The organism is Chitinophaga barathri (assembly GCF_003807585.1).
Taxonomy (GTDB): Bacteria; Bacteroidota; Bacteroidia; order Chitinophagales; family Chitinophagaceae; genus Chitinophaga; species Chitinophaga barathri.
In genome coordinates, this window is sequence record NZ_RMBX01000013.1 from 57,672 (window position 1) to 173,014 (window position 115,343).

General features: G+C 53.3%; 96 protein-coding genes (1 of these 96 only partly in view). 63 read left to right on the top strand and 33 right to left on the bottom strand.

All coding sequences use genetic code 11. The features are described 5' to 3' along the window. The 3 genes from EG028_RS21875 to mraZ all read right to left on the bottom strand — a co-directional run. Positions 1 to 262 carry the 5' portion of an FtsL-like putative cell division protein gene (locus EG028_RS21875; RefSeq protein ID WP_241559199.1) on the bottom strand. 110 nt of this gene lie to the left of the window's left edge, so only the first 262 of its 372 coding nucleotides appear in the window; its start codon is at positions 260 to 262; its stop codon lies off the left edge, out of view. Positions 263 to 341: 79 nt separating this feature from the next. Then, positions 342 to 1,250: a 16S rRNA (cytosine(1402)-N(4))-methyltransferase RsmH gene (gene rsmH / locus EG028_RS21880; protein WP_120518596.1), complete on the bottom strand. Its 909-nt coding sequence runs from the start codon at positions 1,248 to 1,250 to the stop codon at positions 342 to 344. A 10-nt stretch (positions 1,251 to 1,260) separates the two neighbouring features. Next, positions 1,261 to 1,731, bottom strand: coding sequence for a division/cell wall cluster transcriptional repressor MraZ (gene mraZ, locus EG028_RS21885; protein WP_120518595.1), 471 nt, complete (start codon positions 1,729 to 1,731; stop codon positions 1,261 to 1,263). 309 nt (positions 1,732 to 2,040) lie between these two features. Between mraZ and EG028_RS21890 the strand changes: the two genes are divergently transcribed. From EG028_RS21890 to EG028_RS21930, 9 genes are all read left to right on the top strand, one after another. Then, positions 2,041 to 2,874: an outer membrane protein assembly factor BamD gene (locus tag EG028_RS21890; protein ID WP_120518594.1), complete on the top strand. Its 834-nt coding sequence runs from the start codon at positions 2,041 to 2,043 to the stop codon at positions 2,872 to 2,874. Continuing rightward, positions 2,843 to 3,184, top strand: coding sequence for a DNA-directed RNA polymerase subunit omega (locus tag EG028_RS21895; protein ID WP_120518593.1), 342 nt, complete (start codon positions 2,843 to 2,845; stop codon positions 3,182 to 3,184). Before EG028_RS21890 ends, EG028_RS21895 begins: the two co-directional genes overlap by 32 nt. Before the next feature lie 73 nt (positions 3,185 to 3,257). Further along, a complete protein-coding gene (coaBC, locus tag EG028_RS21900; protein ID WP_120518592.1) occupies positions 3,258 to 4,463 on the top strand; it encodes a bifunctional phosphopantothenoylcysteine decarboxylase/phosphopantothenate--cysteine ligase CoaBC in 1,206 nt (401 codons plus the stop codon). Next, on the top strand, positions 4,456 to 5,379 hold the full coding sequence (porD, locus tag EG028_RS21905) for a type IX secretion system protein PorD (protein WP_120518591.1): 924 nt from the start codon (positions 4,456 to 4,458) through the stop codon (positions 5,377 to 5,379). The genes coaBC and porD overlap by 8 nt, the downstream gene beginning before the upstream one ends. Next, positions 5,380 to 5,847: a DUF4296 domain-containing protein gene (locus EG028_RS21910; protein WP_120518590.1), complete on the top strand. Its 468-nt coding sequence runs from the start codon at positions 5,380 to 5,382 to the stop codon at positions 5,845 to 5,847. 19 nt (positions 5,848 to 5,866) lie between these two features. Beyond that, positions 5,867 to 6,559 (top strand): CoA transferase subunit A, encoded by a 693-nt coding sequence (locus EG028_RS21915; protein ID WP_120518589.1) that lies wholly within the window; start codon positions 5,867 to 5,869, stop codon positions 6,557 to 6,559. Between the two features lie 5 nt (positions 6,560 to 6,564). Then, entirely contained in the window at positions 6,565 to 7,221 is a 657-nt protein-coding gene (locus tag EG028_RS21920; protein WP_120518588.1) for a 3-oxoacid CoA-transferase subunit B, read from the top strand. A 41-nt stretch (positions 7,222 to 7,262) separates the two neighbouring features. Then, positions 7,263 to 8,066 (top strand): aminotransferase class IV, encoded by an 804-nt coding sequence (locus tag EG028_RS21925; RefSeq protein ID WP_162946606.1) that lies wholly within the window; start codon positions 7,263 to 7,265, stop codon positions 8,064 to 8,066. Between the two features lie 9 nt (positions 8,067 to 8,075). Continuing rightward, complete coding sequence (locus EG028_RS21930; protein ID WP_120518586.1) at positions 8,076 to 9,374, top strand: cryptochrome/photolyase family protein; 1,299 nt, start codon at positions 8,076 to 8,078, stop codon at positions 9,372 to 9,374. A 21-nt stretch (positions 9,375 to 9,395) separates the two neighbouring features. On the opposite strand, the gene EG028_RS21935 is transcribed toward EG028_RS21930, so the two are convergent. Continuing rightward, entirely contained in the window at positions 9,396 to 10,190 is a 795-nt protein-coding gene (locus EG028_RS21935; RefSeq protein ID WP_120518585.1) for a 1,4-dihydroxy-6-naphthoate synthase, read from the bottom strand. 274 nt (positions 10,191 to 10,464) lie between these two features. Further along, on the bottom strand, positions 10,465 to 11,112 hold the full coding sequence (gene mqnB / locus EG028_RS21940; RefSeq protein ID WP_120518584.1) for a futalosine hydrolase: 648 nt from the start codon (positions 11,110 to 11,112) through the stop codon (positions 10,465 to 10,467). Between the two features lie 60 nt (positions 11,113 to 11,172). Here mqnB and EG028_RS21945 point away from each other — a divergent pair, with 60 nt between their 5' ends. The 4 genes from EG028_RS21945 to EG028_RS21960 all read left to right on the top strand — a co-directional run bounded on the left by EG028_RS21945 (position 11,173) and on the right by EG028_RS21960 (position 13,671). Next, positions 11,173 to 11,586, top strand: a complete 414-nt coding sequence (locus tag EG028_RS21945; RefSeq protein WP_120518583.1) for a 6-pyruvoyl trahydropterin synthase family protein — start codon at positions 11,173 to 11,175, stop codon at positions 11,584 to 11,586. Positions 11,587 to 11,606: 20 nt separating this feature from the next. Further along, entirely contained in the window at positions 11,607 to 12,212 is a 606-nt protein-coding gene (gene folE, locus EG028_RS21950) for a GTP cyclohydrolase I FolE (protein WP_120518582.1), read from the top strand. Between the two features lie 113 nt (positions 12,213 to 12,325). Then, positions 12,326 to 13,231 (top strand): ACP S-malonyltransferase, encoded by a 906-nt coding sequence (gene fabD, locus EG028_RS21955; protein WP_120518581.1) that lies wholly within the window; start codon positions 12,326 to 12,328, stop codon positions 13,229 to 13,231. A 56-nt stretch (positions 13,232 to 13,287) separates the two neighbouring features. Then, positions 13,288 to 13,671 (top strand): hypothetical protein, encoded by a 384-nt coding sequence (locus EG028_RS21960; RefSeq protein WP_120518580.1) that lies wholly within the window; start codon positions 13,288 to 13,290, stop codon positions 13,669 to 13,671. Between the two features lie 51 nt (positions 13,672 to 13,722). On the opposite strand, the gene EG028_RS21965 is transcribed toward EG028_RS21960, so the two are convergent. Together EG028_RS21965 and EG028_RS21970 are read right to left on the bottom strand one after the other, a co-directional pair. Continuing rightward, positions 13,723 to 14,169, bottom strand: coding sequence for a GNAT family N-acetyltransferase (locus EG028_RS21965; protein ID WP_120518579.1), 447 nt, complete (start codon positions 14,167 to 14,169; stop codon positions 13,723 to 13,725). Positions 14,170 to 14,266: 97 nt separating this feature from the next. Continuing rightward, positions 14,267 to 15,487: a trans-sulfuration enzyme family protein gene (locus tag EG028_RS21970; RefSeq protein ID WP_120518578.1), complete on the bottom strand. Its 1,221-nt coding sequence runs from the start codon at positions 15,485 to 15,487 to the stop codon at positions 14,267 to 14,269. Positions 15,488 to 15,559: 72 nt separating this feature from the next. Here EG028_RS21970 and EG028_RS21975 point away from each other — a divergent pair, with 72 nt between their 5' ends. The 3 genes from EG028_RS21975 (at position 15,560) to EG028_RS21985 (ending at position 17,281) form a co-directional block, all read left to right on the top strand. Then, positions 15,560 to 16,054, top strand: coding sequence for a DinB family protein (locus EG028_RS21975; protein ID WP_120518577.1), 495 nt, complete (start codon positions 15,560 to 15,562; stop codon positions 16,052 to 16,054). A 23-nt stretch (positions 16,055 to 16,077) separates the two neighbouring features. After that, the gene (locus EG028_RS21980; protein WP_120518576.1) at positions 16,078 to 16,773 is read left to right on the top strand and encodes an NUDIX hydrolase; all 696 of its coding nucleotides are present in this window, start codon (positions 16,078 to 16,080) and stop codon (positions 16,771 to 16,773) included. A gap of 238 nt (positions 16,774 to 17,011) precedes the next feature. Beyond that, positions 17,012 to 17,281: a hypothetical protein gene (locus tag EG028_RS21985; RefSeq protein ID WP_120518575.1), complete on the top strand. Its 270-nt coding sequence runs from the start codon at positions 17,012 to 17,014 to the stop codon at positions 17,279 to 17,281. A 59-nt stretch (positions 17,282 to 17,340) separates the two neighbouring features. Here the strand turns inward: EG028_RS21985 and EG028_RS21990 are convergent, their stop codons facing one another. Beyond that, positions 17,341 to 18,348 (bottom strand): beta-ketoacyl-ACP synthase III, encoded by a 1,008-nt coding sequence (locus EG028_RS21990; RefSeq protein ID WP_120518574.1) that lies wholly within the window; start codon positions 18,346 to 18,348, stop codon positions 17,341 to 17,343. Positions 18,349 to 18,441: 93 nt separating this feature from the next. Here EG028_RS21990 and ruvA point away from each other — a divergent pair, with 93 nt between their 5' ends. From ruvA to EG028_RS22015, 5 genes are all read left to right on the top strand, one after another. Then, positions 18,442 to 19,029: a Holliday junction branch migration protein RuvA gene (gene ruvA / locus EG028_RS21995; RefSeq protein ID WP_120518573.1), complete on the top strand. Its 588-nt coding sequence runs from the start codon at positions 18,442 to 18,444 to the stop codon at positions 19,027 to 19,029. A gap of 270 nt (positions 19,030 to 19,299) precedes the next feature. Then, a complete protein-coding gene (gene sov / locus EG028_RS22000) occupies positions 19,300 to 26,322 on the top strand; it encodes a T9SS outer membrane translocon Sov/SprA (protein ID WP_241559198.1) in 7,023 nt (2,340 codons plus the stop codon). A 124-nt stretch (positions 26,323 to 26,446) separates the two neighbouring features. Beyond that, the gene (locus tag EG028_RS22005) at positions 26,447 to 26,809 is read left to right on the top strand and encodes a hypothetical protein (RefSeq protein WP_120518571.1); all 363 of its coding nucleotides are present in this window, start codon (positions 26,447 to 26,449) and stop codon (positions 26,807 to 26,809) included. A gap of 269 nt (positions 26,810 to 27,078) precedes the next feature. Next, positions 27,079 to 29,367: a TonB-dependent receptor gene (locus EG028_RS22010; protein WP_120518570.1), complete on the top strand. Its 2,289-nt coding sequence runs from the start codon at positions 27,079 to 27,081 to the stop codon at positions 29,365 to 29,367. Further along, positions 29,367 to 30,566, top strand: coding sequence for a sialidase family protein (locus EG028_RS22015; protein WP_120518569.1), 1,200 nt, complete (start codon positions 29,367 to 29,369; stop codon positions 30,564 to 30,566). The genes EG028_RS22010 and EG028_RS22015 overlap by 1 nt, the downstream gene beginning before the upstream one ends. Before the next feature lie 716 nt (positions 30,567 to 31,282). Here EG028_RS22015 and EG028_RS22020 read toward each other — a convergent pair. The 7 genes from EG028_RS22020 to dprA all read right to left on the bottom strand — a co-directional run bounded on the left by EG028_RS22020 (position 31,283) and on the right by dprA (position 42,078). Beyond that, positions 31,283 to 32,044, bottom strand: a complete 762-nt coding sequence (locus tag EG028_RS22020) for an SDR family NAD(P)-dependent oxidoreductase (protein ID WP_120518568.1) — start codon at positions 32,042 to 32,044, stop codon at positions 31,283 to 31,285. Positions 32,045 to 32,053: 9 nt separating this feature from the next. Continuing rightward, positions 32,054 to 33,985 (bottom strand): PKD domain-containing protein, encoded by a 1,932-nt coding sequence (locus tag EG028_RS22025; RefSeq protein ID WP_120518567.1) that lies wholly within the window; start codon positions 33,983 to 33,985, stop codon positions 32,054 to 32,056. 268 nt (positions 33,986 to 34,253) lie between these two features. Then, positions 34,254 to 36,842: a PKD domain-containing protein gene (locus EG028_RS22030; protein WP_120518565.1), complete on the bottom strand. Its 2,589-nt coding sequence runs from the start codon at positions 36,840 to 36,842 to the stop codon at positions 34,254 to 34,256. Between the two features lie 35 nt (positions 36,843 to 36,877). Further along, positions 36,878 to 37,681, bottom strand: coding sequence for an alpha/beta fold hydrolase (locus EG028_RS22035; RefSeq protein WP_120518564.1), 804 nt, complete (start codon positions 37,679 to 37,681; stop codon positions 36,878 to 36,880). Then, a complete protein-coding gene (gene lnt, locus EG028_RS22040) occupies positions 37,665 to 39,224 on the bottom strand; it encodes an apolipoprotein N-acyltransferase (RefSeq protein ID WP_185096827.1) in 1,560 nt (519 codons plus the stop codon). The genes EG028_RS22035 and lnt overlap by 17 nt, the downstream gene beginning before the upstream one ends. A 187-nt stretch (positions 39,225 to 39,411) precedes the next feature. Beyond that, a complete protein-coding gene (gene guaB / locus EG028_RS22045; RefSeq protein WP_120518562.1) occupies positions 39,412 to 40,890 on the bottom strand; it encodes an IMP dehydrogenase in 1,479 nt (492 codons plus the stop codon). Between the two features lie 78 nt (positions 40,891 to 40,968). Next, the gene (gene dprA, locus EG028_RS22050; RefSeq protein ID WP_120518561.1) at positions 40,969 to 42,078 is read right to left on the bottom strand and encodes a DNA-processing protein DprA; all 1,110 of its coding nucleotides are present in this window, start codon (positions 42,076 to 42,078) and stop codon (positions 40,969 to 40,971) included. 88 nt (positions 42,079 to 42,166) lie between these two features. Here dprA and EG028_RS22055 point away from each other — a divergent pair, with 88 nt between their 5' ends. Further along, the gene (locus tag EG028_RS22055; protein ID WP_120518560.1) at positions 42,167 to 42,937 is read left to right on the top strand and encodes a 5'-nucleotidase, lipoprotein e(P4) family; all 771 of its coding nucleotides are present in this window, start codon (positions 42,167 to 42,169) and stop codon (positions 42,935 to 42,937) included. Between the two features lie 318 nt (positions 42,938 to 43,255). On the opposite strand, the gene EG028_RS22060 is transcribed toward EG028_RS22055, so the two are convergent. The 5 genes from EG028_RS22060 to pckA all read right to left on the bottom strand — a co-directional run bounded on the left by EG028_RS22060 (position 43,256) and on the right by pckA (position 49,154). Further along, a complete protein-coding gene (locus EG028_RS22060) occupies positions 43,256 to 43,717 on the bottom strand; it encodes a DUF1569 domain-containing protein (protein ID WP_120518559.1) in 462 nt (153 codons plus the stop codon). Positions 43,718 to 43,729: 12 nt separating this feature from the next. Beyond that, positions 43,730 to 45,601 carry an OmpA family protein gene (locus EG028_RS22065; RefSeq protein ID WP_120518558.1) on the bottom strand — a complete coding sequence of 624 codons (1,872 nt, stop codon included), beginning with the start codon at positions 45,599 to 45,601 and terminating at the stop codon, positions 43,730 to 43,732. A 153-nt stretch (positions 45,602 to 45,754) separates the two neighbouring features. Then, positions 45,755 to 46,375 carry a 7-carboxy-7-deazaguanine synthase QueE gene (locus EG028_RS22070; protein WP_120518557.1) on the bottom strand — a complete coding sequence of 207 codons (621 nt, stop codon included), beginning with the start codon at positions 46,373 to 46,375 and terminating at the stop codon, positions 45,755 to 45,757. 20 nt (positions 46,376 to 46,395) lie between these two features. Next, positions 46,396 to 47,283, bottom strand: coding sequence for a bifunctional 5,10-methylenetetrahydrofolate dehydrogenase/5,10-methenyltetrahydrofolate cyclohydrolase (locus EG028_RS22075; RefSeq protein WP_120518556.1), 888 nt, complete (start codon positions 47,281 to 47,283; stop codon positions 46,396 to 46,398). Positions 47,284 to 47,552: 269 nt separating this feature from the next. Continuing rightward, on the bottom strand, positions 47,553 to 49,154 hold the full coding sequence (gene pckA, locus EG028_RS22080; protein ID WP_120518555.1) for a phosphoenolpyruvate carboxykinase (ATP): 1,602 nt from the start codon (positions 49,152 to 49,154) through the stop codon (positions 47,553 to 47,555). Between the two features lie 316 nt (positions 49,155 to 49,470). Here pckA and EG028_RS22085 point away from each other — a divergent pair, with 316 nt between their 5' ends. The 4 genes from EG028_RS22085 (at position 49,471) to rsmI (ending at position 52,816) form a co-directional block, all read left to right on the top strand. Then, on the top strand, positions 49,471 to 50,763 hold the full coding sequence (locus EG028_RS22085) for an aminopeptidase P N-terminal domain-containing protein (RefSeq protein WP_120518554.1): 1,293 nt from the start codon (positions 49,471 to 49,473) through the stop codon (positions 50,761 to 50,763). A 293-nt stretch (positions 50,764 to 51,056) separates the two neighbouring features. After that, complete coding sequence (locus EG028_RS22090) at positions 51,057 to 51,824, top strand: CDP-alcohol phosphatidyltransferase family protein (RefSeq protein WP_120518553.1); 768 nt, start codon at positions 51,057 to 51,059, stop codon at positions 51,822 to 51,824. 66 nt (positions 51,825 to 51,890) lie between these two features. Beyond that, positions 51,891 to 52,136: a phosphoribosylformylglycinamidine synthase subunit PurS gene (gene purS, locus EG028_RS22095; protein ID WP_120518552.1), complete on the top strand. Its 246-nt coding sequence runs from the start codon at positions 51,891 to 51,893 to the stop codon at positions 52,134 to 52,136. 2 nt (positions 52,137 to 52,138) lie between these two features. Continuing rightward, positions 52,139 to 52,816 carry a 16S rRNA (cytidine(1402)-2'-O)-methyltransferase gene (rsmI, locus tag EG028_RS22100; RefSeq protein WP_120518551.1) on the top strand — a complete coding sequence of 226 codons (678 nt, stop codon included), beginning with the start codon at positions 52,139 to 52,141 and terminating at the stop codon, positions 52,814 to 52,816. Here the strand turns inward: rsmI and EG028_RS22105 are convergent, their stop codons facing one another. Further along, positions 52,817 to 53,500, bottom strand: a complete 684-nt coding sequence (locus EG028_RS22105) for a nitroreductase family protein (protein WP_120518550.1) — start codon at positions 53,498 to 53,500, stop codon at positions 52,817 to 52,819. Positions 53,501 to 53,701: 201 nt separating this feature from the next. On the opposite strand from EG028_RS22105, the gene EG028_RS22110 reads away from it, so the two are divergent. The 21 genes from EG028_RS22110 to EG028_RS22210 all read left to right on the top strand — a co-directional run bounded on the left by EG028_RS22110 (position 53,702) and on the right by EG028_RS22210 (position 84,101). Beyond that, positions 53,702 to 54,295, top strand: a complete 594-nt coding sequence (locus tag EG028_RS22110) for a DUF4255 domain-containing protein (RefSeq protein WP_120518549.1) — start codon at positions 53,702 to 53,704, stop codon at positions 54,293 to 54,295. Positions 54,296 to 54,304: 9 nt separating this feature from the next. Beyond that, positions 54,305 to 55,060: a hypothetical protein gene (locus EG028_RS22115; protein WP_120518548.1), complete on the top strand. Its 756-nt coding sequence runs from the start codon at positions 54,305 to 54,307 to the stop codon at positions 55,058 to 55,060. A 15-nt stretch (positions 55,061 to 55,075) separates the two neighbouring features. Beyond that, entirely contained in the window at positions 55,076 to 56,521 is a 1,446-nt protein-coding gene (locus EG028_RS22120; protein WP_120518547.1) for a phage tail sheath family protein, read from the top strand. A gap of 21 nt (positions 56,522 to 56,542) precedes the next feature. Next, on the top strand, positions 56,543 to 58,567 hold the full coding sequence (locus tag EG028_RS22125) for a phage tail sheath family protein (protein ID WP_120518546.1): 2,025 nt from the start codon (positions 56,543 to 56,545) through the stop codon (positions 58,565 to 58,567). Between the two features lie 36 nt (positions 58,568 to 58,603). After that, a complete protein-coding gene (locus EG028_RS22130; protein ID WP_120518545.1) occupies positions 58,604 to 59,035 on the top strand; it encodes a phage tail protein in 432 nt (143 codons plus the stop codon). A gap of 5 nt (positions 59,036 to 59,040) precedes the next feature. Beyond that, positions 59,041 to 59,553: a phage tail protein gene (locus EG028_RS22135; protein ID WP_120518544.1), complete on the top strand. Its 513-nt coding sequence runs from the start codon at positions 59,041 to 59,043 to the stop codon at positions 59,551 to 59,553. A gap of 11 nt (positions 59,554 to 59,564) precedes the next feature. Further along, positions 59,565 to 59,747, top strand: coding sequence for a DUF5908 family protein (locus EG028_RS22140; RefSeq protein WP_120518543.1), 183 nt, complete (start codon positions 59,565 to 59,567; stop codon positions 59,745 to 59,747). A gap of 3 nt (positions 59,748 to 59,750) precedes the next feature. Continuing rightward, on the top strand, positions 59,751 to 60,527 hold the full coding sequence (locus tag EG028_RS22145; protein WP_120518542.1) for a CIS tube protein: 777 nt from the start codon (positions 59,751 to 59,753) through the stop codon (positions 60,525 to 60,527). Next, the gene (gene vgrG, locus EG028_RS22150) at positions 60,524 to 62,260 is read left to right on the top strand and encodes a type VI secretion system tip protein VgrG (protein WP_120518541.1); all 1,737 of its coding nucleotides are present in this window, start codon (positions 60,524 to 60,526) and stop codon (positions 62,258 to 62,260) included. Before EG028_RS22145 ends, vgrG begins: the two co-directional genes overlap by 4 nt. 6 nt (positions 62,261 to 62,266) lie before the next feature. Beyond that, positions 62,267 to 62,557, top strand: a complete 291-nt coding sequence (locus EG028_RS22155) for a PAAR domain-containing protein (RefSeq protein ID WP_120518540.1) — start codon at positions 62,267 to 62,269, stop codon at positions 62,555 to 62,557. A gap of 84 nt (positions 62,558 to 62,641) precedes the next feature. Further along, a complete protein-coding gene (locus tag EG028_RS22160) occupies positions 62,642 to 63,043 on the top strand; it encodes a GPW/gp25 family protein (RefSeq protein WP_120518539.1) in 402 nt (133 codons plus the stop codon). Position 63,044: 1 nt separating this feature from the next. Beyond that, on the top strand, positions 63,045 to 66,338 hold the full coding sequence (locus EG028_RS22165) for a baseplate J/gp47 family protein (protein WP_120518538.1): 3,294 nt from the start codon (positions 63,045 to 63,047) through the stop codon (positions 66,336 to 66,338). A gap of 19 nt (positions 66,339 to 66,357) precedes the next feature. Continuing rightward, entirely contained in the window at positions 66,358 to 67,413 is a 1,056-nt protein-coding gene (locus EG028_RS22170) for a tail fiber domain-containing protein (RefSeq protein WP_120518537.1), read from the top strand. Positions 67,414 to 67,416: 3 nt separating this feature from the next. Beyond that, on the top strand, positions 67,417 to 70,752 hold the full coding sequence (locus tag EG028_RS22175; RefSeq protein WP_120518536.1) for a hypothetical protein: 3,336 nt from the start codon (positions 67,417 to 67,419) through the stop codon (positions 70,750 to 70,752). Continuing rightward, on the top strand, positions 70,739 to 72,394 hold the full coding sequence (locus EG028_RS22180) for a contractile injection system tape measure protein (protein WP_120518535.1): 1,656 nt from the start codon (positions 70,739 to 70,741) through the stop codon (positions 72,392 to 72,394). Before EG028_RS22175 ends, EG028_RS22180 begins: the two co-directional genes overlap by 14 nt. 53 nt (positions 72,395 to 72,447) lie before the next feature. Further along, positions 72,448 to 74,739 carry a vWA domain-containing protein gene (locus tag EG028_RS22185; protein ID WP_221198112.1) on the top strand — a complete coding sequence of 764 codons (2,292 nt, stop codon included), beginning with the start codon at positions 72,448 to 72,450 and terminating at the stop codon, positions 74,737 to 74,739. 21 nt (positions 74,740 to 74,760) lie between these two features. After that, complete coding sequence (locus EG028_RS22190) at positions 74,761 to 76,161, top strand: eCIS core domain-containing protein (RefSeq protein WP_120518533.1); 1,401 nt, start codon at positions 74,761 to 74,763, stop codon at positions 76,159 to 76,161. Continuing rightward, positions 76,154 to 77,518, top strand: coding sequence for an ATP-binding protein (locus EG028_RS22195; RefSeq protein ID WP_206614499.1), 1,365 nt, complete (start codon positions 76,154 to 76,156; stop codon positions 77,516 to 77,518). The genes EG028_RS22190 and EG028_RS22195 overlap by 8 nt, the downstream gene beginning before the upstream one ends. A gap of 28 nt (positions 77,519 to 77,546) precedes the next feature. Then, positions 77,547 to 78,221: a chitosanase gene (locus EG028_RS22200; protein WP_120518532.1), complete on the top strand. Its 675-nt coding sequence runs from the start codon at positions 77,547 to 77,549 to the stop codon at positions 78,219 to 78,221. Between the two features lies 1 nt (position 78,222). After that, positions 78,223 to 82,149, top strand: a complete 3,927-nt coding sequence (locus tag EG028_RS22205; RefSeq protein WP_123864759.1) for an eCIS core domain-containing protein — start codon at positions 78,223 to 78,225, stop codon at positions 82,147 to 82,149. Positions 82,150 to 82,220: 71 nt separating this feature from the next. After that, positions 82,221 to 84,101, top strand: coding sequence for a M1 family metallopeptidase (locus EG028_RS22210; RefSeq protein ID WP_120518530.1), 1,881 nt, complete (start codon positions 82,221 to 82,223; stop codon positions 84,099 to 84,101). A 63-nt stretch (positions 84,102 to 84,164) separates the two neighbouring features. Here the strand turns inward: EG028_RS22210 and EG028_RS22215 are convergent, their stop codons facing one another. The 6 genes from EG028_RS22215 to EG028_RS22240 form a co-directional block, all read right to left on the bottom strand. Then, positions 84,165 to 85,169 (bottom strand): patatin-like phospholipase family protein, encoded by a 1,005-nt coding sequence (locus tag EG028_RS22215; RefSeq protein ID WP_120518529.1) that lies wholly within the window; start codon positions 85,167 to 85,169, stop codon positions 84,165 to 84,167. An 18-nt stretch (positions 85,170 to 85,187) separates the two neighbouring features. Further along, positions 85,188 to 85,703 carry a hypothetical protein gene (locus tag EG028_RS22220; RefSeq protein WP_123864760.1) on the bottom strand — a complete coding sequence of 172 codons (516 nt, stop codon included), beginning with the start codon at positions 85,701 to 85,703 and terminating at the stop codon, positions 85,188 to 85,190. Positions 85,704 to 85,914: 211 nt separating this feature from the next. Further along, the gene (locus EG028_RS22225) at positions 85,915 to 86,475 is read right to left on the bottom strand and encodes a DinB family protein (protein WP_120518527.1); all 561 of its coding nucleotides are present in this window, start codon (positions 86,473 to 86,475) and stop codon (positions 85,915 to 85,917) included. Between the two features lie 18 nt (positions 86,476 to 86,493). Beyond that, positions 86,494 to 86,730 (bottom strand): hypothetical protein, encoded by a 237-nt coding sequence (locus tag EG028_RS22230; protein ID WP_241559197.1) that lies wholly within the window; start codon positions 86,728 to 86,730, stop codon positions 86,494 to 86,496. Between the two features lie 21 nt (positions 86,731 to 86,751). Next, on the bottom strand, positions 86,752 to 87,132 hold the full coding sequence (locus EG028_RS22235) for a hypothetical protein (RefSeq protein ID WP_185096828.1): 381 nt from the start codon (positions 87,130 to 87,132) through the stop codon (positions 86,752 to 86,754). 10 nt (positions 87,133 to 87,142) lie between these two features. Further along, the gene (locus EG028_RS22240; protein WP_120518651.1) at positions 87,143 to 87,703 is read right to left on the bottom strand and encodes an RNA polymerase sigma factor; all 561 of its coding nucleotides are present in this window, start codon (positions 87,701 to 87,703) and stop codon (positions 87,143 to 87,145) included. A gap of 112 nt (positions 87,704 to 87,815) precedes the next feature. Here EG028_RS22240 and EG028_RS22245 point away from each other — a divergent pair, with 112 nt between their 5' ends. Next, positions 87,816 to 88,712, top strand: coding sequence for a cation diffusion facilitator family transporter (locus tag EG028_RS22245; RefSeq protein WP_120518525.1), 897 nt, complete (start codon positions 87,816 to 87,818; stop codon positions 88,710 to 88,712). A gap of 43 nt (positions 88,713 to 88,755) precedes the next feature. On the opposite strand, the gene rsmG is transcribed toward EG028_RS22245, so the two are convergent. The 4 genes from rsmG to EG028_RS22265 are packed head-to-tail and all read right to left on the bottom strand — an operon-like array spanning position 88,756 to position 91,276. Further along, positions 88,756 to 89,376, bottom strand: a complete 621-nt coding sequence (gene rsmG / locus EG028_RS22250) for a 16S rRNA (guanine(527)-N(7))-methyltransferase RsmG (RefSeq protein WP_120518524.1) — start codon at positions 89,374 to 89,376, stop codon at positions 88,756 to 88,758. Between the two features lie 3 nt (positions 89,377 to 89,379). Continuing rightward, positions 89,380 to 90,519 carry a glycosyltransferase gene (locus EG028_RS22255; protein ID WP_120518523.1) on the bottom strand — a complete coding sequence of 380 codons (1,140 nt, stop codon included), beginning with the start codon at positions 90,517 to 90,519 and terminating at the stop codon, positions 89,380 to 89,382. A gap of 56 nt (positions 90,520 to 90,575) precedes the next feature. Continuing rightward, positions 90,576 to 90,965 carry a helix-turn-helix domain-containing protein gene (locus tag EG028_RS22260; protein ID WP_120518522.1) on the bottom strand — a complete coding sequence of 130 codons (390 nt, stop codon included), beginning with the start codon at positions 90,963 to 90,965 and terminating at the stop codon, positions 90,576 to 90,578. 17 nt (positions 90,966 to 90,982) lie between these two features. Continuing rightward, on the bottom strand, positions 90,983 to 91,276 hold the full coding sequence (locus EG028_RS22265) for a type II toxin-antitoxin system HigB family toxin (RefSeq protein ID WP_120518521.1): 294 nt from the start codon (positions 91,274 to 91,276) through the stop codon (positions 90,983 to 90,985). A 124-nt stretch (positions 91,277 to 91,400) separates the two neighbouring features. Here EG028_RS22265 and tgt point away from each other — a divergent pair, with 124 nt between their 5' ends. The 15 genes from tgt (at position 91,401) to EG028_RS22340 (ending at position 112,921) form a co-directional block, all read left to right on the top strand. Beyond that, positions 91,401 to 92,528, top strand: a complete 1,128-nt coding sequence (gene tgt / locus EG028_RS22270; protein WP_120518520.1) for a tRNA guanosine(34) transglycosylase Tgt — start codon at positions 91,401 to 91,403, stop codon at positions 92,526 to 92,528. 95 nt (positions 92,529 to 92,623) lie between these two features. Then, positions 92,624 to 93,703: an LptF/LptG family permease gene (locus EG028_RS22275; protein WP_120518519.1), complete on the top strand. Its 1,080-nt coding sequence runs from the start codon at positions 92,624 to 92,626 to the stop codon at positions 93,701 to 93,703. Positions 93,704 to 93,836: 133 nt separating this feature from the next. Further along, positions 93,837 to 95,162, top strand: coding sequence for a citrate (Si)-synthase, eukaryotic (locus tag EG028_RS22280; RefSeq protein ID WP_120518518.1), 1,326 nt, complete (start codon positions 93,837 to 93,839; stop codon positions 95,160 to 95,162). Positions 95,163 to 95,291: 129 nt separating this feature from the next. Beyond that, a complete protein-coding gene (recG, locus tag EG028_RS22285) occupies positions 95,292 to 97,403 on the top strand; it encodes an ATP-dependent DNA helicase RecG (protein ID WP_120518517.1) in 2,112 nt (703 codons plus the stop codon). Positions 97,404 to 97,718: 315 nt separating this feature from the next. Continuing rightward, on the top strand, positions 97,719 to 101,285 hold the full coding sequence (locus EG028_RS22290; protein ID WP_241559201.1) for a gliding motility-associated C-terminal domain-containing protein: 3,567 nt from the start codon (positions 97,719 to 97,721) through the stop codon (positions 101,283 to 101,285). Positions 101,286 to 101,296: 11 nt separating this feature from the next. Next, positions 101,297 to 102,316: a PorP/SprF family type IX secretion system membrane protein gene (locus tag EG028_RS22295; protein WP_120518515.1), complete on the top strand. Its 1,020-nt coding sequence runs from the start codon at positions 101,297 to 101,299 to the stop codon at positions 102,314 to 102,316. 98 nt (positions 102,317 to 102,414) lie between these two features. Further along, positions 102,415 to 103,821, top strand: coding sequence for an FAD-binding oxidoreductase (locus EG028_RS22300; RefSeq protein ID WP_120518514.1), 1,407 nt, complete (start codon positions 102,415 to 102,417; stop codon positions 103,819 to 103,821). Positions 103,822 to 103,908: 87 nt separating this feature from the next. Further along, on the top strand, positions 103,909 to 104,487 hold the full coding sequence (locus tag EG028_RS22305) for a hypothetical protein (RefSeq protein WP_123864761.1): 579 nt from the start codon (positions 103,909 to 103,911) through the stop codon (positions 104,485 to 104,487). Positions 104,488 to 104,764: 277 nt separating this feature from the next. Further along, positions 104,765 to 105,886: a TIGR03364 family FAD-dependent oxidoreductase gene (locus tag EG028_RS22310; RefSeq protein ID WP_120518512.1), complete on the top strand. Its 1,122-nt coding sequence runs from the start codon at positions 104,765 to 104,767 to the stop codon at positions 105,884 to 105,886. A gap of 117 nt (positions 105,887 to 106,003) precedes the next feature. Then, positions 106,004 to 107,509 (top strand): sodium:solute symporter, encoded by a 1,506-nt coding sequence (locus EG028_RS22315; protein WP_206614498.1) that lies wholly within the window; start codon positions 106,004 to 106,006, stop codon positions 107,507 to 107,509. 35 nt (positions 107,510 to 107,544) lie between these two features. Next, complete coding sequence (locus EG028_RS22320; protein ID WP_120518511.1) at positions 107,545 to 108,243, top strand: LOG family protein; 699 nt, start codon at positions 107,545 to 107,547, stop codon at positions 108,241 to 108,243. A gap of 222 nt (positions 108,244 to 108,465) precedes the next feature. Then, the gene (locus EG028_RS22325) at positions 108,466 to 109,107 is read left to right on the top strand and encodes an O-methyltransferase (protein ID WP_120518510.1); all 642 of its coding nucleotides are present in this window, start codon (positions 108,466 to 108,468) and stop codon (positions 109,105 to 109,107) included. A 39-nt stretch (positions 109,108 to 109,146) separates the two neighbouring features. After that, positions 109,147 to 110,505, top strand: a complete 1,359-nt coding sequence (locus EG028_RS22330; RefSeq protein ID WP_120518509.1) for a glucosaminidase domain-containing protein — start codon at positions 109,147 to 109,149, stop codon at positions 110,503 to 110,505. Positions 110,506 to 110,514: 9 nt separating this feature from the next. Continuing rightward, positions 110,515 to 111,051 (top strand): hypoxanthine phosphoribosyltransferase, encoded by a 537-nt coding sequence (gene hpt, locus EG028_RS22335; protein ID WP_120518508.1) that lies wholly within the window; start codon positions 110,515 to 110,517, stop codon positions 111,049 to 111,051. Positions 111,052 to 111,148: 97 nt separating this feature from the next. Beyond that, entirely contained in the window at positions 111,149 to 112,921 is a 1,773-nt protein-coding gene (locus EG028_RS22340) for a YfbK domain-containing protein (RefSeq protein WP_120518507.1), read from the top strand. Here the strand turns inward: EG028_RS22340 and EG028_RS22345 are convergent. After that, the gene (locus EG028_RS22345; RefSeq protein ID WP_120518506.1) at positions 112,905 to 114,296 is read right to left on the bottom strand and encodes a sodium:solute symporter family protein; all 1,392 of its coding nucleotides are present in this window, start codon (positions 114,294 to 114,296) and stop codon (positions 112,905 to 112,907) included. The two genes, EG028_RS22340 and EG028_RS22345, sit on opposite strands and share 17 nt — an antisense overlap. 9 nt (positions 114,297 to 114,305) lie before the next feature. Beyond that, entirely contained in the window at positions 114,306 to 115,250 is a 945-nt protein-coding gene (locus tag EG028_RS22350) for a class I SAM-dependent methyltransferase (RefSeq protein ID WP_120518505.1), read from the bottom strand. Between the last annotated feature and the right edge of the window lie 93 nt (positions 115,251 to 115,343).

Genomic DNA, 115,343 nt, shown 5'->3' on the forward strand with positions numbered 1-115,343 from the left:
ACATCAGTTCGCTTTTCACACTCAGGTATTCCCATTTCAGCTCCTTGATCTCACGGCTCAGTTTGTTGATGCGGCGTACTTTTTTTTCCGCCAGGTGACTGTTTGCGATGTATACCAGTGCGATCACGGCGAGAAAAAGGATAAAAGGCAGGTTCCTGGTGATCAGCTGGTAGTTGATCCGCAGGCGCCATTCTCTCCGGGGCTCCCGGGGAAGGTCCGTGGGGACTTCTTCTTCCTGTATATGCTTTTCTTCTTCCTGCAACGCTTACAAGGTTTAACGACAGTTTATACGCAATCTTTTTCCGGTAACAAGGGGATAGGATGGAAGTAACAGTAACGGTTTATATCTTTTCAGCGACCCTTAATTTGGCGCTCCTGCTCCGCGGGTTGGCCCGCAATTCTGCTTCACCGGCCGTTACGGGTTTCTTAGTGATCAGCCTGAACAGTTTGGGCGGCGTTTCGAAGCTGTACGGGTTTTCGTCCGCCGTTTCGAAGGAGCCTGCCTTCATATAGTTCTTCACCAGCCTGTCTTCCAGCGAATGGAAGGTGATAATGGACAGCCTGCCGCCTGGTTTTAATACCTGGGATGACTGTGTGAGCAGGTCTTTCAGTGCGCCGAGCTCGTCATTTACTGTTATCCGCAGTGCCTGGAAGACCTGTGCGAGGTATTTTGCGGGGTTGCCTTTCACGATAGGCTGTATGAGTGATTTAAATTCGGCAATGGTGCGTAAGGGGTGCGCTTTTCGCAGCTGTACGATGGTTCTGGCCAGGGTGCGGGCGTTGGTTACTTCGCCGTAGTCCTGGAAGAGCTGGTGCAGGTGCTGTTCGGAATATGTCTGGAGAACGTCCGCGGCGGTAACGCTATTGCGCGTATCCATCCGCATGTCCAGGTTTCCGTCGAACCGGGTGGAAAACCCTCTTGCGCCGGTGTCGAACTGGTGGGAGGAAACCCCGAGGTCCGCCAGCAGGCCGTCTGCGTCCAATGCTTTGTGCAGCTTCAGGAAACGGTGCAGGTGCCGGAAATTCTCCTTTACAAAAGTGACCCTCTCGTCCACGATGCGGTTGCGGTATGCATCCTCGTCCTGGTCAAACACGATCAGCCTGCCCTGGGGGCCCAGCTGTTCAAGGATGGCCCTGGAATGACCGCCTCCGCCGAAAGTAGCGTCGATATAGGTGCCGTCAGGACGGATGCCCATGTTTGCCACTACTTCGTGAAGGAGAACGGGCAGGTGATACTGTGAAGGTTCCATATGCGCCGTTTTACAATCCCAAGTTTGGTCCATCGCCTGCTGTCATAACCTGTTGTGCCAGATTGCTGAAGGCGTCCGGTGAAAAATTATCAAAGAACTCCTGGTATTTCGTCTTATCCCAGATCTCAATTTTGTTGTTGGCGGCCGTGAGCACAATGTCCTTGTCCAGCCCGGCATGCGCCATCAGGTTTTTGGGGATGTTCAGCCTTCCTGCGCTATCCAGCTCCAGGATGGTGGCCCCGTTCAGAAAATAGCGGCGGAATTCCCTAACTTTCGGATCAAAATCGTTCAGTTTGCCAATTTTCTCCTGGATAGGTTGCCACTCGTTCATCGGGTACAACGTCAAGCACTTCTCAAAGCCACGGTTCAGCACGAACTGGTTGCCCGCACTTTCTGCGATCTGCCGTTTAAATCCGGCAGGGAGCAGGAAGCGCCCTTTTGCGTCCAGCGTTGCTTCATATTCACCTAAAAATCCCGTCATGCTTAGTTTTAGTACTTGATTTCCATTTTCTAACACAAAATAACACTTTTTCCCACTTTTAACCGAAAAAATGTATTATATATTTTTTCCACAGGAGTATAATGCCTCACAGAACGGCTTTGAACAGGGTTGATTCACAGGGCCTGTGGATACTTGTGAGTTATGTGTGAATAAAATGTGAACAGTGTGGGTAAATATGTTGATAACCTCAAAGGGCTTTATTTTCAGCACTTTTGCAAAATTTTAACTGCCGCTTTCTTCGTTCCTACCATAATTTGCTTTTAATTCGTACCTTTGCGATTCTTTTTTATGAGGAAAATTCTCTTATATACCGGCCTGATGGCCCTTATCATCGTTTCCGCCTCCTGTAACAGGGAGCTCCGGAGGATCGAAAAAAGCAATGACCTGGAAAAAAAACTTGCGTACGCCGACAAGATGTACGAAAAGAAAAAATACCAGTTAGCACAGACCTTATATGAGGAAATGATCCCCATTTTTAAAGGAACTGACAAATTCGAGCCGCTTTATTATAAGTACGCCTACTGTTCTTTCTACCTGAAAGACTATACCCAGGCCGCTTTCCACTTCAAAAACTACCTTGACGCGCTGCCCAGCAGCCCCAGGGCAATGGAAATCGACTACCAGCAGGCATATTGTTATTACAAACTATCGCCCAAAGTAGCCCTGGACCAGACCAACAGCATGAAAGCCATTGCCGCCATGCAGACCTTCATCAATACCTATCCCAACTCCGAGAAATCCGCGGAGGCAAACGTGGTGATAGACCTGCTGAGGAGGAAACTGGAACAGAAGGAATTCAATGCAGCCGAGCTGTATTACGAACTGGGCCACTATAAGGCCGCCGGCGTAAGCTTCAAAAGCCTGATGAGGGCCTATCCCGATTCGGAAAAAAGCGACAGTTACAAGTACATGGCCATCAAATCCTACTACCTGTACGCCAAAAACAGCGTTTATTACCGCCAGAAAGAACGCTACGAAACCGTTTTGACAGAGTATCTGGAGTTTTCAGACCGCTACCCGACCAGCAAACTGAAGACAGATGCCGAAAAATACTTTACCTTAGCAAAAAATAACATCAAATCCCTGGAAAATGAGCAAAATAAAGAGAAGTCTAACCAGTAGCATCAATCCCTGGGTAGAAACCAGGAACACCACCGATATCAAGAACAGGACCGGTAACCTGTATGAGTCTATTGCCATTATTGCCAAAAGGGCAAACCAGATCAACATTACCGTAAAGGAAGAACTGCATTCCAAACTGGAAGAGTTCGCCAGCCATACGGACAATCTGGAAGAAGTGCATGAGAACAAGGAGCAGATCGAAATCTCCCGTTTTTACGAAAGATTGGCCAATTCCGCCATCCAGGCTACCAATGAGTTCCTGGACAACAAAATTTACTTCCGTAAGAACGATGACGATCTGTACAGCTGATCCATCGGTTATCGAAAAAATATTAACTTCATAGCGGCAGAATATATCGTTCTGCCGCTTTTGTTTTGCCACCATGTTACAAGGGAAAAAAATTCTATTGGGCGTATCCGGCAGCATCGCGGCTTATAAAGCAGCCCTGCTTGTGCGCCTGCTCGTGAAGGAAGGCGCCCAGGTGAAGGTGATCATGACCCCCTCCGCCTGTGATTTTATCACCCCGCTCACCCTTTCCACCCTCTCGAAAAATGAAGTCGGCGTACACGTCAGCGAAAACGGCAGCTGGAGCAACCATGTGATGCTCGGCCGCTGGGCGGACGTAATGCTCGTAGCCCCCGCTTCGGCCAATACCATCGCCAAAATGGCCGGCGGCATCTGCGACAACCTGCTGCTGGCGGTATATCTTTCCGCCACCTGCCCGGTATTGTTCGCACCCGCCATGGACGAAGACATGTGGCTGCACCCCTCCACTAAAGCCAACGTGGCCTGGCTCATCAGTTATGGCAACCGCCAGCTGCCCGTACACCGCGGGGAACTGGCCAGCGGCCTGTTTGGCGAAGGCCGGATGGCTGAGCCCGAAGCCATCGTGTCTTTCCTATATTCCTTTTTTCGGGAACCTGTGAAAGACCTGCCGCTCAAAGGTAAGACCGCCCTGGTATCCGCCGGCCCCACCCAGGAGCCGATAGACCCGGTACGTTTTATCAGCAACCATTCCAGCGGCAAAATGGGCATCGCCCTTGCTGAAGCCCTTGCCGATGCAGGTGCTTCCGTGCAGCTGGTGCTGGGCCCCACGCCGCTTTCCACTCTTCATACCGGCATCACCGTATCCCGCGTGATCACCGCCAAAGACATGTTCGACCAGTGCACGGCGCTTGCGCCGCAGGCGGACATTATCGTAATGGCGGCCGCTGTGGCGGATTACCGGCCGCGCAACGTAGCGGATAAAAAGATCAAAAAGAAAGATGACGATATGAACCTGGAGCTGGAAAAAACGGCTGATATCGCGAAAACGATCGGCGGTAGCAAAAAGAACGGGCAGGTATTGGTGGGTTTTTCGCTGGAAACCAACAACGAAAAGGAATATGCGCTCAAAAAACTGAACGACAAAAACATGGATATGGTCGTGCTCAATTCCCTCAACGATCCGGGAGCGGGCTTTAACCATGACACGAATAAAGTTACACTGCTCAGCCGCGACGGCAACGAGCAGGCGCTCCCCCTGCAATCCAAGCAGGATGTGGCGCGTAATATCGTAAAGGCTATAATCGAATTGCAACATGCTTAGAAAGATTTTGCTTTCCTGCCTATGCCTGCTCACCTGCTTTTTACCGGCAGACGCACAGGAACTTCGCGCCAATGTTTCCGTTCAGCCCAGCCCGCAATTGGGGAACAGTACGGACAGGAGAGTGTTCAACACCCTGCAGACGGCCATGGCGGAGTTTATCAACAACCGCCGCTGGTCTGATGATGCGTATGCCCCCGGCGAAAGGATAGAATGCAACTTCCTGCTGACCGTATCCGAAGCACTCGGCAATAATACTTTCAGGGCTTCGCTGACCATACAGGCTGCGCGCCCGGTGTACAATTCCGCTTATAATTCCAGCATTCTCAATATACAGGACCCGAACGTGGTGTTCCAGTACGTGGAGTTTCAGCCGCTGGAATTCAACGAGCAGCGCATCGTGGGCAACAGTCCCCTGCAATCCAATCTCACCGCCATCCTCGCCTTTTACAACTACATCATTATCGGCCTTGACGCGGATTCATTTTCACCCCGCGGCGGCGACGTTTTCTTTAAAAAAGCCCTTAATATTGTAAATAATGCGCCGGACGGAAAAGACATTTCCGGCTGGAAAGCATTTGAAGGCAACCGGAACCGTTACTGGATACAGGACAACCTGCTGAATACAAAGTTCAGTGCCTTTCACGACGTCATGTACCAGTATCACCGGCTTGGGCTGGATATGATGTATGAAGATGTGAACAAGGGCCGCGCGGCGATCATGAACTGCCTGAATATGCTTTCGGGCATCAATGCGGACCAGCCGAACTCGATGATCGTGCAGCAGTTTTTCCTGGCCAAAAGCGACGAACTGCTGAAAGTGTTTTCCAAAGCGCCGCCACAGGAAAAAGTACGCGCCGGGCAATTGCTCTCCGCGCTGGATGTGCCGAATGCGAATAAATATCAGCAATTAAGATAAATGAAGAACATACGAAAAACGGCCGGATTATTTCTCCTGGGTTTAATGCTGGCCTGCGGCGACGCGGACCGCACGCCGTCCGACGTACTGCCGAAAAACAAGATGCGGGATATTTTGCTCGATATGAATTATGCGGATGTGGTAGGCCGCGACCAGGTCGTGGATACCGCCAGGGTATCGGATACGGTGAGAGAAGAAAGAGTAAAGACCTATTATACCCAGATACTCCAGCTGCATGGCGTTACCCGAGAAGAGTTCACCCGCAGCTACAAGTTCTATGAATCCCATCCTGACCGGTTTGAATCCATTTATAAAGAAATGGGCGAGATCGTGAAACGCAAACGCGAAGTAATGGATTCGATAGAAACCGCGCAAAGAGACCGGGAAGCAAGGGCCGCCGGAGGCCGCACCCGCCGCGACTCACTGTTCTGGCCCAGCCCGGACAGCCTGAAGCTGATTTTACCCTGATCCGATATAACACCAAAACATGAAGAAATTAGTTGCTAACGCCGATGAAGCCATCGCCGGAATTACTGACGGCGCAACCCTTATGCTCGGAGGCTTTGGCCTTTGCGGCATTCCTGAAAACTGCATCAGCGCACTCGTGCGCAGCGGCGCGAAAAACCTGACCTGCATCTCAAACAATGCAGGGGTAGACGATTTCGGGCTGGGGCTCCTTCTCAAAACAAGACAGATCAAAAAAATGATGTCTTCCTACGTTGGCGAAAACGCCGAGTTCGAAAGACAGCTGCTGTCCGGGGAACTGGAAGTGGACCTTATTCCGCAGGGTACGCTGGCTACGCGTATAGCCATGGCGGGGATGGGCATTCCCGCTTTTTTTACGCCCGCAGGCTTCGGTACGGAGATCGCGGAAGGTAAAGAAACGCGCCGTTTCAACGGGAAGGACTACCTGATGGAACTGGCGCTGCACGCGGATTTTTCCATCGTAAAAGCATGGAAGGGCGACACGCTGGGAAACCTGGTGTTCAGGAAAACGACCCGCAATTTCAGCACATCCATGGCGAAGGCCGGCCATATCACGATCGCGGAGGTGGAGCACCTGGTGCAGCCCGGTGAGCTGGACCCGGACGCGGTTCATGTGCCGGGCATTTATGTACACCGCATTTTCCAGGGCGGCAATTATGAGAAACGCATTGAACGTAAAACCGTAAAAATCTAAACACCATGGCACTCGATAAATATGGCATTGCAAAACGGATTGCACAGGAATTGCGGGACGGGATGTATGTGAACCTTGGCATCGGGATACCCACGCTGGTGTCCAACTTTGTGTCGGCGGGCATTTCCATCATGCTGCAAAGCGAGAACGGGATGCTGGGCATGGGGCCTTACCCCACCGAAGAAGAGATGGATGCGGACCTGATCAATGCGGGCAAGGAAACGGTGACCGTTCTCCCGGGCGGCGCTTTCTTCGATTCGGCGGAGAGTTTTGGCATGATACGGGCAGGCAAAGTGGACCTTACTGTACTGGGCGCCATGGAAGTGTCGGACAACGGGGATATAGCCAACTGGAAAATACCCGGTAAAATGGTAAAAGGCATGGGCGGCGCGATGGACCTCGTGGCTTCCGCCAAAAATATTATCGTGGCCATGATGCATACCAATCCCAAAGGTGAAAGCAAACTGCTGCCCCAATGTACGCTGCCCCTTACCGGCGTTCACTGTGTTAAAAAGATCGTAACCGAACTGGCCGTGCTGGACGTAACGGACGAGGGCTTTAAATTGCTGGAACGTGCCCCGGGCGTGACTGTAGAAGAAATAAAAGCAAAAACCGCAGGCCGGCTGATAGTTGAAGGGGATGTTCCCGAAATGGTTTTATAATCGTAACTTTCAGTATGCAATTGTGTTATAACGGAAAATTCATGGCGGGAGATAAGCCGTTGCTGACCGTGGATAACCGCAGTTTCAGGTATGGCGACGGATGTTTTGAAACCATGAAAGTGTACCAGGGGCAACTGTTGTTGGCAGACCTTCACTTCGAAAGGCTGATCGCTAGTTTGCATCTCCTGCATTTTCACATACCCGCACATTTTACAAAAGACTATTTCGCCAACCTCATCAAAGAGCTTTGCCGCCTGAACAGCGTCAGCGATCTCGCACGGGTACGCCTCACCGTATGGCGGGCAGGCACCGGCCTGTACGATCCCGTGGATCATACCCCTCACTTCATCATTCAATGCTGGGAACTGCCGGAACATATCTTCGAGCTTAATTCAACGGGCCTGCTGCTGGACATTTTCCCGGATGCGGTAAAAAGCTGCGACAAGATCGCCAATGTCAAATCCAATAACTGCCTGCCTTATGTGCTCGCGGCCCTGTACGCCAAACAGCACCAGGTGAACGAAACCATCCTGCTCAACCAGCATGGCCGTGTGGCGGACAGTACCATCGCCAATATTTTTATCGTAAGGAACAACAACGCGTATACCCCGCCCTTAACCGAAGGCGGCGTATGCGGCGTGATGCGGAAACACCTGCTGCAAAAGGACTTCCCTTTCAGGATCACGGAACAGCCGCTGACAGTAAGGGACCTGGAAACCGCCGACGAAATTTTCCTGACAAACGCTATCTACGGTATCCGCTGGGTAGGCCGCTTCAGGAACAGCAGTTATGGCAACGCCACTTCCGCCATCCTGCACGAAATGCTGTACGAATCCATGCTTTAACGTTTGCCCATGAAGGTAGTATTATGCTGGTTCCGCAGAGATCTACGCCTGCACGACCATGCCGCCCTTTATCATGCCCTGCGCAGCGGCCTGCCGGTAGTGCCTGTGTTTGTTTTTGACACGCACATCCTTCGCGACCTGGAAGACAAAGCGGACCGCCGCCTGCAATTCATCCACGACGCCCTGATCCGTATGCAGCAAGAACTGCAGGCAGCAGGCAGTACCCTGCATGTATTTCACGGTACGCCGGAGGAAGCCTTTCAGGCCTGGGTAAGTCACTATGATATCGCCGCCGTATACACCAATCACGACTACGAACCCTACGCCCGCCAGCGTGATACAGCTGTAGCAAAACAACTGGGGGAACAGAACATCGCATTTCACACTTACAAAGACCAGGTGATCTTCGACAAAGGAGAAGTGGTGAAAGATAACGGCGAACCATACACGGTGTTCACCCCATATAGCCGCAAATGGAAATCCAGGCTGGACGGCTTCCAGCTGAAATCCTACCTAGTGGAAAAATATAAACAGCATTTCCACCGCCAGCCTCCCATACCCATTCCCACGCTCCGCGAGATCGGCTTTGAGCCCACTGAACGGAACTTCCCGCCGGATGACCCGGAAGATGCGCTGATCCGTCATTACGATCAGACCCGTGATTTCCCAGCGCAGCAGGGCACCAGTCGCCTCAGTGTCCACCTGCGTTTTGGCACCGTAAGCATCCGGCAGCTGGCGGCGAAAGCCAGGCAGCTGAATGAAACCTTCCTGAACGAGCTGATCTGGCGTGAGTTTTACCAGATGATCCTCTGGCACTTCCCGCATGTGGTGGGTGAATCGTTCAAAAAAGAATACGACAGGATACAGTGGCGCAACCATGAAAAAGAGTTTGAACGCTGGTGCGCGGGGAATACCGGTTATCCCATTGTGGACGCGGGGATGAGAGAATTAAAGGCCACCGGTTTTATGCACAACCGAGTGCGGATGATCGCCGCGAGTTTTCTGACCAAACATCTGTTGATCGACTGGCGTTGGGGAGAAGCTTATTTCGCGAAAAAACTCCTGGACTACGACCTTGCGTCCAACAACGGCGGCTGGCAATGGGCGGCAGGCAGCGGCTGCGATGCGGCGCCTTATTTCAGGGTATTTAATCCCACGTTACAAACGCAACGGTTCGATAAAGACATGGCATACATCCGGAAGTGGGTGCCGGAAGTGGATGAACTGACTTATCCCGCGCCTATGGTGGTACATGAAGTGGCGCGGAAACGGGCGCTGGAAGTGTATGGGAAGGCTTTGAAAAAATGAATGTTTAATACCTTACATGCCTCAACCCTGTTGCGCCGCCATCTCCTTTAATTTCTCCACGGCTTCCTTTCCTTTTGTTCCGAGGTCTAGACTGTACTCATTTACATAGAGATCAATATGCTGGCGCATTACGTTCTCATCCATTTCCTGCGCATGTGATTTTACATAAGGGGAGAGGGTGGGGTATTGCGTATAGGCGTGTTGCAAACTCTGATGGATCAGCTGGTCCACTTTGGCGCGGACTTCCGCCGGTATGTCTTTCCGGATAAAAATGCCGCCAAGGGGAATAGGCTGGCCCGTTTTTGTTTCCCAGAATTCACCGAGATCGATCAGTTTTACAAGACCTTTCTGCTGGTAGGTGAACCTGTTTTCATGAATGATCACCCCTGCGTCCGCTTTGCCGGACAATACCGCCTGCTCGATATCGGAAAACAGCATTACCTGTTTGTTCCCCGCTTCCGGGAATGCGATGGAAAACAGCAGGTTGGCGGTGGTAAAAGCGCCGGGTATGGCGATTTTCAGATCCTTTACCTTTTCCAGCGGCACAGCTTCCCGGGCGATCAACAGCGGGCCGCAGCCACGGCCAAGCGCGCTGCCGCTGTTCAGCAGCTCGTATGTATCGGATACTTTAAGACCGGCGGCGAAACTAAGCTTCGTGATATCCAGTTTGCCCTGAACGGCCCATTGGTTAAGGGTTTCCACGTCTTCCAGCTTCGTGTCGAACTGAAGACCGGAAGTATCGATGGCGCCGTTTACCAGGGCGTCAAAAATAAAAGTATCGTTCGGGCAGGGTGAAAATCCAAGGCTCAGGTTCATCTGTTGGTGTTTTTGACGGTACAAATGTAAGGAAATGGCACAATAGCCCCCGGGCGCTTACCCTGAGGTAATCCCGCAGGGTCCGATGTGGTAGTATTTTGCCTTTTGCCCGGGAAGGACTGCGCAAGGACCAGGGAATAACCGGGAAGCAGCTATGGTAGCTATAGGATAGATATAGGCAAAGCGGAGTTGAGGTGGAGATGAGGCGGACTTGATCCGGCGTTGACGCGGTTAATATGCTATCAGGTGGATGTGGGGCCCCGGCGGAGGGATATCACGTCAATTGAAGGATCAGTTCCTTTAGTTTTGTATTTAACTCCTTCACTGCCAATGGGATGTTCCATTTGCTTTTGTCCCTGATCTCCACATAATTTGAAACAGCACGTAACTGGAGGAAAGGAATACCTTCCATGAGGCAGGCATAATGAAAAGCAGCGCCTTCCATGCTTTCAACGTCAGGGTTGTACAGCTGTTTAAGATTTTCGATGGTGGCGGTTTCTCCGCTCACGGTATTGACCGTCACCCCGGTCATTTGCGGCAGCGGTTGCAGGCTTTCGGGGAAAAGGGTTAAGGGATTGATTAAATAGTGATGTGTAAACGGGTGCATATCATGCCGCCAGAGGCCTATTTTGAATAAATCGCTGAATTGGCCATGGTCTTCGGCCCCAAGATCGCCAAACACCTCCCGGGTAATGAGCGCCACCTCGCCCAGCGGCCTTTCATGCCGGAAACTACCCGCAATCCCCGCCTGGATGGCAATACCGGGGCGGTTCAGCGCAAAATACCTGCCCAGTGAATAAGCCGTGGCGGCCATCCCGATACCGGTGACGAGCACTTCCACATCCGGTGTTTTTGTTTCTTCCAGCCAGTCCAGCAGCGGTTTTACCTCCGCCTGCGTAGCAGCGGCAACGAGTACTTTCATCCTGCAAAAGTACGGTTCTCATTGAATTGCTTTATTTTTGCAGAAATTTATCAGACTAAGATGATCTATCTGACGCGCGTGGAGCATTTTAATGCGGCACACAAGTTATTCAATCCGCAGTGGAGCAAGGAGCAGAACCTGGAAGTGTTCGGAAAATGCGCCAATGATAACTGGCATGGCCACAATTATGAGCTGCACGTAACCATTAAAGGCGAGCCCGATCCTGAAACCGGGTTCGTGTTCAATGCCAAAACCCTTGGCATACTGATCAAAGACGTGATCGTGGAGAAACTCGACCATAAAAATCTCAACATGGATGTGGATTTTATGAAAGATAAATTCACTTCCGCCGAAAACGTAGCGATCGCCATCTGGGAACAACTGGAACAACATCTGCCGGGTACAGTGCAGCTGCACTGCATCAAACTGCATGAAACTCCCAAGATTTACGTGGAGTACTTCGGCGGCAAATAACCGAACTATAACGCAAAGACATGGCTTACAACAAGGAAGAATCGTACGACGACAACGTAACGTCCGGCTTGATCAGGAATTATACGGAAGCTATACAGTTATTGGGCGAAGACCCCCAGCGGGAAGGATTGCTCAAGACCCCTGAAAGGGTGGCTAAAGCCATGCAGTTCCTCACACAGGGCTACCAGCAGGACGCCAAGGAAATACTCAACAGCGCCAAGTTCACCGAATCGTACAGCGAAATGGTGATCGTGAAAGATATAGAACTGTACTCCATGTGCGAGCACCATATGTTGCCTTTCTTCGGGAAAGCGCACGTGGCGTATATCCCTAATGGTTATATCACCGGTCTCAGCAAGATCGCCCGCGTGGTGGACATTTTTTCCCGGCGTATGCAGGTGCAGGAGCGCCTCACGCACCAGATACTGGATGCCATCCAGGAAACGCTGGAGCCGCAGGGCGTAGCCGTGGTGATTGAAGCGCAGCACCTTTGTATGATGATGCGCGGCGTGCAGAAACAAAATTCCGTAACCACTACTTCCGCATTCAGCGGCCAGTTTGAACATGGCGCCACCCGCGCGGAATTCATGAAACTGATCAGTTCAGACCTCATGTACCGCCGTTAAACGGCCCGCTGAACAAAAAGAAATTTTCCTATGGTTTGACCCGGTTAAATACCGATGCCGGGTTAAACCATAATTTTTTATATATATTTGCCACCTGATAATTAATCATATCAATGAAGCACGCTTACGTTTTTCCCGGTCAGGGAGCACAGTTTACCGGAATGGGTAAAAGTTTTTACGACAACGATCCCCGCGCCAAAGAGCTTTTTGAAAAAGCCAATGATATCCTGGGTTTCCGTATTTCGGACATTATGTTCACAGGTTCTGAAGAAGACCTGAAACAGACCAAGGTGACGCAGCCCGCTGTGTTCCTGCATTCCGTGATCGGTTTCCTGTGCCTGAACAATCCCAGACCAGATATGACGGCCGGCCACTCCCTCGGTGAGTTCTCCGCCCTCGTGGCAAACGGCGCCATCGCGTTCGAAGACGCATTGCGCCTCGTAAGCATCCGTGCAAACGCCATGCAGAAAGCCTGCGAGCTGGTGCCTTCCACCATGGCCGTAGTGCTCGGGCTGGACGATGCTAAAGTAGAAGAAGCCTGCGCCGCTATTACAGATGATGTGGTAGTGCCCGCGAATTATAATTGTCCCGGCCAGCTGGTGATCTCCGGTACCAAAACCGGCATTGCCCGCGCTATGGAGATACTGAAAGCCGCCGGCGCCAAAAGGGTAATGGAACTGGCCGTAGGCGGCGCTTTCCACTCCCCGCTGATGGCTCCCGCACAGGAAGAACTGAAAGCCGCGATTGAAGCTACCGCGTTTAATACACCGCATTGCCCCGTTTATCAGAACGTGGTTGCCAAAGCGGTAACCGATCCCGCGGAGATCAAACAGAACCTGATCACGCAGCTCACCGGCGCCGTTCGCTGGACGCAGTGTGTACAGGCCATGATCGCGGACGGCGCTGCCCGTTTCACCGAAGTAGGCCCGGGCAAAGTATTACAGGGCCTCATTGCCAAGATCGACAAGACGGCGGTGACAGACGGCATCAGCACTGGTACGGAAGAAGTAGTGAAATAAATTATCATGTAACTATTCCCTGCGGGGAACCGTTTCACTGATATAAACCGAACGTGATGCGCTTTAAATCCTTATCCCTGATTATTGCAGGGCCGCTTGTGCTGACCGCCTGCAGCAAGCCAGAATCTGAGAGTGAAGAAAGATGGCTGGAAACCACGCAGCGACAGGAAGTGATCGTGTTTACCGACGGATTGCCCAATAAAGACCTTGCGGAAGAAAAGAGTTTTTATTTTCAGACCCGCAAACCGCCTGACAACTCAGGCCGCGTAAATGAATCGGGGATCTATTTTTATACGCTGAAAGGGGATAGCCTGATACTGCGCTCCCGCGATAAGAAGTGTTATTTTAAAATGGGGGACGACAGCAGATCTTTCATCATCGGCCGGTTTTTTACAGACCCGGGCGGGTTGCCGGAGACGCTGGAATTTGAACGGCAATAAGATATTGCATGATAAAACGGGGCTGGCCAATCTGGTCAGCCCCGTTTTTTATTAGAATTCTATGCTGGCGTTCCACCATTCAGGGTCGAACTTCGCGTTGTATTTTTTGTAAAAGTTGATGGCCGGCTCGTTCCATTCCAGTACCTGCCATACCATGCCTGAGAAAGCTTTTTCTTTTGCTTCCACCATCAGCCTGTCAAACAGCAGCTTGCCGATGCCTTTGCCGCGGAAGCTCTCCGTCACTACAATATCTTCGAGGAACATGCGGCTGCCTTTCCAGGTGGAGTAACGGATATAATAGAGGGCGATGCCCACGATCACCCCGTCCGACTCGGCTACGAAGGCCCACCATACAGGGTTTGGGCCAAACCCGCTTTCTTCGAAATGTTCCGGCGTAACTGTTACCTGTTCCGGCGCTTTTTCATACAATGCCAGCTCGCGCACCAGTTCCATCATGCGCGGGCAATCTTTTTTTTCTGCTTTCCTGATTGTGATCATATGGGTCGTTCGTAATATTTTTCATGCCCTGCCTGCCGCGGGCGTTGTTACAATGATCGGGAGGGCGTATATGTCCGCCCGGTAATAGTGTTGCGTATTATTGTAAGGCCTGGTCCAGGTCGTTCAGAATGTCTGTTACGGATTCAATACCAACGCTTACGCGGATCAGCCCGTCCGTGATGTCGTATTTCTCGCGCAGCTCTTTAGGCACGCTGTAATGCGTCATGGAAGCGGGATGGCAGATGAGGGTGTCGCAGGTGCCGAGAGATACGGCCCTGAGGCACATCTGCAAACGGTCGATGAAACGTTTTCCTGCTTCCAGCCCGCCTTTCAGTTCAAAACTCATCATGGCGCCCGCATGTTTCATCTGCCTGCTGGCAATTGCAAAATCGGGATGGTCCGTAAGGCCGAGGTAATTCACCTGCGCCACGGCGGGGTGCCCGTCCAGGAAACCGGCCACTTCCATGGCATTGTGGCAATGGCGTTCCATCCTCACTTCCAGCGTTTTGATACCCTGTGTGAGCAGGAAGGAGTCAAACGGGTTGCTGTTCGCGCCCAGCAGGCGGTGTACCTTTTCCACCGGCCCTTTCATCATCTCGATGTCCCTGCCCACGAGTACGCCGCCAATGGCGGTGCCGTGGCCGTTCAGGAATTTGGTGGTGCTGTGAAACACGTAATCCGCCCCGTAAGCAAAAGGCTGCTGCAGGTAAGGCGAGGCGAAAGTATTGTCCACGGCGGATACCAGCCTGTGTTCCTGCGCAATGGCGATGAGCGCTTCCAGGTCCACACAGCGGAGGGTGGGATTGGCGGGCGTTTCCAGGTACATCATTTTGATGGAAGGATCGGCTTTGATGGCGGCGGTGGTCTTTTCCAGGTCCCGCATGTCCACGATGACCGCTTCAATGCCCAGCGGGGGCAATATTTTGCGGAACAATTCTTCCGTGCCGCCGTATAATGAATAGTGGGAGATCACTTTGTCACCGGATTTCAGGTGCGCCAGGAAGAGGGTGGAAAGCGCGCCCATACCGGAAGCATGCAGCTTGGCTTTCACCAGCAGGGGCTTGCCGTCCGCTCCGGTAAGGCCAAAAGCCTCGAGGGCGGCGATCTTTTCTTCCGCTTCGCGGAAGTTAGGACTGTCCCAGCGGGTGTAGATATAACCATCTTCTTCCCCGGCAAAGCGGCGCATGCCTTGTTCGGCGGAGTCGTACACATAGGTGGAGGAAGCGTATATGGGTGTAAGGTGGGCATATCTCGGGTCCTGCTCATGACCTGCATGCACGCACACGGAGCTGAATCCGGAAAGCGGTGGCTGTTTCATTACTGGCTATTTGATTGTTTTCCTGTTATGACTATCTTGTTAATGAATTTACCTTGTAAAAATAAGAATTAGATGAGGGAACTCCTACTGCGGTACGCTATGTATAACATCTGGGCGAACCAGCGGCTGCTGGCGGTGCTGAACGGGTTATCCGCGGAGCAGCTGGATAAGGACCTCGGGAGCAGCTTTCCCACCCTCCGCGCCACGGTGTACCATATCTGGGACGTGGAAGGCATCTGGCACCAGCGGCTGCAGCTGGCCAGCCCGGTAATTCCCCCGGCCAGGGATTTTGAAGGCGCCTGGCCTGAGTTTGCCCAACGCTTCAGCAGGCAGAGCGAACAGCTGAAAGATTTTATCATGACGGCTTCCGATGCCAAACTGGCCCATACCATTGAGTATCATCACCCCGTGAAAGGCATTTGCAAATCAGCCGTGGAAAATTCCATTTTCACCGCGTTTAACCACTCCACCTTTCACCGCGGCCAGCTGGTCACCATGCTGCGCCAGCTGGGGGTAACAAAGATCCCGGCAACGGATTTTATAGAATACACGCGTGTGAAAAAATAAATTACCTGTATTTTACGCTTATTATGAGTCCTGATTCTTTTTACGGAAACGTCCCCCGGCACCTGGTAGCAGTAGACTGTATCATCTTCGGCTTCGAAGACGGAAAGCTCAAGCTCCTCATTATCAAGCGGAAAGTGGACCCTATGGAAGGGGCCTGGTCCCTGGTGGGTGGTTTTGTGCAGGAAGGCGAAAGCACGGACAATGCGGCCATCAGGGTGCTGCGGCAGACCACCGGCATCCAGGACATTTACATGGACCAGCTGCAAAGCTACGGCGATACGGACCGTGATACCGGCGCCCGGGTAATATCCATCGCATATTACGCCCTCATCCGCATCAGCGAGCACGACCGCCTGCTGGCCAACGCCCACGGCGCCCACTGGCTCAGCCTCCACCAGATACCCGAACTGATCTTTGACCATAACAAAATGCTCAGCGACGCCCTCACCCGCCTGAGGGACCAGGCGCATTTCCACCCCATCGGCTTTGAGCTGCTGCCGGAGAAGTTCACCCTTCCCCAATTGAGAAATTTATACGAGGAAATCTACCAGCGTCCGCTGGATAAACGTAACTTTAGGAAGAAGATCCTGGCAATGGATATCCTGGAAAAACTCGAAGAAAAAGACAAAAGCTCGTCCAAAAAAGGCGCGCATCTTTACAGGTTTGACAGGTTGAAATATGATGCATTGACCCAGCACGGCCTGGTGTTTGAAATTTAACTTTTTCCCGGAACCATTACCGCCCTATTTCTGTTGTCCCAATTTACGCTTATGTGTTTGTTTGACCGAAAGGCCCTTATACGCTTATTTTACTACACCCATGTGTTCAATGGAAGCAACAGCATGTTGCATGCCCCATAGCGATCTTTTATTTTTGTTATGAAAACTGACACTGTACACTCTCCAATTACAGGACCCATTGCAGAAATATTAACCTGACTATGATAAAGGCACGCCTATGGATCATAAATACTGCTGTGCCCGTTTTGGCATTAGACATGAAGTATCCCGTGAAGAAGGCTTTAACCTCCGCGTGGTGAAAAGCGACCCTGATCAGCGGATGGATGTGTATAATATCTACCGCTTTTACCTTACCCCGGGATATAAAGCAGGGCAAAAAAAAGTCGTGAAGCGCATCAATATCCGATATTGCCCGTTCTGCGGAACGGACCTGTATGACTTTTACCGCTCTGATATTTACATAAACGAGGAACCGGATTTTTTCTAAGCAAAAAGTGCAGGCCTTCCCGGCCTGCACTTTTTATATCATGTTGAGGTAAGTTCGTATTAGTGGGTACCGTTCCCGTTGTAGGCCCATTTCACGTAGCAGGCGCCCCAGGTGAAGCCGCCGCCGAAGGCTGCCAGCACAAGGTTGTCGCCTTTTTTCAGTTTATTTTCCCAATCCCAGAGGCATAAAGGAATGGTGCCGGCGGTGGTATTGCCATAACGCTGGATATTGATCATCACCTTTTCGGTGGGCACGCCCATGTGATCCGCCGTGGCGCTGATGATGCGCAGGTTTGCCTGGTGGGGCACCAGCCATGCGATATCGTCCGCGGTGAGGTGGTTGCGTTCCATGATGCTGCGGGCAGCATCCGCCATGTTTGCCACGGCGTATTTGAATACGGTTTTGCCTTCCTGGAATACGTAGTGCTCGCGGCCGGCAATGGTTTCAGCGGAAGCGGGCCTTGCGGAACCGCCGGCTTTCATGTTCAGGAATTCCCTGCCATGGCCGTCGCTTTTCAGCACGCTGTCCAGCACGCCGAGGCCGTCGGTGTTAGGCTCCAGCAGCACGCCGCCGGCGCCGTCGCCAAAAATGATGCAGGTGGCACGGTCTGTATAGTCGATGATGGAGCTCATTTTGTCCGCCCCGATGATCAATACTTTCTGGTAGCGGCCGCTTTCGATGAATTTGGCGCCTGTGTCCAGCGCGTAGAGGAAGCCTGAACAGGCGGCGCTGATGTCGAACCCGAAGGCATTCCTGGCTCCGATCTTATCCGTAACAACGTTTGCAGTGGCGGGAAACACCATGTCCGGCGTAACGGTCGCTACTATCAGCAGGTCTATATCTTCAGGGGTGATGCCTCTTTTTTTGCAGATTTCAAGGGCCACAGGTACACAGAGCTCGGAGGTACCTTTACCTTCTCCCTTCAGTATCCTTCTTTCCTTGATACCGGTCCTGGTCGTGATCCATTCATCTGTTGTTTCTACGAGTTTCTCCAATTCCTGGTTAGTCAGTACATAGTCGGGAACATACCCACCCACCGCCGTTATAGCGGCTGTAATTTTGCTCATATTGTTCGGATAAGTTATTTAAATGGGCGTAAAAATACGACTTAAACGAATAATTATATTTATAAGTTAATTTCGCCCGCAGATAATTCCCATATGATCGCATACCTGAACGGCAAATTAGCCCACAAAACGCCCACCCTCGTGCACCTCGATGTAAACGGGGTAGGTTATGAGGTACACATCAGCCTCCATACCTGGAGCCAGATCCAGGCTATGGACAACTGTAAACTGCTCACCTACGTACATATCAAGGAAGACGCCCACACCATGTTCGGCTTTTTTTCCGATGCGGAAAGGGCCATGTTCCTCCAACTGATCAGCGTTTCAGGCGTAGGAGCCACCACGGCCCGTATGATGCTCAGTTCCCTGCAGCCGGACGATGTGCAGCGGGCCATCCTGATGGAAAACGAAAAGATGCTGGAAGGAGTGAAGGGAATAGGGGCGAAAACCGCCAAGCGCATCATTCTTGAGCTGAAAGACAAAATGAAAAAACACCGGGAAGATATATTACATTTATCTGTTAATACCCACAATACAATACAGGATGATGCGTTAAATGCACTGGTGACCTTGGGTATAGCCCGCAACATGGCTGAGCAGGCAATACAAAGGGTCCTCAAAGCCGAGCCACAATTGAATGAATTGGAGGCACTTATCAAAAAATCCCTTAAAAATTTATAAATTTAAGTCCTTGACCTCTATAAAACCTAAGATCGCTTGGCAAGAAAGAAATACTATGGTGCACTTGCAGTAATAGGTGTTGTATCTTTTATCATTGTTGAATCGGCCGCCAGAAACAGAACCAGTTCGGGATATACCTATAGAAATATAAGCGGAATTGAGGAGAAGGGGGAAGAAACTGATATAACCAATCGTCCAGATACGACTGCTAAACCGGATACACTGAAGTATCCCATCCGAGACAGGAGGGGCACTTCGGTAACGGACCCCGTGCGCAATGCCATCGACCTTAAGGACCCCGCCAGTATTCAGAAAAATGTAGAATACGATCCCGTTACCAAACAATATATCGTCTCCGAAAAAATAGGCAACCAGTTCTACCGCCAGCCCACCGTCATGAGTTTCGGCGACTTCTACCGTCTCCAGGCCGCCCAGAGCGAAAGGGACTACTGGCAAAAAAGGGCCAATACCATCGGCAACCTGAACCAGCGCGCCGGCGCCCCCCAGCTTTATTACGGCGATAAACTCTTCGACCGCGTGTTTGGCGGCACCAAAGTGGACATCAAACCACAGGGCTCCCTCGGACTTACTTTCGGTTACCAGGGCCAGAACGTTAAAAACCCCGTACTGGTGGAAAGAGCCCGTAAAAACGGCGGCTTCGACTTCGATATAGACATCAATATGAACGTGACGGGCAAGATCGGGGAGAAACTCAAACTAATCACCAACTACAACACCCAGTCCACGTTCGACTTCGAAAACCAGGTGAAACTGGAATATACCGGCTACCAGGACGAGATCATCAAAAAGATCGAAGCGGGCAACGTGAGTTTCCCTCTCAGCAGCTCCCTCATCCCGGGGGTGCAAAGCCTTTTTGGTATCAAAACCCAGTTGCAGTTCGGCCGCCTTACCATGACCAGCGTGCTCAGTAACCAGAAATCGCAGAAACAGAACATGGTGCTGCGCGGCGGGAACAGCGTGACGGACTTTGTGCGCAGGGCGGATGAATACGAGGACAACCGGCACTTCCTGCTCAGCCAGTTCTTCCGCGATACCTTCAACTACGCGATGGCCACCCTGCCCGTGATCCGCACCCAGGCGTACATCACCCGCATCGAGGTGTGGGTGACCAATAAATCAGGCGCCACGACCGATACGAGAGATATCGTGGGTTTGATGGATATCGGTGAAAACAGGCCCTTTAACACGGCCATCCAGAGCCGTACCAGCAGCCGCCTGCCGGACAACCAAATGTCCAACGACCTGTACCAGAACCTGATCAGCGACCCCGGAGCCCGCAATACGGGCACCGTAGTGAGCCGCCTGCTGGGCCTCGGCCTTCAGCCGGTGCAGGACTTCGAAAAGACCTTCGCCCGCAAACTGGACTCCACCGACTATACCGTGAACCGCCAGATCGGTTTTGTGTCCCTGGTGCAGCAGCTGCAACCGGATGAAGTACTGGCGGTCGCTTTCCAGTATACCTACAATGGTAAAGTTTTCCAGGTGGGTGAGTTTTCGCAGGACGTGCCGCCGGATCAGAACAACTCCGCGAACCAGCGTATCCTGTTCCTGAAAATGCTGAAAGCCACCTCCGCGAGGCCCACGCTGCCTATCTGGGACCTGATGATGAAAAACATCTACTCCACGGATGCGTTCCAGATCAACCGCGCGGATTTCAAGCTGGACGTACTGTATAAAGACCCGGGCACGGATACCCGCGCCCCCAGTGAAAAACGTTACCTGCCCGATGCACAGGGCCAGTATTCCGGCGCGCCCATCATCACCCTGCTGAACCTGGACCGCCTCAATAACCAGAACGACCCCCAACCGGACGGTGTGTTTGACTATGTGGAAGGTTACACCATCTTCCCGCAGAACGGCAAGATCATGTTCCCCGTGCTGGAGCCGTTCGGCGAGGCGCTGAGGCCCGTGTTCGGCGGCAATCCCGTGCTGGAGAAACAATATATGTACAACACGCTGTACGACTCCATCAAAGTGATCGCCCAGCAGTTCCCGAACCTGAACCGATACCTGTTGCGGGGTTCCTATAAATCCGCCAACTCCTCCGAAATCTCCCTGAACGCGCTGAACATCCCGAGAGGCTCCGTAACCGTTACGGCCGGCGGGCAGCAGCTGCGTGAAGATGTGGACTTCATCATAGACTACAACCTCGGCCGTATCAAGATCATCAACGGCGGTGTGCTCAGCTCCGGCGTACCTATCAACGTACAGTTCGAGAACAACGCGCTGTTTGGCCAGCAGGTGCGCAATTACATGGGCACCCGGCTGGATTATTATGTGAACGATAAGCTGAACCTCGGCGGTACCGTCGTAAGGATGAGCGAAAGGCCTTATTACCAGAAAGTGAATTACGGGGATGACCCGATCAATAATACCGTGGTAGGCCTGGATGCAAATTATATCTCCGAATGGCGCGGCCTTAGCCGTATGCTGGACAAGCTGCCCAATTACCAGACCCAGCAGCCCGCCACCATCAACTTTACCGGTGAGGTGGCCCGCCTGTTCCCCGGCCATAGCAAGCTGGTGAACGAGCCGGGCAGCAAACAGGGCCAGGTAATGATAGACGACTTCGAAGGCGCCCGCAACGGTTACGACCTGAAGTTCCCCGCCACCGCCTGGAGCCTGGCCTCCACCCCGCGCGACGCGACGGATGCGAACGGCAACATTCTTTTCCCCGAAGCCGCATTCAACGATACGCTGGCTTACGGTAAAAACAGGGCGCTGCTGGCATGGTACATCATCGAGCCTACGCTGCAGATCCCGAAATCGCCCAACCTGCCGCCCGGCGTAACGGACGCTTCACAATCCGATCCGCGCACCAGGCTCATCTATCAAAGGGATGTATTCCCCAACCGCTCTACAGACTTCGGCCAGAGCCAGCTGAGCACCCTCGACCTTGCTTATTACCCTGAAGAAAAGGGCCCGTATAACTTCGAAGCCACCGCCGGCGCGCTCACCCCCCAGGGCAGGCTCAGGAACCCCACCACCCGCTGGGGCGGTATCATGCGGGCCATAGATAACAGTGACTTCGAAACGGCAAACATCGAATTCATCGAATTCTGGATCCCCGATCCGTTCTTTAATAATCCCGGCAGCAGCGGCGGTTCCCTGTACTTCAACCTGGGTAACGTGTCCGAAGACGTGCTGAAAGATTCCCGCAAATCTTTTGAGAACGGCCTGCCCGATCCGAACACGGACCTGAACAAAGTGGACTCCTCGAACTGGGGCCGCGTGCCGAAGTTCCAGCAGCAGATCACGCAGGCGTTCGACAACGATCCCGCCATCCGCCGTTACCAGGACGTTGGTTTTGACGGCCTGGAAAACAGCGACGAACAACATTTCCGCGCCCGCTACCTGCAGGATCTCGCGGCGGTGTTCGGCACCGGGTCCCCCGCATTCCAGAATGTGGCAAACGACCCGTCCAACGACGATTATAGATGGTATCGCGACCCGGCTTACGACGCCGCGAGAACGGACATCCTCGGCCGCTATAAAAAAATCAACGGACCAGACGGTAACTCGCCCGTGTCCAACGACAACTCACAATTCTCCAACGCCGCCACCAACTACCCCGAGTCGGAAGACCTGAACCGGGATAATACCATGAACGAAACGGAAGAATATTTCCAGTATCGCGTGGAGATGAAGCCGGACATGCAGGTGGGCAGCAATTACGTGGTGGACCGCTTCGTGACCCGCGTAACCCTGCCGAACGGCCAGCAGGCAGACCAGACCTGGTACCAGTTTAAAGTACCGGTAACGCAATACGACCGGAAAGTGGGCAACATACCGGACTTCAAAAGCATCCGTTTCATGCGTATGTTCCTCACCGGCTTCGAGGATTCTGTGGTACTGCGTTTTGCCAAACTGGACCTGGTGCGCAACCAATGGCGCCGCTACCTGTACGAGCTGAAGCCCGGCGATCCTATTCCCGTGGACCAGAACACCGTCTTTAATGCTTCCGCCGTGAACATTGAAGAAAACTCCAAACGCCAGCCGATCCCCTACGTACTGCCTCCCGGCATCCTGCGCCAGAACACGCTGAGCACTAACAGTACGAATATCCTGCTGAACGAACAGTCTCTGTCCGCGCAGATCTGTAACCTGAAAGACGGAGAGGTAAGGGCCATGTACAAAAACGTGCCGCTCGACCTCCGCCAGTATAAACGCCTCCAGATGTTCCTGCACGCGGAAGCCGTGAGCGACCCGCTGTCCCTGAAAGACGGTCAGCTGGAAGCCATCATCCGCGTGGGCAGCGACTTCACCGAAAACTATTACGAATACCGCATCCCGCTGAAAGTAACGCCCTGGAGCTCCGCCCGGGATACTGAAATATGGCCGGTGGAAAACGATGTGGACCTGGACCTGGACAAATTTGCCCGTCTCAAACAGACCCGTAACATGAACGGGGCCAGCCCGCTCATTCCCTACGAAGAACGCGAAGGCGCCAATGTACTGTCCGTGGTGGGTAACCCCAGCCTTGGCGATGTGCGCAACGTCATGATCGGTGTGCTGAACCCGAAAGATGACGGCCTGCCCAAGTGCACGGAAGTATGGTTCAACGAGCTGCGCCTCACCGGCCTGGATGAAAAAGGCGGCTATGCTGCCCTCGCCAGGGTGGACCTCGGCCTGTCCGACCTCGGTACCCTCACCTTCAGCGGCAATATGCACACCGCAGGCTTCGGTAATATAGACCAGCGCGTAAATGACCGTTTCAGGGACAACTTCCTGCAATACGACATCGCCACGAACCTGGACCTCGGCAAGCTGCTGCCAAAGAGCGTAGGCGTGACAGTACCCGTGTACGCCGGTTATTCCCAGACCACCAGCAATCCCGAATACGATCCGTACGACCTGGACATCAAACTGAAAGATAAACTGGCGCTGGCCCGCGACAGGGAATCCCGCGACTCCATCAGGAAAAACGCGCAGGACTTTACCTCCATCACCAGCCTCAACTTTACCAACGTGCGTAAAATGGCGCTGGACAAAAAGAAGAACCGCCTCTGGGATATCGAGAACTTCGATGTGAGTTATTCCTATTCGCAGATCAGCCGCCACAACCCGCAGATACAAAGCGATGTGCTCACCCGTCACCGCGGGGGCCTTGGTTATAATTATGCAGGCACGCAGAAATTCATCGAGCCGCTCAAGGGCCTGATCAAAAGCAAAAGCCCCTGGCTGGCGCTGCTGCGTGATTTTAACTTCAACTACGTGCCTACGCTGATCAGTTTCCGGGCGGACGTCACGCGCCAGTTCGGCGCCACCCGTATGCGCAATATCGGCGGCGGCGGCTTCCTGCTGCAGGAAACCTACGATAAGTACTTCCGATTCGACCGGTATTATTCCCTGAAATGGGACCTTTCCCGCAACCTTTCGTTCGACTTCAATGCCGTGAACAACTCGCGCATAGACGAACCCGCGGGCAGGATCAACACCGGCGCGAAAAAAGATTCCGTGAGCCAGAACTTCTGGAAGGGCGGCCGTACCACCAACTATTTCCAGAATGCCAACGTTACGTATACATTGCCCACCGCCAAAGTGCCGGCCCTCAGCTGGACGAACGTGGCGCTGAGTTATGCTACCGAATACCGCTGGATAGGCGCTTCGAGGCTGGCCACTTACCTGGGTAACGCCATTGAGAACTCCAACCAGAAGACGTTGACCGCGGAATTTAAATTCAACGAACTGTACAACCGCAATAAATGGTTGCGGAAGATCAATGCGAACGCAGCTTCAGGAGGCGAATACGTACCACCCGGAATGAGCAATACCCCCGGGGCGCAGAAACAGCAGCAGGACAAAAAAGAAGAAGATGACGGCATCAGTCCCGTTGTGAAAGGCCTGATGCGCGTGGTGATGGCACTGAAACGCGTGAATGTGAACTATTCCGAAAACTCCGGCACCCGTATGCCGGGCTACCTGGACAGTACCAAGATCGTAGGTATGAACTGGCAGTCTATGGCGCCGGGTCTTGCTTTCACATTCGGCAAGCAGCCGGACAAAGCGTTTATGGACGACTTCTCCAAACGCGGCCTGCTGAGCCCGGACACGCTGTTCAACATCCAGTTCCAGCAGCAGTTCACCCAAAAGCTGGACATCCAGGCGCAACTGGAGCCGGTACGGGATCTGCGCATCGATCTCAACCTGACGAAATCATTCTCCAAAACGCATACGGAACTGTTCAAGGATACGATCGGGAACGGCATATTCAATCACCTGAACCCTTACGATGCGGGCGGTTTTGAGATCACCTTCATTGCGATCAAGACCATGTGGGGCAAGATCGATACGGAAAACGGCATCTCGCAGACTTTCAAAAACTTCGAAGGCTTCCGCCAGCGGGTATCCGAACGCCTTGGCAATGAAAACCCGTACAGCCAGGACCCGAGCCTGCCCAAATACGACCCGAAAGACCCGACCTACCGGTATGGTTACGGCCGTTATGCGCAGGACGTGCTCATTCCCGCGTTCCTGGCGGCTTACACCGGCACTACGCCCGAAGAAGCGCCGCTGCTGAAGAACTATGCGAAAAACGTACGGTCCAATCCTTTCAAAGACATCCTGCCGCGCCCCAACTGGCGCATCAGCTATAACGGCCTGAGCCGCATCAAGCCATTTACGGACTTCCTGACGAACTTCACGCTTACGCACCAGTATACCGGCCTGCTGAGCATGAATTCCTACAATACAGCACTGGTATTCTACGACCCGCTGATCCTGGGTTATCCCGCGTTCAGGGACAGTGTGAGCGGTAACTACGTGCCATACTTCCTGGTGCCGAACCTCACCATCACCGAGTCGTTCGTACCCCTGCTGGAAGCGGACATGACCTTTACGAATTCATTGAACCTGCGCATTGGTTTCCGCAGAAGCCGTACCCTCAGCCTCAGCCTGATCGATTACCAGCTGAGCGAAATGCGCTCCAGCGAGATCACCGTGGGCGGCGGATACCGCGTGCGCGGCCTGCCCATGCCGATCAAGATCGGGAAAGACGGCGGCAAACGCCTCGAAAACGATCTGAACTTCAGGCTGGACCTTAGCTTCCGCGACGATAAGACCGTGAACAACAGGCTGGACGCAGACCTGGTGATACCCACCAGCGGCCAGAAAGTAGTGAGCATCGCGCCATCGATAGATTACGTGGTGAACAACCGTCTTAATATCAAATTCTTCTACGACCGACGCCAGACCATCCCGGTGATATCCACCGCGTACCCGGTAACGAATACGCGCGGCGGTCTTACGCTCCGGTTCATGCTGGCGCAATAAACGTTTAACAGCAGCAATGCGGCAACGGGGAGTCCAAACCATTTGGATTCCCCGTTTGTTTTTTAGTAGAATTGATAGAAATCATTTCACCGGATTTATCTAAACCGTACTTTTGGTGCATTCTATGAGGTATCTGTTCGTCATAACCGTTCTCGCAGGGCTGATGTTGCAAACATTCGGCAAGGGCCTGGTATTGGCGGAATTTATGCTGAACCAGGACTACATTGCCCGGGTGCTTTGCATCAACAAAGCGAAGCCCAAGCTCGCCTGTAACGGCCAGTGCCAGCTGATGAAAAAAATGGAGCAGGAATCCAAAAAGGAACAGAACGGCAACGCCATCAAGGACAAGTACGAAGTGATCTTTTCCGAAGTGGCAGCCAGCTTCTCGTTCACACCTGCGGCCACAGCCGTTGAATTGTTTACAGCCGGTACCGGTTACATCCCCGCCCGCCCGCTTTACGCGGTCTTTCACCCACCCCGGGCCTGATCCTTCTCAATTCTTACACGCTATGTTTACCCCGTTAAAGGGTAAAGCACAATTTTGCACACCGTTGTCCGGAGATGACATACCGGTAAGCCGTGGACGCTGATTTCCAACACAGGTACGAAGCTAAAACCTATTCCCGCAGATGGCGGGACGGGTAAGGGTTTCGCATGCGGATAAGCAGCCCCGCCGGCACGGAATATAACTGAGCCCTTTCCGAAGGGCCCGGCAACGATTAGGTGCCCCCATACGTAAACGTTTAAAGCAAATTCATGCATCGCATATCCATCCTTATATGCCTGACGCTTTGCTGCTTTTCAACATTTGCGCAGGACGCTTTGCAGGGCAGGGTCATTGATGCCCAGACCCGCGAAGCGATTCCCGGCGCAAATATTCAGGCCGCCAAAAGCGGCTGCCAGTCGGACCAACAGGGTAAATTTTCCCTGCCGGCCATTAAAGCCAAAGACTCCATCCGCATATCCGTACTGGGTTACACGCCCCTGCAAATGGCCGTGAACCAGGAGCGGAACATGACCATTTATCTTGAACCGTTGCCCACCCGGCTGAACGAAGTGATCGTATCCGCCGGGCGCGACAAACAATACCGTACGGATGCCCCCGTGGCCATCAGCACCATTTCCACGCAGATGATCCGCGAAACAAAAGCCACCTCGCTGGAGCAGCTGATGAATAAAGTGAGCGGCGTGTACATGGTGGACCTTGGCAACGAGCAGCATACCATGGCCATCCGCCAGCCCATCGGTTACCGCAGCCTGTTCCTTTACCTGGAAGACGGTATTCCCATCCGCACCACGGGCGATTTTAACCACAACGCGCTCATCGAGATCAATATGGCGGCGCTGAAGACGATAGAAGTGATCCGTGGCCCCGCATCGTCGCTGTATGGCAGCGAAGCGGTAGGCGGCGCGGTCAACTTCATCACCGCTTCCCCCACTTTATTACCGACGGCTAAGATCCAGGCGGAGATGAGTGACCAGGGATATAAAAGGACAGACTTCACGCTCTCCGCCACCTCCGGCAAGCTGGGCCTGCTGGTTGGCGGCTACTACGCCGATCAGCGGAACGGGTACATCGATCACAGCGACTTCCGTAAACTGGCGCTGACGGTAAAAGCACAATACAAATTCAGCGACCGCAGCACCTGGACGAACGCAGTGTCCTACGTGGATTATAAAACAGACCAGACCGGCGGCGTGGACAGTGCGAACTTTTATTCCCGCAACTACAAAAGTTTTCACACGTTTTCTTACCGCCTGGTGAAAGCATTCCGCGTACGCAGCACCTTCGAGCATACCTGGAACAGCCGGAACAGCACCGGCTTTACCGCGTTTTTCCGCAACAATGAAATAGGCCAGAATCCTTTTTACGCCATCAAAACCACCAGCGACCCGCTGAAAGCAAGAGGCGAGATCAACAGCGATCAGTTCAACAGTTACGGTGTGCTGGTGCAGCACAAAAAAGGATTCGGCTGGAAAAAAGCGTCGCTGATCGCGGGGCTCAGCATGGATTACAGTCCTGCCACCTATTTCGCGGAGTACATTGATGTGGACCGCAATGCGGAGGGATATTTCACCGGCTATACGCCCACAGATTCCGTACTTACGGATTACCGCGCCGGCTTGCTGAACACCGCCGCTTACGTACAGGCTGAAATGAGCCCGCTCGAACACCTGAAACTGGTTGCCGCCCTGCGTTACGACCGTATGGATTACAACTTCGACAATCATCTGCCTCCTTCCGCCTTTACCGGGTCGCCGGATGAGCGCAACCATTTCAAAGCATGGTCTCCCAAGATCGGGCTTACGTATGATTTCGGGCGAGACCGTGGGTTGTATGCGAATTTCAGCGTGGGTTTTGCTCCGCCGAATATTTCGGAACTGTACCGCGGCGTGAAAGTGCCCGTGCTCAAACCCGCCACGTATAACAATTACGAAGCGGGCGGCTGGTTTGCTTTTGCGGAAAACAAAGGGTATGTGGATGTGAGCGTTTACCGGATGGACGGCGCGAATGAGATCGTGAGCGTGAGGCTGGCGGATAACTCCTCGGAGAACCGTAATGCCGGCAAAACCCGTCACAGCGGCGTGGAATGGAACCTGCGGTATGCGCCCGTGCCTTCGCTGCTTTTCCGTACAGGCGGCACCGTGGCCAAACATGAGTTCATCGAATACGAGGACAAAGGGAAACAATACGGCGGCAATGACATGAACGGCGCCCCCAACCTGATCACGAACACGGAAATCACCTACAAACCCTCTTTCCTCAAAGGCATCCGCCTGGGTATGGAATGGCAGCATGTTGGGAAATATTACATGGACCCCGCCAACACGGAGGAATACGGCGGCTATGAACTGTTCAACGCCCGCGCGGGTTATACGCTCGGCGGGTTTGAATGCTGGGTGAACTGCCGGAACATCGCCGATGTGATGTACGCCACCACCGCCGAAAAGACCGCCTTCGGCAAAAGCTACCGCCCCGGTCCGAACAGGACTTTCAACGTGGGTCTGGCTTATACATTCACCTGTAAGCAAAGTAAGAACTGATGAAAAGACTGATCACTGTATTCGTCATATTCCTGGCCGCCTGCCAGAGCCGGCAGATATCCGGCAGTGCGGAACGCGTAGTCTCGGATACCGCGCGCAACGCCTCCTGCACCTACCTGACCCGCGACGCCGCGGGCAGGCCGGTGCTCAGCTGGGTGGAGCAGCGGGCGGGGGAAGAAACAGGCATGTTGTATTATGCCGTATCGCCGGACAACGGGGAGACTTTCCCCCCGGGGAAGCCGGTCCCCACCGCGCAGGGCATCCTTCCCCATGGAGAAAACATGCCAAAGATGATCTTCCGGCCAAACGGGGAGGTAATAGCCATGTACGGCACCCAAAGCAACGACCCGCGTAATAAATACGCCGGCAAGGTATTTTACACCCTTTCCGCGGACGGAGGCGCCACCTGGCAGCCCGCAGTCCCCCTCGTGACGGATACCGCCGGTTACGACCAGCGTTATTTCGATATGGCCGTGCTGCCTTCCGGCGAAGCGGTCACCATCTGGCTGGACAACCGGAAACCGCATAAACAGGAAGGTTCCACCCTTTACATTGCCACTACCGGCGCCACACCCGGCTTCCACCGCGAGCGGCCCATTGTACAGACCGTCTGCCAGTGCTGCCGCACCGCGCTGTACGTAGACGCACAGGGCGGCCTTCACGCAGCCTTCCGCGACATTATCCAGGACACGATCCGCGACATGGTGCACATTTTTTCGAAAGACGGTGGGGAAACCTTCACCCAGCCGGTCCGCATCAGTGCGGACAACTGGGCCATCAACGGCTGTCCTCATACGGGGCCCGCCATGGTGCGTAATGCCAATGGCCTGCACTTCGCGTGGTTCACCATGGGAGGCGGCCAGGGAGTTTTCTACTGCCAGAGCCCGGACAATGGCATCACATATACCCGCAGGGAGAGCATCAGCGCCTTACCTACCGCCAAACATCCCCAGCTGGCGGTCCTCGGCAAAGGAGACCTTGCCCTTGTATGGGACGAGGCGGCGGATACCAGCGGGAACCGCATCGGCATCCTGCACAAATCCGCCGACGGGCAGACGCTGGAGCGGGAGTTCCTTACCCCGGAAAAGGAATTTGCCGGTTTCCCGGTTGTGGAGCGGGTAGGGGAAGGAGTACTGGTAGCGTATAAAAAACGGAGGAACGGAAAGGAAGGAATCTATGTGCGGAGTTTGAAGTTATAGCGATCGGGGTCTGCTGGTATTATTTTACCAGGCTTTCTCCTATAGCGATCCAATAGCGATCTTATACCGATCCTATAGCGATCGTATAAGATAGGGTTTGGGGGAAATATAATATCACATCTAAACCATGTGAGGAAGGCTGACATTTTTTCTTAAAAGGACGATCAAAATGGCAGTGGGTGGGGGTAAGTATGCTTTTGATATGCTTTTGGTATGCTCTTGATCTACTTTTGATATGCTTCAGCTATGTAACAAAAGGGATTACGGAACCCATCCTTTATAAAATAAAAAAGGCCTTCGGATAACGAAGGCCTTTTTTATGAAAAGCTTGATTTTCAGTTATAACCGAAAGAGTACTGTTCTTTACCCTTCCAGGTTTGACGCATGGCCCAGCGGCCATAATTGTTCCTACGTGAACTGTCGAAGTAGAAACTCAAAAATTCTTTCATTCTAGGATAGTACAGCCTGAGGACGTACATAGTAACAAATGTTAGCATAGGGATATGGTTATAGGATTATCAAAATAAGGTCGTCGTCGAATTACACCCTTTTGGTGTTTAAGAGTCTCATATCACGATTTCTACTTCTGTCAGGTGGTATTTATAAGGCACTCGGCGCCCGTGGCCGCTACCAGATCACTCCGCACATTAATTTAACATAGGATTTCAAATATAGATTATTATTATAACTTGTATAGTAACACTTATGTGTAATTTTTAGCGGTGGATATAATAAGCGTTCGCCTGCGCCGTTGGCGTGAGTACCAGGTCATTAATGCATACATGAGAGGGTAAAGAGCAGCAGTAATACACTACGTCCGCCACGTCCCCGGCGCTCAGGGGGGTAAAACCTTTATACACATCTTTCGCACGGTTTTCGTCCCCTTTGAAGCGCACCAGCGAAAACTCTGTTTCAGCCGCCCCGGGATGCACCGCCGTCACTTTGATATTGTATAGCAGCAGGTCTATCCGCATACCCTGCGAAAGCGCATCTACTGCCGCCTTGCTGGCACAGTACACATTGCCTTTGGCGTACACGGTTTTAGCCGCCGTGGAGCCTATATTCACGATCTGCCCCTGTTTCCTTTCCTTCATCCAGGGTATCACCACCCGGGACACGTACAGCAGCCCTTTCACGTTCGTATCGATCATCGTATCCCAATCGTCGGTATTACCTTCATCGATCGTGGAAAGGTCCAGCGCGAGGCCGGCATTGTTCACCAGCACGTCTATCGATTTCCAGCTGTCTTCCAGGGAATGGAGGGCGGTTTTAACGGCATTATTGTCGCGCACGTCAAAGGCCAGCGTTTTCACCTGTATGCCGTATTCCTTTTCAAGTTGTGATTTGAATGCCTCTAGTCTGTCCGCCCTGCGGCCGGTAATGACCAGGTTGTATCCTTCTTTTGCGAACCTCGTTGCGCAGGCTTCTCCGAAACCGGCGGTGGCGCCGGTAATAAGGGCTGTTTTTCCAGTCTTCATATGTGCTGTTTATCGCAGTAAAGTTACCGTTCCTTTTTTGGAAATCCGCTGCCCGTTCAGGTCAATGCCCTCCAGTATCCAGAGGTAGGTATCGATGGCGGCGGGGCGGCCCCTGTAGTAGCCGTCCCATCCGTGGCGGAAGTCCAGCGAGTTGTACATCACTTCGCCCCAGCGGTTGAATATCCTGAAGTAATGATATTCCCTGATGCCCACCGGTATGAACCGGAAATAATCATTGGTACCGTCGCCATTGGGTGTGAAGGCGTTCGGGATATAAAACTCCGGCCCTGTATAATATTTCACGTTGATGGAATCGAATCCGAAGCAGCCCTGCTGGTTGCTGACGCGCAACCGGAAAGTGATCTCGTCGTTCCAGGTGAGCATCGGGTCGCGGACGTTCGGGTCATTGAGACCGGTGCCCGGGCTCCAGGTATAAAATTCTCCGCCCGCGCCCTGGAGTTGCAACGTTTGCCCGCGCGCCAATATCGTGTCATTCCCCGCGAAGGGGTTCACTTCGTATAGCCGCATGTTCTGCGTGACCGTGGCCTCGCAGCCGCGGTTCGTCCGCAAAGTCAGGTTCACGGAAAACACCCCGCCTGTGGGGAACCGGTAGCTGGGGCTGATGGAATTGCTGGTATCGGTGGATACGTCCGCCACGCCAAAGTCCCATCGTCGGTACACAATGCTGCCGTTCCGGTATGAGGAAGTATCCGTGAAGAACACAGGGTTTTCCCGGCAAAGGCCGCTGAGCGTAAACCCTGAGCGCAGGCCGGGATAATTGTTGATGCGGCCCACCATGCTGTCCGTACAGGGCAGCCCGGGATTTACCACGAGTTTTACGGTGTATACGCCGGTGTCCGGGAACTGGTGGAAAAATACATCACGGGTGAAGGTAACGGTGTCTGTACCATCACTGAAGTTCCATTGGAAAGAAGACGTAAAGCCCGCCACGCTATTGTTCGTAATGGGCACGCTCAGCCCCAGCGAATCGTTGCAGTGGTTCAGCAGGGCGGGGGTGGACGCGGTAATACGCGTCTCGCAATTATACACGGTAATGAGCAGGTCTTTGTGATGGACGCCCAGCAATCTTTTGGTGGCCCTGTCATATTCGGACACGCATACGGACACCACGAACTTCCCCGACCGGTCCGGTACACCGGTGATCAGGCCGTTGTTGTCTATGCTCATCGCGGGGTTGCCGCCCATGGGCGCGCCGCCGTGATAAGGCGGGATGTAACTGACGGTGGTGGTATACGGCGGAGGGCTCACGGCTTCGTTCGTCCGGCTGTTGCCGCCTGCCAGCGCGCTGCAAAGGGAATACGTAAGACTGTCCCCGTCGGGGTCAGTAGCGCGGTAATCATAACGCAGGGGAAGACCGGAGCAGATCACGGGCGCTTCATCTATACCGAAATACGCGCTGTTGTTGCTGGGGCGTGTTTCCGTACCGGGTATCCAGGTGTAAAATGTGGACCCTTCTCTTTCGGAGTTGTAGATGTTGGTCAGCGCTTCGCCGCGGCAGCAGCGCTGGTAGGAAATATAATAACCGCCTGCAATAGGCGGCAGCTCAATGGTATCGCTCCCGTAAAACGCGACTTCAAGATAAATAGTTTGCGGCGCAAGACAGGGATTCTTCAACGTATCGCGGATGGGCCGTGTATATTCTATCTCCATCAGGCGCGAAGGGCCTACGCGGTTACCTGCTGCATTAAAGATGTTGATGGGAACGGGGTTCTCAAAATAATCAAGACAACCCTGGCGGCTGCCGCATACAAAATCCCCGTCGCGGTAAAGTTTCAGGATGAAGACGTACCGGTAATTGCCTGTTGCCGTGTTGTAGCCTACTGTGCGGTAATAGATCTCCCCGCCGATAATGTGGTATGCGTTCACTGTCCCGTGGAGCGAGCAGGCGAGTATAAAAAGGAGGATAACAGATTTGCCCATGGGGTGAGGCTTTCTTGTTACTCTGAATTTACGGAAAATAAAGGGCTTGCTGAAATATAAAAGGGGGGCAGATGAATATGAAAAAGATAATAAAGTGTAATGCTTTAGTAGTTAGAATAATCGTTTTTCAGGCCCCGGAATATTTGCCTGGATGGAACGTTCGCCGGGCCTTTTATGCTGCGGGGAAGCGGGAAAACGAAGATTTCGTGCAGGCTTTTCCGTTTTACGGGGAAGTTTCTTTGGGCGGACGTCAGCGCGTTTTTTGTTACTAACGTATAAGGGTCACCGTCCCCCGTTTCTCCACCAGTTGCCCGGCGATGTTCGTACCGCCTACTATCCATACATAGGTATCGGCCGCAGCGGGATTTCCGTTCTTTTTGCCGTCCCATCCCCTGAGGTATTGCACGGAGCTGTATATTTCTTCGCCCCAGCGGTTGTAGATCCTGAAGTATTCCATTTTGGTAAAGCCCACCGGCAGTGGCCGGAATACATCGTTTACCCCGTCGCCGTTAGGCGTAAATGCGTTCGGGATGTAGAGGTCCGGGCCGGTCATAAAACGGATACTGATATCGTCTTCTCCCACGCAACCCTCGGCTGTAAAGACTTTCACGCGGTAGGTAATATCGCGGTTGTAGTTGGTGACGGGGTTGTGCACGGTGGTGCTGTTAAGACCGTCCGCCGGGGTCCAGCGGTATTGTACGCCGCCGCTTGCATTCAGCTGGAACGGCTGGCCTTTCATGACGATGGTATCATTTCCCGCAAAAGCAGGCACAGGCGGTACGACGGTGATGGTTCTTTCCGCGGTGACGGGTTTGGGGCATCCCAGTGTGTCCGTTACCGTTACTACGTAGGTGGTGGTTTCTTTCGGCCATGCAACAGTGCTCGCTTTGCGCGGGCTGGTAAGTGTTTCAGGGGGCGCCCAGCTGTAGAATGCGCCGCCGCTGGCCTGCAGCAATACTTTGTCGCCGTAGCAGATGGTGCTGTCCAGGCCGGCGAATGCCGCGGGCGGGTCCACCGTTCTGAAAAATACGGAGTCGCGGGAGGTGCAGCTGCCGAGGTCTACCTGTACATAATAGGCGCCTGTCCGCACGGGTGTTACGGTTACGGTATTGGTCCGGCTGATGATCTGCCGGGTATCCAGGTTCGTCCAGGTAAAGGAATACTCGCCATCCGCATACGCTACAAGATCCACCGGGTCGCCGGTGCAGATGAGGCTGTCCGCGGATGTTTTTACGTGGATGGTATCACGCACGTCGATGTTCACGCGTTTGGTGTTCACGCAACCGGTGAGGTCGGTGAAAGTAACGTCGTACGCAAAACTCATTTTGGGCGATACGATGGGGTCCGGTGTGTTCTCCCCGGTGATGTTATACAAAGGCCCCCAGCTGTAACTCCCTGGCATGGCGCTTTCCGCATGCAGCTGCAAAGGGTCTTTGATACAAAGCAGCGTATCGCCGGTAGCGGTGAACGGTGGTTTGTCGTATATGTTGATGACTTTTGATATCTCTTTTTCGCAGCCTTTTGTGGTGCTCATATAAAACTTAACCGTGTAATTCCCCGGCGTGGTGTATTGCCAGGTGGGGGCCTGAAGGTTGGAAGTGTCGTGTGTGAGCGCCGTTTCGCCGAAGTCCCATTTGAAATAATCGAAGGTGCCTACGTCGTTGGTGGAGGTATTGTTGAATTGAGTGGGTTTGGTGGTACAAAGCCCGTTCAGGTCAAAGGAAGGCAGCAGCATGGGGTACACCCTCACGGTGGAAAAGGCGCTGTCTCCGCAGCTGCTGGTGGGGTCCACGGTGAGTTTCACGCGATAGGTGCCGGTATCTGCGTAGGTGTGCGGGAAGGTGGCAAGACTGGTGGTGGTAAGTGTGTTCCCATCCCCGAAATCCCAGACGTATTCTTTGTTTGGCGTACTGTTATTGACAAAGTTGATCACGAAGCCGTCGCAGTCCGCGAACTTGTCCGGCAATGCGGCTACTACCTGCCGCACACAGCTTTCCACCGTAAACTGGAATTCCTTTTTATGTTCCCCGATAAACACACCGTTCCTGTATTCCATCACCGATACGGTCACGATGTACAGTCCTGCCCTGGGTGCAATACCGGAAATAATACCGGTTTTCGGGTCAATGGATGCTTTATCTCCCAATGGTTGTGCCGCGGTGAAAGGTGATTTGTAGCTCACGGGTGTGTAAGGCGGAGCATCGGATACATCCGGCTTTGGCTGGTTGCGGTCCGCACCGGTGTAAGCGGTAGAAAAGGAATATACCAGCGAATCGCCGTCAGGGTCCGCGGCGGCGTAATCGTACCTGAACTTATTGTTGGCGCATACAATGGTGCCTTTTTCAGCACTGAAGCGCGGGCCGCTGTTGGTACTGAAATTATTATGAGTGCCGGGTATTTTGGTAAAATAACTGCCGCCTACGTTGTTGTCATCGGAAAAGATATTGGTAAGACTGGTACGGCGGCAGCAGCGCTGGAAGGTGGCGTAATAACCGTTGATATTGGTAGGCAGCGGGGCCTGTACGGTGTAATAAGCGATCTGGTAACATACATATGGCGGGTTCACGATACAGGGATCAACGTCCGTGGCGGTATATTTCTCCAGGTTGTTGCGCCTGATATTACGAAGCGTGGTGTAGTAATTTCCCGCGCCGTCATAGATGGCGATGTTCACTTCGGCGTCTATTTGTGAGGCCGTCGCATCGCAACGCACAAAAAGTTTGAGTGTGAGCTCGTAATTGTTGCCACTGGTGGTGGAGTTCTGCCAGGTATAATACATTTCACCGCCGATAATATGATCAGCCCTTGAAGCCAGGGAAATCAGGCCCAGGATGGTTATCAGAAAGACGGTCCGCAATATTGAGCTGCTGTGGCAGTGAATCTAGTTGATTTTTAAATTGTCCGTTGGCAAAATTCGACAAACTGGTAAAGTATCAGGTTACTTTCCTCGTATACTTCCAGGTGCCCGGTATGACCTACCTGGTCTATGATGTGAATGCTGGCAACGGCCGGCATGGTTACCTGTGAAAGAATATTGTCTAATGGCACTGCCTGGTCTTCCTTCCCGATAAAAAACAATACCGGCACTTTGATCTCTTTCAGCACAGCCGTGCGGTCCGGCCTTTCCATCATGGCTTCATAATACGCGATCAGGGTTTCCACCGGTATTTTGGTGGCCTGCTGGATGAAATTATCCACCCTGGCGCCCTGGTTGATCCTGAATGTGGCTGCGAACATATTGGGCAGCAGTTGCCGGAGGAATTGTTCCGCGCCGTATTGGTTGAGCATACGGATGGATTTCCTGCGGCTTTCTTTTTTCTCTTCACTGTCCGGTTTGGCGGTGGAGCTGAATAGTCCCAGCCCTTCCAGCAGGTGCGGATATTTTTCCGCGAAGGCCAGCGCCACATATCCACCCATACTATGCCCGATCACGGTGGCCTGGCTGATGCCTTCCGCGGTCATCATGCCGTAAATGAATTCTCCCATGCTGTCCATGGAAAGGGGCTGTGTAATGGCGGATTTGCCTGTTCCCGGCAGGTCCGGCACCAGTACGCGGTAATGAACGCGGAGGAAAGCGGTCTGGTGTTCCCAGACGGAATAATCTTCCCCATAACCGTGGATCAGGATCACTGCTTTGCCTTCTCCTTCTGCCCAGTAAGTGCCTTCATGGCCTCCGTTGTTAAATGTTTTCCACATGTTGCCTGCGAATTACCCGTAAAATAATGGTGTATGCCACCAGCAATATACAAAAGATCAGGGGAGCTTTGGCCGTGAAACCGCTATATTTTACGTAGAACGTTTGATGGTAGTAAGGTGTTACAGCATGTTTGATCACGGCTGCTTCCCAATATGGCTGAGGATCAATGACCGTGCCACGGGGCGTGATAAAACAGGAAATGCCGGTATTGGCGCTGCGGGCTACCCAGCGGCGGGTCTCAATGGCCCTCAGGCGGGCATATTGCAGGTGCTGCCGGTGTCCTTCGGTATTGCCCCACCAGCCGTCATTTGTACACACTACCAGCAGGTTGGCGCCTTCCCGCACTTTTTCGGCCACAAAATCCCCATATACGGATTCGTAACAAATAGCCGTAAAGATATTGCACTGCTCATCCGGGTTAAAAAACAGCGGTACGCCGGGCGTCAGGCCATAGCTGCCGGAAATGCCGCCCATATTCAGCGCGAGTTTTTTCATGAAGGGCAGGTAACGCATGTACGGCGTCAGTTCCACGCCCGGTACCAGTTTGGCTTTGTGATAGATCTGTATGTTGAGCGAAGTGTCTATCTCTATGGATGAATTAAACGCATCGTAGTATATTTCCCCGTTCATGATGCGCGCGGTGGCGGGCACATCTTCCGTGGGGAGGTAACGCCTGAAGGTGGATGCCCCGGTGACGATCTTCGCGCGGGGGTGCTGTGCCAGGAATGCGCGGATCTCCATCACTTCGGGCTGATCGTTCAGCAGGTGTTCCCAGGCCCCGCTGGGGAAAAGCGCCGTTTCGGGCCATATTATAAAACGGGTGGTGCTGTCTGTTTTTTCTTTGGTGAGCGCCAGGAATTTGTGCAGCTGGTCCATGGCTGCTCCTTCGGAGAATTTTTCGTCGTAAGGGTCGATATTCGGCTGTACGATCACCACGTTTTTGGAAGGTTCCGTGGTTTCCGATTCGGCGGTGATCACAAAATAAGATACCGCCAGCGGGAAAAGGAGCAATAACAATGGCTTCCAGCCATCCTTCCAGAGAAAGAACCATCCCGGCTCGTGCTGACCGCGGCGCCAGGCCTGGTATACGAGGATGTTCATCAGCAATACCCACAGGGAGCCCCCCATCGTGCCGGTGTATTCGTACCACTGCACCCATCCCGGCCGCATCGCAAATACATTGCCCAGGGTAAGCCAGGGCCAGCTCAGCTCCCATTGCTGGTGGATGTATTCAAAGGTCAGCCAGTAGATGATCAGCGCGAAATAACCGGTAACGCGGTCCACCCTTGCGCGGGTACGTTTGTATCCCCACCATGGAATGGTCATCAGCAGGGCATTGAATGCATTCGCGAAAATGCCGCTGGCCGGTACGGTGGTATTGCCTACCCACCAGGTGCTGCCGGTGTTCCAGATCCAGAACGCAAGGAACAGCAGGCCGAAATATACGCGCCCGTCTTTCACACGGTCCGTAATGGCCAGCAAAGGCACCAGCCCGATAAAAACAAGGAAGGTCAGCGGCGAGGAAGGCCAGGCGGCCCACATGAGTAACCCTGATAAGATACTGAGCAACAGGGGAAAGCGTTTTCGCAGGAATGCATTCATCTTTCAAATGTAAAAAGGAAAAATGTAAATAAGGACGGGGAGGGGAAAGCTAACGGAAATGTAAAAACGTAAAAAAGGGCGCACCTGGTGGTACGCCCTGTATCTGCGGATTTTATCTTTCTGTAAGTTATCTGCTGTAGTTCGGTGCTTCCTTGGTGATCACCACGTCGTGCGGGTGGTTTTCTTTTACGGTAGCGGAAGTGATCTTCACGAACTGTGCGTCCTGGAGGGCTTTCATATCTTTTGCGCCTACATAACCCATGCCTGCGCGGAGGCCGCCAACAAATTGCTGTACCACTTCAGCCAGTGTGCCTTTGTAAGGAACGCGGCCTACAATGCCTTCCGGAACGAGCTTTTTGATATCGGCTTCAACGTCCTGGAAATAACGGTCTTTGCTGCCTTCCGCCATGGCCTCAATGGAGCCCATGCCGCGGTATGATTTGAATTTACGGCCTTCGTAGATGATGGTTTCTCCGGGGCTTTCTTCCACGCCTGCGAAGATAGAACCTGCCATGATGGTGGATGCGCCTGCTGCGAGGGCTTTCACCATATCGCCGGTATAGCGGATGCCGCCATCCGCGATCACGGGAACACCTGATTTTTTCAGGGCCTGTGCTGCGTCCAGGATCGCGGAGAGCTGCGGGAAGCCTGCGCCGGTCACCACGCGGGTGGTACAAATGGAACCGGGGCCTACGCCTACTTTCACGGCGTCAGCGCCTGCGGCCACGAGAGCCAGGGCGCCATCCGCGGTAGCTACGTTGCCGCCGATGATCTGCAGTTTCGGGAAGGATTTTTTCAGTTTTTTGAGGGCTTCCAGCACGTAGATGGAATGACCATGCGCACTGTCCAGCGTTACAACGTCCACGCCCACATGCAGCAATGCCGCGGCACGGTCCTGGAGATCGGGGGTGATGCCGAGGGCCGCACCTACCAGCAGCCTGCCGTAATTGTCTTTGGCGGCGTTGGGGAAGCTGGTGAGCTGGATGATGTCGCGGTAGGTGATGAGGCCTACCAGTTTACCTTGTTTATTTACAACCGGCAGCTTTTCGATGCGGTGCTGCTGGAGGATCTTTTCTGCTTTTTTCAGATCGGTGCTTTCCGGCGCGGTTACCAGGTTGTCCTTGGTCATCACTTCGGCGATCAGTTTTTTGGTATTGGCTTTTTCAAAGCGGAGATCCCGGTTGGTAAGGATGCCGATGAGTTTTTTGTCGCCGTCTACGATGGGAATACCGCCGATGCCGTTTTCTTTCATCATGCGGAGGGCCTGGCCTACGGTGGAGTCTGCGCTGAGGGTAAGCGGGTCGAGGATCATGCCGCTTTCGCTGCGTTTCACTTTTCTTACCAGCTCGGCCTGTTTTTCCACGCTCATGTTCTTATGCAGGATGCCGATACCGCCTTCACGCGCCAAAGCAATGGCCAGTGTGGCTTCTGTGACAGTATCCATAGCGGCAGACACCATGGGTATGTTGATCCGTATGTTCCTGGTAAGTTGTGTGGAGATGTTCACTTCTCTTGGCAGTACCTCTGAATAAGCTGGCACAAGTAAAACGTCGTCGAAGGTGAGACCGTCAGCTACAAATTTCTGTTTGGATTTTCCCGCAGGCATATTGCAATTATTTTGGTAGTTTCTTAAATAATTGCACGCAAATGTACGACTTTTCCCCGGATTCCAATCAGCTCATATTCATGTACTGATTAATTGATATGTATGACCGGGCATAGACCGTACCAGCCCCAGCATTTCCAGCTGCATCAGCTCCTCCGTCATTGAGCTTCGCGGAATCCCGCTTTGGTATTGCAGTTCGTCTATATTTACCTGGGAATGCCCCGATAATATATGTAAGATATCCTGCTGTTTGGGCTTCAGCGAAAGGAACAGGCTGCTTTGTACCGCGGGCCTGGGTGTGGGGGCGGCGGGCCGCCAGTCCAGCATCCGCAGCACGTCTTCCGGGCTGGTCACGAGGGCGGCTTTGTTTTGTTTCACCAGGTCCAGGCAGCCAGCGGAAGATTCGTCCCCGATCCGGCCGGGTATGGCCAGCACATCCCGGTTATACCCGCAGGCAATGTCCGCCGTAATGAGGGAGCCGCCGCTGCTGCCGCTTTCTACCACCAGTATCGCATCACAAAGCCCCGCCACGATCCGGTTGCGCCGGGGGAAATTCTGCCGGTTCAGTTCGGCGCCGCTGCTGAAGTCGGACAACAGTCCGCCCGTTTCGAGCATCTGCCCCGCAATGCGGGCGTGGGATGCAGGGTACAACCTGTTCAGCCCGTGCGCCAATACTCCGATGGTGGGCAGCCCATGTTCCAGTGCGGCCTGGTGCGCGGTAATATCAATGCCGTACGCCATACCGCTCACGATCGTAATGCCATGCGGCGCCAACGCTTTCACAAAATCCCTGCAAAGCCCGCTGCCGTAAACCGTGGGCCTGCGTGTACCTACAATGCCCAGTACTTTTTCCGGTTGAAGATCGCCTTTGCCTTTGTAATACAAAAGCACGGGACTGTCATAACAATGCTGCAAACGTTTCGGGTAATCGTCATCTGTATAAAATACCGGCCTGATATGATGCCGTTGCAGAAAACGCGCTTCCGCCTCCACACGGTAAAAGTCCCTGAAGTTTTTGATCGCCGCGGCTTTTACTTCGCCAATGCCGGGTATGCTTTCCAGCTCACGCCTGCGCGCCTGGAAAATGGCCGATGCCGAACCAAATACTTCGAGGAGTTTTTTTGCTGCCACATCTCCCACCAGCGGCAGGAATGTAAGGGCTATACGATAGTGAAGCTCTTCGCGCATGGGTTAACAATTTTATCTAATTTCACCATAAATTTCCGGTTCTTCAAATTTAAACCCGCATTTTTCTCCACACTCAAAAATACCGTATATGCGTTATTGTTACCTGCTTGTTGTCATGGTCTTTTTCGCCTGTAAATCCACGCAGCCGGTTGCCACATCGCAGCCATCAATAGGCGGCCCCGCATGGGCGGCCCTCTGGCAGCAACGCGCGGCGGAATACAGGGCTTTATGCTTCCAGGCATACCAGCTCGCCGGTGAGAGAGTAGAGGTAATGAGCCACCAGCAAACCCTCCGGCCCCGCGCAATCGTAACGGACATCGATGAAACCGTGCTGGACAACAGTCCGTACACCGCCAAAACAACCCTGGAAGGAAAGACCTGGAGCCAGGCCACCTGGGAAGAATGGACATCCAAAGCCGCCTGCGACACAGTGCCCGGTGCGCCTTCTTTTTTTAAATACGCCGCCGAAAAAGGGTTCACCATTTATTATGTAACCAACCGCCTTGAAAACGAACGCGCCGCTACACTAAAAAACCTGCAACGGTATAATTTTCCCTTCGCGGACAATGAACATCTCATCTTATCAAACGGTAATTCAAACAAGGAAGAACGGCGTGACGCCATTGCGAAAAAGTATGAAATAGCGATGCTGGTGGGCGATAACCTGGGTGATTTTTCGGAAGACTTTTACAGGAAAACGCCCGCGGAGCGGAACGCAGCCGTAGAGCGCCTGCACGAACTGTTCGGCACACGTTTTATCATGTTGCCCAATGCTATGTATGGCGATTGGCTGAGCGCCCTCGTACCCAAAGGCGCGAATGCGGACAGCGCATTGAGAAAAGCCATCAGAACTGAATAGGAACAGGCAATAAATTCTCTGCACTGAAAGTGCAGCGGTTTGGAATCCGGACTAAAGTCCAGCTTCGGTGTTGATCCTCCACATGAGTGCCCCAAGCAGGTGCAAAGCCCGTCATTGAGAGGAGCAGCAGCGCTAAAGGAAAATAACAGCCCGTCATTGCGAGGAGCAGTTGAGCCAGGTGGGAGGGGCGACGAAGCAATCTCCTCCATCGAATGGATGTACGCCAATATCTGGAGATTGCTTCGTCGCGGCTCCTGCACAAATCCCCGCTGCTCCTCGCAATGACGACCTTTCGGGACGCTTTTTTATGTATAAAATTTATTCCTCCAATAACCCGAACTGCGTCAGGTGATGCCGGAAATGTTTCTGATGAAACCGCAGCCAGCCTTCATAATCAAGATATCCAAAGACCGGGTGGGGCGAAGTATGCTCCGGGTGCAGATCATACACCTGGTGAAAATGCGCAAGCCCTTCATGTAAGGATCGTATCGCCGTTTCAAGATCGGGATGGGCAGGCGGCCGGTCTTTGTAGACCGGATTCATAAAGTCTTTTGGCAGCGGCTTATCTGTTTCCAGCCACCGGCGCAGCTTGGGAAGCGTTTCCTCCGGCGACAATATCTCCGTTCCCTCATCGCTCGCGGAGTGCCGCACAATCCCATCCAGGTGTTCTATCATCTGTTGTGCATTCATACGGCCCCATGCCGGTGTTGTATCCGGCTGGAGTTTTTCAAGCACGGCGGCCAGCGTGGCGGGTTGCGACAGAGGGAATAATGCGATCATACCGGCAAGTTATTACAAACTGATCACTTTCAGTTCCGTACGCCTGTTTTGCGCGCGGCCTGCTTCTGTATCGTTGCTGTCTATTGTTTTGGTTTCCCCGTATCCTTTCGCTTTCAGGCGCTCCGCCTGTATGCCGTGCTGCACAAGGTATTCCACCACGGATTTCGCACGGTTCTGGGATAATTGCAGGTTGGCCGCATCGCCGCCCACGTTGTCCGTATGGCCGCTGATCTCTGCTACCATGGTGGGATTTTCTTTCAGCAATGCCACGAGTTTATCCAGTTCTGTGGCGGACGCGGGGTCCAGCGCAAACTGGTTCGAGGGGAAAAATATATTGCGGAGCACCGCAATGGCATTTGCTTCCAGCGGGGTAAGCGGCATGTTTTTTTCGAAGGGCTGATCTGTTTTGGCTTCCTTCAGCGAGAAGTTATCCGAATAAAAAAGATACCCTTTCCTGTTGACGGAAAACGCATAGTCTCTGCCGGTAGGCAGAGGGATAAGATAATCGCCGTTGTCGTTGCTGCGGATGGTGGCAACGGTGAGTTTTGTTTGCAGATCTATCAGGTCCAGGCTGGCCGTGAGGCGGCTCTTGGTTTTGGCGTCGTATACATATCCTTTGAGATATAGCGTGGGCATGGGCCTTGCGCTTTCGTACAGCTCAAAACTGTAGATGTCCAGCGAGCCTTTGGAATCGGAACGGTCGGAAGCATAATAGGCGGTTTTGCCGTCTGCCGCTACGGTGAGGCTGCCTTCTTCTTCGATCGTATTGATGGGATACCCCAGGTTCACCGCCGGGCCCCAGCTGCCATCCGCCTGTTTGCGGGAATAAAATATATCCAGCCCGCCAAATCCGGGATGGCCGTCGGAGGCGAAGAAGAGGGTCTGCCCGTCAGCATGCAGGAAGGGTGTGGTTTCCCGCCCGCGCGTATTGATCTGCGGGCCGAGTCTTTCGGCAGGCGTCCATTGCCCTGCCGCATTGCGCACGCTCATAAAAATATCAGCGCCGGCATCACTTGTTTCGCGGGTGAAATACAGCGTTTGTTTATCGGGTGACAGGCAGGGCTGTGACTCCCACTGTTCAGTATTGATGGCGGGGCCGATGTTTTTCGGTTTCTGCCAGCCCTGTGGTGTTTTGATCGCAAAATAAATGTCGCAGCTGCCGCGGCCGTTCGGAAAGTCACAGCCGGTGAACACCAGCATTTCCCCGTCCTGGGAGATATTCTGCGCGCCTTCGTTGTAAGCAGTATTCACGGGCTCGCCCATATCGCGGCTGGTCTGCCATTTCAGGCTGTCGTGGTCCGCAATATAAAAGTCTTCATCGCGGCCACCCACACGGCGGGTGTATACGAGTGTTTTGCCATCTATGGTAGGGGAGGGGAAATATTCCGGGTCGGGAGAATTGATCTGGTCCCCGAGGTTCTGCGGCTGGAAAGGCACGGGTGTAGTGGTAACGGCAAATTCCATGTTCTTTTTCAGCTGGAGGGCTTTGGGAGATGGATTTTTTGCTGTTTGCGCGTATTCTGTAAGCATGGCCAGCGCTTCTTTGAACTGTCCGTTGCCTGCCAGGGCGCGTGCGTAGCTCGGGCGGATGGAGCGCAGCCCGTCAGGATCAAGTTTTTCCAGCTGGGCAAAGGCTTCCAGTGCGGCGGGATATTGTTTCATGGCGATATAGGTAAGCCCCAGCTGGCCATATGCATCGGGAAAGGTAGGTTTCACCTTGATGGCTTCTTTCAGGAATTTAACGGCATCGTTGTATTCATATACGCGCATGGCATCCATGCTTTTTTCAAACAGTTCCATGGCTTTTTTGTCGGCCTTATCGGCCTTTTGAGCCATCAGCGGCAGACTGCAAACGCAGCAGAGGAGTAACAGGAGTTTTTTCATAGTCGGTTGCTAAATAACGAAAAAAGAAGGGTTTTATGATGGAAGCGGTCATCTTACCGGCCGGATTACGGTTGTTGGAGTGTATGGATTCCTTAGTTATCAACCGGAAGCGCCATGTGGAGGGAAAGGAAGTGACTTTGATTGTTCCCGGTATTACGGAACATTGATGTACTTGTGGATCTGCAACGATATCTGCCACTGCGGGTTATCTTTCACATAATCCACGATCAGCGGCGTCATTTCGGCGGCGCGGCTCCATTCGGGCTGAAGGTACAGCCTGCAATGTTTGCCAGCCATGGCGGCGTATTTCTCCGCCCAGGCAAAGTCAGATTTATTGTAGATGATGATCTTCAGCTCATGCGCCTGGGCACAAACTTCAGCGAGGGGGGCTTTGAATTTCTTCGGGGAAAGCGTGATCCAGTCCCAGCTGCCGCTTAAAGGCGAAGAACCGGAGGTTTCGATGTGGTTGCGGAAACCGGCTTTGTGAAGGGCTTTGGTAAGCCCGTCCAGGTTATGCATCAGGGGCTCGCCGCCGGTGATCACGGCAATGCGGCCGGGATTGGCGGCGGCTTCGCGCACGAGGTCCGATATAGCGATCTGCGGATGTTTGTCCGCATCCCAGCTTTCTTTTACGTCGCACCATACGCAGCCCACATCGCACCCGCCGAGGCGGATGAAATAGGCGGCTTTTCCCTGGTGGAATCCTTCACCCTGCAGGGTATAAAAAGATTCCATCACGGGCAGCGCTGCTGTTTGTATGATGGTGGACTGCATCTTGCAAAGGTAGCTTAAAATCAGTTCTGGTTGCCTTTCTGGCCAATGGCGGCATGATAGGTGTTCTTCAGCAATGCCGCGATGGTCATGGGGCCTACGCCTCCGGGAACGGGGGTGATGAAGCTGCATTTGGGCGCTACTTCGGCGTAGTTCACGTCTCCCACCAGGCGGAACCCGCTCTTTTTGGAAGCGTCCGCCACGCGGTTGATACCCACGTCTATCACCACCGCGCCTTCTTTTACCATGTCCCCGGTCACAAAATCAGGACGGCCGATGGCTGCCACGATAATGTCCGCCTGGAGGCAAAGTTCTTTCAGGTTGTGCGTATGGCTATGGCAGAGGGTTACGGTGCAGTTGCCGGGATTGGTGTTCCGGCTCAGCAAAATGCTTACAGGCGTGCCTACGATGTGGCTGCGGCCTATCACTACAGCGTGTTTGCCTTTGGTGTCGATCTTATAATGTTCCAGCATCAGCATGATGCCGTAAGGGGTGGCGGGAATGAATGCGGGAAGACCGGCTACCATTTTGCCCACGTTCATGGGGTGGAAGCCGTCCACGTCCTTACTGGGATCAATGGTGTTGATCACCAGTTCTTCGTTGATATGTTTCGGGAGGGGGAGCTGCACCAGGATGCCGTCTATATCCACATTTTCATTGAGCATGTTAATGTGGTCCAGCAGGTGTTTCTCCGATATGGTAGCCTCAAAACGCAGGAGGGTTGAATTATAGCCGATCTCCGCGCAGGATTTCACCTTGGAAGCCACATAGGTTTCGCTCGCGCCGTCGTTGCCTACCAGGATGGCGGCCAGATGGGGTGCTTTTTTGCCCTGGGCTTTCAATTCGGCCGTTTTAACGGCCAATTGATCTTTAATTGCCTGTGAAGTGAGTTTGCCGTCTAAAATTTGCATGCGCAAAGGTATGGAAAATGACGGACAATTGAAAGGGGCCGCCCCGGTCTGAGCGGCCCCCTGAAGGTTGATAAAAGAACGCGGGAATTAATACAGGCAATTGAGTAGAAAGGGACCGCTCTGATGAGAGCGGTCCCCTGAGGTTGATAAAATAACGTAAGGAACTGATAAAGGCGGTTGAGTGGAAAGGGACCGCCCTAGCCTGAGCGATCCCCTGAACCAGATTGATAAATGAACGTAGGAATCTAAAAAGGAATTAATAAAGGCAATTAAACTTTAGGCGCGGCTTCCAGTATTTCCGGATCTGCTTTGCCTGCATATTTTTCAAAGTTTTTGACAAATTGAGCGGCCAGGTCAGCAGCCTGTGCGTCATACGCGGCGCCGTCTGCCCAGGTATTGCGCGGGTCCAGTATTTCAGCGGGTACCCCCGGTACTGCTTCCGGAATGGCTACGCCGAATACTTCGTGATTTTTGTAGGCTGTTTTATCCAGTTCGCCTTTCAGCGCGGCCGTGATCATGGCGCGGGTAAAGCTGAGTTTGATACGGTTGCCGGTGCCGTAAGGCCCGCCGGTCCAGCCGGTGTTGATCAGCCATACGTTTACGTTGTGCCGGCGCATTTTTTCACCGAGCATCTGCGCATAACGGGCGGGGTGCAAGGGAAGGAACGGTGCACCGAAACATGCGCTGAACGTGGATTTTGGTTCCGTTACGCCCGCTTCCGTGCCGGCTACTTTGGCGGTGTACCCGGAAATGAACTGGTACATGGCCTGCCCGGGCGTCAGCCTCGAAATGGGAGGCAATACGCCGTAGGCGTCGCAGGTGAGGAAGAAAAGGTTTTTCGGCACCGCGCCCACGGAGGGTTCCTTGGCGTTGCTGATATAATGCAGGGGATAAGACACACGGGTGTTTTCCGTGATCTTTTTATCCGCATAGTTAACGGTATTGGTGCCGGGGAAGAAGCCGGTATTCTCCAGCAGCGCGCCTTCGCGGATGGCATGGTAGATGGCCGGTTCTTTTTCCTCGCTCAGGTCGATGGTTTTTGCATAACAGCCGCCTTCGAAGTTAAATACGGATGAAGGCGTCCAGCCGTGCTCGTCATCACCGATGAGCTTACGTTCGGGGTCCGCGCTGAGCGTGGTTTTGCCTGTGCCGCTGAGGCCGAAGAAAACAGCCGTATCGCCGTTTTTACCTTCATTGGCAGAGCAGTGCATGCTGAGCACGCCTTTGGTATGCGGCAACAGGTAGTTCAGAATGGTGAATACGCCTTTTTTGATCTCGCCGGTGTAAGCGGAGCCGCCGATGATGATCATCTTTTTGGTAAAGTTCACCAGGGAGAAGTTGTGCTGGCGGGTACCGTCCGTGGCGGGGTCCGCGTGCAGGCCGGGGGCCTGGATCACGGTCCAGTCAGGCTCGATGCTGTCCAGTTCTTCTTCCGCGGGGCGGATGAACATGTTGTAGGCGAATAAGTTGGCCCAGGGGGTTTCCGTGATCACACGGATGTTCAGGCGGTACTCAGGGTCCGCGCAGGCCTGGCAATCTCTTACCCAGATAGGTTTGCCGCTGAGATAACGGGTGATCTTCTGGTAAAGCCTGTCGAAGTTTTCGGGGGTGAACGGCAGGTTAAAGTCGTTCCAGTTCACGCTGTCAGCGGTGATGCTGTCTTTTACAATGAATTTGTCCTTGGGAGAACGGCCGGTAAACTCTCCTGTATTGACCATCAGGGCTCCGGTATCGCTCAGGCATCCCTGGGAAAGTGCCAGGGTTTGTGCTGTCAGCTCTTCCGGGGAGAGTTGGTAATGTGGGTCGGCTATGCTCTCTATGCCCAATTCCCGCAATTCCCTGAGTGTATCTCTAACACTGCTGATTTGCATAAAGAAAGATTGTTTTGGTGTATTGGCAAAACTATGACTTTTTTGATACTATCAAATTTTATGGGTGTTGCAACCTCTAAATTTGTAGAAATTCATACTTTTATACCGTCATTTTTAGATATTATTCAATTGCATCGATTTCAATTTGCCGGAAAATCAATAGAACAGCAGAATAATTATTTGTTAATACAACACCGGTTTGGGTTAATACAGTATAACTTTTGTGTTACGCACCGCTGCTGTACTGCAAAGCGTATGTTTTTGCCGGTTCCTGATTTTCCGGTAAGTTTGATCCTCCAAGACAAAAAAATCATCAATGAAGTACCTGCCACTCGATCAGAAGATCTTTATCAAGAACCGTGCACGGTTTACAGCTAAAATGCAGCCTGAATCCATTGCCATCTTCAATTCCAACGACGAACTGCCCACCAATGGCGACGCACTTCATCCTTTCCGTCAGAATGCAGACCTGTACTGGCTTACCGGTATAGACCAGGAAGATACCATGCTCGTGCTTTTTCCGGACAACCCGGACCCCAAGTACCGCGAAGTACTCGTGCTCGTACGGCCTAACGAACTGAAAGAAAAATGGGACGGCCACCGCCTCCGCCGCGAAGAAGCGCAAGCCGTTTCCGGGATAGAGACCATCGTATGGCTGGACAGCCTGGATGCCCTCCTGCAACCCTGGATCCACGAAGCCGTGAATATTTACCTCAACAGCAATGAAAATAACCGCAAGGCCAACCTCGTGCCCGTACGCGATTACCGCTACGCACAGGAGCTGCGCGCCCGTTACCCGCTGCACCATTTCCTCCGTTCCGCGCGTATCCTCAAAGAACTGCGCTCCGTTAAAACGGAAGAGGAAATAGCCGTGCTGCAAACAGCCATAGACATTACCGAAAAGACTTTCCGCCGATTATTGCAGTTTATCAAACCCGGTGTGTTCGAACACGAGATCCACGCCGAGATCCTGCACGAATTCCTGCGCAACCGCGCTACCGGCGAAGCTTACGGCTCCATCATCGCTTCCGGCGACAGGGCCCGTACCCTTCACTATGTAAGCAACAACCAGGAATGTAAAGACGGGGAAGTGATCCTGATGGACTTTGGCGCGGCCTACGGCGGCTACAATGCGGACCTTACCCGCACCGTGCCGGTAAACGGGAAGTTCACCGCCCGCCAGCGCGATGTATACAACGCCTGCCTGCACCTGCACAACTATGCGAAATCCATCCTGAAACCAGGCGTCACCATCGGTAAATACCATGAAATGGTAGGCGTGGAAGCGGGGAAAGAATTCGTCAAACTGGGGCTGCTCACGGATGCGGACATCAAAAACCAGGACCCCGAAGCGCCCGCTTACCGCAAATATCTTTACCATGGCATTTCCCACCACCTGGGTGTGGATGTGCATGACCTCGGGCCTTCCTTTTTCCAGCCTATCCCGGACGGCGCGGTGCTGACCGTGGAGCCGGGGATTTATATCGAAGAGGAAAAAATGGGCATCCGCATCGAAAACAACATCTGGATCAGATCTTCCGGTAATGTGGACCTCATGAAGAACATCCCGATCACTGCCGACGAGATCGAAGCCCTGATGAAAAAATAAAACTTACGGAAAATACAAAGACAGTCCCGGAAGCACCAGGCTTCCGGGACTGCTTTTTTTATAAATATCTAGTTATCAACAATAACGGTATTTTATTTATTGCATTATGCTACTGACATCCTGCTGACATCCTCCGACCATCCTCCGACCGTGTTCGGTCGTAGCAAGGGTTTGAGGTACTTTCGTCGGAGGATGGCCGGAGGTTCGTCGGAGGATGGCCGGAGGATGGGCGGACAATGGGGCCGATTCGCCGGGAAAAATGTATAACTTGCCCCGCTGAAGAAAACCGATCAATGAAACAGATTCCTAATATCCTTACGCTTTCCAATCTTTTTTGCGGCGCGCTGGCCATCATCTTCATCCTGCATGCGCCGGAATACATCGCGGAGTTTAATGGCACAGAATACACCGTTACCAATCCCGAACCCATCTACTGGGCTTCGGCACTGGTGGTGCTGGCCGGCATCATCGATTTCTTTGACGGGTTTGTGGCCCGGCTGCTGAAAGTATCTTCCGCGATGGGCAGGGAGCTGGATTCACTGGCGGACGTGGTGACTTTTGGCGTAGTGCCCGGCATGATTATGTTCCGCCTGCTGCGCAGCGCATACCTGCAAACTCCTGACGTATTTGACGTTTCTTACTTCAACCTGGCCCCCGCGCTGCTGGTGCCCTGTTTTGCCGCATACCGCCTGGCCGTGTTCAACCTGGATACCCGTCAGAGCGAACATTTTATTGGCGTACCCACGCCTGCCGTAGGGTTCCTGGTGGCTTCCTTCCCGCTGATCATGCTGTACAATCCTTACAACCTGGCGCACCTGCTGGAAAACGTATGGGTATTGTACGCCATCATTGCTGTGCTCTGTTACCTGATGGTGAGCTCGCATCCCATGATCAGCCTGAAATTCAAAAACTTCTCTGTAAAAGATAACTGGCCCCGCTTTTTGCTGGTGCTGCTGACGGTTGTGAGTATCCCCGTATTGAAGTACGCAGCGGTGCCTTTTGTGTTTATCGTTTACGTGGGGCTCTCCCTCGTAGTGCCTCCGAAGGCCAGCCATGGCTGATCCGCGAAATAGGTAAGCCGGAATTCGTAATAAATTGCTAGGTTTGCGTCTAAATTTTTTAGAAAAATGACATTTACTGCGCATATCAACGTGATGCCGTTGAAAGAACTGCTGGACCCTCAGGGTAAGGCTGTATTGGGCGGATTAAAGAACCTGGGCCTCGGAAATGTACACGACGTACGCATTGGCAAACATATTACCCTGCAGATTGAAGCTTCCAGCCGCGAAGAAGCGCAACAGATCGCCGAAAACGCCTGCCAGAAACTGCTGGCCAACCAGGTAATGGAATTTTACGAAGTTAATATTCAATAAACTTGTCCAGGCTTTACCTCATTCCTTCACCCATCGGCAACCTGGCGGACATCACTTACCGGGCCGTGAAAGTATTGGAGAGCGTGGAGCTGGTGCTGGCGGAAGATACCCGTACGTCGGGCATTCTGCTTAAGCATTACAATATCAACAAGCCTGTAACACCTTATCATCAGCATAACGAACATAAGGTGTTACAGCATCTTGTACAGCAGCTGCAAAGCGGCAAACAAATGGCCCTGCTCACAGATGCGGGCACACCGGGCGTTTCGGACCCGGGTTTCCTGCTGGTGCGGGAATGTATCCGCGAAGGAGTGCCGGTAGAATGCCTCCCCGGCGCCACCGCCTTTGTACCCGCACTGGTAAACAGCGGCATCCCCATGAACCGCTTTGCCTTTGAAGGTTTCCTTCCTCCCAAAAAAGGCCGTCATACTTTACTCACACAACTTTCTACGGAAGAACGCTGCATGGTGTTCTACGAATCTCCCCACCGCCTGGTGAAAACGCTGGAAGATTTTATCCAGTACTTAGGGCCGGACAGGCAATGCTGCGTGTCCCGCGAGCTGACCAAAATGTTTGAAGAGAACAAACGCGGTACGCTCCGGGAAGTATGCGACTACTTCAACGAAAAAGGCGTGAAGGGTGAGATCGTGATCATCGTGGAAGGGTTTACCGGGAAGTAATCAATAAAACACCGCAATTTCCTCCAACGTTTTTCTTTTCAGATCGGGCACCCAGCACTCCGCCGCGGGATAACCCACCGGCACCAGCAAAAACGCTTTTTCATTTTCAGGCCTTTCCAATAATTCCGCGAGAAAATTCATCGGGCTGGGCGTATGCGTGAGCGCCACCAATCCGGCGTTGTGAATCGCGGTGAGCAGGAAACCCGCCGCAATACCGATGCTTTCCTGCACGTAATAGTTGTTGTGTTTGTGACCGTCCGGCTCCGGCTCGTAAATGCGTTTGAAAAGAATGATCAGCCAGGGAGCGGTTTCGAGAAACGGTTTGTCCCAGTTGGTTTGCAAGGGCCGCAGATCTTTCAGCCACTCTTCGCTCATGCGGTTGTGATAACTTTTGTATTCTTCTTCTTCGGCTGCCGCGCGGATCTTTGTTTTTAATACAGCGTCCTGCACGGCGCAGAAAGTCCAGGGCTGCTTGTGTGCGCCGCTGGGCGCGGTGCCGGCGGAGAGTAAAATGTTTTCGATCACTTCGCGGGGAACGGGGTTGGGGGAGAAGTCGCGCACGGTCCGCCGTTTGTCCATCCAGTGCAGCATTTCATGAGATCTGCGGATCATATCGGGAGGCGGATACGTGTCGTGCGTATAGTCCACGAAGGGAAAACCGTCGATGATTTTTTGGGTGGGCATAGCCAGGTTGTTTTGGTATGATTGATGATTTCAATTTATTGAATTTTTTTGTAGATTGAATTTTATTACCTAATATTACAGGGAGCATTAAGTAGACTTTTAGAATAGTAGCATTACCCCAAAGGAAAAAAGCATAACAAAGAGAGTAGCATAACCCCGGTTTCATTTAACATATAGCAGGACCCCATAAATCTTAAATCAATGATTGATCAGGTATTGAGCGCAATCATTAGTAAGCTGAACACTTATATCGGTACCCTTGACCCTGAGGTAACCCCCGGGAACATCTCCTTTGCCGACGCGTTTCAGGATACACCTTCACAAAACCTGTCCGACAAGATCGTGGTGTCTGTTGTAAATATCCAGCAGGAGGAAAGCCTGCGCAACATCCCATTCCGCCGTACCGTGCAGGTGGCGGGCTTACCCCAGGGTGTTGAGCAGCAGGGCGAAATTTACCTGAATGTATATGTGTTGTTCAGTGCGAACAAAAACAATTACCTCACGGCATTGCAGCGCATATCGCAGGTGATCGCGTTTTTTCAGCGGCAGTTCGTTTTTACCCCGGCGGATACGCCCGTGCTCTCGGCCCTTAACCTGAACAAACTCATCTTCGACCTGTACAGCACACGATTTGAAGAGCTGAACCAGCTGTGGAGCGTGATGGGAGGGAAGTACATTCCTTCGGTTATCTACAAGATGCGCATGGCTGTGATACAAGACGCTCCGGTGAGCGATGCAGGCATTATTACCGAGATCAATTTACAATCCCAGATACTGAGTACACAAACTGAATAGCATTCCGTTATGGAAAAAATTGTTTGGAGATATACCCCCGAATTCAGGATCAGCATCCGTATAAACGGTGCGGATCCGGGAGAAACCTTCCGCCTGCGCCCATCCCCGGCCAGCGCTGACATGATCCGTAATTACGGGTTGCTCACCAGGCCTATACCCGGCGGGCTGATGGCGTATATGAAACAGCATCACAACGGTACCACCTGGGTGCCGGCGGTGCCTATCACCCAGCCAATACTTTTTTCATTCTGGCTGACAGTTGCCAACGGTACACCTTTCCCCTCGATAGATTTTTTTGAGCAGGGCACGCAGCAATTGGGAAGAAAAATATTTTATGCGAATAATCTTTCCGCTGCCGGCGCCATTGATACGAACCTGGCCGCAAATACCGTGGTGCTTACCGCCGCCGCTGCCGCGGGCAACGCGGAACGCGGCGCGCTGAGCGGCCTGCTGCTGTCCAAACGTGTAACGCCCGGAGCGTTCACACAGATAAGGGCGGGAAAAATTGCCGCCGGCGCACCGGTGAGTTTTACACTGAACAGTCCTATCGCCGCCACCCAGGAGCTGGTAGGCCTCGATCTCCGGCTGCTGCCCAAAGGCGCGTACGTAGTGCGTCTTGAAGGCGGCGCACCGGTGGAAGAACGCGTCGTGTTCGACCAGGTGGCCGCAGGCGGGCAGGTGAGCGGCATGATCGATCTATATAAAAATGCATGGCATATGGCTCCGCAGCCGCGGGAATACAGCATTAATTTCTTAAGTACTTGATTAAACTGATTGCACATGTTAAATCTAGCAAACCTCAAAACACCCGGCGTATACATCGACGAGGTGCCTAAGTTTCCGCCCTCCGTGGCGCAGGTAGAAACGGCCATTCCCGCATTCATCGGGTACACCCGTTTAACCACCCTCAACGGGGAATCCCTCATCAACAAACCGGTGCGCATCACTTCCCTCGTGGAATACGAAGCCATTTACGGCGCGCGGTTCGAAACATTCACCGCTGCGATGAACACCGTTACCGGCGTGAATGTGGTAGCTACCCCGCCTGTTGCGCCCACCGCCCTGTACAGGATGTATTATTCCCTGCAGATGTATTTCTCCAATGGCGGAGGCCCCTGCTACATTGTTTCCATCGGAGCTGACACTACCAATCCCACCACACTGCTGAACCACACCGCCGGGCTTGCAGCCATCGGCAAGGAAGACGAGCCTACACTGCTGGTGTTCCCCGACGCGCTTTCACTTGCGCGCGGTGATTTCTATAACCTGTACGGCCTTGCGCTGGCGCAATGCGCGGATCTGAAGGACCGCTTTGCCATCATCGACATCTTTAACGGCCACCTGGATTATACGATCCCCGCCGGTGACAACGTGATAGATGATAATACGAACGGATTCCGCACGCTCATTGGCAACAGTAACCTGCCATACGGTGCGGCCTATTACCCGCAGCTGGAAACTTCGCTGTCATTCAACTACAACGAAGAAGCCGTGACCATCACCGGCACGCTGAACGGCGCGCCTGTAGTCGCCAACTCCGTGCTGCGCATATTTGAGCCCGCGAATGCGGCCGCGGAAGCGCGCTCGTTGTACCATGTAGCCAATAAACTGTACCACGAAATCAAAAATACCATTACCGCCATGCCGCTGGTACTGCCGCCGAGCAGCACCATTGCCGGTATCTACGCCACGGTGGACGGTACGCGCGGCGTGTGGAAAGCGCCCGCAAATGTGAGCCTCCGTTTTGTACGCCGCCCGATGGTGGCTGTGGACGATGCTTCACAGGAAAACCTGAACGTACATACGACAGGAAAATCCGTGAACGCGATCCGCACTTTCAGCGGCAAAGGCGTGCTGGTATGGGGCGCCCGTACGCTCGCCGGCAACGACAACGAATGGCGTTACGTGAGCGTCCGCCGGTTCTTCAACATGGTGGAAGAATCCACCAAAAAAGCGACAGAGCCATTTGTGTTTGAGCCGAACGACGCGAATACCTGGATAAAAGTGCGCGCGATGATCGAGAACTTCCTCATCCTGCAATGGCGCGCGGGCGCACTGGCAGGCGCGAAACCAGAACATGCCTTTTACGTAAGCGTGGGGCTGGGGCAGACCATGACCGCGCAGGACATCCTGGAAGGCAGGATGATCGTGGAAATAGGCATGGCCGTAGTACGCCCTGCAGAGTTCATCGTACTCCGCTTCAGTCATAAAATGCAGGAATCTTAATCATTAATAATCTGAACGATCATGGATTATAAAACCCCGGGCGTATTTGTAGAGGAGCTGCAGCTTATTCCCCCTTCCGTAGCCTCCGTAGCCACGGCCATCCCGGCCTTCATAGGCCATACGGCCGTCACGGCGGACGCGAAAGGCGCCACCCTGGTGAATGTGCCCATCCGCATCACGTCTATACTGGAATACACCACTGTATTCGGCGGCGGGTATTCTCCCGCTTCGTATTCGATCAGGACGGACGCACAGTTCAACATCACCAGGATCACGCCGGTGAACGGAAGAAGGTATCACCTCTTTGACGCCATGCAGCATTACTTCGATAATGGCGGCGGCCCCTGCTACATCGTGACGGTGGGCAACTACACCGCCGATATCATACTCGGCACGGCCACCACCGGCCTGCTGGGCGGCCTCAAAGCCCTTGAAAAAGTGGATGAGCCTACCCTGCTGGTGTCCCCGGACAGCGTGTCACTGCACCTGCCGGACGGCACGCCGGATTATGTGAACGGCGGCAACTTCCACCAGGCGGTGATAGAACAATGCGCACGCCTGCAGGACCGCTTCGGCATCCTGGACCTGCTCGGTGGTGGCCTCGCCCTGAACCATGCGGACAATCCCGTTCTGAAATTCAGGACAGGCGTGGGCAACCAGGAATTAAAATATGCGGCGGGATATTACCCATGGCTGCAGACATCTTACCTGAAAGACATCAGTTTTTCCCAGCTCAATATCGTGGACAATGCGGATGCCGCCGTGCCGGATGCAACCATAGACACCATGACGGGGAACCCCGTGCTGGATGCACTGGTGACGGACCTGCGTGCGCGTATTCTCGAAGAGAACCGTGTGTTTGGGAAAATAGCAGCCCCTGTGCTGAACCGGGGCAACTTCAACCCGATGTCCGCCCACCTCACCGGGCTGCGCGCGGACGTGGTGAACGCGGGCAATGCAGCACAGGCGCGTACTAATTTTAACGCGCTGATCACTTTCGTGCGCAGCCTCGCCCTTTCCCTCCGCGACCTGGAAGATGACGCCGGCAATTCGCCCGCCATGATCCATGTGATCGCCGGGCTGAAAGCCAACACGGCCCTCCGCACGCAGATCATCAACCTCATTTCTTTTGAAAAGAACCAGCACGTACGTTCTTCCGTAGCCGCGGCGCGCACAGAAATAAACGTGGATGGGGACTATGTGCTGCTGGATACGCAGGACTGGGTGGCAGGCGCAGCCATCAGCACCATCGGCCCCAACGGCACTAACTTCGACGGCGGCTCCGTGCAGGCCACAGCCATCAACGCCGCGAATGCCACGATGCTGCAAACCGCGTTCGAAGCCATTTCCGGCGCTTACGTAGCCATCCTGCAGGACGCCATTTTCAGAACGGACCAGGCACAGCAGCAGCTGTTCCTCAAACACCCCTTCTTTAAAGCCGTGTACGAACGCGTACGCGTGGAAATGAGCCTGCTGCCGCCTTCAGGCGCAGTGGCGGGAATCTATGCCGCTACAGACCGCTCCAGGGGCGTGTGGAAAGCTCCCGCGAACGTGAGCCTCCGCTCGGTGGTAACCCCGGCGTACAAACTCACGGACCAGGAGCAGAGCACGCTGAACGTGCATGAGACCGGCAAATCCATCAACGCCATCCGCGCGTTCACGGGCAAAGGCATTCTCGTATGGGGCGCGCGCACGCTCGCGGGCAACGACAACGAATGGCGTTACATCAACGTAAGGCGTTTCTTTAATTACGTGGAAGAGTCCACCAAAAAAGCATCCGAGCCTTTTGTATTTGAAGGCAACGATGCCAATACCTGGGTACGCATCCGCGCAATGATAGAAAACTTCCTGACGCTGCAATGGCGGCAGGGCGCCCTGGCCGGAGCCACTACCAAACAGGCTTTTTACGTGAAAGTGGGGCTGAACGAAACGATGACCGCGCAGGACATCCTTGAAGGAAGACTGATCGTGGAAATAGGCATGGCGGCCGTTCGCCCTGCGGAATTCATCATCCTCCGCTTCAGTCACAAAATGCAGGAATCTTAATCACCATTGATAACTAACATCCAAAAACCATAAGTTATGGCGAATTATCCGCTTCCCAAATTCCACTTCCAGGTTGAATGGGGTGGTGCCAGCATCGGGTTCACAGAAGTATCCGGGCTTGACGTACAAACCGACCCCATCGAATACCGCGACGGTGCCAGCCCTGAATATGTGAAGACCAAAATGCCCGGTATGCAGAAGTTCAGCAACATCACCATGAAACGCGGCAGCTTCAAAGGCGACAACGAATTTTACACCTGGTGGAATACCGTAGCCCTCAATACCATCGAACGCCGCAACGTTACCATCAGCCTGCTCAATGAAAACCATGAGCCGGTAATAGTATGGAAGGTGAAAAACGCCTGGCCCATCAAAGTGCAAAGCACCGACCTGAAGGCTGACGGCAATGAAGTAGCCATAGAATCCATAGAACTGGTACATGAAGGTCTTGTGATCCAAAACGAATAACAGTTATGTCTGCATTTGATACCCCGCAGGTCGGGTTCCATTTCCTGGTGCTGTTCGAAATACTGCCCCAGTTTCCCAACGATGTGCGTTTCCAGGAAGTATCCGGGCTGAGCGTGGACATCGAGATGGAAACGAAGCCGGAAGGCGGCGAGCACCGGTTTGTACACAACCTGCCCGTGCGCACGAAGTACAGCGATGTAACGCTGAAGCGGGGAAAGTTCCTCGGTTCCGGCATCCTGCACTGGGCCAGGCAGGCGATAGACGAATTTAAGTTCAAACCGAGCAACGTCATGATCTCCCTCATGAATGCGGATCACGTGCCTTTGTACAACTGGTACCTGATCAACGCCATTCCCAAAAAACTGGAGATCAGCGGCATCAACGCCGGCAGCAACGAGATAGTAGTGGAAACGCTGGTACTGTCGTACCAGTACTTCAAATACTACGATCCCGTAAGCGTGGCGCTGGACCTGGCGGCAGGGTTTACCGCATCGGTAGATATCGGTATCAGTATTTAAAACACGCACACATGCCCATAGAAATCCGGGAACTGGTGATCCGCGCACGCGTGGAAGAAAGCCCGCAGTCAAACGGCGGCGGCAACGGCGGCTCATCTCCCCAGAGAGGCATGAGCGCCGCCGATATGGAGAAGATCGTAGCCATGTGCGCGGAAGAAGTGATGAAAGCACTCAAACAACAAAAAGAACGATAAACAATGTTTGATTCCTTATTTGGCACCGGCAAGCTTGAGAAGATGATCATCGTCGCCTTCCTGCCCCCTCAGAACGCGGGAGACGCTCCCGTGCTGAGCGTTGCGGATGAGGACAAATACAGCGTGCAGGTGAACCCGGACAATTACACCATCAACTACCAGGTGAATTACGACCGCGCGCCCGCTCCCGGCAACTCCGCCAGCGAAGCCAAATACGTAAGCACATCGCCCCCCGCGCTGGAATTTACTTTCCTGTTCGACGGCACCGGTGTGATACCGCCGCCCGCCGGCCCCCTGGACAATGTGCCTATCGCAGGCGCCGTGGCCGGCCTCTTCAGCGGCGAAGAACCTTACGACGTGACCAAAGAGCTGCAGAAGTTTGCCAAAGTGGTGTACACCTTCGACAGCAGCGGCCACTCGCCCAGGCGGGTACAGCTCACCTGGGGCAAGCTGGTGTTTGAAGGCGTGCTGGGCAGTCTTTCCCTAAACTATAAACTCTTCGGCCCCGATGGTTCGCCGCTCCGCGTGGAAGCGCGCGCCAGCTTCGAAGGTTCCATTTCAGATATGCTGCGCGAGCTGGAGGAAAACAAAAGCTCGCCCGACCTTACCCACGTGCGGAAAGTAGTGGCCGGAGACAACATCCTGCTCATGAGCAACGGCATATACGGCACGCCCGACTATTACATCGAAGTAGCGAAAGTGAACAAACTTTTCAATTTCAGGCAACTCAAGGCAGGAAAGGAAATCTTTTTCCCTCCCGCTAAAAAGACAAAACCATGAGCGGCACAGGATTATTACCGATAGATCAGGATACAGGCCTGGTAACCTTCACCATAAACGTGAACGGCCAGCCCCTGCCCGGCGATATTCCCGTGCATTCCATTACCGTGCACAACGAAGCAAACCGCATCCCCTCCGCCTGCCTCATTGTATCGGACGGCGACGCGGCGCTGGGAGACTGGCCGGTAAGCAACCAGGATTTTTTCCTTCCCGGCAACGAAATAGAGATACTGGCCGGTTACCGCATGGTGGATGAAGTGATCTTTAAAGGCATCGTAACCCGCCATTCCATCCGCGTGCGCCAGCAACGGTCCGAAATGGTGATAGAATGCCGCGACAAGGCCGTAATGCTCACCATTGGCCGCAACAGCGCCGTGTACGAAGAAATGAAGGACAGCGACATCGCTTCCACGATCCTCGATAAAGAAGGGCTCACCGGCGATGTGGAAGATACTCCCGTGACCCATGCTGAAATGGTTCAGTATGATTGCACGGACTGGGATTTCCTCATCAGCCGCATCGAATCCGTGGGCTTTATTACCATCGCCCATGAGGGAAAAATAGACGTCAAAAAACCATTGGTGGAACCCACCGCGCTGGCTACGCTCCGTTACGGCACGAACCTCATCGAGTTCGACGCGGAGATAGACGGCAACAATCAATACGGCAGCGTAAAGGCCCAGGCATGGGACCCTGCCGGCCAGGCCCTCCTGGAAGCGGAAAGCAACGATCCCGGCTGGACCACCCCCGGAGATCTGGACCCCGCCGAATTCGGTATCCCGCTTTTCACCGTCCGGCAGACCGGCAGGATGAGCGAGGAAGAAGTGCAGAACTGGGCGGATGCCCGCGCATTGCGCAGCCGCATGGCTTTTATGTGCGGCAGGGCCAGGGTGCAGGGATTCTCCAAGGCGCTGCCGGGCATTACCGTGGCGCTGGAAGGACTGGGCACCCGTTTCAACGGCATGGGCTGGGTGAGCGGCGTACGCCACGAGATCAGCTATGGCAACTGGCTTTGCGATCTCCAGCTCGGCATGACGCCGGAGCTGCACGCTGAAAAATTTCATGTACAGGCCAAAGCGGCGGGCGCATTGCTACCCGGCATCAACGGCCTGCATATCGGCATCGTGACCGCCCTGGAAGGCGATCCCGAAGGCGAAGGGCGCATCCGTGTAAAAGTCCCGTCTGTGGACCTGGAAGGCGAAGGCACCTGGGCGCGTGTATCCACCCTGGATGCGGGCAGCTCCCGCGGCAGCTTTTTTTTGCCGGAAGTGGATGACGAAGTGGTGGTAGGTTTCCTGGACGACGATCCGCGTTACCCAATCGTACTGGGCGGGCTGAACAGCAGCGCAAAAGCTTCAGCACTCACCGCCGCGGACGATAACCACGAAAAAGGGTTCACTACCCGCAGCGGAATGCGCCTACTTTTTAACGACGACAAAAAAACACTCACTATAGATACCCCCGGCGGCAATATGATCGTGATGGACGAAGACGCGAAAGAGATTAAAGTGGAAGACCTGAACGGGAACAAGATCGTAATGTCCAAAGACGGTATCACCATCGAAAGCGCGAAAGACCTGGTCATGAAAGCATCCGGCAGCGTGAAGATGGAAAGTTCGACAGGATTTGAAGTAAAGGCGGGCACACAGTTCAAGGCGGAAGGATCCGCCGGTATGGAGATCAGTTCCAGCGCCAATACGGTGATCAAAGGCACAATGGTCATGATAAACTAAATAACGATGTCATTAGCAGCAAGAGTAGGCGATATGCACGTTTGTCCCATGGTGACGGGAACGGTGCCCCATGTGGGCGGCCCTGCCCTGCCTCCCGGCGGCACTACGGTAATGATAGGAGGGGTGCCTGCCCTGCGTGTGGGAGACATGTGCACCTGCACCGGCCCGCCGGATACGGTCGTGAAAGGTTCTGCCACGGTGATGATCGGCGGGGCGCCCGCGGCCAGGATGGGGGACAGCACAGCGCATGGCGGTTCGATAGTGATAGGCTGCCCCACGGTGCTGATAGGAGGATGAAAATGTTTTTGATATAAAGAATAACAACTGTTTTGTGTTCCACGAAAAGTGAAGATTGACCTCAAAGAATAAAATTGTTTTGCGATGCCCCAGGAAAATGCTTTTCTCGGAAGAGGATGGAGCTTTCCGCCCGTCTTTTCCAAACTGGACAAAGAAGTAAAAATGCTGGAAGCGGAAGAAGATATCCGCAGCAGCATCTCCCTGATCCTTTCCACGGAGCTGGGCGAGCGCGTGATGCAACCCGGTTTTGGCTGGAAGCGGGACCGCTGGATCTTCGAATCCCTCGGCACCACTACCGCCACCGCCATCCAGCATGAGATCAAAACAGCCCTTCTGCTGTACGAGCCCCGGATAGACCTGAACGAAGTGAAACTGTTACCTGAAGACAGGGAAGCCGGCAAAGTGAGCATTCACGTGGATTATACCGTAAGAAGCACGAACAGCCGCAGCAACCTGGTATTTCCTTTCTATCTAACTGAAAAGTAACATGAGCATTACCAGTAAAAATATCTTTCAGTACCTGCTGTCCACCGACGGCGTGAACCAGACCGCCCGCGTACAGCCGGCGCTGGATCCCGGCACGGTGAAGATAGACGGGCGTACAACCAGCGAACTGGTACGCTTTGTACACCAGATGGCCACGCAGGTAAGTTTTTATGATGAGAATAAAATGCCGCAGGGTGACTGGCAGGCGTTTTTTGACCTGTTGAAAAACATGGGCGAAAACGAGTTGCAATCCTTCCTCACCAATACCCGCGACCTTACACCCCACCTGGCCCTGCTGATGGCATATCTCCGCATATACGCCGTTGCGCGGGATGATATGAACCTGCTGACCAAAAAACGCCTGGACTATTATTACGAAGAAGTATTGCAGCTCAGGAGAAACCCCGCCACGCCGGACCAGGTGCATGTATTGTTCGAGCTGGCTAAAACCGCCGCGCCGCTGCTGGTAAAAGCCGGCACCCTGCTGGATGGTGGCAAAACCGCTACCGGCCTGCCGCTGCAATATTCGCTGAACAACGACATCGTGATCACACAGGCCAGCGTGGGAATGCTGCGCAGCAGTTTTACAGAATATTCGATCAACAACAAAGGCATCGTATTCAAAGCGGACGACGCCACCCTGGTGCTGAACAACACCGCCACCGCCTTCAGGCCTTTCGGCTCGCAGCAGCTGTCATCCCCGGTGGAGTCCAGGCAGATGCAGGTCGCTTCCCTGGGCTGGGCTGTGGCTTCGCCCAACCTGTTCCTCGCGGAAGGTGCCCGTACCATCCTGATGAAATTACGCCTGAAGTCCATTCCCGGGTACAAACATCCCTTGCAGATATTTTCCCCTTTCTTCGAAACACAACTGACATCAGAAAAAGAATGGCTGAAGAGCGGGATGGAAACCAAAGTGGAACTGAAGCCGGACCTGACCGTTCCCAACCAGTCGGATACCTTGCAGAACGACTTTACACTGGAGGTGACCGTGACCCTGAACGAATCGCTGCCCGCCGTTACGGCTTACAATGAAGCCATACACGCGGGATCGTTCAACACTGCCTGGCCGGTGATGAAAGTGCTGCTGCTGCCGGATAGTTTCCTGATGGAGACGTTCAGGAACTTCACCGTGGAAAGCGTATCGGTGGGGGTGAGCGTAAAAGGAATGAAGAACCTGGTGATGCAGAACGACCAGGCCATCCAGCCTTCGGACAAACCCATCCTCCCGTTCACCGCGCAACCGCTCATCGGCTCCAACTTCTACATTGGCAGCAACGAGATATTCAGCAAAACGCTGAAGTCGCTGAACATAAAACTGGAATGGCAGGATGCTCCGGCGGACTTCGGTTCGCATTATGCGAACTACGGCAGCAATGAAGAACTGAGCGCCACCAGCTTCCACGCCGCTATAGACCTGCTCAGCAGCCGCAACTGGAACACGCGCCTGCTGCACACTTTCCCGATCTTCGACGCCGCCAATACCGCGAACCCGAAAGACCTCACCGTCAGCGAATTCACCTTCTCACTCAAGACGGCCAACGCGCCTTTTGTACGCGACCCCTTGCTGCAGCTGGGATCAGGTTTTACCAATACTATAAACCAGGGCTTTTTGCGCGTGGTGCTTACCGGTCCCACCAAAGAAGAACTGGGCAATACAACCGCGGAGGCGCCCTTTGAAGCCTTTGGCCACAAAGCGTTTTCAGCGGCCTATACCAAACAGGTGATCGCGCTGAGCAAACACACCGGCAGCAGCCTCACCGCGCCGAAACTTCCCAAGCCGCCCTATACACCCACGCTGAAGACGGTGACCATGGACTATTCCGCAGTGGATGTATTCCGCCCGGACGCACCCAACGGTATCGACCAGTTCTTTTTACAGGACGTGTTCGGCCCGGCTGAATCACAAAAAAGCGACACTGCCCCATTGATACCCGCGCAGCCCGGAGACGGAGCGCTGTACATCGGCCTGAAAAACGCCAATGCGCCGCAATCCGTATCGCTGCTGTTCCAGATAGAAGAAGGCAGCGTGGAAGGCGATGCGCTTTTGAACAGCGGCGATCTCCGCTGGAGTTACCTTGCCGGTCAGCGCTGGCAGTCCATAGCTGTTGCGGACATACTCGAAGAAAGCACCGGCGGCCTGCAGAAGCCCGGCATCATCCGGCTGAACATGGGCAGGGATGCATCTATCCAGCATAGCCTGATGCCCGCGGGTATGCGCTGGCTCCGTGTGCACGTGGTGGACAATCCCGGCGGCGCGGCGGCTATCGGAAAGATATTCACGCAGGCGGGCACAGCCACGCTGGTGCTGCCTGAAGGCGGCGCCGGTTATGAATCTCACCTGGCATCGCCGCTGGCGCCCAATACCGTCGCGAAGCTGGTGCGCAAGGTGCCCGCTTTGAAAAAAGTCACGCAGCCTTACCCGTCCTTTGGCGGGCAGCATCCGGAAGCGGATACGGCATTTTACCGCCGCGTGAGCGAAAGGCTCAGGCATAAGAACCGCGCGGTGTCCGGCTGGGACTACGAAAAATTATTACTCGAATATTTCCCCGAGATCTTCAAGGTGAAATGCCTGCCGCATACGGACAACGAAGACTGGTTCAGGCCGGGCAACGTACGCCTGGTAGTGGTGCCGGACTGGCGGCAGCGCCCCACCGGCGATCCTCTTCAACCGAAAGTAAATCTCCAGCGCCTGCGCGAGATAGGCACCTATATGAACGAAACGTTCACCTCGCCTTTTGTAAAACTGCACGTCACCAATCCGGTGTACGAAACGCTGCTGGTAGATTGTAAAGTGAGTTTCCATCCTGAGTTCGACCCCGGCTACTATGCCGTGGTGCTGGAAGAAGAGATCAAAAAATTCCTCAGTCCCTGGGCATACCGCGAAGGCCAGGATATTATGTTCGGCGGCAAACTGCATGCATCAGAAATACTCGCTTTTATAGAAGGCCGGGAGTACGTGGATTTTATCGTGGACTTTGAACTGTACCACCGGCACAACAGCAATGTGGGCGGGGGTATAGGAGAGATGCAGATCGGCACGGACTTTATCATCGGGTTCTCGCTGGAGCCTTCCGTGGCGGATACGATTACGGGGCTGGGTGGCAAAGCGATAGGAGTGGACTTTGTGATAGGCGAGCCCGTGGACGTGGCCGCGGCCACAAGGCCGGATACCATCCTGGTATCCAATACCGCGCACCGTATTGAAGCGTTGCAGGCAGGCGCATCCGTTTGCCAGGGCACGCAGATCGGCATCGGGCAGATGATCATAGGACTTGATTTTATCATTATTTCATAATTGTTTAAAAACTTTCATCATGGCGGAACGTAGTAAAACCCATTTAAAACAGGAGTTCAGAGATGGGGAACGCCCAACCGGAGCAGATTTTGGAGATCTTATAGATTCCTTCGTCAATAAGCTGGACGACGCGGTAACCGTGGACCCGGTGAACAGGAACCTCAATATCCCCGCCGGCCTCAACCTGGCGGACGCTACTGTTGGTAAACCCGGCACGCTGCGCTTCAACGCCGGCAACGTGCAGTTCTTCAACGGCGCGGTATGGGGAAATGTAGGCGGCAACAGCGGTCCATTCCTTCCTGTAACAGGCGGTCCTCACTTCGCATATGCAGGAGGCAATATCGGCATCGGCAACTTTCCCGCGCCTCCCCTGAACCGGCTGGACGTGAACCTCGGCAGCAACGACGTTGCCGGTGAACGCGTACGCTTCGGCACTGCGGTGATCAGCAACGGCCAGGGCGGCTCAGCCAACCAGGCACAGTTTGCACATTTAAACCAGGCCAACGGCAACAATACTTTCGCATTGCGGCAGGGGCCTAATGGTGATGTGAACATCAACGCGCCGGCAGGCCAGCCCATCGCTTTTACGCATAGCCGCCTTACGCCCCGCCTGCATATTGATACGAACGGTATTGTGATCATCGGCAGCCAGTCCGTATTAGCGACTACGGACGCCACACACCTGTTGCAGGTACATGGCCATGCCGCCAAATCGGTAGGCGGCGGCACCTGGTTCGCCGTGTCTGACGAACGCGCCAAACAGAACGTGCGGAACTTTGAAGATGGCCTGGAAAAACTCATGAAGGTGAGGACCGTACGTTTCAACTACAACGGCAAATACAATACAAGCCCCGAATCAGAAGAGTTTGGCGTGATAGGGCAGGAGATCCGCGAGATATTCCCCTACATGACAAATACAGGCGCCATTACAGATGATGGTTCCAAAAAAGAAGAAGACCTGGTGATGTTCAACAGCAGCCCGCTCATCTTCGTGATGGTCAACGCGATACAGGAACTTACACAACGTGTGCAAAGCCTTGAAGCGCGCCTGAAAAAACTCGAAGGAAAAAAATAACCCATGGACGAAGTAACCCACATCTTTGCCGGGCCGCCGGAGATGAAGAGCCAGGATTTCGCCTTTCTCCGCGAAGAAGGCATGAAGCTCCTGCGCAGTGTGGCATCCGCCAGCTGGACGGATCATAACCTCCACGATCCCGGCATTACGCTGCTGGAAGCGTGCTGTTATGCCATCACCGAAATGGGATTAAGAAGCGGCATGCCCATGCGCGACCTGCTGGCCAGCGATGCAAACGGCCGCTCACAGGATTTTGTGACGGCGGCAAACATCCTGCCGGTAGCGCCTATCACCCAGAGGGATATACGAAAGATCCTTATCGATCACCCGATGGTGCAGAATGCATGGGTATTTCCGCTGGAATCCGAGCCGGCCGGCAAGATCAAGGTGCTGCTGGAGTTCGCGGACAAACAGCTGAACAGCAACAATTTCGCGGTAACCGTACTGCCGCCGCTGCTGGGCTTTGATGTGGAAGTGGATGTGGCACTGCCTTTCTGGGACGAAGAAGAAGCGCTCCCGTTCAGCGAAAACGTAACATTACAGAATGTAACTTTCCAGGCCTTCGCCCCGGGCGTGTTCTGGACGCCGATTGAAGGCACCACTTCTTATTTCGCCCGCATCACCGTACAATACCAGCCATCCGTTGGCCCCGTTACAAACCGGGACCTCACCGTGGTGGCGCAGATCAATACCCAGCTGGCCGATCCGCTCGCACAGATACCGCTCGTGCTGAACGAGCTTATGATCACCATCGATACGCTGGGAGATAACTCCCCGGCGGATCAGACCCTGCTGAAACAATACAACCGCTGGGTGACCCGGGCGAACAATGCCATGAAGACCATCCAGCGCCATATGGCCGCGTACCGTAACCTCTGCGAAGACTTTACCGCATTCAAAGCGGTGAGGTTGCAGGAAGTAGCCGTTACCGCCAATATCGACGTGAATGCCGGCGTGATCCTTGAAGAACTGCTGGCGGACATCCTGCTGAGCATAGACCGTTACATCACCCCCGTGAACCTGTTCCGCGGCCTGACCGACCTGCAGCAGGTACTGGAAGCGGACGATATCTTCGAAGGCCCGCAAATGGCCACCGGCTTTTTGCCGGACGATGCACTGACCGCCACCAATCTCCCCGAACATGTATTCACCTCGGACATTCTGCGTCTCATCCTCCAGCATCGCGACCAGCGCGGCACGGACGTAGAGCAGCGTGAAGATGTGACCAGCCGCCGCATCAGCGCGGTACGTAATCTCAACCTGGCATTGTTCATGGACAACCGCGTGATCACCACCAATGCACGCGATGCGCTCTGCCTGATCAACAGCCAGCAGCACATACCGCACCTCAGCCCCACCAAATCGAAGATCGTGTTTTACAGGAACGGGCTGGCCATGCCATACGATCTCAACCAGGCCATCACCATGTTTGAAGAACGGAAGCAGGAGCAACTGAACAGTCCCGTTACAGGGCCTGATGATATTGCGCTGCCTACCGGAGACAATTACCCCGTATCATCTTATTACCCGATCCAGCAGGATCTGCCGGTGGTGTATGGCGTAGGATACGCCGGCCTGCCGGATTCCGCCACGCTGGCCCGCCGCGGGCAGGCATTGCAGCTGCAAGGGTATCTTTTCTTTTTTGAACAGCTTACAGCAGGCCTCGCCAGCCAGCTGGGCAACCTGAATGCGATTTTTTCAGCCGCACCGGATGAGGAAAGAACGATATTCCAGCAACCATTGTACAACCTTCCACAGATAGAACAATTGCTGCGCGGGTACAATCCCGGCGGCAGTTTCGACGCCTTCAAGAACGACGAAAATAACAGCTACCGCACGGCGCTGAGACAGGCTTCCGAAAGCAAAGACCAGTTCCTCATCCGCCGGAACCGCGTGCTGAATCACCTGCTGGCGATGTTTGGAGAAGATATGTACGACACCACTTCGCTGGCGTACCATGAGGCTTCCATTGTACCAAACGCAGCATCCCTGTTGCTGCCGCAACTGCTGCAGATACAGCAGGCGCAGCGCGATCAGGCTTCTCAACAGCTGATCCGCGAAAAGTCCGCTTTCTTCAGGGATCTCCCTTCCCTCAGCAGGCACAGGGCGCAATCGTTCGGCAATCCTGTGTGGAATGCCGCGCACCTGTTACAGATATTTCCCACGCAGGGCGCCTTTGGCTGGAACCTGCTGGATGCTTCAGGAGCGCCCGTGCTGCGTCACGCGGCGCCAGTGCCCTCCGAATCCATTGCCCGTATGAACGCCGCTACTGCCATGGCGCTGGCGAAGTTCAGCACGAACTTCAGCACACAGGTGGAAGGCGCTTCCCTACGCGTGCTGCTGAAGGCGCATCCTGAAGAAGATGCCGTAGCGATAAGCCCGGCTGTATTCCCCAATCCCGCCGCCGCCACGGTAGCCATCAACGCCGCTGTGGATGCAATGTTGCAGCATTGGAGGATCTATTCGCTCACCCCGCTGGAGCGCCGCCTGCATCACCTGCTGGAAGTAGTGGTGAAAGAGCGCAGGCCGCTGCTGTTCCTGCCGGGTGTTTATTTTGAAATTTACGACGAACCGCCGCCCATCCAGAAGATGTTCAGGTTGTGGTCGCTGCCGGGCTTTGCCGGCGTGGAACTGCTGAGGAGCACAGACGGATACACGGCAGCTACGGACCCACTGGCCGTTGCCGCCGCCGAAGCTGCTATCCAGACCACCATCAGCCGCGGTTTGCGTTATGATAATTTTGTGATCACACAGTCCGGCCCCAACTTTTTTGGCGTGGAGCTGCGCCTGCAGGACGGGACGCCCATTGCCGAAGCACCGGCGGTATTCGCCACCATGGCGCAGGCCAAAACGGCGGTGATGCAGATATGGCAACATCTTCACCGCTTTATGAGCGCGGAAGGTTTTTATATGGCCGAGCATCTGCTGCTTGCACCAAAAGACCTGCCCATCACACAGCTGGTGATCCCGGAAGTGAAGGACCCGTATTCATTCCAGGTAACTTTTGTATTCCCTTCAGGATATGCGCAGAACTTCAGCGGCGGCCCGCGGGAACTTTCGCGGCCTGAAAAATACCGTGACCCTGAGTTTCGCAAACATTCGGAGCAGCAGGTCCGCAAAAGCTGCCCTTCTCACATCCTTCCGCGCGTATTGTGGGTGGACCGTGAATTGCCCGCAGCACCGGCGAACTCGCCAGGCTTCGGGAATTTCGAAACCCGGTACCGCGCCTGGCAGGAAGCATGGATCGCGGACGAAACCAATGAAACAGTAATACGGCCATTGCGGAATTCGCTGGTGACAATGCTTAATCTTATTTACGAAGACCTTGAAAACGGATAAACATATCATTCAGAAACAGGTGTTCGAAATGCGGGGCTATAGCAAACGGCCCGGTTTTGAATGGGAGCAGTCTGTGGCGGACCACCACAGGACTGTCATTGCGCCTGGCATTGAAGAATGTTTTGACGCTTTGCCTTCTACAGATGAGCACCTGATCATCGATTCCATTGATATCGACCTGGGTGTATTTACCCATGAGAGTTTTGTAAAAGAAGCGCGCGAACGCCTGGTACGTTTACTGGGTGAGTGTTTGCAGGAGTGCGGGAAAAAGGCGGCGGCTTCCCGGGCAACATCGGCGGATGAGATAACCGCGAAGGCAACCGGAAGCAGCATATATGAAAAACCGCCTTTGAATCAACTTCCTCCCGAAAGAGTGCTCAGCGGCGGAATGGTGGATGGGGAGGCGTTGTTGTGCTTCCTGGAAGAAGGTGTATTGCCCTGGTGGTTCACCGGAGGAGAAAGACTTTTTAAGGTGTCCATTTTTAACCAACATCTTGTTTCCCGGTTAAGCCGGTTGCTGCTGGAAGATGAAGCAGCCATGATCAGGGCCGTGAATCACTTTACGGATGAAATGATGCTGGCGTTTTTGAAACAGTGCGGCAGGGACGATGCCTTTGCCGGGAAGGAGTGGGAGATGCTGGCAACTGTTGCGCGGAAATATCCGCAGGTATTCCCTGTTTTCCGCCAGCGCTTCTGGATGGAAAAGATATATGCCACGCGGGAAATGTTTTCCGGGCAAACGATTGTAAAACTATTTACAACTTTTAATAAGGAATTCGTTACTGACATTTATTCGGAATGCCAAAAGGATAAAGCTTTTGAGCATTATACTGTTTCCCTGGCGCCATTGGCGGAGAATAAAAAAGAGCAGCTTAAAAGAACAACGCAGGAAGAAGAAAAAAAACATTCCAAAAAAGAAAGTGCATCAGATGATGTAGCTGATATCCCCAAACGGAAAAAAGATAAAAAACAAGCGCCTGTAAACCCGCCGGAGGACAAACATATAACGGATGGGAATACCGGTGAACAACTGAAACATTCCCGCCAGCATAACAAAGAAACGCAGGATACGCCATCCCGCGCTGAAAGGAGGGAAGAAGAAACGCCTCATTTCCCCGTAGCTAAGAAAATAACACTGGATGAAGCGGTATATGTGGAAGCGGCAGGTCTTGTGCTGTTACACCCCTTCCTGTCGGAGCTGTTCAGCAGCACCGGTCTTTGGAAAAACAACGAATGGGTTTCACCGGGGGCGCCGTTCAGGGCCGTACAACTTATGTCGTTCCTGACCTACGGTGCTGAGGAAGTACCGGAGTACAGGCTGGCATTCCATAAAATACTGGCAGGCATGGATGTAACCACGCCATTGCCCGCGGAAGCGCCGCTGTTGCCCGAAGAAACCGCCACCTGTACGGAATTGCTGGAAGCAGTGCTGAGCCACTGGACCGCGCTTCGCAATACCGGTGTGGACGGCCTGCGGGAAGGATTTCTTGTGCGCAACGGGAAAGTGGAGCAGACTCCCAAAGGCATCAGACTGGACGTGGAACGACTTGCGCAGGACGTGCTGCTGGCGCGCCTGCCATGGGGTTATTCCACCGTGAAGCTGCCCTGGCTGGAACCACTGCTGGTGGTGAACTGGATGTAGAACTAAAACAAAAACCAAATATCATGAAGCCAAAAGTGAAAAACTTACTTCAGATGTTCAGGCAGCTATACCTGTACATCCTTGTTATGTGCCTCCCCATCCTGGCAAAAGGCCAGGAGGTTATTAACGTAAACGTTGCCAACGCACCTCATGTTTATAACCTGCCCATATCCACGCTTATCAACCCTGATCTGACGATCGGGCCGGGTGGCACGGGCGGTATGGTATTGTGGGAATTTGCCGCGGCTTTTCCCGGTGGAGCGGTTGCCCTGCCCGGAGGCGACGGGTTCACGAAAGACGGGCTACAGATCAAATTGCCCGCCGCTGAAAACGTACCCATCAGTGACGTAGAAAAAGTAATTATCTCCGGAACGCCCACTGTAGCCGGATCCTGGTCTTTTTCCCTTCGTGTTACAGACCAGGCTTCCTCCAACAACGGCACCCGCGTATTTGAAGTGCATGTGACCCAGTCACTCGACCTCGTACTGGTGCTGGACCGCTCCGGCAGTATGCTTTTACCCACTTCCGCCGATCCGGGTGCGCCCAGCCGCTGGAATGCCCTGAAAGAAGCCGTTGGTAATTTCGCTAATCTCTACCAGGCCATTGGCGGCACCAACCGTCTCGGCATCACTTACTTCGCCACCACGCCCGCACCCGTATCTACCTGCTGCGGAGCGCTCCGGCTGGTAGATGGTACGCTGGCCACAGCCGTAGGAACTGATATAGACAACGTAGCCGTAACCCCCGTGCCCGCAGGTATGACCGCCATGGGCGCCGGTTTAAAAACAGCCACCACCACACTTTCAGATATTACCAAAGCACGCAGCATCCTGGTGTTCACAGACGGTGAGCAAAACCAGCTGCCTGAAGTGAACCTTGCCGGTACCGGTTACAGCGACGGCACTACTATTCCGGGAGGCCCTGCCGCCGGCGGTATCAAGATCGCCACGATAGGCATCGGCAGCCCGAGTGGGAACTTCCACACCACACTGATGGCGATGGCCACCGCAAACCGCGGCAGCTACAATACTACATTGGATGGAACGAACTTCGCTTTCCAGGGCGGCCTGGCCAGCGGCAGCCTCTCTATGGGCTTCGTAAACCAGTTCGTGACCATGCTCTCACAATTCAGCCCGCAGATAGTAACTACCGCGTTTAAACCGTTGCCGCCCAGCGGCGCCGTGCTGCTGGAAACTTTCCCGCTGAATAAAAGAGTGGATAAGCTGCTGCTTGAATTCACCGTAGGCCGTAAGCTGGAAGTACCGCAGTTGCTCCAGGTTTATAAAGGTATCCGCATTGAAAAAGACGGAGCCGATGTAAAAAGATATGCACAGCCGAGCTGGGTAGGCAACTACACGAATACCATCCTCCTCACCATCGACTTCAGCAAAAGCCCCGAAGGTTATCCCCTGCTGGACCCGGCTGGCAAATGGACCGTTCATGCGGCCGATTCCAATATGAATCTGAAAAACGTGAACCTGAACGTATTGGCGGATGATCACCGGCTGCATATGAAACGTACGCTGGGCAATGCTACCCCGAAAGTAAAAGACAAACTGTCCGTCTCCTTCCTGCTGGATAAACTGCAATTGCCGGTAACAGACGCCGACGTAAAAATCTATGTATACCGCCCGGATCAAGACCTTGGCCACGAACTGGCCATCAACGACAAAAACATCAAACCTGACGGGACGGACTCCGCATCCGCCGGCGTGCAGAAATATAACAAGCTGTGGGAAACGGACTCCGCTTTCCGCGCGCTCTTTAAACCGGTTGAAAACATTGTACAGCTGAACCATACAACTGACGGTAAATATGAAGGCAGCTACGACGATCTGTCTGTAGCGGGTGTGTACAAACTCGTGTACGTCATAAAAGCTAAGAACGACGACATCGGCGAGTTCCAGCGCACCTTCATGGAAAGCGTGTACGTGACCTTCTCCGGTGTGGACCTCACAAAATCAGAAGTGACCTCCACCGTTCAGAATGGCCAGCTGGTAATGGTGCTCAGGCCCATGACCAATTATGGAAAATACATCGGCCCCGCTATGGGCCCCGCGTTTTCCGTTTCCAATAAAGACATCAAAATAGCGAGTGTAGTGGATCACCAGGATGGGAAATACACCATCACTTTCACAGGCGCGATAGATCAGCCCACTAAGCTGTCGATACTCGGCCAGGAAGTATATTCAGGCAAACTGGAAAATGCCGGTAAGAGCGATTCCTTCATCGACAAGATCAAGAAATGGCTTGAATCCATCGGGTTGCCGGCATGGAGCATCTGGATCATTCTCCTGCTGATTCTCCTGCTGCTGTGGCTGTTGTTTAGGAAAAAGAAACCGTAAGGCTCTTTTAACCCTTTGATCATGAACAGGGAAATAACTGCAAATAATACAAAAGGGCGTCCTCCTGCTACAGGAGGACTGCCCTTCTTCCAGCCCAAGCTCACCGTAAATGAGCCGGGCGATACGCATGAAAAAGAAGCGGACGCCATGGCGGACCAGGTTATGCGTATGCCGGACCTGCAATCTTCTTTTTTCGGCAATGCCACGCCGGGCATACAACGCAAGTGCGCGGCATGTGAACATGAAGAAAAAGAACAGGCCCAACGGAAGCCGCTGGGAGACAGTATCACACCGGTGCAACGCCACGGCGCCGCACCGGTGCCTGCTGTAGGCGCCCATACCGAAGGAGCTATCAACAGCAGCCGCGGTGGCGGGCAGGCCCTGCGCGCGGATACCCGTGGGTTCATGGAATCCCGCTTCGGAAGAGATTTTGGTGATGTGCGTATTCATGCGGACAACAATGCCGCACAGCTGAGCAACTCGCTCAGCGCCCGCGCCTTCACCACGGGCAACGATATTTTTTTCAACGAAGGGCAATATTCGCCCGGCTCCAGCTCGGGCAGGCAGCTGCTGGCGCATGAGCTCACACACGTAGTGCAGCAGAACGGTTCTCTTCAGCGCAAGGTGATACAACGTTATCCCTGGCCTTACCGCCTGCGGATGCGCCGCGAGGTGAACGAGTCGCAGACGGAAACTATTTCCAACGCGCCTACCGGCTTTTCCGCCTGGAACGGCACCTTCACCTGGGATGCCCGTTTTACCATCGACCTGGATGCAATCATGGGCCGCGTGTCCCTTATCATGCGCCTGAGCTCCACCGCGCCACGCTCTGTAAGAAGGGCTTGGGAAAGAGCTATTGAGCGGAAATGGAGCAACCGCATGTTCCTGCGTATCACCCCGCCGGGTGTTGCGGCAGGGCCGTGCAAACTCCCGATCAATGTAAACATCCAGTGGGTGACGGACCCGGCGAGAGCGCATTATACCATCAATCCCCAGGCGGCGGGCGCCACTACAGGCGGCCGTGCGGGCCTTGGCGGCACCACCAGCATGACGGACTGGGGCACTGCGGACACGGTGGACGTAACCCACGAGTTTGGCCACATGATCGGTAATGCGGAAGAATATTTCACCACCAATGGTACGAACTACGCCACCGCAGGCCGTGCGGGATTCAGAGATCCCGGCGGCGGAGTGATGAACAACCCGGCAGAACGGGCCCACAGGCGGCACTTCAACCTGTTCCGCGACCAGGTGGCCGCCATGCTCGGGCTCAGCACTTCACGCGTGCGTGTGATCTACGACAACGATGCTATACCGGATTGCCAGGCAGATATAGGCGATTTCCCAACACCGGTTCCGGAAAGGAACCCTGGGGATTTCCCTGAAGTGCCAGGCACAGATACAGGACCCAGATATGCTTAAGCCATCCAATATTACGCCCCCGCGCGCAGCTTCAAACGGCGTGCACCCTCCTTACCTGGTAACGGGCCTGGAATATCTCCGTGCCTTCACATTTGCGAGGCTCGCCGCACATTTCAGGGGAGAGGCTATGACCGTCCCGGAAATGCCGGTGCCCCCGGTAACCGAGGATTCTTCATTCGCAAAATTTGTCCGCCATTCACAAACCGCGCCGGAAGAACTATTGCTGCTGCTGAGCGCCATCGCGCCTTTTGTAGTGGCCGGTTTTTTTGACAGTCTCATCCAGCAGTTCCTGCCGCAGGGCGGTGAATTCCCGGAGTTTGGCGGCGTAAAAGGCGCTAACCACCGCGGTACGCTGGCTACAGGCGAAACAGTGCTGTTCCTGATCGCCGGCACGGACCCCTCTTCAAGGCTCAGAACACTGCCGCTGTTCGGGGAAGAAAGTTATTTTTTCAGGCATAAGATACTCAGTATGGAAACCGTGCGCCCCGGTGAACCATCGCTCAGCGGCCGCCTCATTCTTGATCCCGAATATTCGGAGGTATTCACCACCGGCCGGATCGGCCTGCCGCGCCTGAGCATGCACTTTCCCGCGGAGCACATTACCACGCAGATGGAATGGGAAGATCTTGTGCTGCCTGATGGCGTATGGAAACAGATCCGCGAGCTGGAAAGCTGGATCAAACATCACGACACGCTGATGCAGGACTGGGGTATGAAACGGAAACTGAAACCCGGCTACCGCGTGCTGTTCTACGGCCCGCCCGGTACGGGGAAAACGCTGACCGCCACCTTGCTCGGCAAATACACCGGCCGCGAAGTGTTCCGCATAGACCTGTCCATGGTCATTTCCAAATATATAGGCGAAACCGAAAAAAATCTTGCTTCACTGTTCGATAAAGCGGAGCATAAAAACTGGATACTGTTTTTTGACGAGGCGGATGCCATTTTCGGGAAACGTACCGGCGTACGCGATGCGCATGACAAATATGCGAACCAGGAAGTGTCTTACCTGCTGCAACGCATCGAAATGCACTCCGGTCTTACGATCCTGGCGTCCAATTTCAAGAACAACATGGACGATGCTTTTATCCGCCGCTTCAGCTCTATCATCTATTTCCCGCCGCCAAAGCCGGAAGAAAGACTGAAGCTGCTGCTGAAAGCATTCCCCCAAGAAGTGAAGCTGCAAAAGGATGTGGACCTGCCCGCCATTGCCGCCGCGCATGAGCTGACCGGCTCGCACATCATGAATGTGGTACAATACGTTTGCCTGAACGCTCTGGAAAGGGGAGACCTTGCGCTGTCCCACCAGGACATTCTTACCGGCGTAAAAAGAGAACTGGAAAAAGAAGGGAAATAATTTTCTCACATCAACATAATCATCTGTTATGATCACACCAGGCATTAAAAATAAGATCATGGCCATTGTGAACGTTTTCGAAACCGGCACGCCGGAAGGGAAATACGATGCGATCGCCATATTCCCGGACGGCAGGAAAGGCAGCCGCCAGATCACTTACGGCCGCAGCCAGACGACGGAACAAGGCAATCTCCGTAACCTGCTGGAACGTTACGTGGCGCTTGGCGGGAAGTTTTCCGAAGAGTTCAACGCCTTTCTTCCCAAAGTAGGCATCGTGCCGCTGGTAGACAATAAAGGATTCAAGGACCTGCTGAAAAAAAGCGCGCAGGAAGACCCGCTGATGCACCAGGCGCAGGATGAAACTTTCGAAATACTGTACTTCCAGCCTGCCCAGCATTTTTTTACAGCGGAACAGTTTGCCCTGCCGCTGAGCCTGCTTGTAATCTACGACAGCTACATACATTCCGGTTCTATTCCCGGTTTCCTGCGCACGCGTTTTGCTGAACGCACACCATTGCGCGGCGGGGACGAAAAAGCCTGGATCACGGCATATACCAAAGCCCGCCAGAACTGGCTGGCCACGCATTCCAAGAAAGTGCTGCACCCCACGGTGTACCGCACCAAAACATTCCTCGACCAGATGACCAAAGGCAACTGGATGCTGGATCAGCCGGTGACCACACAAGGTAAAACCATCGCATAGTTTGGAGACTGCTGTCAAAACGGGTACTGCCGGGCATGTGCATTCCGGGGCTGCTGCGTTGCATCACAACGCCGTTCCTGATATCATGCCCGCAACGGAAGGGGGGATGCCTTTTTTCGGCGGAATGCCCGTGCAGGCAAAGCTGGAAGTAAGCCCGCCGGATGACCCGCAGGAGCGTGAAGCGGACCAGGTGGCGGATACGGTGATGCGTATGCCCGAAGCGGCGGACACAATACAACCTTATGCAGCGCCGTCATCCGGCGAAGCCGTTCACCGCTCCCCGGAGCCCGTTCCCTGGATGCCTGTAGTGCAGCGTAAGTGCGCAGCCTGTGAAGCGGAAGAAACCGTTCACCGGTTCCCTGAACCAGCCATTCAACGGGAAAATATCGTCCAGCGCAAATGTGCGGCCTGTGAGCAGGAAGAAGCGGTGCAACGTTCTCCCGAACCGGTAATACAGCGTAAGTGCGCAGATTGTGAAGCGGAAGAAACCGTTCAGCGTTTTCCCGAGCCCGCGGCTTCCCGGCCCGCCGTTATCCAGCGGAGCTGTGATGAATGCCAGATAGAGCCGCCCAAATCAGATGAAACGGCGGAAGATCAGGAAACGGAAGATTCGCTGATCGAAAAGGACGAAAGCGCGGGAGGGGGAGATGATGGAACCGTAAGTCCCAAAGCGGGCCCAGGCGGGACCGGCCCGGTTTCCAGCCACTTCGAATCAGGGCTTCATGCTTCCAAAGGCGGTGGCCAGCCAATGGCCGCACCGGTGCGTCAAAGCATGGAAAACCGTTTCGGGCTGGACTTCAGCAATGTCCGTATTCACAATAACAATACTTCCGCCAACCTCAGCTCCAGCATCAACGCCCAGGCATTCACACATGGACGCGACATTTATTTTAACCAGAATAAATACGATGCCACATCTTCCAGCGGCCAGCGCCTGCTGGCGCACGAATTGACGCATGTGGTGCAGCAAACCGGCGCGCCTGCCATCCAGCCCAAAATTCAGCGGCTGGAAGAAGAAAAGATCGGCAACTGGGCCCACTCCTGGATTCAGAAACACATGCGCGACGTGGATGGCAAGCTCATCACAGAGGCGGGGATACCGGGCGCCGTTCGGTACGCCAAAGGGCTTAACCTGGCAGGGTTTGCGGACCTGTACAGTGCCGATAACAACGCGGTATCAGGGATGCAGGCCCATCAGAAGGACGGTCAATATGAGTACCTGCGGTTCATGGACTCCGGCAAAAGGAAAAAAGCCATGCAGGGGCCAGTTGCACGCGGGCCGGTCAAAAAGGCCAATGGTGACTGGGATTTTACGATCAACTTCCCGGAAACTTTCCAGATAGGGGAGATCAAACCGCTGTACTGGACAGAGTTTGGGCTGGGTGCGGTAACGCTCGCGGGCAATGCCATTCTGCAACAAAACCATTACATCGAAGGTTTCCAGGAATTTGTAGCGCATGTACACAGCGTATTCGGCCCGCCATCGCGACCGTCTACCACTGGTACGGTCATGGACCTTTCAAAGAAAATTCCCGCCGGGCTGAATTACGATTCATTTGACACGGAGCATACCAAAATGGGCACGGGCTCCACGCTTAAAAAGAATACCAATCAACGTCTCTGGGTAGCAAATATCGGGAAGGGGATGGCCGGTTATTTCCTGATGCCGCATCCTTACATACCCACTGAATACGCCGCGGACAAGAAAAAACACCGCGACAAACTGGATGCCCTGATCAGATCATTACGCGAAGACGCAGGGAAACCTACACTGCCGACGGGCGTTTCCCGCAAAATACAGCGGAAAGGCAATGATCCGCAAAATACGGTAACTAAGCCGCCAGCCATCACCGGCCAGGTCATCCAACGGAAAGGCAACGAGAAAAAAGGGAAAAATGCCGCGGCGGAAGCCTGGGAAACAAAACGTAAAGCATGGGCGAACGGTACGGATGCCGACGTGCCGCAGAAACCGAAAAAGTTCCTGAAAGAAAGGGCGAAAGGCCTGTTGAAGCGGCATAAGGTAGATAAAGACCTCAAAAAGACCACACCTTCCGATCCGGCTAAAGAGATCAAGGACGTAAAAGATGTGCGGTTCTGGAGCAGCTTCAAAGGCCGTGTGTTCGGCGCTTTGCGCTTCCGCTTCCGCAATGCGTTCGATAAGGTGGAAGAACTGTTCAATAAAATAAAAGCCAAGTTTGAGAAACACCGCGAAAAGTCAAAGACATTAAAAGGCGGCAGCAAGTTTGAATTATCCTGGAAAAAAGAAGCGGTGAACCTGATCGTTCAGCTGGCCGTGGACATCTTCCAGCGGATGATCGCCGTTGCGTTTGAAGGGTTCTCCAAATGCATGAGCACCATCATTGATTCCGTGATCGGTAAATACGAAAAAGCATTGGAAAGCGCGGCTGAGGAGCAGCTCAAAGAGATGGAGCCCATATGTTGTAAGATCATGGAGTTCAAACATGCCTTTGATGCGGAAGTGGAGAAACATGACAAAACGATCACAGCTTTCACACAAACGGTGGACGATATGCGGGAATGGGTGGCCATTCTTGATAAAGTGGAACTGGCCGTGAGACTGGGTGTTCAGATTATATCCTGCGGCACGCCGCCCGCTTTGGGCTGCCTGTGGGGACTGGTGGCGCAACTGGGCATTTCCGCGGGCATGGCCCTGCTGCAAAAAACCGATTACTGGAAAAACAGTATTGCGCAGCCCGCCGCAGAAGCACTGATGGAGGCCATTGTAGGGGACAAACTTCATAATATGATGATCGGCGTTATGCGAGGGACACCCCTGGGTGCTTACATGGGCGATAAGGCCTGCCAGGAACGTGAAAAAGTCATGGGCGGCGGAGGTGGCGGTCTTGGCGCTATCGGTCAGGGGCTGGATAAAATAGACCCGAACGATCCCGCCATTGCAAAAGCCCGCCAGGAATGGGAAGAAAAATACAAAAACGAAATACTTGCGGACCTGAAAGAGGTATTTGAATCCGGCGAAAAAGGCAAAAAACTGACGCCCGAAGACCTGCAAAAACTGGTAGACGCCATCAAAAATTCAGGCAAAAAACCGGAAGAGATCAAAAAAATGATCGAAGAAGGCCGGAATGTGAAGACTGGGAAAGTTGATATGACAAAAGCGCTCACCTCGGTGACCAGCGGAACCGTGCCCGGGGACAAACCGAAAAAAGAGCGCAAGATCGATTATGAAAATGCCAAACGCAACAACCTCTATTATTTCAATTTGCTGCGCTGGGCCGCGACACTGTTCATAAAACAACCAGGCATCCAACCGGGGTCGGAAGAATTCGCCAACGCCGTGTACGACATGCAGGAAGCCCTGGGCATCCATGCGGATGGTATTGCAGGCGGGGGCACCACGCAGAAATTTTACGAAGCCAATGGCCTCACCAAAGACAGTGTATATGACAAAGCTGGCGAAGTACTGACGAAAGAAAAAGAAGCGAAGGAGCAGAAGAAACAGCAGGCGGAAAACAAAAAACAACTGGATGCCCTGCTTGCCGACCCGAAAGTGAAAGAAGCGCTGGATAAACCTTTCCCCGCGGACACACAACTGAAAAAAGACCTGAACGGTTACCAGGATTGGGACAGCATCCCTGTCGGTACGGGCCGCTTCGTGGACTTTGGCGCAAATACCGCAGTGGTGATAGTTACGGCCAACGGGTCCAAGATAGGCGCCTATGTTAAATCAGCAGAGAGGGAAGAGGGCGGCAAAAAACATATCATGACCCTGGTCAACAGTCCTTTCTACGCCATAGACGCCGTTGTGGAAGACGCGTTTGCTATCAGCGTGAAGTCGCTGGACGGCAAAACCGAGATCATACGCCTCTTCTTCCTGATAGACCAGGCGGCGGGCAGCATGCTGCAGCAGAGCGAGGTCTTCTTCTTCGGCATCCGTCGAAATCCCTGACCGTACATCCCAATATGCCCTCCTCTCCGGCGAAATTTCCTATTTTCGCCCCTTAGACCAACGATCTGAATATGAGAAAATCAATCATCCCGGCACTTTTCATCCTGCTGGGAGCTTCCTCAGCCATGGCACAGACCGACCGCTGGCAGCAACGCGTAAAGTACAGCATGGATATCCAAATGGATGTCAAAAACCACCAGTTCACCGGCAAACAACAGCTGGAATACACGAATAATTCCCCTGATACCCTGTTCCGCGTTTTTTATCACCTCCAGTGGAACGCCTTTCAGCCAAACAGCATGATGGACGTGCGCAGCCGCGAGCTGGGCAAGATCATCATCGGGAAAGATGCAAAGGGCGTGAACAAACATGACTGGGACAGCCGCGTGATTGACCGTATCTCCAAACTTCAGCCCAACGAAATTGGTTACCAGAAAGTACGTTCCCTCACCATGAACGGCCGCCAGCAGCAGTTCCGGACGGAAGAAACCATCCTGGTAGTGGACCTGGACAAACCGATCCTCCCCAAAAGCACCGTGACCTTCAACATGGAGTTTGACGCGCAGGTGCCCGTGCAGATCCGCCGCAGCGGCAGGAATAACAAGGAAGGGGTGGACTATTCCATGGCACAGTGGTACCCCAAAATGGCCGAGTACGACAATCAAGGCTGGCACCCCACACCTTACGTTGCCCGGGAGTTCTACGGCATCTGGGGCGATTTTGACGTAAAGATCACCATCGATAAAAAATATGTACTGGCGGCTACCGGCTACCTGCAAAACCCGCAGCAGATCGGTTATGGTTACGAAACAAAAGGAACAAAAGTGACCCGCCCCGCGGGCAATACCCTTACCTGGCACTTCAATGCGCCAAATGTACATGACTTCGTATGGGCGGCGGACCCGGAATACAAACACATCACCCGGCCGGTGGACGGTTTTACCGCTCATTTTTTTTATTTGGAAAACGATACGACCAAAAACACCTGGCCGCAGCTGGCATCTATGATCCCGGCGGCTTATGAGTATATCAAAAAACATTACGGCGCTTACCCGTACAAACAATATTCCTTTATTCAGGGTGGAGACGGCGGCATGGAATACCCTATGGCCACGCTCATCATGGGCAACGGTAAAATGGACGGCCTTTATGGCGTAGCCATCCACGAATGGATGCACAGCTGGTACCAGGGCATGCTGGCTACGAACGAAAGCATGTACCCCTGGATGGACGAAGGTTTCACCACTTTCGCGGAGGACAATACCATTGGCTATACGGTGGATTCCCTCGCCGGCAAATGGCCCCACGCGCCCAGTTACCGTAATTATTTCGCCCTGGTGCGCAGCGGCTTCGAAGAGCCAATCAGCACACATGCGGATCATTACAATACAAACTATGCTTACAGTATCAGCTCCTATTCCAAAGGCGCCATCTTCCTGGAGCAGCTGGGTTATGTGATAGGCGCGGCAAACAGGGATGCGGGCCTGCTCAGGTATTACCAGGAATGGCGTTTCAAACATCCGAACGCCAACGATTTTATCAGGGTGATGGAAAAACAGAGCGGCATCCAGCTGGACTGGTACCTGGAATATATGCGGAACACCACCAAACATATCGATTATGCGCTGGACAGCGTGTATGACGCAGGTGGAGGCAAAACCGTGATCTCCATCCGCAAGGTAGGCGAGTTCCCGATGCCTATCGACCTGGAAGTGGAGGCGAAAGACGGCAGGAAAGAAATGCACTACATTCCCCTCACCATCATGTTCGGCAACAAACCCGCTGAAGATGCGAAGGGAAAACGCATTGTACACGATGGCTGGCGCTGGACGCATCCCACCTATTCCTTTACGGTGGATGTGCCTTTTAACCAGCTGAAGAGGATAGAGATCGATCCGAGTATGCGGATGGCGGATATTGACCGGAACAACAATAAAGCGGTAGCCCCGTAAGCTGCTTGTGGTATAGACACAAAAAGGGCGCTCAGCAATGGGCGCCCTTTTTTATTTTAGTCTTTAAAGGTTCTCAAAATACTTCCGCGCAACCTCTTCCCCGTGCGCGACCATCTTTTTCATCTCCGGCGGATCGAAGGTGAGGCCGCCGGGGCCGCCGTTCATGGGCTTCTCCGGCCGGATGATATGCAGTTTCAGGTCGGACTTCCCGAGGAAAGGATTATCAAACGGGATGTCGAAGAACGCTTCAATTTCTTTGGGTTTGAGGCCTGCCTCTTTCATTTTTGATTTTACTGCTTTGATGTATTGCAGGCTGCGGTTGATGTATTTCGGCATACGAAGATCGTTCACGGCTACATCCATGGTGAACCAGTCCATCGTTTGCTGCAATATCTCGAAGGGGCTTTTAAAATGCTGGTTGTCCTCCGCGGGGTTCTCCGGCGTGAGCAGGATGGCGTAGATCTCCGTAGCGCCGTTGTCTATGGCAAGGTCCACCGGCGCATATTCACGAAGGCCGCCATCCACATACTGGCGCGGCTGGTTTTCTATCACCTGGTAAGGCGGCATGAATACGGGCTGGCAGGAGGAGGCGAACATGGCGCGGCGGAAAGTACTGGCGTCCTGTATGCGTATCACATCATATTCGGACGAGGTGAGGGGCAGGTCGCTGTTGGTGAAATAGGTAATACGGCCGGTTTGCAGGCATACCGTGGTAAAATAAAGGCTTTTGCCGCTGTCCAGGATGTCTTTGTACATCTGGTCCGTAAAGGTTTTTTTGATGAGCAGGCTGAGGGGCTGCGCATCGAAGAGGGAATAGGTGTCTTTCCCTGCGAAACGCGCGATCACGTTGCCGGTTACGACGATGTCGCTGGTAACGTGGGTGGTGTATAATTTCTCCAGCAGGTTGATCTCCCCAAGCGCGGCAAGCGGCGCAATGAGGGAGCCGGTACTGGTTCCGCAGATAGTATCGAATTGAATTTTGGGTGTGGCGGCCATGTATTTGAGCACGCCCACGGCAAATGCCCCTTTGGAGCCTCCGCCGCTGATCACCAGTGCTGTTTTGGACATGATGAAGATTTTAAAGGGTTACAGTTCGGGGAGTTTGGGAGCTTTCTTTTTGAAAAGATGAATGCCCAGGCTGCCGCTGAACCACCAGTTGTTCCACACATAATCGCGGTGGGCTTTCATGCTGATGGTGGCCATATGACCGATTTCCGTTGCGAAACCGCCGCCAACAAGGCGCTGGTCTTTGGTTCCGAAAAGGAATTCGCCCACGAGCTGTGCGTTCAGCACCGTGCTTTCCATTACTTTAGGGCCTTTGGAGATCATCAGGGACACACGGCCGCCGCCGGTGCCGTAAATGCGTTTGTTGTAAAAAGCGCCTCCGCCGCTGAGGCCCAGCCTGAGCCTGCCGGGCACAACCGTGACCTGTGGAGAAAAAGCGAGCGTGGCAAGGAAAAGATCGGGGTCGGAGTGGAAGTTCGTGACTACACCCTGGCCCATTTCCAGGGGGAATATCCATCCCTTGGGAAATTCGCTCTGCGCGCGGGCTTTCGTAATAATGCACAGCAGGAAAAAGCTGATAAGCCATTTTATTTTCATGGAATCAACGTTTGCGGCAGCGCAGGCGGAATTATTTGGGGTGGCCTGAAGGCTGCCTGAGTTAGTGGATCGGGGTTTGATTGAAGTTACGACTTTGCGCCGGTACGGCCATGGGTGGAAATACGCTATTTCGGCAAGGGAGAGGGGGCGGATGGCCGGCATAAAAAATCCCGCTCCTTTGAGGGAAGCGGGACGGAATGTTTTGCTTTTATCAGAAGATCACTCTCTCCAGCTGCGCCGGCCATGGCTGATCGGGCAGTTCGCGGAGCTGCAGGGTATGCAGGTGATGGTAATTATGATAAGCCGTAAAATAAAGTATCTCGCGCACGGTGAGCTTACCCAGTAAAGGATGCGGCCCCTGGTAACGGTCCAGCTCCTGCTCGCTCCATTTGTCGATCTGTTGCAGCATTTTATCTTTCTGCGCGGCAAACTGCCTGAGCAACTGGTGTTTCTGTTCCGCTTCGGTCACGTGCGGAATATAAGGGCGGGTAGTTACGGCACCGTTTTTCAGCAGATCGCGGTAGCTTTCCCTGATCTCTTCAAAAGAGCGGGAAGGCGCGGCCGGTGTGCCAAACCAGCGCAGGAAAAAACGAGGGAGCCCAAGGGCGGTGTTCACCGGTTTTGCGCTGCGTATCAGGTGGTCCAGCTGCTGGGCGGCGGACCATTTGCCTTCCGGCGATACAATAAAACGGTGATCCGAAAGTGTTTCAATAAATGCGGAGAAATCGGTAAAACTGTTATTCAGTAGGGTCTGTATGTCTGTCTTTTGCATAAGGTCCGGTTAATTTAGTCATTCAAGCACTTCGCAATGGAAACCACGCTCCTGCACAAAACGGATGATGGAAGGCTCATCCACTTTCATATCCACGATACGAAGCACTTTATCACAATCTTCAATATCAACATTGCAGGAAGAGACTTCAAAGTTACTGCAAATTGCCCTGATGATAAGGTTTCGTTCGTGATAGGTCCGGATGTTCGTTTTGAAGATGCCGATCATGGTACCGGTGTTTAATTCGGGATGCATAAAGTCAGGTTGTGTAAGTTATTACTCTTCCGTGGTGCCGGGCGCTTCCTCGCGGGTCTTGAAACCCCAGCGTCCTGTCATGCAACGGTCAAAATGATTCTTTACTTTTTCTTTTTCCTCCGGGGAAAGATGTTCCATCTTCGTTTTCATATGTTCCCTCCACCTTTCCTTGTTCCAGCGCCAGTGTTTTTTCTTTTCATGATGCCCTCCTTTCGGGAAGCCGAACAGCAGCTTGCAAAGGATCAGCAGTCCCAGCGCTTGCCAGAAGGTGATCACGGGCCCGTTGAAAAGCGCGGGCACCAGCCAGTTCCAGAGATACATCGTCGCAAATCCAAACAGTGCCGCAAACGCAGGGATACATACTATGGCAGCCAATATTTTCCAACCGATATGTCTTTTCATATCAATACTTTTAATCGTTGATTAATTCTTTGTACAATAACGCCAGCCTTTCGCGCAGGGCCAGCACCGCGTAACGTTTGCGGCTGAGCAGCGTGTTCACCGAAATGCCCGTTTCAGCGGCTATTTCCTTGAAGGAACGGCCTTCCACTTCATGCTGCAGGAACACATAGCGCTGTTCTTCGGGTAATTCGTCTATCGCTTCGGCAATGGCTTCGGACATGAACTTCCGCAGCATCGGTACATCCGTTTTGGCGGAAGCATCCGGCAGGATGTCTGACAGGTAGAGGGGCCCCTCACCGTCTCCCGTTTCGATGGCCGTATCCGAAAACCGGTCTTCTTTCTTTTTCCTGAACCAGTCTGTAATACGGTTGCGCGTAACCGCGAAAAGCCATCCGGTCAGTGAATCTATATCCGTGCCCAGGCGAAGGTATTGGGTGAACTGGTACAGCACGTCCTGCAGAATGTCTTCCGCGTCGGCCACATTATCCACCCGTTTCCGGATGAATTGCAGGAGCCGGTTGCGTTCCTTTTCCACCGTTCGCTGTATGCGCTCGTTCTGTTCCAGTGCCATGGGTTTTTTTATGGAAAGCCACTCGTTCATCTTAGTTAGGTAGACGAACCAGCGGATCACTTATTGTATGCTGCCGCGTTTTTTTTAAGCAGGTCTTCGTATTTTTAAGATAATGCACGATCATGCTCACGCTCCCACGGGAGCTTCCTCGCTGAACAGGGCCTTTCTGGCGGGTATAGGCCTGAATTTGGCATTTGTAGCCGTGGAAGCGGTTGCGGGTTTCACCACCGGCTCCCTCGCCCTTTTGTCCGACGCGGGCCACAACCTCAGCGACGTCGCAAGCCTGGCCCTTTCCATGCTGGCTTTCCGGCTGGCCCGGATCCCGCCCAGCAGTAAGTATACGTACGGTTACCGCAAAAGTACCATCCTGATCTCATTATTAAATGCCCTTATTTTATTAATTGCGGTCGGAGCTATTGGTTATGAGGCTATTATGCGTCTGCGCCACCCCGTTCCCTTGTCCGGCGGCCCGGTAGCCATCGTGGCCGGCATCGGGATCGTCATCAACACGCTGTCCGCCTTCCTGTTTTTCCGCGACAAGGAAAAAGACCTCAACGTAAAAGGGGCCTACCTGCACCTGGTGGCGGACGCACTCGTGTCCCTGGGCACCGTGGTAGCGGGTTTGCTGATGATATACACCCGGCAGTACTGGATAGACGCCGGGGTGAGCCTGCTCGTCATGGCCGTGATCGTGTACAGTACCTGGGGCCTGCTTCGGGACAGCCTCCGACTCTCCCTGGACGGGGTGCCCACCGGCATTTCGATCCAGCAGGTACTGGATGCCGCCAAAACCATCCCCGGCGTCAAAGACCTGCATCACGTGCACATCTGGGCCGTAAGCACCACGGAAAACGCACTGACGGCGCATGTGACCGTTCAGCCCGGACTTAATGCAGAGCAGGTGGCCAATTTGAAGAAAGAACTGAAACATGCGCTGCATCACCTCAATATCACCCATTGTACGCTGGAAACGGAGCTCAGCCATACGGACGAGGATATCGGCTTCTGAGATGGGGGCTCCGCGACACCGGGCATAAACGCCCCTGTACGGGTTATCTTACAGCAACAACATATTTTTCCTGGAAAAACTCTTCGGGAAAGAGTTTGTAGATATTCACCATTTTGGGGCGGCAGCCGCTTTCGGAGATCTCCTGCGCCAGGTCCCCGCCTTTGAGGCAGATGAGGCCGGCCGGCCGGTCTTCTGAAGCACCTTTCCTGATCAACGGCTTGCTCCAGCTCCAGAGGTCTTTTAAAGGAGCCACGGCGCGGGATACCACGAGGTCGAACTTACGGTTCCTGATTTCTTCCGCCCTGGAATGGGCGGTGGTTACATTCTGGAGATTCAGGGCTTCGGCCACGCCTTCCACCACTTTTATTTTTTTACCAATGGAATCCACGAGGTGAAACTGCACTTCAGGAAAGAAGATTGCCAGCGGAATGCCGGGGAAACCGCCGCCTGTACCCAGGTCCAGCACCTGCAGCCCGCCCGGAAGGTCCGCCACCGCGGCAATGGCCAGGGAATGAAGCACATGTTTCTCATACAGGGCATCGATGTCCTTGCGGGATATCACGTTGATCTTTTCGTTCCATTCCCTGTAAAGCGGCCCCAGCGCCTGGAACTGATCCAGTTGTTTGGGCGTAAAATCAGCAAAATATTTTAAAACGGTCTCCATGTTTTATTTCCACTTGCTTCTTCCTTTCTGGAAGAACAATGCGGGCGTGAAGATAACATAATATAGGAACATGAGGATGTCCATGAGCCAGCTGTACCAGAACAAGTCCTTCTCATCCAGCTTTTTAAGCGCGAAGAAAGTGATCAGCGACTGGATCAGGATCTTGCCGCCCAGGATGCCCAGGGTGACGTACAACATGGGCATATAAAAAAGCGCCGCTATCATCGCGGGATAAAAGATAAAGTGGGAGAGGGAGAACAGGCCAAGGAGCAGTTTATGCCCGAAACGATAATGTTTGCCCGTGCTCATATGTCTCGTTTTCTGCGCAAACCAGTGTTTCCACCTGGTTTTGGGCTCTGAGTAGGCGAAAGCGTGTTTGTTAATCACCACGCCCACGTTGCTGCCGTTGGCGGCCCTGTTCACGAACAGGTCATCGTCACCGGAGGCGATATGCTGGTGGGCGGTGAATCCTTTATGTTTAAAAAAGAGGTCCTTTTTGTAAGCCAGGTTGCGGCCCACGCCCATGTAAGGGATGCCGGCCATGGCGTAGGAGAGGTATTGCAGCGCGCTGAAGTAGGTTTCATAACGGATCACCTTGTTCAGGAAACCCGGTTTTTTGTAATAGGGACCATAACCCAGCACGATCTCCTTGCCGTTTTCAAATCCCTGCGAGATCATGGACAGCCAGTGGGTGCTGCCGGGTTTGCAATCCGCGTCGGTGAGCACTACGGTATCATATTTAGCGCCTTTGATGCCGATGGAAAGGGGGTATTTTTTGCCCGGGATAAATTGCGCCGCCTGTTTGATCTCGATATGCCTGTAATGTGAATAACCGTTTTCGATGGAGGCGAGGTAATATTTGGAATCGTCTTCGGAATTGTCATTCACTACGATCACTTCGTACTCCGGCTGCTGGTGGATATGATATCGCTGCTGTAATACGGTGGGGAGGTTCTTGGGAAGGCTCCTTTCCTCGTTTTTGGCGCAGATGATGACAGACAGGGCTTCCTGCGGCGGATGATCTTCATCAAACCGGCGTTTGTAGAACGCTACTCTCGAAAAAAAGACCAGGTAATACAATACCTGAATTCCCGCCGCAGCGGCGAAAATGTAAAAAATGATTATCCCCAGGTTATCCGACATAGGGGGCAAAAATATATGTTTTTATTTAGCTATGTAAGGTTGTGGAAAAATTAATACTAGACATGATCAAGGATAAATTTAGGGTCAAGGTGGAGTTTATGGTAAATAACCTTTAGAAATTCCACATCAGGCTCTCTTTTCTGGTTTAGTATCTGGGAGAATTTTGAAGGGGAGATGCCCAGGAATCCGGCCATTTCTTTCTGGTTCATCTTCATCCGGTACATTTTAAGTTCAATCATGCCATGCAGTGTATCCGGCTTTGGCAGGTGTACGGAATGATCTTCATATTCTCCGGCAATTTTTACCAGTACCTGCAATTCGTCGATATCTCCTTCTGTCAGTAGCGCAGATCCTTTTTTCATAAGGAGATCGATACGGGCCATGATCCGGTCGTATTCCTCCATTGAAACAATTGCAGGTTTGTGTTGGCGAACTTTTTCTGTCATAGCATCTGTTTTGGGGATTATAATTTGTCAAGGTTTACATCATCATATTCGCGGTGGGTACCGATCCATCTTATAAAAACTGTCCTGACCCTGAAAATGATCCGTGCGATCAGGCGGTATTTGTTGCCCCGGATATTAAAAACATACAAATCGTTCCCCACATAGTCCACGCTGTTAAAAGATTCTTTTACATCCCTTAAACAACTCCAGTCCGATTCGCATGTAATCCTGAACCATGCTAACAAAGCATCGGACGATCCGGGCTGTTCTTTTGAAAAATCGGTCAAAGCCTTCCTGGCGATTACAGTCATAAAATTAGATTAAACAAACAATATTTCAAATATCGAAATTATTGCTAAATAATTTAGTTAAGTGTCCGTTAATGATCCTCCCTAATATTCAATACCTTTGCCCCCTGAAAAAACAAAGTCAATCTTGCAATTTGATCTAATCACCACCGATCCTTCCGGCGCCAGGGCCGGTACCATCACCACCGCACATGGTACCATCCAGACGCCCATTTTTATGCCCGTAGGCACTGTAGGCTCCGTGAAAGCCGTTACCCAGGAGCAATTGCGCACCGATGTAAATGCGCAGATCATCCTCGGCAATACCTATCACCTCTACCTGCGCCCCGGAACGGACGTGCTGAAGCAGGCCGGCGGCCTGCACAAATTCAATGGCTGGGAACGCCCCATCCTTACGGACAGCGGCGGCTACCAGGTATTTTCCCTCGCCGCAAACCGCAAGATCAAGGAAGAAGGCGTGCTCTTTCAAAGTCATATAGATGGCAGCCGCCACCTGTTCACCCCCGAAAACGTGATGGACATCCAGCGCACCATCGGGGCGGACATCGTCATGGCCTTCGACGAATGCCCGCCGTACCCCAGCGAATACGCCTATGCCAAACGAAGCATGGAACTGACACACCGCTGGCTGGACCGCTGCATCAAACGCCTCGGTGAAACCTCTCCTGAATACGGGCATGAACAAACGCTTTTCCCGATCGTACAGGGCAGTACTTACAAAGACCTCCGGAAGATCTCCGCGGAAGCCATCGCTTCGCGCAACTGCGCGGGCAACGCCATCGGTGGACTGAGCGTAGGCGAGCCGGAAGCGGAAATGTATGAAATGTGCGGCCTGGTGACGGAACTGCTGCCGGTGGAAAAACCCCGCTACCTCATGGGCGTGGGCACCCCCTGGAATATTCTGAACAACATAGAACTGGGCATCGATATGTTCGACTGTGTAATGCCCACCCGCAACGGGCGGAACGGCATGCTGTTCACCTGGCAGGGGGTTATCAACATCCGCAATAAAAAATGGGCCACGGACTTCAGTCCGCTGGATGAGCAGAACCCCTGCACCGCCAGTCAGAACTATTCCAAAGCCTACGTGCGCCACCTGTTCATAGCCGGCGAAATACTCGGCATGACCCTTGCCAGTATCCACAACCTCTGTTTTTACCTGGAACTGGTAAAAGTAGCGCGTGAACAGATATTGCAGGGCACATACGGTTCCTGGAAGCGGGAGGTAGTGCCGCAGCTGAAAACCAGGCTGTAGTATTTATGTTAAAATTGCACATCATAGAATAAAATTGCATATTAGATGCAAGCGGAATACTAGCTTTGCACCTTTAAGCCCGGCTGCCTAATAATATGAAGAAGTTAGACTGGTACATATTGCGCAAGTTCATCGGCACGTTTATCTACTCCCTGATGATCCTGCTGGTGATCTCGGTAGTGATAGACATCACGGAAAAGATCGACGACTTCCTGGAGCACGACCTGTCTATCGGGTTCGTGTTTATGCATTATTACATCGGCTTCATCCCCCACATTGCGGCCCTGCTGTTCCCGCTGTTCATTTTTATTTCGGTTATCTTTTTCACTTCCAAGCTGGCCTACAAAACGGAGATCGTGGCCATCCTGAGCGCGGGCGTGAGTTTCAGGCGTTTCCTGCGGCCTTATTGGGTGGGGGCTATCCTGTTCGCTTCCATTCTCTGGGCGGCCAACCGCTGGGTGGTGCCCGCGGCCAACCGGATCAGGACCACCTTTGAAAATAAATACGTGAGCGCTCCCAAGGATGCGGAGGCGTTGAAGGATAAGACCCTGCGGGTAGACAGCGTTACTTACATCACTTTCGGATATTACGATCCCAATTATAAGAATGGTTCCAACTTTGTGCTGAAACGCATCAACGGCCAGCAGGTGGTGTACAACCTGAAGGCGGACCGTGTGTCATGGGACTCCGTAGGCCGCAAATGGAAACTCGATTTTATTACCGAGCGCACTATCAACGGTATGCGGGAAACCCTGCGGCAGGCAAACGATACCTCTATCAAGATACCGCTGCACCCTTCCGAGATGGTCGAGGAAAAGAACAAGGAGCAGGCCATGACCACGCCCGAGCTGAACCGTTACCTGGAAAGGGAGGAACTGCGCGGGGCGGAGGGGCTGAATGTATATTACGTTGAAAAACACCGCCGTACATCAGCGGCCGTAGCGGTGATCATCCTGGTGCTGATCGGGGCGATCATTTCCAGCCGGAAGGTGAGGGGCGGCAGCGGCCTGCACCTGGCGCTGGGTATCGTGATCTCGGCCATGTATATCCTTTTTATGCAGTTCTCCACCGTATTTGCCACCAAAGCGGATCTTAACCCGCTGCTGGCGGCATGGATACCCAACTTTGTTTTCGCTGGGCTGGCCCTTTATCTCTATTCCCGCGCGCCTAAGTAGGCCATCTGATGATTTTTGATCAAATGCTTGAAATAATACGTTAAATCTCCCCTAAAGGATAGGGTTTTTATGATTTATCATTACTTTTGTTCATTGATCGATTTCGTTAATTTTTCTAAATCATTGCGGGAAAATGAGTTATATAAAAGAGAAATTCAAGGCTAAAGCAGATGAACTGGGCGCAGAGGTAAAGGACCTGCTCAAGAATCATGGTACAAAAAAAGTAGACGATGTAACAGTGGCCCAGGTTTATCAGGGCATGCGCGGTATTACCGGGCTCGTTACCGAAACCTCCCTGCTGGATGCCAATGAAGGTATCCGCTTCCGCGGTTATTCCATTCCTGAATTACGGGAACACCTTCCTAAAGCCCCTGGCGGCGCTGAGCCACTGCCGGAAGGTTTATTTTACCTGATGCTGATCGGCGAACTGCCCACCGAAGCGGATGTGCAGAACCTGAGCAGCGTACTCGGCCGCCGCAGCCATGTGCCGAACCACGTGTTCGACGCCATCGAAGCGCTGCCTATCTCCACTCACCCCATGACCATGTTTACCGTGGCGGTAATGGCTTTGCAGACCGAATCGGTTTTTGCAAAAGCGTATGCCGACGGGATGAATAAAAAAGATTACTGGAGCTACATGTATGAGGATACTTTAAACCTCATCGCGCGCCTGCCGCGTGTAGCCGCTTATATCTACCGCCGCAAATACAAAGGCGGCGAGCACATCCAGCCTGACGGCATGCTGGACTGGGCTGCGAACTTTGCGCATATGCTGGGTTACTCAGACGACGGTTTTAAAGAACTGATGCGCCTGTACATGGTGATCCACGCGGACCACGAAGGCGGCAACGTAAGCGCCCACACCACTCACCTCGTAGGCTCCGCCCTCAGCGACGCTTACCTGTCGTTCGCTGCCGGTATGAACGGCCTCGCAGGTCCCCTGCACGGCCTGGCCAACCAGGAAGTGATCAAATGGATACTGAGCATGAAAGAGGAGCTTGGCGGCGGCGTTCCCACCAAAGAGCAGATCGCGGCATATGTGAAAAAGACCCTCTCCGAAGGTAAAGTAGTACCGGGTTACGGTCACGCGGTACTGCGTAAAACCGACCCCCGCTTCACCGCACAGATGGAGTTCGCGAAAAAACACCTGCCTGAAGATGAGCTGGTGCAGATCGTTTGGGCTATTTATGACACTGTGCCCACCATCCTGCAGGACCTCGGCAAGGTGAAAAACCCCTGGCCTAACGTAGACGCACATTCCGGCGCATTGCTGTTGCACTACGGCCTCGCGGAATATGAGTTCTACACGGTGCTGTTCGGCGTAAGCCGCGCGCTGGGCGTACTGGCTTCCCTCTGCTGGGACCGCGCACTGTCCCTCTCCCTGGAAAGGCCCAAATCCGTTACTTCTGAATGGATGAAGCTGTTCGTGGAAGGAAAAGTTGAAGCGATCGCTGAATAATCGGCTTTAAGATACCATCACGGCCGGCCCGGAAGTTAATTGCTTTTGGGCCGGTCTTTTTTATGCCCGCGGCCGTTTGCCTTTTTTTGTGAAATTGCCGTACTTCGTACCCTCATTCAACCAGCGCTTTTGAGTTATATCTCTTCCATATTACCCAACCCGATTGAATACCTGAAAGGTGTAGGCCCCCAGCGGGGTGAACTACTGCGTAAGGAAATCAATCTTCATACCTTCCGCGACCTGCTGGAATATTACCCTTTCCGGTATGTGGACCGCACCAAGGTGGAAAAGATCCGCAATCTCAGCGGCATGGAAGAATACGTGCAGATCAGGGGGCGCATTGTGCATATGGAAGTAGTGGGGGAGAAACGCGCAAAAAGGCTCGTGGCCACTTTACAGGATGAATCCGGGCGTATAGACCTGGTATGGTTCCAGGGCTGGCAATGGATGCAGAAGTCCCTGCGTGAAAATGCCGGGTATCTCGTGTTCGGCCGTTTGTCGCAGTTCAACGGCATTCTCCAGCTGGCGCATCCTGAAGTGGACCTGCTTACCGAAGAAACTGCCACTGGTAAACAGCACCTGGAGCCGGTGTATTACACCACCGAAAAACTCAAAGCCCGCGGCCTCACGGCAAAAGCCATCGGCAAACTGACGCATAACCTGCTGGAACAGATGTCCCTGGCGGAAATCAAAGAAAACATCCCCGCTCCCGTGCTGCAGCAGTTCCGGCTGATGCCCCGCTCCCAGGCTTATTTTAAGATACACCTGCCCGCCACGGAAGAAGAAGCCAGACAAGCCCAGCGCCGCCTCAAATTTGAAGAGCTTTTCCTGGCGCAGATACGCATCTGCCGGCTGAAGATCAGGCGGCACAAAGCCAGCCAGGGCTTTATATTCAACGCGGTAGGCGATACGTTCAACACCTTTTATAATAACCATCTTCCCTTTTCCCTCACCGGAGCGCAGAAACGCGTGCTCAAAGAGATCAGGAAAGATACCACCACCGGCCACCAGATGAACCGCCTGGTGCAGGGGGATGTGGGATCGGGCAAAACCATGGTAGCCCTGCTGTCTCTCCTCATTGCCATAGACAATGGTTTCCAGGGCTGCCTGATGGCGCCCACCGAAATACTGGCGCAACAGCATTACAAAGGCATTTCCGAACTGCTGAAAGACATGCCGCTGAAAGTGGCGCTGCTCACCGGCAACATCAAAGGAAAAGCCCGTAAACAGATACTGGCGGATGCGGAAGCGGGAAACATCCATATCCTCATCGGTACGCACGCCCTGTTGGAAAAGGAAGTGAAGTTCAGCCACCTGGGGATGGCCATCGTGGACGAACAGCACCGTTTTGGCGTAGCCCAGCGCGCGCGCCTCTGGGAAAAAAACGATACCCCACCGCACATCCTCGTGATGACCGCTACGCCCATACCCCGTACGCTGGCCATGACCGTGTACGGCGACCTGGACGTGTCCGTGATAGACGAGCTGCCGCCCGGCCGTAAGCCCATCACCACGGTGCACCGCACGGAATACCAGCGGCCGCAGGTGATGGACTTTATCAAAGATGAAGTGCGCAAAGGCAGGCAGGCCTATATCGTATATCCCCTCATCGAAGAATCCGCCAGCCTTGATTTTGAAAACCTTACGAAAGGATACGAGGAAGTAAAAGCCTTTTTCCCGGAACCGAAATATTACATCAGTATGGTGCACGGGCGTATGACGAACGAGCTGAAAGACGCCAACATGCACCGTTTTGTGACCGGCGATACGCAGATCATGGTGGCTACCACTGTGATAGAAGTAGGCGTGAACGTGCCTAATGCTTCCGTAATGGTGATAGAAAGTACGGAACGTTTCGGGCTTAGCCAGCTGCACCAGTTGCGCGGGCGTGTAGGCCGGGGGGCGGAGCAGAGCTATTGTATCCTGATGACCGGCAATAAGATCGGGAAAGACAGCCAGGAAAGAGTGAAAGTAATGGTACAGACAAACGACGGTTTTGTGATCTCCGAAAAAGACATGGAACTGCGCGGCCCCGGCGATATAGAAGGCACCCGCCAGAGCGGATTGCTGGACCTCAAGCTGGCGGATATCGTGCAGGACAGGGCCATGCTGCAGGCGGCCCGGGACTGCGCGGAAAAAATACTGTCCGAAGATCCCGAGCTTGAACTTCCTGAAAATAAACCCTTACATGATTTCCTGGCCACACAACGGTCAAAATCCGCATGGAGTAAAATATCCTGACGGCTTTTACGTTGAATTCTCGGAATGACTGGCAGGGATGGTTGAACCTGAATATGTTGCTTGCCCAATACCTTCGTGAACCGTCCTCTGCCAGTCGCCAACCAAGAAAGTTGCCGTAACATTTTGACGGTTCTATCCGTTAAATAAAGTATATTAGTTATTACTAGGCACAATTAAATACGAAACCGCTTGAAATCTTCGCGCCCTACCGGTCTTATCAGTGCTTTGCAAGTTTGGATACTGGTTATGATGATTGGAATACCTGCCTTTTCCCAGGACCATCAACACAGCCCAAATTCTTCCCCATTGGAATTTGTGGAAAACAAAGGGCAATGGAATACAGATTTCAGGTACAGGGCCGCCCTCGGCGGCGCCAGCATTTTCCTCCGCAATAACGGCTTCAGAATACTGCTCATGCACCCGGGTGACATGGCAAAGCTCGATGCTTTCCGCCACGGCTCCGGCAGCGATTCCGCGCGTTACGTATATTATCCTGACGGCGCACCCAAGGATAAAAAGAAAAATTCCAACAACAGGACCGCGGTAACTTCCCCCGCCCCGGGTGACGGCGGCGGCGGCAGCAATCCCCCGGCGCCGGACCGGGTAAGAGGCCATTCCTACGACATCCAGTTCCTCAATGCCGCAGCCAACCCCGAGATCATCCCCTCCAAACCCACCCAGGACAATATCAGCTACTTTATCGGCAACGATCCTTCCAAATGGAAATCCGGCATCGGCGCCTATACGAATGTATTGTATAAAAACATGTACCCGAACATTGACGTACAGGTATATTCAGAAAGCAGCCAGCTGAAGTACGACGTGATCGTACACCCCGGTGCAAACGCCTCGGACATCAAACTGCAATACAACGGCGCCACTTCGGTAACCCTCAAAAAAGGCAACCTGCACATCCGGACCACCGTGGGCGAAGCGATCGAGCTTGCACCTTATGCCTACCAATACATCAACAGCCAGCGGAAAACCGTGAAAGTGGAATACCAGCTTTCAGGCAACACCGTTACCTATAAAATTTCCGGGCGGTACGACAACCAGTATCCCCTCGTGATAGACCCCACCGTGGTATTCGCCACCCTTTCCGGCTCAAGGGCTGAGAACTGGGGCTTTACCGCCACCTACGACGCGGGCGGCAACTTCTACGGCGGCGGCATCGCATTCGACCAGGGATACCCCGTAAGCGCGGGCGTTTATGACGGTACATTTAACGGCCGTACGTTTGATATGGCTATTACCAAGTTCAACCCCAACGGCAGCCGCATTGTATATTCCACTTACATCGGCGGTATGGGTGAAGAACAGCCTTGCAGTATGTTCGTAGACGCGGCGGGTAATCTCGTGATCTCCGGCAGGACCAATTCAGGAAACTTTCCCGCCCTTACCAATGTAGGCCCGGGCGGCGGTTCAGATATCGTAGTGGTAAAACTCAACGCCAACGGTTCCGCTTTGATCGGCTCCATGCGCATTGGCGGCAGTGGGCTGGACGGTGCGAACATGCGCGGGGAAAAGGGCGGCTCTACAGACGTGCTGCTCCGCAACTACGGCGACGATGCGCGTAGCGAAGTAGTGGTAGACGGCGGCGGAAATATCTACGTAGCCAGCTCCACGCAATCCACGAACTTCCCCGCCACTGCCGGCAGTTTTCAACCCGCCTACGGCGGGGGCCGCCAGGATGCCGTGGTAATGAAGATCAACCCGAACTGTAACGCTTTGCTGTGGGCCACCTTCCTGGGCGGCAGCGCGGAAGATGCGGCATATGTACTGGCAGTGAACGGTGGCAACAGCGTGTATGTGGCCGGCGGTACCGCCAGCAGCAACTTCCCCTCGCGCAGCGGCGTATACAGCACCTACCGCGGCGGAGCCTGCGACGGTTATATCGCGCACCTTTCGGCGGACGGCAGCACATTGCTGAGCTCCACTTTTATGGGTTCGGAAAACGGGAAGGCGGACCAGGTGTATGGCATCCAGCTGGACAGGCAGGGCGCCGTATACGTAATGGGCACCACGGAAGGCAACTGGCCCATCATGCAGCCGGCCGGCACACCCACTTTTTACAACGACAATTCCAAACAGTTCATTACTAAACTCCGGCCGGATCTTTCCGCGCTGATATACTCCACCACCTTTGGTAAAAACGCCAGTTCCCCCAGCCTGAGCCCCGTGGCTTTCCTGGTGGACCGCTGCCAGAACGTATACGTTTCCGGCTGGGGTGGCGAGCTGAACCAGGGCGCGCAATACGCCAATTCAGACACCCGCAACCTGCGCGTAACACCCGACGCCCGTAAATCCCGGTCAGACGGCAGTGACTTTTATTTCTTCGTAATGAAAAGAGACGCGCTGGATATCCTGTATGGTTCTTTTTATGGAGGAGACGGCCTGTTTGAACACGTAGACGGCGGTACCAGCCGCTTTGACCAGAACGGCGTTATTTATCAGGCCATCTGCGCATCCTGCCCGCTTTCCGGCGGAAGGATCCGCTTCCCGACAACGCCCGGGTCTTATTACACCGGCTTTACAGACGGCTGTAACCTCGGCGCCCTTAAGATCGCATTTAACCTGGATGGCGTACGCGCCGGCTTTACCACGCAGGAAAGAAGAAGGAACTATTGCGTGCCCGCCAATATCCAGTTCATAGATACTACGAATGTGCCGGCCCAAAGCTGGACCTGGAACTTTGGCGACGGCTCTCCCGATGTGGTGACCACCGTGCCTACCACCTCGCATTCTTACCCGACCGTAGGCGACTATCGCGTACGCCTGGTAAAATATGACCCGGCAAGTTGTAACCTGGCGGATACAGCGTATATGGATATCCGTGTGCGGGAAGACCGTGCGCCCATGGGCTTCACAGAGCAACGCCTGCCGCCCTGCACCGCGCTGGAATATCTCTTCGTGAACACTTCCACCCACCCGCCGGGCAAACCATTCACCAATACCTCCTTCACCTGGAACTTCGGTGACAATACGCCGCTGGTGATCACGGATACCACCCGACAGGTACACCGCTTCGCCAGCGAAGGTATCTATACCGTAAGCCTCACGCTTACTGATACAAACTATTGCAACGCTCCGGAAACGCAATCTATACAATTGCGTGTGGCCGCAAACGTGGTAGCTGCCTTTACAGTGCAGGACAGCAGCTGTGCGCCGTTCATCGCGAACTTCGACAACATCTCCAAAGGCGGCGTTACTTTCAACTGGGACTTTGGTGACGGTACGACCTCCACGGACCCGTACCCCACCCATACATATTCAATACCGGGCCGTTACCCTGTAAGGCTCGAGGCATTTGACCCGAACACCTGTAACCAGCGGCACGACACCACGATCTTCATCACGGTGATGCCGCCGCCCACAGCACAGTTCACCTACCAGCCGAACAAACCGGTGGAAAACACCCCGCATATGTTCACCAACCAGAGCACGGGCGCCACACATTACCGCTGGGATTTCGGGGATGGAAACACTTCCACCGAAGTGAACCCCACTTACCAGTACCTGCGCACCGGCACTTACGATGTCTGTCTCATTGCATTCACAGAATTTGGTTGTACGGACACTACCTGCCAGCAGGTGAGCGCTATCGTGAACCCGCTCTATGATGTGCCCACGGCATTTTCACCAAACGGGGACGGTGTGAACGATATCTGGGAGATCAAAGGTTTCGGTATCGTTCACTATGACATGAAGGTGTTCAACCGCTGGGGCCAGCTCGTGTTCCAGAGCAACGACCAGAAGCTGGGATGGAACGGCCGCTTCAACGGCACCGTGCAGCCGCTGGACGCTTACGCTTTCGTGTTGAACATCGAATTCTCGGACGGCAATAAAGTCACCAAAACAGGGAATGTTACATTATTAAGATAAAGGGTTCGGTTATGAGAAAGCATGTCTACCATATTGTCCTGATTTGTTGCCTCGCGGGCGCCGTACCGGCCTCCGCGCAAGACCTGCATTTTTCGCAGTTCTTTAACTCGCCTCTTTCCACCAATCCAGCCAACACCGGTTTTATCCCGGACGGCAACTACCGCATCGGTATCAATTACCGCAACCAGTGGGCTACCATCCCCGTTCCGTATAAAACCATGTCCCTGTTTGGCGACTTCCAGATGTTCCGTGAGCGGCTCAATTACGGCTGGGTAGGCGTAGGCGGTATGTTGCTCCGCGACGTGGCGGGCAACGGCAACCTTACTTCCACCAAAGCATACGGATCCGTGGCCTATCACCAGCTGATGGGGCAGAGCAGCCTGCTGAGCGCCGGTTTTAATGTGGGGTATGCGGACAAAAGAGTGGACCTCAGCAAGCTCACTTTCGGCAGCCAGTGGAACGGCCAGTTCTTTGATTCGCAGATGTTCTCCGGCGAGCCCTTCACCTCGGCCTCCGTTGGTTACCTGGACATGCAGATAGGCATGAATTACGCATATTTCCCCACCGACAATATTTACATCAACGGCGGTTTTTCCGTACATCACGTCAATACGCCCCGTGAGACATTTTATAATGGGGACAACCAGATAGACCGCCGCTACATCGGCTTCCTGAACGCCAGCCTCAAGCTGAACGATAAAATCATCCTCAACCCGGGCGCATATTATTCCCGCCAGGCAAACGCCAGCGAGACCATGGCAGGCGCCTACGCCGCCTATAACCTTTCCGGCGACGGTGCACAACAGCTGTTCGGCGGACTCTACTACCGTTTCCAGGATGCATATGCATTCCTCGTGGGATACCAGGTGGCGAACTTCAGGCTGATGTTCAACTACGACGCTACGGCCAGTACGCTTTCCGCTTCCAGCACCCGCCAGGGCGCGTATGAGCTGAGCCTGCTGTACATCGGGCTGTACCCGAACAGGAGTTTTTCCAATGCGAAAAGGTATACGCTCTGCCCTTCTTTCTGATAACATTTTCTCAAGGATTTCTTTCCCGCGCATAGTAACGGCCCGCCTACTTTACTTTGTCTTGATAGTTATTCGAAATTGATAACTATTTTTGCTGCATGAGCACATTCGCCAAAGTAACTCCCGCTCACATAGAGGCCCTGAAAGCCATTGTAGGGGAAGCCTATGTCTTTACCGACGAAGAGAATATTGAAAAATACGCGCACGACGAAACCGAAGACCTTCACTTCCCCCCTGAAGTGGTGCTGAAGCCCGCGACCACGGGAGAAGTAAGCCGTATTATGAAACTGTGCAACGAGGCCCTTTTGCCCGTAACGCCCAGGGGCGGCGGCACCGGCCTCAGCGGCGGGGCGCTTGCCCAGCACGGCGGCGTGCTGCTCTCCACTGAAAGATTAAATAAGATCATCGAAATAGACGAACGTAACCTCCAGGTGACCACCGAGCCGGGTGTGATCACGCAGGTATTGCAGGACGCGGTACGCGAAAAGGGATTGTTTTATCCCCCGGATCCCAGCAGCCGCGGCACCTGTTTTATTGGCGGGAACATTGCCGAGAACTCAGGCGGGCCCAAGGCCGTGAAGTACGGCGTGGTAAAGGATTATGTGCTGAACCTGGAACTGGTGCTGCCAAACGGCGAAGTGATCTGGACAGGCGCGAATGTGCTGAAAAACGCCACCGGGTACAATCTCACGCAGCTGGTAGTAGGCAGTGAAGGCACGCTGGGCATCGTTACAAAAATTGTTTTAAGGCTCATCCCGTTGCCCAAACACGACCTGCTGATGCTGGTGCCGTTTAATTCAGCGGAGTTTGCCTGTGCGGCTGTGAGTGCCATTTTCCGCGCCGGTTACACCCCATCCGCCCTGGAATTTATGGAAAGGGACGCATTGCTGTGGGTGACGCAGTTTGTAGACAGCAGCATGGTGAAAATAGACGATGAAGTGCAGGCCCACCTGCTTATTGAAGTAGACGGCAATCACCCGGACATGCTCTTCCAGGAGATGGAAGCTATCGCGGCCGTAGTAATGGAATTCGGTTGCGGGGAAATACTTTTTGCGGACAGTCACCAGCAGAAAGAAGAGCTCTGGAAGCTGCGCCGCAGGGTGGCCGAGGCGGTAAAAAGCAATTCCATCTATAAAGAAGAAGATACCGTGGTGCCCCGCGCGGAGCTGCCTCTGCTACTCAATGGCGTAAAGGCCATAGGGGAGCGGTACGGGTTTAAGTCTGTATGTTACGGGCACGCGGGAGACGGCAACCTGCATGTGAATATCATCAAAGGGGACATGACGGAGGAGGCCTGGAACGGTACGCTGAAAGACGGCATCCGCGAGATATTTGAACTGGTGAAACGTTTGGGCGGCACTATTTCCGGCGAGCATGGCATCGGGCTGGTGCAGAAGGATTATATGGAGATCATTTTCAGTAAGCAGCAGATGCTGCTGATGAAGCAGATCAAGCAGGTGTTTGACCCGAATAACATCCTGAACACGGGAAAAATATTCGACTAGGCTGGTAAGATAATCGTATAAAGAAACGTTAATGCGTATGGCAGACCGGCAAAAAACAGATAATTTAGCTTGTAATAATGTATGATCATGAAACGTATATTCCTGGCCGTTATCCTGGTAGTCTGCGCACAAGTTGCGTCAGCCCAGTATTATAAAACAGACACCGTAAGAGGTTTCGATCCCAGCAGGTTGATGGTGGGCGGTAGTTTTGGTATGGGGTTTGGGGACTATACGCTGGTAAATATATCACCGATCATCGGGTATCGTTTTACCCCGATGTTTGCAGGTGGCCTGGCGCTGAATGCACAGCTGTCCTGGGAGAAGCTGAGAGATTATGACGGTGAAATCTTTGCGCGGAACAATTATAATATGTTGGGCGGCGGGCTCTGGGGGCGTTTTTATCCTATTCCTCAATTATTCCTCCAGGCGCAACCCGAATACAACAGCATTACTGAAAAATACAGGGATTACAGGAACGACCCTGTGGTGACGGTAAAAAGCCGCTATGGCGCACCCAGCCTGCTGTTAGGAGGTGGTTACGCCCAGCCGATAGGCATGGGTAATTCAGCCTTCGTGATCATGATCCTGTATGATGTATTGCAGGATGAAAACTCCCCTTACCGGAATCGTCCGGTGATCTCCGCGGGCGTGAATGTCGGGTTCTAAAAAGCGTAAAATCGCCTTTCTAAGTCCAGGGTAAGTCCAGGTAAAGTCCAAGTAAAGTCCAAGTAAAGTCCAAGTAAAGTCCAAGTAAAGTCCAGGTATGCCAGTATGATACTCCTATTATACAGTTATCATACTTGCTTCATACGCTGGTCTAACCTTTGTCATACTCCCTTCTTTCCCCTTCTACCCCTATCTCTCCCCACACATGACATGAATTTTATGTTATATTGTATATAATAACTAAACAATTATTTACAAATACTGCTATATTTGCCTTATGCAACAGCAAGCAGACGTAGCCGTTATTGGCGCGGGCATTGTAGGCCTGGCCACCGCTTACCACCTGGCCCTCAAAGGGAAAAAGGTAGTCGTATTCGAACGTACACCCCGCGCCACCGGCGCTTCTTTCCGCAATTTCGGGTTGGTATGGACCATCGGCCAGCAGGCCGGCGCCATTTACGATCGCGCATTGTACGGGCGTGGGATCTGGAAAGAAATAGCCGCTAAAACGGGCCTTTCCTGCGAAGAGACTGGCTCCCTTCATCTTGGGTATCACAATGACGAAGTAGCAGTCATGGAAGAATTTGCCCGCACCGGCAGCGCTCATTGTGAAGTGCTCACCGCCAAAGAGGCCGCCCAAAAGAGCAACGCCTTTCAGTCCAATGGCCTCAAAGCCGCCCTCTGGAGCCCCATGGAAATGATGCTGGACCCGCGCGTGGCCAGCGCCACCCTGGCTGCTTTCCTGCAGTCGGAATACAAGGTGGACATTCACTTCAATACCGCTGTGAACGGCATCAGCATGCCATTCGTCGAAACAAAAAACGGTCAGTGGAAAGTAGAACAGGTATACGTGTGCAGCGGTCAGGACTTTGAAACACTCTACCCGTCTGTATTTGAAGCCGCGCCCATCACCCGCTGCAAATTGCAGATGATGCGCACCGTGTCCCAACCGGGCAACTGGAAGCTAGGCCCCGCGCTTAGCACCGGCCTCAGTATGCTGCATTATGCCTCTTTCGCACAATGCCCTTCATTGCCGGCGCTGCGCAAAAGGATCGAAGCATCACTGCCCGAATACCTGCAATACGGCATTCACCTGCTGGTATCGCAAAACGGCGCGGGGGAACTTTCCCTTGGAGACAGCCATGAGTACGGCAAAGAAGTGGATCCCTTTGACAAAGAACTGATCAATCAGCTGATCCTTCAATACATCAAAACATTTTTGCTGGCGCCCTCCTTCGAGATAAAGGAACGCTGGCACGGTGTATATCCCAAACTCACCAATGGCGAAACAGACCTCGTACTGCAGCCCGAACCGGGCGTGACCATCCTCAACGGTCTGGGCGGTGCGGGCATGACCCTTTCGTTTGGCCTTGCCAGGGATGTAACGGCAAAATTTTAATCTCATATAAAACGTTTCACGTAACAGGGGCAGCTTTCCAGCCGCCCTTTTTTTATGCTTTCTTGGCTGAAATCCCTATTTTTATTTTTATTCTAACGTTTACGTCAAAATCTGTACATGGCACCTGACCAGAACCAGTTCATGTCGCCTGGGATATTTATCGTTTTTATCGCCAGCTACTTTTTCCTGCTATTGCTCATCTCTTACCTGACCACACGAAAGGCTGATGCCCAATCTTATTTTATCGGCAACAGGAATTCCGTATGGTACCTGGTGGCCATCGGTATGATCAGCGATTCCTTGTCCGGCGTTACTTTCATCTCTGTACCCGGTAAAGTGGAAACCAGTTCTTTCACCTACCTGCAAACCATTCTCGGATATATACTGGGCTATGTGATCATCGCCACGGTATTGCTGCCATTGTATTATAAACGGAACCTCACGTCCATCTACACATATCTGCAACAGCGCTTCGGCCCCATCACGCAGAAGACCGGCGCGGTGTTTTTTATCCTGTCAAGACTGGTGGGCGCGGCCGCGAGGCTGTTCCTGGTGGCGGGCGTATTGCAGCTGTTTGTGTTCGACTATTACCATGTTCCCTTTGTTTTATCCGTATCCATTATGATCGCGCTCATGCTGGTGTATACGTACCGCGGCGGGATCAAAACGCTGGTGTGGACGGATGCGATGCAGTCCACCTTCCTGCTGCTGGCCGTAGTGCTCACCATCGTGGTGATCTGCAGCGATCTGAACTGGGGAGTAGGGGACCTGGTCAGTAATGTGGTGAACAACCCGAGGTCAAAGACCTTTTTCTGGGACTGGAAGGCTGCCAACTTTTTCCCCAAGGAATTTTTCGGCGGTATGATGATAGCCGTGACCATGACGGGCCTGGACCAGAATATGATGCAGAAGAATCTCAGCTGCCGTTCTTTGGGCGAGGCGCAGAAAAACATTTATTCCTTCAGCATCATGCAGCTGGTGGTGAATGTATTTTTCCTGAGTCTGGGCGTGCTGCTGTATGAATACATGAGCGCAAACGCGCTGCAGATACCGCTGGGCGCGGACGGCAGGAAACTCACGGACCAGGTGTTCCCCATGCTGGCGCTCACCCAGCTGGGCACGTTTGCCAGTATCATTTTTATCGTCGGGCTCACGGCGGCCACCTTCTCCAGTGCGGACAGCGTGCTCACCACGCTCACCACTTCCTTTTACATCGATATCCTCGGCCACCCCACGGAAGGAATGGATGCAAGGAAAAAACGTATCCGGAATGTTATACATATCGGTTGTGCGGTCGCGTTACTGCTCACGATACTTTTGTTTAAGGTGTTCAACCAAAGCGCAGTGATAGATACGGTACTGTTCCTGGCTACGATCACTTACGGGCCGATGCTGGGACTGTTTGCCTTCGGTATCCTGAACAAGCGGCCCATACTGGATTACGGCTCGGTGGTAGTATGTATCATTTCGCCCATCCTGTGTTTTATATTATCAAAGTACTCCGCACAGTGGCTGGGCGGATATAAATTCGGTAATGAGCTGCTGATCGTGAACGGGCTGTTTACGTATATCGGTTTATGGTTGTTTTCCAAAAACAGAATGGCCTTGCAGCCGTTGCAGTAAAAATGTGTAGATTGTAAAACAAAATTGAACAGCAGATGAATGATATGTTAAAGAACCTGCAGATGCGGGATTGGACGGAAACCAAAGCACACTCCAGCTGGCAGATATTCAAGATCATGGCGGAGTTTGTAGAGGGGTTTGAAGCGCTGGCAAAAATTGGCCCCTGTATTTCAATATTCGGCTCTGCCCGTACCCGTGAAGGCAATCCGTATTACGAACTGGCCTGTGACGTTGCCTGCCGTCTTGCGCAGGATGGTTTCGGTATTATTTCCGGCGGCGGCCCCGGCATTATGGAAGCGGCCAATAAAGGCGCACAGAAAGCAAAAGGTAAAAGCGTAGGGCTGAACATCCAGCTGCCGCATGAACAATACGCCAATCCTTATCTTGATAACGACAAAAATCTCCACTTCGATTATTTCTTTGTCCGCAAAGTGATGTTCGCCAAATATTCCCAGGGTTTTGTCATGATGCCCGGCGGCTTCGGCACGATGGACGAATTTTTTGAAGTAGCCACCCTCATCCAGACCAAAAAAATGACGGAAACGCCGCTGGTACTGGTAGGCAGGGAATACTGGAGCGGATTGCTGAGCTGGATAGATACGGTGATGATGAAAAAAGAAAGCAATATCCACCCGGAAGACCTGGACCTGCTGAAAGTATTCGATACGGCGGACGAAGTGGTGGAATACTTCCGCGTGTTTTACACCACGAACAAACTCCGGCCCAACTTTTAGGTATTACTCCATTAACATATACATATGGATGATATTTATCCAGTGTAAATAAATTGAATACATTTATAAAAGTCACAGCCTATAGCGGACCATTACAAGATGTTATATGGTCAATAGTTGTGTCTTTTAATGGTTAACATGGGGTAAAGAGCCTGATAGTACTATCAGGCTCGATTTGTTTGAGGCTGACTTATAATTGCTTAGGTTTGCAAAAAAAAAGGCATGGAGGTAATATCGGGGGAGATTCAGGCGTTTGCAGAGAAGTACACTACTCCGGAACCGGGGTTGTTATACCGTTTACACCGTGAAACATACCTGAAGGTAGACCAGCCTCATATGCTGAGCGGTCACGTTCAGGGCCGTTTTTTGACCATGGTAAGCCAGATGATGCGTCCCCGGCGTATCCTGGAGATCGGCACTTACACCGGTTATTCCGCCATCTGTCTTGCACAGGGGCTTGCGGAAGACGGTCACCTGCACACAATAGATGTGAATGAAGAACTGGAGGAAATGAGCGGCCGTTATATTACCGAAGCCGGTTTCAGGGAGCGCATCACCCAGCACACCGGCAAAGCGGCGGACATCATCCCGCAGCTGGACGAAGTGTTTGACCTGGTATTTATCGATGCGGACAAAGCCGGTTATGGCGGGTACTACGATCTCATGTGGGAAAAGCTCAGGCCGGGCGGTTTTATGCTGGCGGACAATGTGCTGTATCATGGAGAAGTGGTGCTGGAAGAAACAGCGCAAAGCAACAACGCCAAAGCGATGATCAGCTTCTGCCGCAAAGCGGTGGCGGACGATCGGGCGGAAACGCTGCTGCTCACCATGCGCGACGGCGTGCTGATGATCCGTAAAAAGTAGGATCGTCTCAAAGGAAGACCCATTAAATCCGACATATACATGCAAATAAAGTCATACTGCCTGGCAATCTCTTTGCTTATAGGCGCAGCTGTAAACGCGGCGGCGCAGAACATGAGCACCACACAGTACATAGACACGTATAAGAACATTGCCATGGAAGAAATGCGCCGCTCCGGCGTACCCGCGGCCATCAAGCTCGCGCAGGGGATCCTTGAGACCCAGTCCGGCAACGGCTGGCTGGTGCTGAACAGCAACAATCATTTCGGTATAAAATGTAAGAACAACTGGGCGGGGCCCAGCGTAAACTATGATGATGACGCCCGCCAGGAATGTTTCCGCAAATACGGTTCCCCCGCTGAATCCTGGAAAGACCATTCCGAATTCCTGCGCAACAATCCCCGTTACAAATTCCTGTTCGACCTGAACCCGGAAGATTACAAAGCCTGGGCATACGGTCTTAAAACCGCGGGTTACGCCACCAGCAGAACCTATCCGCAGCAGCTCATCCAGATCATCGAAACATATCAGCTGCAACAATTCAACGCGATCGCGATGGGCAAACAGCCTATCCCCGCAAGCCCTTCACTGGCAGGCGATCCCGGCTCGTACGAACCTGTACAGCCTTCCGGCCGCGACAATAACGTGATCACGCCGCAACCCGCTGCTGCTAAAAAATACCCGGTAGGCACGGAATTCCGCATCAACAATCGCAAAGTGATATTTGTTAAGGAAGGTACGGCGCTGATCCAGGTAGCCAGCCAATACGATATCCGTCTCAGTTCATTGCTCAAATACAACGACATCACCGAAGACCAGCCGCTGCTGGAAAAAGATATGCTCATCTTCCTGCAAAGCAAAAGCAAACGCGGGCAGAACGATTATCATATTGTAGCGCCCGGCGAATCGCTGCACGACATTGCGCAGGCGGAAGGCGTTCAGATCCGCTGGCTCCGCAAACGCAACAAACTCGATGAGGGCGACCAGCCCGCCGCCGGCGAAAAAGTGGCGCTGGATGGTTACGCATCTTCCAAACCCCGCCTCGGCAGCAATTCCGTAGCGAAAGTGGACGATCATAAAGACCTGGACCCGAAACAGATCATCAAAGACGTAAAGGAAGAGATCGCCAAAGCCACCGCCGCGCCTGAACCCGCGCCATCCAATACGTCTGCGCGTAATACAGAAAAATCTTCAGGCATCCCGCCCTCCATGGTGGAAGACCTGAAAAAAGCCGGCGGCTCGGTAACGCCCGCGGGCTCCCAATATCATACCGTAACGGAGAAAGAAACACTGTACAGCATTTCACGGAGGTACAACATCACCGTGGCGCAGCTGCAGCAATGGAACAACCTCCAGGACAACGGCATCAGGATCGGGCAACAGCTCGTGGTACGTAAATAATTCACCGCAATGACGACGATACAGGTACACGACAAAAAATTCATCCCGTTTATCGCAGCAGCCGATCTGCAGGCGCGTGTAAAAGAAATGGCGCAGCAGCTCAGCCACGACCTCCGGGGCGAACGCCCGCTGTTCATCGGCATCCTCAACGGCTCGTTTATGTTCGCCGCGGACATCTTCAAATATCTCTCCATCGAAGCGGAGATATCCTTCATCAAACTGGCATCCTATAAAGGCACCAAAAGCACCGGCAATGTGATCACAGCTATCGGGCTGGAAGAAGACCTGTTCGGCCGCACCGTGGTGATCGTGGAAGATATCGTGGACACCGGCAAAACCCTCAGCCAGTTCCTGCCGCAACTGGAGCATCAGCAACCCAAAAAGATGATGGTCGTATCCCTCCTGCACAAACCGGAGGCGATGACGCACCCCGTCAAGATCGATTACCTCGGGTATACGGTACCCAACAAGTTCCTGCTGGGCTATGGCCTCGATTACGACGGCCTGGGCCGCAATCTGCCGGAAATATACCAGCTGGCGGAATAGGAGGAATCCCGGCCGCGCGGGGTAAATTTTAGCCGGTTACACCAACTGATTAAATATTTTCTTAATTTTAAGTGTCGTTGTATGTAATTAAATTACTATGCATAAGCTCCTCATGCTGCTTTGTTGGCTTTGCGGGAGCATGATGGCAGAGGCACAACAAAAAACCAGGGGAGTAGTGTCCGGCGCGGTGCTGGACAGTGTGAACCAGAACCCTTTGCAGGGGGTGCGCGTGAGCATTCTGAGAGATACAGTAACGGTTAAGACAAATCAGTATGGACTATTTCGGATAGACGTTCCTGCCGGCAGCACGCATCTTGTTTTTGAATACCCCGGTTACCTTACCAAAACGGTGCCCCTCAACCATTATGATCGCATGCTCATAGAGCTGAGCCACGTTGGAAAAAATCCAGGTACCAGTGCGGACATTGCCAAAGCCAGGGCCAGGGCAAGGTTTGCCCATAGCTCAAACCCCAACTACGGAAACGTGGGCATGGGCGTATCCGCTTTTTTTGATGAGACCTACGGCAAACTGTACGAGAATAAATTTGTGGATGCTGAAAAGGTCAACCACTCGTCCTTTGCATTGGACGTGGACCGCGCGGCCTACAGCAATATGCGGCGTTTTGTAAAATTGCGCGAACATATACCCGTGGACGCGGTGAGGATCGAAGAGCTGGTGAATTATTTCCATTACAGTTATCCCGCCCCGAAAGGAGACAGCATTTTTGTGTTGTATTCCCATTACACAGACTGCCCCTGGACGCCGGAGCACAATCTCCTGGAGATCGCCGTGAGAGCGCGGCAGATAGAAACGGACAGTCTCCCTTCCAGTAACCTTGTATTCCTGATAGACATTTCAGGCTCCATGGGCACGGCGAACAAACTGCCGCTGCTGCAGGCCGCCTTCCGTGTGCTGGTGAACAACCTCCGCCCGAGGGACCGCGTGGCCATCGTTGCTTATGCCGGCGCGCCCGGACTGGTATTGCCCTGCACGCCGGGAAATGAAAAAGAAAAGATACTCAACGCTATTGACTATCTCAGCGCCGGCGGCGCCACCGCCGGGGAAGCCGCCATCAAAATGGCTTACCAGATCGCCGAGGAAAACTTCATCCCCAATGGCAATAACCGCGTGATAATGGCCACAGACGGCGATTTCAACGTAGGCCAGACCAGCGACCAGGATATGGAAGACCTCATCATGCAAAAGAAAGAAAGCGGCGTGTTGCTCACCTGTCTTGGTTTTGGTATGAAGGATTATAAGGACAGCAAGCTGGAAACCCTTTCCAGTAAAGGCAACGGCAATTTCGCGTACATCGATGATATGGAGGAGGCGAACAAGGTATTTGCCCGCGAGTTCGGCAGCACCCTGTTCACCGTAGCCCGCGACGTGCGCGCGGAGATCACTTTTAATCCGAACCGTGTAAAAGCATATCGTCTGATAGGGTATGAAAACAAAGTGCTGAAAGAAGATAATTCCGAAGGAGCAAAGATCGTGGGCGGCATTGTAGGCTCAGGCAATTGTGTAGTAGCGCTGTACGAGATCATCCCGGCAGAGCAGGATACGGAGGATCAACTGGCTACTACCCGCATCCGGTACCGCACCGAGCAGGATACCACGATGCGTTTACTCGAAAAAGATATCCATGAGTCCCGGCAGATATTCGCCGCCGCACCGGATGATTTCCGTTTTGCCGCATCCGTGGCTTTATTTGGCATGCTGGTGAAAAACTCCACGTACAAAGGCACGGGCACCATCACCATGGTAACGGACATTGCCAAAAAATCCCTCGGGCCGGACAAAGGCGGTTACCGCATGGAATTCCTGAAGCTGATAAAACTGGTGAAGAAAAATACTACCTGGCTGAAGTGACAGCTGAAGCCCGTTTCCATCCGAATGTCCCGATCAGCATCCCCGCAATACTACAGATCAGCCCCACAAACAAAGGCGGCGTTTCCGTTTCCGTTACTTCGCTATAGATATAACCCGCCGTACCAAGGACGATCGAGAGAATAGCGCCTCCTTCATTGGAACGTTTCCAGTACAGCCCTGCCGTGAGTGGTACAAAAAGAGAGACCAGGCTCAGTACGGAAGAGGATGCCACCAGCTCGTAAATATCCTGGCTGCTGAAAGCCATGCCCATGGAGATAGCGGATATGATCACCACCGAGAGGCGGATCACCCGTAGGAATTGTTTGTCCGTAATATTCTTGAAGAAAGGGCGGATGATGTTTTCACCCAGCACGGTAGCAGGCGCCAGTATCGCGCCGCTGGTGGTGCTCATCACGGCGCTCAGTAAAGCCCCGAAAAATAATACCTGTATAAAAAGGTTGCCATGCAGCAGTACTATGTTCGGCAATATTTTTTCCGTGCCCATGTCCGCCAGCTCAGGGTACAGCTGCTGCGCGCAAAGCACGATCAGCAAAGGAATAGAACCTATCACGAGGTACATGAGCGCACCGAGGTATGAGGAATATTGCGCCACCTTTTCGCTTTTGCTGCTCATGAGCCGCTGAAACACGTCCTGCTGGGGGATAGAGCCCAGCCCGATGGTGAACCATGCCGCCATGTAATGCAGCCAGCTGTTCCAGTCATTGTCGGGAAAAAAGCGGAATGTGCCGGCGGGAGCCCGGTCTACCACCGCTTGCATACCACCCGCGTGATGCACGACGATCACCGCGATCACTACTATCCCGACAATGATCATGATGGTCTGTATAAAATCCGTAACCGCTACGGACCACATGCCGCCCATATACGTGTATGCCATTACGATCAGCCCGCTGGCGATCATGGCGGTGCCGTGCGGCACACCCATCACGGTATTGATCACGATGCCCATGGCTACGATCTGCGCGGCGATCCAGCCGAAATAGGAGGGGATCATGAGCAGGGCGGATACCAGTTCCGCTTTGCGCCCATACCGTTCCCTGAAATAATCGCAGAACGTCAGGAGGTTTGTACGGTAAAGTTTACGCGCATAAAACAAACCCACCAGCAGTAAACACAACGATGCGCCGAAGGGGTCTTCTATCACGCCGATGAGCCCGTTCTGCGCAAATTCGCTGGTAGCGCCCAGCATGGTCTCCGAGCCGAACCAGGTAGCGAATATCACACAGGTGCTGATGCCGAGGGGCAGGCTGCGCCCGGCCACAATAAAGTCTCCCGCGCTTTTCACTTTGCGGGCGGCCCAGCGGCCGATGAGGATGGTAATGAGGAGATAAACCAATACGAATGCGGTGAGCATCGGCTTTTATTATTTGATGATGCGGAAACAGTGCCGGAGCAGCTTCCCCTGGAAATCGAAAGGAACGGTCTGCGCCGTGATGTTTTTGATGGAAGATGCCTGTATGGCGGGCTCGTCCAGCTCAAACTTCCGCAGGTTGTTGCTGAAATACAATACCCCGTCTTTTTTCATGGTCAGCAATACCTTGTTCACAAGGTCCACATGATCCCGCTGGATGTCCAGGAAATCTTTCATGCGTTTGCTGTTGGAAAAGGTGGGAGGGTCCAGCACTACCAGGTCGTAGGTGTTCAGTTTCAGCTCATCCAGGTACTGGAGTACGTCCGCGTGTATGTATTGATGTTTGGCCGGGTCCATCAGGCCGTTCAGCTGCATGTTCTCTTCCGCCCAGGCCAGGTAGGTCTTTGAAAGGTCGATGGAAGTGACGGATGCCGCGCCTCCCGCTGCCGCGTACACGGAAAAGGAGCCGGTATAACAAAAGAGGTTGAGCACTTTTTTATCCTTCGATTCTTCCCGCACCATATGCCGGGTAATGCGGTGGTCCAGGAAAAGGCCGCTGTCCAGGTAATCGCTGAGGTTCACTTTGAATTTCAGGCCGTCTTCCTGCACGATCAGTTCTTCTTTGGAAAAGTCTATTTTTTCGTACTGGCTTTGCCGGTTCTGTTTGCGCTGGCGGGTGCGGAGGTAGAGATCGTCGCGTTGTACGTTCAGCACTTTGGCGATCACCACGAGGCTCTGTTCCAGCCAGGCTTCGTAGGCTTCATCGTCCAGCTTGTGATCGCTCTGGTATTCGGCTACGTATACTTTGTCCTCGTACAGCTCAATGATGAGGGGGAATTCAGGCAGGTCCCTGTCGTACAGCCGGAAGCAGGTGATGCCCTGGCGCCTGGCGGTTTTACGGAGGTGCTTTTCTACTTTGCTGAGCCTGTTCTCAAACATCTGGAACTTGTCTGACATAGGTGCAAATATGGGATTTTTCGCCCGCTTATGCCAGCGGAGGGTCTTGAAAATAATGAGGGAATGGAATGCTGACCGGTACCGCTATAAAAA

Coding starts and splice junctions, on each gene's coding strand:
- rsmH (WP_120518596.1), bottom strand. CDS start 1,250: ATGGAACCTTCACAGTATCACCTGCCCGTTCTCCTTCACGAAGTAGTG.
- mraZ (WP_120518595.1), bottom strand. CDS start 1,731: ATGACGGGATTTTTAGGTGAATATGAAGCAACGCTGGACGCAAAAGGG.
- EG028_RS21890 (WP_120518594.1), top strand. CDS start 2,041: ATGAGGAAAATTCTCTTATATACCGGCCTGATGGCCCTTATCATCGTT.
- EG028_RS21895 (WP_120518593.1), top strand. CDS start 2,843: ATGAGCAAAATAAAGAGAAGTCTAACCAGTAGCATCAATCCCTGGGTA.
- coaBC (WP_120518592.1), top strand. CDS start 3,258: ATGTTACAAGGGAAAAAAATTCTATTGGGCGTATCCGGCAGCATCGCG.
- porD (WP_120518591.1), top strand. CDS start 4,456: ATGCTTAGAAAGATTTTGCTTTCCTGCCTATGCCTGCTCACCTGCTTT.
- EG028_RS21910 (WP_120518590.1), top strand. CDS start 5,380: ATGAAGAACATACGAAAAACGGCCGGATTATTTCTCCTGGGTTTAATG.
- EG028_RS21915 (WP_120518589.1), top strand. CDS start 5,867: ATGAAGAAATTAGTTGCTAACGCCGATGAAGCCATCGCCGGAATTACT.
- EG028_RS21920 (WP_120518588.1), top strand. CDS start 6,565: ATGGCACTCGATAAATATGGCATTGCAAAACGGATTGCACAGGAATTG.
- EG028_RS21925 (WP_162946606.1), top strand. CDS start 7,263: ATGGCGGGAGATAAGCCGTTGCTGACCGTGGATAACCGCAGTTTCAGG.
- EG028_RS21930 (WP_120518586.1), top strand. CDS start 8,076: ATGAAGGTAGTATTATGCTGGTTCCGCAGAGATCTACGCCTGCACGAC.
- EG028_RS21935 (WP_120518585.1), bottom strand. CDS start 10,190: ATGAACCTGAGCCTTGGATTTTCACCCTGCCCGAACGATACTTTTATT.
- mqnB (WP_120518584.1), bottom strand. CDS start 11,112: ATGAAAGTACTCGTTGCCGCTGCTACGCAGGCGGAGGTAAAACCGCTG.
- EG028_RS21945 (WP_120518583.1), top strand. CDS start 11,173: ATGATCTATCTGACGCGCGTGGAGCATTTTAATGCGGCACACAAGTTA.
- folE (WP_120518582.1), top strand. CDS start 11,607: ATGGCTTACAACAAGGAAGAATCGTACGACGACAACGTAACGTCCGGC.
- fabD (WP_120518581.1), top strand. CDS start 12,326: ATGAAGCACGCTTACGTTTTTCCCGGTCAGGGAGCACAGTTTACCGGA.
- EG028_RS21960 (WP_120518580.1), top strand. CDS start 13,288: ATGCGCTTTAAATCCTTATCCCTGATTATTGCAGGGCCGCTTGTGCTG.
- EG028_RS21965 (WP_120518579.1), bottom strand. CDS start 14,169: ATGATCACAATCAGGAAAGCAGAAAAAAAAGATTGCCCGCGCATGATG.
- EG028_RS21970 (WP_120518578.1), bottom strand. CDS start 15,487: ATGAAACAGCCACCGCTTTCCGGATTCAGCTCCGTGTGCGTGCATGCA.
- EG028_RS21975 (WP_120518577.1), top strand. CDS start 15,560: ATGAGGGAACTCCTACTGCGGTACGCTATGTATAACATCTGGGCGAAC.
- EG028_RS21980 (WP_120518576.1), top strand. CDS start 16,078: ATGAGTCCTGATTCTTTTTACGGAAACGTCCCCCGGCACCTGGTAGCA.
- EG028_RS21985 (WP_120518575.1), top strand. CDS start 17,012: ATGGATCATAAATACTGCTGTGCCCGTTTTGGCATTAGACATGAAGTA.
- EG028_RS21990 (WP_120518574.1), bottom strand. CDS start 18,348: ATGAGCAAAATTACAGCCGCTATAACGGCGGTGGGTGGGTATGTTCCC.
- ruvA (WP_120518573.1), top strand. CDS start 18,442: ATGATCGCATACCTGAACGGCAAATTAGCCCACAAAACGCCCACCCTC.
- EG028_RS22005 (WP_120518571.1), top strand. CDS start 26,447: ATGAGGTATCTGTTCGTCATAACCGTTCTCGCAGGGCTGATGTTGCAA.
- EG028_RS22010 (WP_120518570.1), top strand. CDS start 27,079: ATGCATCGCATATCCATCCTTATATGCCTGACGCTTTGCTGCTTTTCA.
- EG028_RS22015 (WP_120518569.1), top strand. CDS start 29,367: ATGAAAAGACTGATCACTGTATTCGTCATATTCCTGGCCGCCTGCCAG.
- EG028_RS22020 (WP_120518568.1), bottom strand. CDS start 32,044: ATGAAGACTGGAAAAACAGCCCTTATTACCGGCGCCACCGCCGGTTTC.
- EG028_RS22025 (WP_120518567.1), bottom strand. CDS start 33,985: ATGGGCAAATCTGTTATCCTCCTTTTTATACTCGCCTGCTCGCTCCAC.
- EG028_RS22035 (WP_120518564.1), bottom strand. CDS start 37,681: ATGTGGAAAACATTTAACAACGGAGGCCATGAAGGCACTTACTGGGCA.
- lnt (WP_185096827.1), bottom strand. CDS start 39,224: ATGTGGGCCGCCTGGCCTTCCTCGCCGCTGACCTTCCTTGTTTTTATC.
- guaB (WP_120518562.1), bottom strand. CDS start 40,890: ATGCCTGCGGGAAAATCCAAACAGAAATTTGTAGCTGACGGTCTCACC.
- dprA (WP_120518561.1), bottom strand. CDS start 42,078: ATGCGCGAAGAGCTTCACTATCGTATAGCCCTTACATTCCTGCCGCTG.
- EG028_RS22055 (WP_120518560.1), top strand. CDS start 42,167: ATGCGTTATTGTTACCTGCTTGTTGTCATGGTCTTTTTCGCCTGTAAA.
- EG028_RS22060 (WP_120518559.1), bottom strand. CDS start 43,717: ATGATCGCATTATTCCCTCTGTCGCAACCCGCCACGCTGGCCGCCGTG.
- EG028_RS22065 (WP_120518558.1), bottom strand. CDS start 45,601: ATGAAAAAACTCCTGTTACTCCTCTGCTGCGTTTGCAGTCTGCCGCTG.
- EG028_RS22070 (WP_120518557.1), bottom strand. CDS start 46,375: ATGCAGTCCACCATCATACAAACAGCAGCGCTGCCCGTGATGGAATCT.
- EG028_RS22075 (WP_120518556.1), bottom strand. CDS start 47,283: ATGCAAATTTTAGACGGCAAACTCACTTCACAGGCAATTAAAGATCAA.
- pckA (WP_120518555.1), bottom strand. CDS start 49,154: ATGCAAATCAGCAGTGTTAGAGATACACTCAGGGAATTGCGGGAATTG.
- EG028_RS22085 (WP_120518554.1), top strand. CDS start 49,471: ATGAAGTACCTGCCACTCGATCAGAAGATCTTTATCAAGAACCGTGCA.
- EG028_RS22090 (WP_120518553.1), top strand. CDS start 51,057: ATGAAACAGATTCCTAATATCCTTACGCTTTCCAATCTTTTTTGCGGC.
- purS (WP_120518552.1), top strand. CDS start 51,891: ATGACATTTACTGCGCATATCAACGTGATGCCGTTGAAAGAACTGCTG.
- EG028_RS22105 (WP_120518550.1), bottom strand. CDS start 53,500: ATGCCCACCCAAAAAATCATCGACGGTTTTCCCTTCGTGGACTATACG.
- EG028_RS22110 (WP_120518549.1), top strand. CDS start 53,702: ATGATTGATCAGGTATTGAGCGCAATCATTAGTAAGCTGAACACTTAT.
- EG028_RS22115 (WP_120518548.1), top strand. CDS start 54,305: ATGGAAAAAATTGTTTGGAGATATACCCCCGAATTCAGGATCAGCATC.
- EG028_RS22120 (WP_120518547.1), top strand. CDS start 55,076: ATGTTAAATCTAGCAAACCTCAAAACACCCGGCGTATACATCGACGAG.
- EG028_RS22125 (WP_120518546.1), top strand. CDS start 56,543: ATGGATTATAAAACCCCGGGCGTATTTGTAGAGGAGCTGCAGCTTATT.
- EG028_RS22130 (WP_120518545.1), top strand. CDS start 58,604: ATGGCGAATTATCCGCTTCCCAAATTCCACTTCCAGGTTGAATGGGGT.
- EG028_RS22135 (WP_120518544.1), top strand. CDS start 59,041: ATGTCTGCATTTGATACCCCGCAGGTCGGGTTCCATTTCCTGGTGCTG.
- EG028_RS22140 (WP_120518543.1), top strand. CDS start 59,565: ATGCCCATAGAAATCCGGGAACTGGTGATCCGCGCACGCGTGGAAGAA.
- EG028_RS22145 (WP_120518542.1), top strand. CDS start 59,751: ATGTTTGATTCCTTATTTGGCACCGGCAAGCTTGAGAAGATGATCATC.
- vgrG (WP_120518541.1), top strand. CDS start 60,524: ATGAGCGGCACAGGATTATTACCGATAGATCAGGATACAGGCCTGGTA.
- EG028_RS22155 (WP_120518540.1), top strand. CDS start 62,267: ATGTCATTAGCAGCAAGAGTAGGCGATATGCACGTTTGTCCCATGGTG.
- EG028_RS22160 (WP_120518539.1), top strand. CDS start 62,642: ATGCCCCAGGAAAATGCTTTTCTCGGAAGAGGATGGAGCTTTCCGCCC.
- EG028_RS22165 (WP_120518538.1), top strand. CDS start 63,045: ATGAGCATTACCAGTAAAAATATCTTTCAGTACCTGCTGTCCACCGAC.
- EG028_RS22170 (WP_120518537.1), top strand. CDS start 66,358: ATGGCGGAACGTAGTAAAACCCATTTAAAACAGGAGTTCAGAGATGGG.
- EG028_RS22175 (WP_120518536.1), top strand. CDS start 67,417: ATGGACGAAGTAACCCACATCTTTGCCGGGCCGCCGGAGATGAAGAGC.
- EG028_RS22185 (WP_221198112.1), top strand. CDS start 72,448: ATGTTCAGGCAGCTATACCTGTACATCCTTGTTATGTGCCTCCCCATC.
- EG028_RS22190 (WP_120518533.1), top strand. CDS start 74,761: ATGAACAGGGAAATAACTGCAAATAATACAAAAGGGCGTCCTCCTGCT.
- EG028_RS22195 (WP_206614499.1), top strand. CDS start 76,154: ATGCTTAAGCCATCCAATATTACGCCCCCGCGCGCAGCTTCAAACGGC.
- EG028_RS22200 (WP_120518532.1), top strand. CDS start 77,547: ATGATCACACCAGGCATTAAAAATAAGATCATGGCCATTGTGAACGTT.
- EG028_RS22210 (WP_120518530.1), top strand. CDS start 82,221: ATGAGAAAATCAATCATCCCGGCACTTTTCATCCTGCTGGGAGCTTCC.
- EG028_RS22215 (WP_120518529.1), bottom strand. CDS start 85,169: ATGTCCAAAACAGCACTGGTGATCAGCGGCGGAGGCTCCAAAGGGGCA.
- EG028_RS22220 (WP_123864760.1), bottom strand. CDS start 85,703: ATGAAAATAAAATGGCTTATCAGCTTTTTCCTGCTGTGCATTATTACG.
- EG028_RS22225 (WP_120518527.1), bottom strand. CDS start 86,475: ATGCAAAAGACAGACATACAGACCCTACTGAATAACAGTTTTACCGAT.
- EG028_RS22230 (WP_241559197.1), bottom strand. CDS start 86,730: ATGCATCCCGAATTAAACACCGGTACCATGATCGGCATCTTCAAAACG.
- EG028_RS22235 (WP_185096828.1), bottom strand. CDS start 87,132: ATGAAAAGACATATCGGTTGGAAAATATTGGCTGCCATAGTATGTATC.
- EG028_RS22240 (WP_120518651.1), bottom strand. CDS start 87,703: ATGGCACTGGAACAGAACGAGCGCATACAGCGAACGGTGGAAAAGGAA.
- EG028_RS22245 (WP_120518525.1), top strand. CDS start 87,816: ATGCACGATCATGCTCACGCTCCCACGGGAGCTTCCTCGCTGAACAGG.
- rsmG (WP_120518524.1), bottom strand. CDS start 89,376: ATGGAGACCGTTTTAAAATATTTTGCTGATTTTACGCCCAAACAACTG.
- EG028_RS22255 (WP_120518523.1), bottom strand. CDS start 90,519: ATGTCGGATAACCTGGGGATAATCATTTTTTACATTTTCGCCGCTGCG.
- EG028_RS22260 (WP_120518522.1), bottom strand. CDS start 90,965: ATGACAGAAAAAGTTCGCCAACACAAACCTGCAATTGTTTCAATGGAG.
- EG028_RS22265 (WP_120518521.1), bottom strand. CDS start 91,276: ATGACTGTAATCGCCAGGAAGGCTTTGACCGATTTTTCAAAAGAACAG.
- EG028_RS22275 (WP_120518519.1), top strand. CDS start 92,624: ATGAAGAAGTTAGACTGGTACATATTGCGCAAGTTCATCGGCACGTTT.
- EG028_RS22280 (WP_120518518.1), top strand. CDS start 93,837: ATGAGTTATATAAAAGAGAAATTCAAGGCTAAAGCAGATGAACTGGGC.
- EG028_RS22295 (WP_120518515.1), top strand. CDS start 101,297: ATGAGAAAGCATGTCTACCATATTGTCCTGATTTGTTGCCTCGCGGGC.
- EG028_RS22300 (WP_120518514.1), top strand. CDS start 102,415: ATGAGCACATTCGCCAAAGTAACTCCCGCTCACATAGAGGCCCTGAAA.
- EG028_RS22305 (WP_123864761.1), top strand. CDS start 103,909: ATGAAACGTATATTCCTGGCCGTTATCCTGGTAGTCTGCGCACAAGTT.
- EG028_RS22310 (WP_120518512.1), top strand. CDS start 104,765: ATGCAACAGCAAGCAGACGTAGCCGTTATTGGCGCGGGCATTGTAGGC.
- EG028_RS22315 (WP_206614498.1), top strand. CDS start 106,004: ATGGCACCTGACCAGAACCAGTTCATGTCGCCTGGGATATTTATCGTT.
- EG028_RS22320 (WP_120518511.1), top strand. CDS start 107,545: ATGAATGATATGTTAAAGAACCTGCAGATGCGGGATTGGACGGAAACC.
- EG028_RS22325 (WP_120518510.1), top strand. CDS start 108,466: ATGGAGGTAATATCGGGGGAGATTCAGGCGTTTGCAGAGAAGTACACT.
- EG028_RS22330 (WP_120518509.1), top strand. CDS start 109,147: ATGCAAATAAAGTCATACTGCCTGGCAATCTCTTTGCTTATAGGCGCA.
- hpt (WP_120518508.1), top strand. CDS start 110,515: ATGACGACGATACAGGTACACGACAAAAAATTCATCCCGTTTATCGCA.
- EG028_RS22340 (WP_120518507.1), top strand. CDS start 111,149: ATGCATAAGCTCCTCATGCTGCTTTGTTGGCTTTGCGGGAGCATGATG.
- EG028_RS22345 (WP_120518506.1), bottom strand. CDS start 114,296: ATGCTCACCGCATTCGTATTGGTTTATCTCCTCATTACCATCCTCATC.
- EG028_RS22350 (WP_120518505.1), bottom strand. CDS start 115,250: ATGTCAGACAAGTTCCAGATGTTTGAGAACAGGCTCAGCAAAGTAGAA.